Annotated in this window: 75 protein-coding genes and 1 pseudogene; 50 read left to right on the top strand and 26 right to left on the bottom strand. The window is 61.9% G+C overall.

Features of this window, described 5'->3' with window-relative positions; genetic code table 11:
• The coding region (locus BM300_RS18065) for a group II intron maturase-specific domain-containing protein (protein ID WP_305882549.1) at positions 1–274 on the top strand (274 nt) is incomplete at its 5' end.
• 105 nt (positions 275–379) lie between these two features.
• Here the strand turns inward: BM300_RS18065 and BM300_RS18060 are convergent.
• A complete protein-coding gene (locus BM300_RS18060) occupies positions 380–4,348 on the bottom strand; it encodes a DUF6543 domain-containing protein (RefSeq protein ID WP_092463464.1) in 3,969 nt (1,322 codons plus the stop codon).
• A 192-nt stretch (positions 4,349–4,540) separates the two neighbouring features.
• On the opposite strand from BM300_RS18060, the gene prmA reads away from it, so the two are divergent.
• From prmA to BM300_RS18025, 7 genes are all read left to right on the top strand, one after another.
• The gene (prmA, locus tag BM300_RS18055) at positions 4,541–5,419 is read left to right on the top strand and encodes a 50S ribosomal protein L11 methyltransferase (protein ID WP_092147072.1); all 879 of its coding nucleotides are present in this window, start codon (positions 4,541–4,543) and stop codon (positions 5,417–5,419) included.
• A 30-nt stretch (positions 5,420–5,449) separates the two neighbouring features.
• Entirely contained in the window at positions 5,450–6,667 is a 1,218-nt protein-coding gene (locus BM300_RS18050) for a DUF3426 domain-containing protein (protein WP_092463462.1), read from the top strand.
• 185 nt (positions 6,668–6,852) lie between these two features.
• Positions 6,853–7,860, top strand: a complete 1,008-nt coding sequence (gene dusB, locus BM300_RS18045) for a tRNA dihydrouridine synthase DusB (RefSeq protein WP_092147068.1) — start codon at positions 6,853–6,855, stop codon at positions 7,858–7,860.
• Complete coding sequence (gene fis, locus BM300_RS18040; RefSeq protein ID WP_003186237.1) at positions 7,857–8,177, top strand: DNA-binding transcriptional regulator Fis; 321 nt, start codon at positions 7,857–7,859, stop codon at positions 8,175–8,177. Before dusB ends, fis begins: the two co-directional genes overlap by 4 nt.
• 83 nt (positions 8,178–8,260) lie before the next feature.
• Positions 8,261–9,868 (top strand): bifunctional phosphoribosylaminoimidazolecarboxamide formyltransferase/IMP cyclohydrolase, encoded by a 1,608-nt coding sequence (gene purH / locus BM300_RS18035; RefSeq protein ID WP_063323116.1) that lies wholly within the window; start codon positions 8,261–8,263, stop codon positions 9,866–9,868.
• A 140-nt stretch (positions 9,869–10,008) separates the two neighbouring features.
• The gene (purD, locus tag BM300_RS18030) at positions 10,009–11,304 is read left to right on the top strand and encodes a phosphoribosylamine--glycine ligase (RefSeq protein WP_063323117.1); all 1,296 of its coding nucleotides are present in this window, start codon (positions 10,009–10,011) and stop codon (positions 11,302–11,304) included.
• A 99-nt stretch (positions 11,305–11,403) separates the two neighbouring features.
• Positions 11,404–14,193, top strand: a complete 2,790-nt coding sequence (locus BM300_RS18025) for a hybrid sensor histidine kinase/response regulator (protein ID WP_063323118.1) — start codon at positions 11,404–11,406, stop codon at positions 14,191–14,193.
• A gap of 15 nt (positions 14,194–14,208) precedes the next feature.
• Here BM300_RS18025 and BM300_RS18020 read toward each other — a convergent pair whose 3' ends face one another.
• From BM300_RS18020 to BM300_RS18010, 3 genes are all read right to left on the bottom strand, one after another.
• On the bottom strand, positions 14,209–14,886 hold the full coding sequence (locus BM300_RS18020; RefSeq protein ID WP_092147066.1) for a hypothetical protein: 678 nt from the start codon (positions 14,884–14,886) through the stop codon (positions 14,209–14,211).
• Positions 14,883–15,599 carry a hypothetical protein gene (locus tag BM300_RS18015; RefSeq protein WP_092147064.1) on the bottom strand — a complete coding sequence of 239 codons (717 nt, stop codon included), beginning with the start codon at positions 15,597–15,599 and terminating at the stop codon, positions 14,883–14,885. The genes BM300_RS18020 and BM300_RS18015 overlap by 4 nt, the downstream gene beginning before the upstream one ends.
• Positions 15,600–15,663: 64 nt before the next feature.
• The gene (locus tag BM300_RS18010) at positions 15,664–16,473 is read right to left on the bottom strand and encodes a hypothetical protein (protein ID WP_092463460.1); all 810 of its coding nucleotides are present in this window, start codon (positions 16,471–16,473) and stop codon (positions 15,664–15,666) included.
• A 234-nt stretch (positions 16,474–16,707) separates the two neighbouring features.
• Here BM300_RS18010 and BM300_RS18005 point away from each other — a divergent pair, with 234 nt between their 5' ends.
• Entirely contained in the window at positions 16,708–17,304 is a 597-nt protein-coding gene (locus BM300_RS18005; protein ID WP_014336378.1) for a MarC family protein, read from the top strand.
• Positions 17,305–17,307: 3 nt separating this feature from the next.
• On the opposite strand, the gene BM300_RS18000 is transcribed toward BM300_RS18005, so the two are convergent.
• Positions 17,308–18,147: a hypothetical protein gene (locus tag BM300_RS18000; RefSeq protein ID WP_063323122.1), complete on the bottom strand. Its 840-nt coding sequence runs from the start codon at positions 18,145–18,147 to the stop codon at positions 17,308–17,310.
• Positions 18,148–18,364: 217 nt separating this feature from the next.
• Between BM300_RS18000 and BM300_RS17995 the strand changes: the two genes are divergently transcribed.
• Positions 18,365–19,015: a hypothetical protein gene (locus BM300_RS17995; protein WP_063323123.1), complete on the top strand. Its 651-nt coding sequence runs from the start codon at positions 18,365–18,367 to the stop codon at positions 19,013–19,015.
• 132 nt (positions 19,016–19,147) lie between these two features.
• On the opposite strand, the gene BM300_RS17990 is transcribed toward BM300_RS17995, so the two are convergent.
• The 5 genes from BM300_RS17990 to cobG all read right to left on the bottom strand — a co-directional run bounded on the left by BM300_RS17990 (position 19,148) and on the right by cobG (position 30,997).
• Complete coding sequence (locus BM300_RS17990) at positions 19,148–26,218, bottom strand: TcdA/TcdB pore-forming domain-containing protein (RefSeq protein ID WP_092463458.1); 7,071 nt, start codon at positions 26,216–26,218, stop codon at positions 19,148–19,150.
• A gap of 421 nt (positions 26,219–26,639) precedes the next feature.
• Positions 26,640–28,328, bottom strand: a complete 1,689-nt coding sequence (cobJ, locus tag BM300_RS17985; RefSeq protein WP_092463457.1) for a precorrin-3B C(17)-methyltransferase — start codon at positions 28,326–28,328, stop codon at positions 26,640–26,642.
• Complete coding sequence (locus BM300_RS17980) at positions 28,328–29,059, bottom strand: precorrin-2 C(20)-methyltransferase (protein ID WP_092463455.1); 732 nt, start codon at positions 29,057–29,059, stop codon at positions 28,328–28,330. The genes cobJ and BM300_RS17980 overlap by 1 nt, the downstream gene beginning before the upstream one ends.
• Positions 29,059–29,685 (bottom strand): precorrin-8X methylmutase, encoded by a 627-nt coding sequence (locus BM300_RS17975; RefSeq protein ID WP_092147054.1) that lies wholly within the window; start codon positions 29,683–29,685, stop codon positions 29,059–29,061. The genes BM300_RS17980 and BM300_RS17975 overlap by 1 nt, the downstream gene beginning before the upstream one ends.
• Positions 29,678–30,997: a precorrin-3B synthase gene (gene cobG, locus BM300_RS17970; protein WP_092463454.1), complete on the bottom strand. Its 1,320-nt coding sequence runs from the start codon at positions 30,995–30,997 to the stop codon at positions 29,678–29,680. Before cobG ends, BM300_RS17975 begins: the two co-directional genes overlap by 8 nt.
• A gap of 340 nt (positions 30,998–31,337) precedes the next feature.
• Here cobG and cbiE point away from each other — a divergent pair, with 340 nt between their 5' ends.
• From cbiE to BM300_RS17845, 24 genes and pseudogenes are all read left to right on the top strand, one after another.
• The gene (gene cbiE, locus BM300_RS17965) at positions 31,338–32,549 is read left to right on the top strand and encodes a precorrin-6y C5,15-methyltransferase (decarboxylating) subunit CbiE (protein ID WP_092147050.1); all 1,212 of its coding nucleotides are present in this window, start codon (positions 31,338–31,340) and stop codon (positions 32,547–32,549) included.
• The gene (locus tag BM300_RS17960) at positions 32,542–33,639 is read left to right on the top strand and encodes a cobalt-precorrin-5B (C(1))-methyltransferase (RefSeq protein WP_092147048.1); all 1,098 of its coding nucleotides are present in this window, start codon (positions 32,542–32,544) and stop codon (positions 33,637–33,639) included. Before cbiE ends, BM300_RS17960 begins: the two co-directional genes overlap by 8 nt.
• Entirely contained in the window at positions 33,636–34,358 is a 723-nt protein-coding gene (locus BM300_RS17955; RefSeq protein WP_092463452.1) for a cobalt-precorrin-6A reductase, read from the top strand. The genes BM300_RS17960 and BM300_RS17955 overlap by 4 nt, the downstream gene beginning before the upstream one ends.
• Positions 34,359–34,833: 475 nt before the next feature.
• Positions 34,834–34,944: pseudogene (locus tag BM300_RS31825) on the top strand (transcriptional regulator); the annotation flags it as partial.
• Between the two features lie 311 nt (positions 34,945–35,255).
• Complete coding sequence (locus BM300_RS17945; protein ID WP_092222488.1) at positions 35,256–35,654, top strand: DUF2946 domain-containing protein; 399 nt, start codon at positions 35,256–35,258, stop codon at positions 35,652–35,654.
• A 47-nt stretch (positions 35,655–35,701) separates the two neighbouring features.
• Complete coding sequence (locus BM300_RS17940) at positions 35,702–36,181, top strand: copper chaperone PCu(A)C (protein ID WP_092463450.1); 480 nt, start codon at positions 35,702–35,704, stop codon at positions 36,179–36,181.
• A gap of 12 nt (positions 36,182–36,193) precedes the next feature.
• The gene (locus BM300_RS17935; RefSeq protein ID WP_256575841.1) at positions 36,194–36,637 is read left to right on the top strand and encodes a DUF2946 domain-containing protein; all 444 of its coding nucleotides are present in this window, start codon (positions 36,194–36,196) and stop codon (positions 36,635–36,637) included.
• A 162-nt stretch (positions 36,638–36,799) separates the two neighbouring features.
• Positions 36,800–38,926: a TonB-dependent copper receptor gene (locus BM300_RS17930; RefSeq protein WP_092463446.1), complete on the top strand. Its 2,127-nt coding sequence runs from the start codon at positions 36,800–36,802 to the stop codon at positions 38,924–38,926.
• 203 nt (positions 38,927–39,129) lie between these two features.
• The gene (locus BM300_RS17925; protein ID WP_092463444.1) at positions 39,130–40,509 is read left to right on the top strand and encodes a PepSY-associated TM helix domain-containing protein; all 1,380 of its coding nucleotides are present in this window, start codon (positions 39,130–39,132) and stop codon (positions 40,507–40,509) included.
• Between the two features lie 202 nt (positions 40,510–40,711).
• Positions 40,712–41,500: an ABC transporter ATP-binding protein gene (locus tag BM300_RS17920; RefSeq protein WP_092463442.1), complete on the top strand. Its 789-nt coding sequence runs from the start codon at positions 40,712–40,714 to the stop codon at positions 41,498–41,500.
• Complete coding sequence (locus BM300_RS17915) at positions 41,497–42,444, top strand: ABC transporter substrate-binding protein (protein ID WP_092463440.1); 948 nt, start codon at positions 41,497–41,499, stop codon at positions 42,442–42,444. The genes BM300_RS17920 and BM300_RS17915 overlap by 4 nt, the downstream gene beginning before the upstream one ends.
• Entirely contained in the window at positions 42,441–43,451 is a 1,011-nt protein-coding gene (locus BM300_RS17910; protein WP_092463438.1) for a FecCD family ABC transporter permease, read from the top strand. Before BM300_RS17915 ends, BM300_RS17910 begins: the two co-directional genes overlap by 4 nt.
• Positions 43,452–43,734: 283 nt before the next feature.
• Complete coding sequence (urtA, locus tag BM300_RS17905; protein WP_063323138.1) at positions 43,735–45,000, top strand: urea ABC transporter substrate-binding protein; 1,266 nt, start codon at positions 43,735–43,737, stop codon at positions 44,998–45,000.
• Positions 45,001–45,158: 158 nt separating this feature from the next.
• Positions 45,159–46,661, top strand: a complete 1,503-nt coding sequence (urtB, locus tag BM300_RS17900; protein WP_092347254.1) for an urea ABC transporter permease subunit UrtB — start codon at positions 45,159–45,161, stop codon at positions 46,659–46,661.
• Positions 46,661–47,740 carry an urea ABC transporter permease subunit UrtC gene (gene urtC, locus BM300_RS17895; RefSeq protein ID WP_092463436.1) on the top strand — a complete coding sequence of 360 codons (1,080 nt, stop codon included), beginning with the start codon at positions 46,661–46,663 and terminating at the stop codon, positions 47,738–47,740. Before urtB ends, urtC begins: the two co-directional genes overlap by 1 nt.
• Positions 47,737–48,606: an urea ABC transporter ATP-binding protein UrtD gene (gene urtD, locus BM300_RS17890; RefSeq protein ID WP_092222468.1), complete on the top strand. Its 870-nt coding sequence runs from the start codon at positions 47,737–47,739 to the stop codon at positions 48,604–48,606. The genes urtC and urtD overlap by 4 nt, the downstream gene beginning before the upstream one ends.
• Before the next feature lie 133 nt (positions 48,607–48,739).
• Positions 48,740–49,438: an urea ABC transporter ATP-binding subunit UrtE gene (urtE, locus tag BM300_RS17880; protein WP_092347266.1), complete on the top strand. Its 699-nt coding sequence runs from the start codon at positions 48,740–48,742 to the stop codon at positions 49,436–49,438.
• 30 nt (positions 49,439–49,468) lie between these two features.
• Positions 49,469–50,320 (top strand): urease accessory protein UreD, encoded by an 852-nt coding sequence (locus BM300_RS17875; RefSeq protein ID WP_092222462.1) that lies wholly within the window; start codon positions 49,469–49,471, stop codon positions 50,318–50,320.
• Between the two features lie 89 nt (positions 50,321–50,409).
• Positions 50,410–50,712, top strand: a complete 303-nt coding sequence (ureA, locus tag BM300_RS17870) for an urease subunit gamma (protein ID WP_003197350.1) — start codon at positions 50,410–50,412, stop codon at positions 50,710–50,712.
• A 9-nt stretch (positions 50,713–50,721) separates the two neighbouring features.
• Positions 50,722–51,255, top strand: a complete 534-nt coding sequence (locus BM300_RS17865; RefSeq protein WP_092222460.1) for a GNAT family N-acetyltransferase — start codon at positions 50,722–50,724, stop codon at positions 51,253–51,255.
• A 5-nt stretch (positions 51,256–51,260) separates the two neighbouring features.
• Positions 51,261–51,794 carry a GNAT family N-acetyltransferase gene (locus BM300_RS17860; protein ID WP_072340210.1) on the top strand — a complete coding sequence of 178 codons (534 nt, stop codon included), beginning with the start codon at positions 51,261–51,263 and terminating at the stop codon, positions 51,792–51,794.
• The gene (locus BM300_RS17855; protein WP_092222458.1) at positions 51,791–52,099 is read left to right on the top strand and encodes an urease subunit beta; all 309 of its coding nucleotides are present in this window, start codon (positions 51,791–51,793) and stop codon (positions 52,097–52,099) included. The genes BM300_RS17860 and BM300_RS17855 overlap by 4 nt, the downstream gene beginning before the upstream one ends.
• A 141-nt stretch (positions 52,100–52,240) precedes the next feature.
• A complete protein-coding gene (gene ureC, locus BM300_RS17850) occupies positions 52,241–53,941 on the top strand; it encodes an urease subunit alpha (protein ID WP_063325175.1) in 1,701 nt (566 codons plus the stop codon).
• A gap of 139 nt (positions 53,942–54,080) precedes the next feature.
• Positions 54,081–54,929: an RHS repeat-associated core domain-containing protein gene (locus BM300_RS17845; RefSeq protein ID WP_256575840.1), complete on the top strand. Its 849-nt coding sequence runs from the start codon at positions 54,081–54,083 to the stop codon at positions 54,927–54,929.
• Positions 54,930–55,005: 76 nt separating this feature from the next.
• Here the strand turns inward: BM300_RS17845 and BM300_RS17840 are convergent, their stop codons facing one another.
• Positions 55,006–55,308 (bottom strand): chaperone modulator CbpM, encoded by a 303-nt coding sequence (locus tag BM300_RS17840; protein ID WP_092222454.1) that lies wholly within the window; start codon positions 55,306–55,308, stop codon positions 55,006–55,008.
• Positions 55,309–55,567: 259 nt separating this feature from the next.
• The gene (locus tag BM300_RS17835) at positions 55,568–56,509 is read right to left on the bottom strand and encodes a DnaJ C-terminal domain-containing protein (RefSeq protein ID WP_063323147.1); all 942 of its coding nucleotides are present in this window, start codon (positions 56,507–56,509) and stop codon (positions 55,568–55,570) included.
• Positions 56,510–56,805: 296 nt separating this feature from the next.
• Here BM300_RS17835 and BM300_RS17830 point away from each other — a divergent pair, with 296 nt between their 5' ends.
• Positions 56,806–58,071, top strand: coding sequence for an Hsp70 family protein (locus BM300_RS17830; RefSeq protein ID WP_092463432.1), 1,266 nt, complete (start codon positions 56,806–56,808; stop codon positions 58,069–58,071).
• 82 nt (positions 58,072–58,153) lie between these two features.
• On the opposite strand, the gene BM300_RS17825 is transcribed toward BM300_RS17830, so the two are convergent.
• The 4 genes from BM300_RS17825 to BM300_RS17810 form a co-directional block, all read right to left on the bottom strand.
• Positions 58,154–59,167, bottom strand: a complete 1,014-nt coding sequence (locus BM300_RS17825; protein WP_003197331.1) for an AI-2E family transporter — start codon at positions 59,165–59,167, stop codon at positions 58,154–58,156.
• Between the two features lie 218 nt (positions 59,168–59,385).
• The gene (locus tag BM300_RS17820; protein WP_092147012.1) at positions 59,386–59,667 is read right to left on the bottom strand and encodes a PsiF family protein; all 282 of its coding nucleotides are present in this window, start codon (positions 59,665–59,667) and stop codon (positions 59,386–59,388) included.
• A 137-nt stretch (positions 59,668–59,804) separates the two neighbouring features.
• Positions 59,805–60,695 (bottom strand): esterase/lipase family protein, encoded by an 891-nt coding sequence (locus tag BM300_RS17815; RefSeq protein ID WP_092147009.1) that lies wholly within the window; start codon positions 60,693–60,695, stop codon positions 59,805–59,807.
• 118 nt (positions 60,696–60,813) lie between these two features.
• A complete protein-coding gene (locus tag BM300_RS17810) occupies positions 60,814–61,452 on the bottom strand; it encodes an FMN-dependent NADH-azoreductase (RefSeq protein ID WP_092463430.1) in 639 nt (212 codons plus the stop codon).
• 136 nt (positions 61,453–61,588) lie between these two features.
• Between BM300_RS17810 and BM300_RS17805 the strand changes: the two genes are divergently transcribed.
• A complete protein-coding gene (locus BM300_RS17805) occupies positions 61,589–62,530 on the top strand; it encodes a LysR substrate-binding domain-containing protein (protein WP_092463428.1) in 942 nt (313 codons plus the stop codon).
• A gap of 57 nt (positions 62,531–62,587) precedes the next feature.
• Positions 62,588–63,118, top strand: a complete 531-nt coding sequence (locus BM300_RS17800; RefSeq protein ID WP_003197320.1) for a ferritin-like domain-containing protein — start codon at positions 62,588–62,590, stop codon at positions 63,116–63,118.
• Between the two features lie 106 nt (positions 63,119–63,224).
• Here the strand turns inward: BM300_RS17800 and BM300_RS17795 are convergent, their stop codons facing one another.
• Positions 63,225–65,300 (bottom strand): AsmA family protein, encoded by a 2,076-nt coding sequence (locus BM300_RS17795; RefSeq protein ID WP_092463426.1) that lies wholly within the window; start codon positions 65,298–65,300, stop codon positions 63,225–63,227.
• Between the two features lie 377 nt (positions 65,301–65,677).
• Between BM300_RS17795 and BM300_RS17790 the strand changes: the two genes are divergently transcribed.
• From BM300_RS17790 to BM300_RS17755, 8 genes are all read left to right on the top strand, one after another.
• Positions 65,678–66,061 (top strand): hypothetical protein, encoded by a 384-nt coding sequence (locus tag BM300_RS17790; protein WP_092463424.1) that lies wholly within the window; start codon positions 65,678–65,680, stop codon positions 66,059–66,061.
• Between the two features lie 157 nt (positions 66,062–66,218).
• Positions 66,219–66,851: a TetR family transcriptional regulator gene (locus BM300_RS17785; protein ID WP_063323156.1), complete on the top strand. Its 633-nt coding sequence runs from the start codon at positions 66,219–66,221 to the stop codon at positions 66,849–66,851.
• Between the two features lie 465 nt (positions 66,852–67,316).
• Positions 67,317–67,700, top strand: coding sequence for a DUF6124 family protein (locus tag BM300_RS17780; RefSeq protein ID WP_063323157.1), 384 nt, complete (start codon positions 67,317–67,319; stop codon positions 67,698–67,700).
• Positions 67,701–67,924: 224 nt separating this feature from the next.
• Entirely contained in the window at positions 67,925–68,425 is a 501-nt protein-coding gene (gene ureE / locus BM300_RS17775; protein ID WP_063323158.1) for an urease accessory protein UreE, read from the top strand.
• Positions 68,422–69,096, top strand: coding sequence for an urease accessory protein UreF (locus BM300_RS17770; protein ID WP_092146999.1), 675 nt, complete (start codon positions 68,422–68,424; stop codon positions 69,094–69,096). Before ureE ends, BM300_RS17770 begins: the two co-directional genes overlap by 4 nt.
• A 9-nt stretch (positions 69,097–69,105) precedes the next feature.
• Positions 69,106–69,720 (top strand): urease accessory protein UreG, encoded by a 615-nt coding sequence (gene ureG / locus BM300_RS17765; protein WP_003197309.1) that lies wholly within the window; start codon positions 69,106–69,108, stop codon positions 69,718–69,720.
• Between the two features lie 31 nt (positions 69,721–69,751).
• On the top strand, positions 69,752–70,324 hold the full coding sequence (locus BM300_RS17760) for a HupE/UreJ family protein (RefSeq protein WP_092463422.1): 573 nt from the start codon (positions 69,752–69,754) through the stop codon (positions 70,322–70,324).
• A 201-nt stretch (positions 70,325–70,525) separates the two neighbouring features.
• Positions 70,526–71,659 carry an AGE family epimerase/isomerase gene (locus BM300_RS17755; protein WP_092347289.1) on the top strand — a complete coding sequence of 378 codons (1,134 nt, stop codon included), beginning with the start codon at positions 70,526–70,528 and terminating at the stop codon, positions 71,657–71,659.
• 147 nt (positions 71,660–71,806) lie between these two features.
• Here BM300_RS17755 and BM300_RS17745 read toward each other — a convergent pair whose 3' ends face one another.
• From BM300_RS17745 to BM300_RS17705, 8 genes are all read right to left on the bottom strand, one after another.
• A complete protein-coding gene (locus tag BM300_RS17745) occupies positions 71,807–72,571 on the bottom strand; it encodes an SDR family oxidoreductase (RefSeq protein ID WP_003197302.1) in 765 nt (254 codons plus the stop codon).
• A gap of 781 nt (positions 72,572–73,352) precedes the next feature.
• A complete protein-coding gene (locus BM300_RS17735; protein ID WP_053117959.1) occupies positions 73,353–74,069 on the bottom strand; it encodes an ABC transporter ATP-binding protein in 717 nt (238 codons plus the stop codon).
• Positions 74,066–74,938, bottom strand: a complete 873-nt coding sequence (locus BM300_RS17730) for an ABC transporter ATP-binding protein (protein WP_063323162.1) — start codon at positions 74,936–74,938, stop codon at positions 74,066–74,068. The genes BM300_RS17735 and BM300_RS17730 overlap by 4 nt, the downstream gene beginning before the upstream one ends.
• Positions 74,935–76,215, bottom strand: a complete 1,281-nt coding sequence (livM, locus tag BM300_RS17725; protein WP_060739397.1) for a high-affinity branched-chain amino acid ABC transporter permease LivM — start codon at positions 76,213–76,215, stop codon at positions 74,935–74,937. Before livM ends, BM300_RS17730 begins: the two co-directional genes overlap by 4 nt.
• 2 nt (positions 76,216–76,217) lie before the next feature.
• On the bottom strand, positions 76,218–77,132 hold the full coding sequence (locus tag BM300_RS17720) for an ABC transporter permease subunit (RefSeq protein WP_063323163.1): 915 nt from the start codon (positions 77,130–77,132) through the stop codon (positions 76,218–76,220).
• 164 nt (positions 77,133–77,296) lie between these two features.
• A complete protein-coding gene (locus BM300_RS17715; protein ID WP_063323164.1) occupies positions 77,297–78,433 on the bottom strand; it encodes a branched-chain amino acid ABC transporter substrate-binding protein in 1,137 nt (378 codons plus the stop codon).
• Positions 78,434–78,803: 370 nt separating this feature from the next.
• Complete coding sequence (locus tag BM300_RS17710) at positions 78,804–80,087, bottom strand: L-pipecolate oxidase (protein WP_092463420.1); 1,284 nt, start codon at positions 80,085–80,087, stop codon at positions 78,804–78,806.
• Between the two features lie 92 nt (positions 80,088–80,179).
• Complete coding sequence (locus BM300_RS17705; protein WP_063323166.1) at positions 80,180–81,670, bottom strand: L-piperidine-6-carboxylate dehydrogenase; 1,491 nt, start codon at positions 81,668–81,670, stop codon at positions 80,180–80,182.
• A gap of 177 nt (positions 81,671–81,847) precedes the next feature.
• Between BM300_RS17705 and BM300_RS17700 the strand changes: the two genes are divergently transcribed.
• From BM300_RS17700 to nadE, 3 genes are all read left to right on the top strand, one after another.
• On the top strand, positions 81,848–82,756 hold the full coding sequence (locus BM300_RS17700) for a LysR family transcriptional regulator (protein WP_063323167.1): 909 nt from the start codon (positions 81,848–81,850) through the stop codon (positions 82,754–82,756).
• A 229-nt stretch (positions 82,757–82,985) separates the two neighbouring features.
• Positions 82,986–84,212: a nicotinate phosphoribosyltransferase gene (gene pncB / locus BM300_RS17695; RefSeq protein WP_063323168.1), complete on the top strand. Its 1,227-nt coding sequence runs from the start codon at positions 82,986–82,988 to the stop codon at positions 84,210–84,212.
• Positions 84,213–84,216: 4 nt separating this feature from the next.
• Positions 84,217–85,044 carry an ammonia-dependent NAD(+) synthetase gene (gene nadE, locus BM300_RS17690; RefSeq protein ID WP_092146989.1) on the top strand — a complete coding sequence of 276 codons (828 nt, stop codon included), beginning with the start codon at positions 84,217–84,219 and terminating at the stop codon, positions 85,042–85,044.
• Between the two features lie 318 nt (positions 85,045–85,362).
• Here the strand turns inward: nadE and azu are convergent, their stop codons facing one another.
• A complete protein-coding gene (gene azu / locus BM300_RS17685; protein ID WP_092463418.1) occupies positions 85,363–85,809 on the bottom strand; it encodes an azurin in 447 nt (148 codons plus the stop codon).
• A 342-nt stretch (positions 85,810–86,151) separates the two neighbouring features.
• Between azu and BM300_RS17680 the strand changes: the two genes are divergently transcribed.
• Together BM300_RS17680 and BM300_RS17675 are read left to right on the top strand one after the other, a co-directional pair.
• The gene (locus tag BM300_RS17680; protein WP_063323171.1) at positions 86,152–86,739 is read left to right on the top strand and encodes an LOG family protein; all 588 of its coding nucleotides are present in this window, start codon (positions 86,152–86,154) and stop codon (positions 86,737–86,739) included.
• A gap of 68 nt (positions 86,740–86,807) precedes the next feature.
• Positions 86,808–86,996: a hypothetical protein gene (locus tag BM300_RS17675; protein WP_092146985.1), complete on the top strand. Its 189-nt coding sequence runs from the start codon at positions 86,808–86,810 to the stop codon at positions 86,994–86,996.
• Positions 86,997–87,046 lie beyond the last annotated feature (50 nt).

Here is an 87,046-nt window from a genome sequence, read left to right as displayed (position 1 = left end):
TCAGAGCAAGAAGCCACTTGAGGAGTTGGACGGATGGGTGCGACGTAAGCTTCGGTGTGCCATCTGGCGCCAATGGAAGCAGCCCTCGACGAGGGCGCGCAACTTAATGCGCTTGGGGCTTGGCGAAGCTCGTGCCTGCAAGTCAACGTCGAATGGCCGCGGCCCATGGTGGAACTCGGGGGCGTCGCATATGAATCAGGCGCTGCCGAAGAAACTGTGGAACCAACTCGGACTGGTCTCGATACTGGACACGATCAACGGCTTATCTGCATAACCTGAACCGCCGTATACGGAACCGTACGTACGGTGGTGTGAGAGGACGGCGGATGCAAATCCGCCTCCTACTCGATCCTGTTCTTCAGGATGACAATCCAGTGGGTCAGCTCAGCGCCACCGTAGGGAACGCGTGGGCTTCGATCTGCGCCGCAGTCGCCGGCCGCCCCTGCGGGGTGAGCACGGCACCACTGGCATTGGCCACCAGCGGCTCGCTGCGCACGCGCGTCATGAACCCACGGGCCCGCACCGACACCGGATCAGAACCCTGTTTCGCCCTCGCCAGCACCGGTATGTAGTAGCGTTCGACCTGAGTGCGGGACGTCTTGAATACCGACGTCACGCCATTGCGCAAATCCAGCGACACACCATAGGTATTGCCGAAGCAGGACGAATACGACCAATGATCCCAGGTGGGCCGCAGCCCCTGGCGCCGCATCGCCGACCTGACCCGCCCGCCGATGTCCGCCCCCGTCAACCAGTCGCCACCCACCAGGGTCGAACGAATATCCTTTGCGCTGGCTCCCAGGCGTTGCGTCACGTCCCGGAGGCTGCGCTCGATCAGCGCGCGGATATTGTGATCGAAATGGATCACTGCCCCTGTCTTGGTGGCCGGGTTATACAATGACGCGATCACGCACGTCTGCGCGTTCAGGGAGAACAGATAGTTGTCCGCCGCGGCCTCGCTGAACCTTGCCACCACAGCCTCGCCCTGCAACGCCCCCCTTGATACGTCCGGGAAGACATGGGCGGGAAACGCCTCCCGCAGATCGCTCACTCGGCCGAGGACAAGCACTTGATCATTGCCTCCTTTCAAGCCGACGTCGTTGTGTACCCACTTGCCCTTCCCCACCCTGCGGATAGGCAGGTTGTACAAGGCACCGGGGCGACTGGCATCCACCAGGCACAAACCACCGAAGTAAGGGTCTTCCTTCACTTGGTAGTACTTGCCTTTACTGCGGATGTAATAAGTAGTGTGTGGCTGCGATACGCTGGACGGGCTGCGATAGGTGCCCTCAAAGAGGCTCTCCCCGGTTACCAGCTCCAGATTCTCAGGCGCTTTGCCAACTGCCTGTTTCGGCTTGAAATGTATGGGCTGGATGACTGGCCCGGTCTCTTTGGCAATCAGCGGCGTCACGCGTCTCAAGCGCTGCTCGGACAGTGACACAGGCTTCACGACAAGCTTCAGGCTCCTGGCTGCCCGCCCCAGTAGCGGAGCAAGGGTCCCGCCCCCCAAGGCTGCGAACAACAGGCCCCAGGAAGCCATCAACCAGTGGCCCAACGCACGATCCGTGTCGCCCTGCCCATGCGCCTCGGCGGCCTGTTTGACGCTGACGGCAATGAAGGCGACATCCAGCAGCAAGGCGAAGGGCGGATAAACCAGGCACACGGGAGCCGATGCAAACAGCAGCCCCTTGATGACCTGCCGCCTGATCACCTCGGCGCGACTCTTGGTGACGTCTTCCACATCGCTGATGGCGCGCTCGATGTAGGCATCGAACTCCGCCTGGATATCGTTCACTCGATTGAACTCGCGCAATGTGTCGACGCCAATGCTCGTCGCCGCCAGCGCCGCCAATGAACGCCTGACGGCCGCGCGGGCGCCGAGGGCAACCCGTTCCAGCACATAGTCATGCAAGCGCGTGGCGACCGCCCCGGAAAAGTCCTGGTACCGGCGAAACGTGACTCCGTCCGGAGCATCGGGCGTGTACAGCCAATAGGCGCCCTTCGGGTCGAAGTAGGCAAAGACATAGGCGCCCATCACGATATGGCCGCCGATGGAAAACCTGATCACCCCTTCGCGCTGCACGACGCTCCCCGAATACACCGGACCGGACGCCGACACCGACTCACCCAGAAGGGTGACTTGCCGGGTGAGCCACCAGAACTCACTGGCACCCAACTGGGATTTGCCCGTTGCGACACGCAGGTCACGGTCCATCCGGGTCAACAGCAGGTTGCGGTAGGCATTGCGCCGCTGGGCGTATTCCGGGGCACGGGCATCGAGAAACCTGCGGCGGACCTGTCGCGCATATTGCTCACCCAGGTATGCCCGCCGGATATAGGACGCAAGCTCCGCACTGCGGACCTGCCCCAGGTCCTGCCCCACCGACGAGCGCACACCTTTTCTGGGATTGTCGATACCCGAGTTGTCGTCATACCCGTGGATGGCAAGCTCCAGCAGGCTGGCGACTTTGGTCTTGCCGTCTGCCAAGCCCGGGTTGTAGTCGATGAGCACCGTCGCAGGATCGACCGGTGCCTGCACGCCCTTGCTGCGCATGTAAGGCGCAATCGCCTGCGTGACGATACGCTTGGCGAAATCCACGAAGACTTCGTAACCCACCAACTGCTGATTGAACACCTGCTGATGGACCACCAGCTCCTGACTCAAGGTGCTGATGTTTCGCCGCGCATCGAGCGGCAGGGCGGCGTACCAGCGAGGCGCTTCGTCCAGTTCCACTTGCGCCAGGTTGTTGTCCAGGCCCCTTGCTACGATGTCTTCAAGGCATGCCCTGAAACCTTCCACCGCGCCCCTGGGATCCTGGCTTGAATCCCATGTCGCCGGCTTGTCTGCCACGCGGGTAAAGTACTCCCGGGCCACGCTTCGGTCCGCTGGAGAAATCCGTTGCAGCAGGTACTCGCGGCCGGCTTCGCTGCGGGTCCAGGCACCTATCTCCACACTCACGGCCCAAAGCGAGGGCAATTCGATCCACTCCTGGCCATCCGGCTTGTCGGGGGCGTACAGCAGCAGGTCGCCTTGCAGGTCCTGGCGATGGAACAGGAGAAAGTCGGCACACTTCAACGCGTTTGGAAGTACCAGGCAACTGACCCGTAGAACGCCGACGGACGATGCCGAAGCCTCGCCCTCCCATAGCGCCTTGACGGCCTCATGGTTGGCCACCGTCAAGTGACCCGCACAGCGGGCAATGAACGCACTTTGCTGCAAGCGTGCCGTGAACCAATCGAGCATGGCGTCTTTCAGATCCCCTCGGCCATACCGCTCGACCAATGCCTGCCGGTACCCGGCCGGGGCATCGAGCTCTGCCAGCATTTGGCTGATGAACGCCGGGGAAAGCGGCTGGTTACGCAGCATGGCGCCGTTTTCCACCAGGAACACCGACACGGCGTCCGGCCTGACTGGACCGGCCGCCAGCAGCTCGCTCAGGCTGCGGGTTTGCACCGGCTGCCCCATTACACTTCGCCATTGCAACTGCACTCGAATGCTGTCCGGCTGGACCTCCATGTCCCGTTCACGTCGGACATAGTCCTTGGCCAGGTGCCGGGCAAAAGCCTGCAGCGAAGCCAGGCCATCGAGCAGCCCATCCAGCAACGCCTGGGCCTGGGTAGTCTGGTCCTGGAAAGCCTTCAGCTTTTTACGATCAACTTCGCCTAGCCCTCGCAACCAATCAGGCAACTGCAAACGCGCGATGGCCTCGAGGTCTTGACGCTCCTGCGTCGTCGCCAATGCGGTCAATTGACTCATCTGCCGCCAGCGGTGCTGGAGCGCTTCGATTTTCTCCCTGAGCTCATCGCCCCCCTGGCCCTCCAGCGGACCAGGCTGGAACAGCAGCTCAACTGCAGCCATGTGCTCATCGAGCTTGTGCCCGAGCAGCGCTTCAAGCGAGGCGTCGCGCTCCGCCATTCGCCAATGACGTCGCAAATAGTCTTTGTAGTGATAAATAAAACCCGAGGCGACACTCTCCACCGCCTGGACGATAACCGCCTGGCGCTCAGTCGGGAAACCCAGGTCAGCCCCGTCCGGCCAGCGATAGGGCGCATCCTGCTCTTCATCGCTAACCAGTGGTTTCTGATCGATCATGCGCTGCAACACCGTGTCGAGCAGGGTGTCAATGAAGTGAGGATCGATGTTGCCTTGGTGATAATGGGTGCGCAGCTCGACCAGCAGGTACTCCTCCAGTACCTCCAGCAAGCTCATCTGGGTTTGCAGTCGCGCGTCGATAGCCACCTGCCAACGCGTCAATCTCTCCAGGGTCATTTGTACAGTCGCCGCCTGCGGGGAAGAGACCGACCCCGTGCGCGCCATGTTGCTTTGCCGTTCGGCAGTGATGTCCATACACATTCCTCCCTGCTGTGTGGACCGGCACCTTATCCGCCCGGCGATACGCCCATGGCATACATATATATATCGAAACACCCACCCGGATGGCGCGAGACTCGCTTATCCACTTTGGCGGCGACCTGGCGTACACTGCGCGCCTTTGCAGCCCTGCGCTGCCCCCTGTAGATTTTTCCAAAGGTGCCCGCCATGCCTTGGCTGCAAGTACGTCTGGCCATCAGCCCGGAACAAGCCGAAACCTACGAAGACGCGTTTCTTGAAGTAGGCGCCGTATCGGTAACCTTCATGGACGCCGAAGACCAGCCGATCTTCGAGCCGGAGCTCAACACCACCCCGCTGTGGTCCCACACCCACCTGCTGGCCCTGTTCGAAGGCGGCACCGAGGCGGCCAGCGTGCTGGCCCACCTCGAGCTGCTGACCGGCAGCCCGCTGCCCGAGCATCACAGCGAAGTGATCGAGGACCAGGACTGGGAACGCAGCTGGATGGACAATTTCCAGCCGATGCGTTTCGGCCAGCGCCTGTGGATCGTCCCGAGCTGGCACGCTGCGCCAGAGCCAGACGCAGTCAACCTGCTGCTGGATCCGGGCCTGGCGTTCGGCACCGGCACCCACCCGACCACCGCACTGTGCCTGGAATGGCTCGACGGCCAGGACCTGAAGGGCTGCAACGTACTCGACTTCGGCTGCGGTTCGGGGATCCTGGCGATTGCCGCGCTGCTGTTGGGCGCCAGGGAAGCAGTAGGCACCGACATCGACGTCCAGGCCCTGGAAGCGTCCCGCGACAACGCCGGGCGAAACAACATTGCCGAAGCATCGTTCCCGCTGTACTTGCCGCAGGACTTGCCACAGGTCCAGGCCGACGTCCTGGTGGCCAACATCCTCGCCGGCCCGCTGGTGTCCCTGGCGCCGCAACTGTCGAGCCTGGTCAAGCCGGGCGGACGCCTGGCACTGTCAGGCATCTTGGCCGAACAGGGTGAAGAAGTCGCCGCCGCTTATGCCGCGGACTTTGACCTGGACCCGATCGCCAATCGCGATGGCTGGGTGCGCATCACCGGACGTCGGCGCTAGAATGACCGCCTGTATCCACCGGATTGCCGCATGACTGACAGTTTCGTCACCCAGTGCCCGCATTGCCATACCCGTTTTCGCGTCAGCCATGCTCAATTGAGCGTGGCCCGCGGGGTGGTTCGTTGCGGCTCGTGCCTGCAAGTGTTCAATGCCGCACGACAGTTGCTGGAACAACGCACTGCCAAACAAGCGGCGCCTGCCGTCGTGCCGACCTCCAAGCCGGCGGTCGAAGCCCCGCCCCGGGCGATCAGCCAGAAACAATGGAGCGCTGCCGAGCTGGATCTGGATGATCTGGACAAGGAACTGGCGCGCCTGGAGCGGCGCGACAATCGCGCGCCAGGAAATACCGGCCGGCGCCGGGAAGACAACCTCAGCGCGCAACGCGACTCGCTCTCCAGCGAACAGCAAGCCTGGCCCGACAGCCTGTACAGCGAATCTTCCAGCGAGCGCGCCGAAGCCGTCCTCCAGGACACCATCGAACCGTTCGAACCCCACGAGCCGGCCCGGCCACCGCGCACTGAGCCGTCGCTATCCCTGGCCCTTGAACCACTGGAACCGGACGACGAGCCTGCCGCCCCTCTCCACCTGGCGCCGGACGACGAACACCTCGAGCGCCTGTCCGCCACCGACGACCACGACGACGAACCCGAGCAGTTGGCACCGTTGCGCAAGTCACGGGAACGCCAGGAGCCGGGGATACGCGCCGAAGCCCTCCACGACCTGGACGACGACCCGCTGCAACTGGACTGGCGCAAACGCCGCTCGCCCTGGGGCCGACGCTTGTTGTGGGGCCTGCTGATACTGCTCGCCAGTGCGGCCCTGGGCGGCCAGTACATCGCCTACCATTTCGAAGAACTGGCCCGCCAGGACCAGTACCGGCCGTGGTTCCTGCAAATCTGTCCGACCATCGGCTGCGAAGTACCGTCCAAGGTCGACATCGCCAAGATCAAGAGCAGCAACCTGGTGGTGCGCAGCCATCCGGAGTTCAGCGGTGCCCTGGTGGTGGACGCGATCATCTACAACCGTGCGCCCTTCTCCCAACCTTTTCCGTTGCTGGAACTGCGCTTTGCCGACCTCAACGGACACCTGATCGCCAGCCGTCGCTTCAAGCCCGGCGAGTACCTGGGTGGCGACCTTGAGGACCGCGGCGAAATGCCGCCCCAGACGCCCATTCACATCGCGCTGGATATCCTGGACCCTGGCCCCAAAGCGGTGAACTACAGTCTGAGCTTCCATTCCCCGGAATGAAGCCGGCCAGGGTCGGCCAATTGACGGCAACTTTCTGACTGACCCTACCCAGACCAAACCGCTGGCGATAACAAAATAGCTGTTCAGATTTTATCCAATTCGATCTTTATCCAGTCATCGAGAGCGGGTATCATGCCAACCCTTTTTCGAAGTCTCATGATCCGACCCCACTTCAGGGAAGTCCTATGTCGGCGGTACGCATCGGCCCATATACATTGCAGAACGGCCTGATTCTCGCCCCTATGGCGGGGGTCACCGACCAGCCCTTTCGTCAGCTGTGCAAGCGACTGGGTGCAGGATTGGTGGTTTCGGAAATGGTCACCAGCGACATGAGTTTGTGGAACACCCGCAAATCGCGTCTGCGCATGATCCACGAAGGTGATCCCGAGCCCCGCTCGGTACAGATCGCCGGTGGCGACGCACAGATGCTGGCGGAAGCGGCCCGGGCGAACGTCGAGCTGGGGGCGCAGATCATCGACATCAACATGGGTTGCCCGGCAAAAAAAGTCTGCAACAAGGCCGCAGGCTCGGCACTGTTGAAAGATGAAGCGCTGGTCACCGAGATCCTGCAGGCGGTCGTCGCCGCGGTCGATGTGCCGGTGACCCTGAAGATCCGCACCGGGTGGGACCGGGAGAACAAGAATGGCCTGGTGGTGGCGAAGATCGCCGAACAGGCGGGCATCACGGCGCTGGCGGTCCACGGCCGCACCCGTGCCGACCTGTACACCGGCGACGCCGAGTACGACACCATCGCCGCGATCAAGCAGGCGGTGTCGATTCCGGTGTTTGCCAATGGCGACATCGATTCGCCCGAGAAGGCCCGGTACGTGCTCGACGCGACCGGTGCCGATGGCCTGTTGATCGGCCGGGCCGCCCAGGGGCGGCCATGGATTTTTCGTGAGATCGAACACTTCCTGCGCACGGGCGAAAAGCTCGCGGCGCCGCAGTTGTCCGAGGTGGAACGTATTCTGCTAGAGCATCTGGCCGCGCTACATGCCTTCTACGGAGAAGTCATGGGCGTACGCATCGCTCGCAAGCATGTGGGCTGGTATCTCGCAACCCTGCCGGGCGCCAGGGAGTTTCGCGCCCGTTTCAATCGTTTGGATGGTACGCAAGCACAATGCGCCGACGTTCAGGCGTTCTTCGCTGAGCGTTACAAGAGCCTGACAGGGGACGAAGGGGTGGCCGCATGACGATGATGACCGAGACTTTAGTGAGTGGAACAACACCCGTGAGCGACAACGTGAATTTGAAACAGCACCTCAATACGCCCAGCGAAGAAGGCCAGACCCTTCGCGGGAGTGTCGAGAAGGCGCTGCACAATTATTTCGCCCACCTTGAGGGCGCTGCCGTCACGGATGTGTACAACCTGGTGCTTTCCGAAGTCGAGGCGCCTCTGCTCGAAAGCGTGATGAACTACGTCAAGGGCAACCAGACCAAAGCCAGTGAGCTGCTGGGCCTGAACCGCGGCACCCTGCGCAAGAAACTCAAGCAGTACGATCTGCTGTAAGCATTCAATCAAACCAGAAAGGCGCCCGCGTAAAAAACGGTCGCCTTTTTTGCTGACTTCCCTTGCTTTTGATGGAAATTGAAATGACCGACCAGACCACCCGCCTGCCGATCCGCCGCGCCTTGATCAGCGTCTCCGACAAGACCGGGATCCTCGAATTCGCCCGCGAGCTGCAACAGCTGGGCGTCGAGATTCTCTCCACCGGCGGGACCTTCAAGCTGCTGCAGGACAACGGCGTCGCCGCAGTGGAAGTCGCGGACTACACCGGTTTTGCAGAAATGATGGACGGTCGGGTCAAGACCCTGCACCCGAAAATCCACGGCGGGATCCTGGGCCGTCGCGGCATCGACGACGCCATCATGAACGAACACGGCATCAAGCCGATCGACCTGGTAGCGGTCAACCTCTACCCGTTCGAAGCCACCATCAACAAGCCCGGCTGCGACCTGCCGACTGCCATCGAGAACATCGACATCGGCGGCCCGACCATGGTCCGCTCGGCGGCCAAGAACCACAAGGACGTGGCCATCGTGGTCAACGCCAGCGACTACGCCAGCGTGCTGGAAAACCTCAAGGCCGGCGGCCTGACCTACGCCCAGCGTTTCGACCTGATGCTCAAGGCCTTCGAACACACCGCCGCCTACGACGGCATGATCGCCAACTACATGGGCACCGTGAACCAGGCCGCTGAAACCCTGTCGACCGAAGGCCGCAGCGAATTCCCGCGCACCTTCAACACCCAGTTCGTCAAGGCCCAGGAAATGCGCTACGGCGAGAACCCGCACCAGAGCGCGGCGTTCTACGTGGAAGCCAAGCCTGCCGAAGTCGGCATTGCCACCGCCACCCAGTTGCAGGGCAAGGAACTGTCGTTCAACAACGTGGCCGACACCGACGCCGCGCTGGAATGCGTGAAGAGCTTCGTCAAGCCCGCCTGCGTGATCGTCAAGCACGCCAACCCGTGCGGCGTGGCGGTGAGCCCGGACGCCGAGGGCGGCATCCGCCAGGCCTACGAACTGGCCTACGCCACCGACACCGAATCGGCCTTCGGCGGCATCATCGCCTTCAACCGTGAGCTGGACGCCGCGACCGCCAAGGCCATCGTCGAGCGCCAGTTCGTCGAAGTGATCATCGCCCCTTCGGTCACTGAAGAAGCCCGCGCCATCGTTGCCGCCAAGGCCAACGTTCGCCTGCTGGCCTGCGGCCAATGGTCGGCCGACCGTGTGCCGGCCTGGGACTACAAGCGCGTCAATGGCGGCCTGCTGGTCCAGAGCCGCGACATTGGCATGATCGGCAGCGAAGACCTGAAAGTAGTGACCAAGCGCGCCCCGAGCGAGCAGGAAATCAACGACCTGATCTTCGCCTGGAAAGTCGCCAAGTACGTAAAATCCAACGCCATCGTCTACGCCAAGAACCGCCAGACCATCGGTGTCGGCGCCGGCCAGATGAGCCGCGTGAACTCGGCCCGCATCGCCGCCATCAAGGCTGAGCACGCCGGCTTGCAGGTACAAGGCGCGGTCATGGCCTCCGATGCGTTCTTCCCGTTCCGCGACGGCATCGACAACGCGGCCAAGGTCGGCATCACCGCCGTGATCCAGCCGGGTGGTTCGATGCGTGACAACGAAGTGATCGCCGCTGCTGATGAGGCAGGGATTGCGATGGTATTCACCGGCATGCGCCACTTCCGTCACTAATTTGCTTGATCGTACCCACGCTCTGCGTGGGCACGCAGCCCGGGACGCTCTGCGTCCCTGGACGCAGAGCGTCCGTAGAGGCATTCCCACGCAGAGCGTGGGAACGATCAGCCCCATCAGCGTCATCCGAGGTTTTTGAAATGAATGTTTTGATCATTGGCAGCGGTGGCCGCGAACACGCCCTGGCCTGGAAAGTGGCCCAGGATCCACGCGTGCAGAAGGTTTTCGTAGCACCGGGCAATGCCGGCACCGCCATCGAAGCCAAATGCGAAAACGTCGCCATCGACGTGCTGGCCCTGGAACAACTGGCCGACTTCGCCGAGAAGAACGTCTCGCTGACCATCGTCGGCCCGGAAGTGCCGCTGGTCGCCGGCGTGGTCGATCTGTTCCGCTCCCGTGGCCTGGACTGCTTCGGCCCGACCGCCGGTGCCGCGCAGTTGGAAGGCTCGAAAGCGTTCACCAAGGATTTCCTGGCGCGTCACAAGATCCCGACCGCCGACTACCAGAACTTCACCGAAATCGAACCGGCCCTGGCGTACCTGCGCGAGAAAGGCGCACCGATCGTGATCAAGGCCGACGGCCTGGCTGCCGGTAAAGGTGTGATCGTTGCCATGACCCTGGCCGAAGCCGAAGACGCCGTGCGCGACATGCTCGCCGGCAACGCCTTCGGTGACGCCGGTTCCCGCGTGGTGATCGAAGAGTTCCTCGACGGCGAGGAAGCCAGCTTCATCGTTATGGTCGATGGCAAGAACGTCCTGCCAATGGCCACCAGCCAGGACCACAAGCGTGTCGGCGACGGCGACAGCGGCCCGAACACCGGCGGCATGGGTGCCTACTCCCCGGCCCCGGTGGTGACCGCCCAAGTACACCAGCGCGTCATGGACCAGGTGATCTGGCCGACCGTGCGCGGCATGGCCGAGGAAGGCAACGTCTACACCGGTTTCCTCTATGCCGGCCTGATGATCGACAAGGCTGGTAACCCAAAAGTCATCGAATTCAACTGCCGTTTCGGCGATCCTGAGACCCAGCCGGTGATGCTGCGCCTGCAATCGAGCCTGGTCCTGCTGGTCGAGGCCGCACTGGCCCAGGCACTGGACAAGGTCGAAGCCCAATGGGACCCGCGCCCAAGCGTCGGTGTCGTATTGGCGGCTGGCGGTTACCCCGGCGACTACGCCAAGGGTAGCGCGATCCAGGGCCTGGATGCCGCAGCCCGCCTGGAAGGCAAGGTCTTCCATGCAGGCACGGCGTTGAAGGACGGGCAAGTGGTCACCGCCGGCGGTCGCGTGCTTTGCGCCACCGCCATGGGCGCCAGTGTCGACGAAGCTCAGCAGCAGGCCTACAAGCTTGCCGCCGAGATCGACTGGGAAGGTTGCTTCTACCGCAAGGACATTGGCTACCGCGCCATTGCCCGCGAGCGTGGCGAAAATCTGGAATAACCCAGCCATTCAGCCAGGCAAGGGTCTTCGGCCCTTGCCTGACTGTTCCGGCGCCGCGCATAGTTATACTCTGGCATCAACCTACGAAGGGATTTCGCCGTGCGCTGGCTCAGGATTGCCATAGGCCTTACCGTCACCTTGCTGACGTTGCTCTGCATGCTCCCGGCCCAGGCCGCGCCAGGCAGTGGCTGGGCCGTATTGCTCGACGAACAGGGCGACCTGACGCTGAGCGACATCCGTTCTGCCCGCTACACCAATCAATTCAGCCCCATCGACCTGGACCGTCTCCAGGCCGCCGAGCCCGGCGGGGCATTGTGGTTGCGTTTCCGCCTGGCCCCCGACCGGCATGAACAGATCCTGCGCATCTTCGCGCCCGACCTGTCGCGCCTGAACCTCTACGTGCTGGACGGCGATACCCTGGTTGACCAGCAAGTCAGCGGCAATGCCACGCCGCACACCGAACCTGCGGTCCCCAGCAACGATTTGATGCTGCCCCTGCCACGCAGCGACAAATCGCTGGACGTCTACCTGCGGCTGTCCTCGCGCCATGAACTGCGCCCCTACATCACCTTGCAATCGGCAGTCGTGGCCGCGGCCGATCAGAACCAGACACTGATCTATGGGTTGCTGTTCGGCTGCATCGCCATGCTGGTGCTGCACAACCTTACCCGCTACGCCTACACCCGTTCACGCAGTTGCCTGTGGCTGGCAGCCTGTGAAGGACTGCTGATGCTCAGCCTGGCGCTGTTGCTGAATCTGGCCGGAGCCTGGCTGCCCGACTGGCCAGCCGTCCAGACGCCCGGAGCCTACCTGGCCTTGTTGCTGACGGCGCCCTGCGGCCTGATGTTCGCCTACCGTTTCTTCGCGCCCCTGGGGCCGCACCCGTTGAATCGGCTGCTGCTGGGGGACATCGTGCTCGTCATGCTGTGCAGCCTGTTGCTGTTGTTCGTCAATACGCTGCCGCTCAATATCATGACCTATGCCCTCGTGGCCCTGGCCGGCCTGAGCATGCTGCTCGTCAGCGCCTGGCACTGGCAAAAGGGCTACCGCCCAGCCCGGCTGTTCGTCGCGGCCATGGTGGTCTTCAACCTGGGCACGCTGATCATCCTTCCGGCACTGCAAGGGCTCACGGAGGTTCCTCCCCAGGGCTTGATCATCACCCTGCTGATCTTCATCTGCATCAGCGGCCTGTTGATGAGTGTCGCCCTGGGCGAGCGCCAGCGCTCGATCAACGAGAGCCGGTTCAGCATCAGCCGCGACCTGGCGGCGAGCAATGCCGAGATCAATGCCAAGGCCGAGTTCCTGGCCAAGATCAGCCACGAGATCCGCACCCCGATGAACGGCGTGCTGGGCATGACCGAACTGCTGCTGGGCACGCCGTTGTCGGTCAAGCAACGCGACTACGTGCAGACGATCCACAGCGCCGGCAATGAGCTGCTGACCCTGATCAACGAGATCCTCGACATCTCCCGGCTCGAATCCGGGCAGATCGAACTGGACGACGTGCAGTTCGACCTCAATGCACTGATCGAGGATTGCCTGAGTATCTTCCGCGCCAAGGCCGAACAGCAGAATGTCGAGCTGATCAGTTTCATCCAGCCCCAGGTGCCGCGAGTGATCAGCGGTGACCCGACGCGACTGCGCCAGGCGCTGCTGAGCCTGCTGGAAAACGCCCTGAAGAAAACCGACGAGGGCGAAGTGCTGATCGTCGTCGCCCTCGACGAGCGCAGCAATCAGCCGCGCCTGCGCATCGCCGTGCAGGACAGCGGGACGCCGATGGACGCCGAAGAGCGCGACACGCTGATGCACGCCGAGCTGCATAGCAAGAATTTCCTGTCGGCCACGCGCCTGGGGGGCAACCTGGGCCTGGTCATCGCCCGTCAGTTGATCATCCTGATGCACGGGGAATTCGGTATCAAAAGCGGCAGCAACCAGGGCAGTACCTTGTGGCTGACCTTGCCGCTGGACCCGGATCGCCTCGAACATCCGACTGCCGACCTCGATGGCCCGCTGCAAGGGGCGCGGGTATTGATCGTCGACGACAACGACACCTGCCGCAAAGTACTGGTGCAACAGTGCAGCGCCTGGGGCCTGAACGTCAGTGCCGTGCCATCGGGCAAGGAAGCCCTGGCGCTGCTGCGCACCAAGGCGCACCTGCGCGATTATTTCGACGTGGTGTTGCTGGACCAGAACATGCCAGGCATGACCGGCATGCAACTGGCGGCCAAGATCAAGGAAGACCCGAGCCTGAACCACGACATCCTGTTGATCATGCTCACCGGTATCAGCAATGCACCGAGCAAGATCGTGGCACGCAACAGCGGGGTCAAGCGCATCCTCGCCAAACCGGTGGCCGGCTATACCCTCAAGACCACCCTGGCGGACGAGCTGAACCAGCGCAACCGGGGCCAGGCGACGAATGTACAGGTGAACGCCGGCCCTCCCCTCCCGGTGAAAGTGCCGAGCGATTTCCGCATCCTGGTGGCCGAGGACAACAGCATCTCCACCAAGGTCATCCGCGGCATGCTCGGCAAGCTCAACCTGCAACCCGACACCGCCAGCAACGGCGAAGAAGCCCTCAAGGCCATGAAGGAGCAGCGTTACGACCTGGTCCTGATGGACTGCGAAATGCCGATCCTCGACGGGTTTTCCGCCACCCAGCAATTGCGCGCCTGGGAAATGGGCAACCAGCGGACCCGCACTCCCGTGGTGGCGCTCACCGCCCACATCCTGGCCGAGCACAAGGAACGCGCCCGCCAAGCCGGGATGGACGGGCACATGGCCAAGCCGGTGGAGTTGTCGCAACTGCGCGAGCTGATCGAGCATTGGGTGGCCCAGCGTGACCAGCAGAACCAGACCGTCGCGCATTCGTCCGAGGGCGTCCGCTGACGCCCGGAGCCCTGTTCAACATTTCAACGCATGAATATTACGGGTCGTCTCGGCGATAACGGCGCGCAGGACTTTTTCCCGGAACATTGAGTAATGCAGCGTGTTGAACGTCACGACCGCCATTTCTTCATGGCTGGTTTGCACAACCTCCTCTATCGGCCAAAAAAGGAAGGTCGAGAGCGTTTTACGAATGCTGAATTGCTTGTGGTAAAGCGCGACCTCTATTCGCCCAGGCGATTTCGGCAGGCAGGGAACCACCTGGAAGAACGCCGAATCATGCTGCAGGCTTGCCCGTTCGAATGCCGCAAGGGCATTGGGGTGGCGCTTCAGGGCGCCAATCGAATCAGTCGCCGAGCGCGCAAAGCGTTCATCGAATGACTGGGAGATTTGCCGGGCAACACTCTCGGCCATTGACCCCTCGCCCGCCTGTCCAGGCCTGAGGGGACGCGCCGAATCCCACCCCAGGTACCTGAGCGTGTTCCTGTAGTAGTTGAACCAACTGCCCACCAAACCGTCCTGATAAGCCGACCGCGTTGCCAACTGGGCATACAGGTTGCTCAGACAGATGTCTTCGCGATCCTGGGGAGACAGCCCCTGGCCGAACGACACGAGGCTTGCCCCCACGACCGCAGCCGGCGCGGGATCGCTGCTGTGAAACAGGCGCTCGCCGGCCTGTAGGCGTTCGCTATTCATCGCGCGGCCCCCCGTTCAACGTCGTCAGAAATATCAAAGACATGCTTCGTTGGCTTATCACCCAGCTTCCGTACGATCGCACCGCGCAGGGGAGCGTAAAGCTCTTTCGATAAGTTGGCCTGAAAGCATCTGGACTGAAGATTACCGACCACATTGGCGACGGACAGGCACTGACCGAGGGGGTTGGAGATTGCCAGTTGCGTGGTCTCATAGCTCAGGGAAACGCTGCTCAGCAAGGGGGCTCGCCGGGCCAGAATCACTTGCAGGCAGACCCTGCCAACGGCTTCATCGGTCTCTGACGGTGGCACGGGCTCCTTGCGCTTGCAGGTCTGCTCGCGCAGTTGCTCGATGGCCGGCAGGGTACCGGGCAACTGCGCGACACGGTTCAACAGGCGAGTGACTTCATCGGCCACTGTAGGATCGACATACTCCCCCAGTCGACACCCTAGCCAGTGCGCCGCATTGAAGTTGGATTGCTCATCGAGGGTGAAGTTGTCCCATGCTGCAGTCTTTTGCAACCAACCGTTCTTCAAGACGTCACGGTACTCGTCATACCATATTTGTGCCTGGGTATAAGCCGGATACTTCTTGTTGGCGACCAACTGCGCGAACAATACCGAATCCAACACATCGCTTTTTTCCTGCCCGGCCATATCCGGAGACACTATCACGACAGCGCCAGCATTAATAAAAACCGAATAACCATCATTCATTGCAATCACCTAGTTATTTTTATGATGGGCGACTACGGTGTAGTCGCCAGGTGGATTCACAAGATCAGAGTTCGTATGCTTCGATTTTCTTCTGTGCTCGATCGCCGAGTCGTTCGATAATGGTCGCACGTGTACGGTTAATAACGGACGGCACCATGGTCATGTGGCTTTCACCGCGATACAAGTCGACCGAACTGCTGTCCCAATTAACGAACAAGACCTGGGTCTGGTTCGTGCGCCTGATGAAACGCACGGCTCCCAGTGCCATGATGACTTCGCCATGCGGCGTCTCATGGCAGGCGGCGACGCCAAACCCTCCCGCACCAGACTCCTGGATGTTCTGGTCAAACACCCGGAGCGGCCTGTCACGGGTTTGCAAGGCCGCGATGGCATCGCTGGCGACCTTGAGCATCAGCAGTGACGCCGGCCCGGGCACCGCGGCGGCCGTCACCGCCGACCCCAGGATCTTCAGCACCAGTTGGTCCATCTTGAAGCTCTTGCCCGAGGCGGCAACCGCGTCATAGTACTTCTGCAGGACCGTCCAGCCGCAATCCTGCATCACTTGCAGGAAAAGTTGATACCACTCCTTACCCTGCTCATCACGTGGGTAGCGCTTATTAGCCACTAACGAAGCAAACAGATAAGAGTGCTGGATATCCGCCTGGTTCTGTTCGGACATTCCCGAAACAAAAGCCAGGATACCGTCACCCACAATCGAAGCGCGATCCGGTTTTTCCGGATAGTCAGCCGTCTCGCCAGGACGCACAATAAAAGCACGCGTCGACAACTCAAACGCCTCCGGCTCAACATCATAAGCACTCAAGCGCTCCAGACGATCAGCCAGGGTTACAACAGAATCATATTTAACGTTCATACTATTTCCTTATTTAATCAAGATCATCCTTGGATCCGAGAGTTGAACTTACGCAACCCACCTCATCACAACAAGCGCGCAACTGTAACCGTAAATAATCAAATTCAATGGCGTACAATCACCTGTAATGAAGTGGCATTTTCCTGGACTTGCATCTCGCCCTTGCCACGAGCCGACAGACATCCCGACGCCTGATAGACTCCACGTCAAATTCATTCGTCGCGAGCCTCAACCATGCTCCATGTGCTGTTCAGCGTTTACCTGAAGATGCTGGTGCTCTATAGCCCCTTCTTCGTGCTGTCGTGTTTTATCGGCCTGACTCGCGGCTATTCGCGCAAGGAACAACGCCGCCTGGCCTGGAAGGTTGCGACCGCGACGCTGGTCTCCAGCGTGTTGCTGTATTTGTTCGGGCGGGTGATTTTCAGCGTGTTCGGCATCACCGTGGACGCCTTCCGTATCGGCGCTGGCAGTGTGCTGTTCATTTCGGCCCTGGGCATGGCCCAGGGCAAGTCGGCCGTACAGACCGACAACGTGCAGCAGGACGTGACCATCGTCCCACTGACCATACCGTTGACCGTCGGCCCCGGCACCATCGGTGCCCTGCTCGTGATGGGCGTGAGCCAGCCGCACTGGGACGACAAACTCATGGCCATCATCAGCATCGCCCTGGCCAGTTTCACCGTCGGCGTGGTGCTTTACCTGTCCAGCCGCATCGAGCGGATCCTGGGTGACCAGGGCTTGCAGATCGTCAGCCGGCTGATGGGTTTGTTTGTCTGTGCGCTGGCGGCGCAGATCATCTTTACCGGCGTGAGAGGCTACCTGGTACCGTAGCCATCACGGCATGCTCAAGCGCACCTTGGGCTTGCGCCGGCTGAACCTCCTGCTCAGCACCTCCCGGCGATGTACGCCCAGATATTCCTCGATGTCCTGCCTGAACGCTTCATAACGCGCGGGGTTGAAGGTCACGAACGATTTTCCGCGGAAGATCTCCCGCGCCGAAGATTGCCAGTTCACGAAAACCACACCGCCGTTACTCGAAGTACCGGACTGTTTGATCGAGGCGGACGAGGCGATCAGGATTCCGTTGGCCAACTGCTCGCAAGGAATGACCGACAAACGCGCGCCTTCGGCCACCTTGACCTGGCTGTTGAACAGACGCATGGTCTCCTCATCCCGCTTCAAACCGTCAATCGTGGTGCTCACCACGGTACCCAGCACCGTCGCCGCCGGAACGCTGGCCTTCACGCCATCAATGATGCCCTTGACGATATCGCTGATCACGAAGTCCATGTCCACCCGCCGGGAACTCTCGGAGTAACGGGTGTAACCGTCATCGGCAACGAAACACCCGAGGTCTTGCAGGCATTGGATAAACGCGTCGTACCACGCCCGCGTATTTTTGCCGCCAGGAACTTCAAAGTTGGCCTCCATCATCGCCATGGTCATCAGGTTCTCCATGATCGCCATATTGTTGAGCGACATGTTGTTGCCATAGCCCACGAGCGCATCCCCCAACATGAGCGCATCCAGGTCCTTGTTCGGATTGTCATGCATCTGCACCACGGACCTGCGTACACGTCGACCCGCAGTGGCCAGCGCCTTACGCTTGTTGATACGTGCCTGGATCAACTCAACACTTTGCGCCACACTGGCTCCACTTTCGAACTGTTCCATAAAAACCTCCTTGGTTATATATAAGCCCGCTCCTGCGGACCGACTTCAATCTAATTTATTATTTTCAGGAACAACAACACTGACTGATTGCAGAATATTAACCCGCGCATGCCTTCAAATATCCAGACTCAATTCCACTGCCGACTTAATCAAGAACCACGTTCATCATTGCCCGCCCAACAAGCCAAACAACACACTTACTCTTGGCGGAAATATTATGAGCAATGAATTATTAACCGGATTGGTCACCGGCCCTAACCTGTTTTCGTATATCGGCGCACCCTCCCTGCAAGACCACGATGACATCGCCGATTGCAACAATATCGCTACCCGATCGGCCGACCTCGGCCATCATCGCTATGTAAATCCCAGGGGCTGGTTCGAAGAATATGCCCGCACCTTGAGTTTCCTCGGCTGGTCGCTGTATGGCGACTCCATCCATACACGCACACAACATCTCGTCTCGGGCTCCGTGGCGGATTTCCTGGTGCAGAGCGCCCACGCCATGAGGGATGCACAGCAGGCCAACGCAATGATCGATACTCTCGACACACTAAAAACCAATCACCCGGCCATCCTGTCCTTTGACAACGAAACCCAGGAAGGCGAGACCTTTCAAGTCGTCCCGGCCCGCTACGACTCACAAGGCAACCTTCATATCGCCCTGTTCAAACTCGAACTGAGCGTCGAGGTAAAGAGGCGCAGCTTCCTGTTCTGGAACTGGGAAGAGCGTTCAGCCAGGATCGTTCAACGCAAAGCGTTCCTGAAATTGGACCGAAGCGAACTCGACAACAAAAGGACACTTATCAACAAAGTCCTGGATGAACACTTGATGAGACGTTTTACCTTGAGAAGGAACGTCTCGTGAAACATTGATACTTCCAGGCCTGGCGTGGCGCAACGTCTTTACGGAATGACGGCCAATCAAAAAAGAGTTGTCGACTAACACACCGACAACTCCTTTTTTACTTAAAACCTAACCCTGGATAACGGCCTTGGTTCAACCCACCGTATTGGTCTCCACCGCATACGTTTCATCCGACAACGCTTGCAGCAGGACACCATTCTGGAGATCCGGCAGGGCATCCAGGCGCTGCACCAGTGTCGAAACGGCATAGTGTTGACCCCCACCGAAACTGAGCAACACGTCGCCACGCAAATTGACATCCGCCGCATACACCTCACGAAAAATCACACTGTGACCGCTGTTCGGATCGATGATCACCAGGTGCTCATGAACCTTGCTCAGCCATAACTGGTCTGGCTCATCCAGCTCCCAGATCAACTTGCCGGGGATGGTCACCGCGTTGCCCAGGGGATGTCGGCAGTCGAGGACCACCGACTTGACTCTCAACCAGGCTGCTTTTGACAACCGGTAACTCACCGCGCCCTGCCCCATGCGCAGGATCAGGATCTTGACGTCATCCGGCATCAACGGCAGCAGATCATCGATCTTCGCTTCGTGACCCTCGACGACCATCACCTCGCCTTCACGCTGGACATAGCTGAGCGGCCCGCCATGGCCCATGCCAGGCAAGGACAACAGCGTTCCGCTCCTGCTTTCGTGCAACAGGACGTTGGTCTGCCGCTGGGTTCCCAGTACCTCGAAAGATTCAGGGAGGGCGGCCTTGGGAACCCGGATGACACGTTCAGTCCCGGCGACATACCACTTCAGGTCATCGGGATCGCCCACCGACAGCAGTGGGCTGGAGAACGCACGGGCGGTCAATTGCCTGAGCCCCTCGATCACCCGCCCCCCTTGAGTGACGACCCATTCCTGAGTGACACCGGTCACCAGCGCCGGCGCCTGGTCACGCAGCCGGACCTCCACGCCTTCGAATGTCACGCCGCGCAGGCCCGCGCCATCGGCCGCCAACTCGACAAACTGCCAGGGCGACCACTCACGCTGGGGGTGGGGCAGCACATCAGCCTCCAACAATTGCGAACCCTGGCCAAAGGCAGCGTCCAGCTTCTGCGGATCGATAAAGGCCTGGCGATAGACCTCGCCGCTCGCCACGTCGAGCAACCAGGCGGCCTCGCCGTCCGGGGTTGCGCCCAGCAACCGCAGCTCCTTGGTGCTGCCCAGGTCAGCCAGCAGCAACCGGTTGCCGACGTACCAGGCGCACAACCGCTCGTCACCACTGAGGTTGGTCAAACCGATCAGGGCAAGCGTTTTGTTCCTGTGCTGCAGGACCAGCGCATCCAGGGCCGTCCACCATTGTGCCCGGTCCTTGAACCACTGCTCCCTGACGCCGCCCAGTGCCAGGTCGCCTCGGCCACTCAGGTTGTAGAACACGCCATTCGAGGTCAGCGCCACGTAGCCACCGTCAACGGCGATGACATCCTCCAGGCCGGGGGCACGCGCCCACCGGTTGGCCCAATGCCCCCGGCCCTCTACCAGCGTACGCCGCCTGCCGCACAGCTCCTGTTTGAGCCGGTCATAGATGACAAACACATCGCTGTCGTCCGGCGGTGCGAGCAGCGTCAGGTCGGTCATGTTCTTGATCGAGTCGGGCCATCCACGTGGCTGGTTTCGTCGCGGCGAAGGACGAATGATCAAACGGTCACTGCGGCGAACCCAGGCCATGTCCCGCCACTGTGCATCGAACTTCCAACAGATCGAAACGAAGGGGGCCGGTTGCCAATTGACGGTGACGAACGAGTCCTCAGGATGGGTACTCGGTGTGAAGGGCAGGCTGTCACCCAGTACCTGCGACCAGTCGGCCAGCGTCTCGCTGGCACTCAAGACCGGTTCCATCGCCAGATCCAGCTCTCGTGTGATCGAACTGAGCAGCAGTTGCCCGTCATGGATCAGATACACCAGCACATCGACGCTCTGGTCCGCGCGGGTGTTTTGCTGGACGACATGAATCACCCCCTGCGCGTCCGCCTCGACGCTCTTGATGGCGCTGACCAGGTTGTTCGTAGTGCGCAACCAATAACGATGGCTCACCAACCCAGTGACCGCATCGACTTGCCAGATAATCAGGTTCTGCGGGTCGTAGAAATAGCAGGAGTCGCCGACGACCACCCGCAACACCGCGTCCTCGACACCCAGCAAATCGTCGCGAATATAAAGAAAGCGGTCCTCCTTCGCGTCATACCAGGCCGTGACGTAGCGAGGCTCGTCCGGGTCCTCAAACGGAATGAGGTGGTGGTGAATCGGTGTGTACGCCATCGCTAGACGGTGGTCTCGAGCCAGGGCCTTGAAATGATCCTGCAACGTTTGCTGATCCATGTCGGGCGGTGCGTCCAGTTCCAAAAGCACGAGCGTGCGGTTGAGCACATCAACCTTGAATACTTGATTATCGGCAAGCCGGAGTAAAATTTCGTGACGCCACCCTCCAACGATCGTTACCTGAATGTCGTCGATGAAGAACTGATCGTGACGCTCAATCCTGATCTCTTTCTCCGAGGCCCAAGAGGCGTCCATAAACCAAGTGGACACCTGTAGGCTCGTCGACTCCAGGCTCAGCTTCACGCCGGGATGAACGACCAATGCGCATCGTTTGCCGGCCCCCTGGATTTTATAAGCGATCATGTTGTGCCAAATCGGGGGAATAAGAGGCACCACCAGTGAACGGTCAGCACTATCGAGCAACACGTCGATCACCGTTGGCCGATAATCGGGAACCATGCGACGGACGATGTATTCACTGGGAAACGAATAAAAGGAAAACTGAAATTGCCAGCTGCCGTCCGCTTTTCTTTTCTCCAGGCGCCGTGCCGTGTCGAACCCGGTGTCATGACGCGATGTCGCGAATGGCAGGGCAATGTACTCATAGCGGTAACAGGTTTGCGGTGTGCAGGGCAGTACGATGACTTGGCCGGCGGGTGGTTTGAATGCAACTTGACCCGGCAGACCTAGATCTCGACGGATGTTAATGGCCCGATCGTAATCGAGCTCTATCGTCGGCACGCCAAAATGATCGCGTTGCGGATAGAGCTTGGGGCTGTCCAGCATCAATGCGCCCCGAGTCAGATCCAGCGCCTGGACGATCAACGACGAGCGCGGTAGCCATGCACCCTGCCTGGCATCAAAGTGGTACGCCTGCAGATGAGCCTTGGCGATTTCATCGAATAACAACCCGACCTCTTTGGCCTCCTCGGCAATGGTGGCAAAGCCCCGGGCCAATGCCGCGACCCCCACCGCCAACCCACCGAGCATCACCGCGGCGCCGCCCAGCATTGCGCCGGCCGTCGTGGCGCCAACCGCATAGGCGCTCACCGACAACACCAGGCTGGCGGAGTCGAAAGCCAGCTGGGTGCCGAACTGAGCGCGTTCGACGTCGTTGTGGGCCGTCGCCAACTGGTAGATGTCAAAACCGACATTGGCCAGTTGCAGCAGCCCCCCTGTGGCTTCACTGACACTGGACCCCAGCGCCGCCTTGACCACTGGCGCGACGGTACGGGCAATCAGTTTCTCTTCGGCCAGCGCCTGCCGAACCAGGCCGACCAGGCCGGCGATATCCGCCACGACGCCATGCACCAACTGCGCGTAGTTGACATAGGCGTGCAAGCGCACCGCCAGGGTCAGGGGCCGACCCGATCCTTCCTGGCCGCGCAACGCGTTCATCAAGGCTTGTATGGCGAAGCCGGCGTTCAGCGTGTGGACGCCCCCTACTTCGGTGGGGTCGCTCGGCACGGAAGGTTTGTTGGCCAAGGCTGAAAACTGTTCCGAGAGGTAGCTTTTTATCCGCAGGAGCCGATGGTCATCCGTGACCACCCGTACCAGTTGCTCAGGATTGGCCGGATCGATCAGGCTCACCCGGTACGCCCCGTCCGGCGAGACCTCCAGCGTATCGAACAACGGCACAAGGTGCGCCGCCAGCTGGTTTTCCTGCTGGAGGCGGCTCGTCGCTTGCTCGATCTGCTGGCTCCACCAATGGCCATCCAGCGCCTGCAGACAGCTGCCCAGTCGAGGATTGTTTTGCAGCGACTGTCCACGGGCGCTGGCCAACCGCTGCCTCACAGGGCGTTGCGACTGCCCAGGCAAGGCGCCGGGTTGCAGCAGTTTCGAAACCTCAATGGCGCCTGGCAATACCTGCCTCGACACCCGTGCACCTTCCAGTTCGACCAGGTCGAAAGTCGGCCGCGCCGCATCGCCATACGCCGCGTAATGGCTGGCCATGTCCTGTTGGAGGAAGAACCGCTCCAGCGCCTGCCTGAACAAGGTCGGATGCTCGAACTCAAACACACCGAAATTCGGATCGTAGAAGTGATAGGTGCTGCGCTCACCCTCCACGGTCTTGGCCACCAGCATGGCGTGGTTATCGGAGTTGAGCATCAGCGTGCTGGTGGTCGTCCTGGCTTGCAGGATCTCCGTGACCTCATTCAGGTCCGAGCGCGCCAATGCACTGCCCACATCGCCGAGCTGCACATCGCGCAACGCCTCCACGCTGTTGAGGAAGGCCACCGAATCGCTTGCCCCCGGTTCGAGCACCGCGAGGTAGAAACGCTCACGCAAGGTGTTGACCGCAGCCTTGCCTTGCGACACGGCCGCCGCCATGGCGAGGGCCAGGGGATAGCAACGTCCGCCGACCCTGTCACCCTCACCCTGGAGCAGCAGATCCTGCGGTACAAGCTTGTTCGTGGCGGCCTCGAAACCGTTCAGGACAGTACCGAGGCGTTCGATGATCCGGACGCGATACTCAAGCTGCGCCACCTGACGAATCCGGGCCACGTGCTGGCCCCATTGGCGCAACGTCAACGGCTGCTCCAACGCGGTTTTCTTCAAGCCCAGGGCGGTTTCGCCATGCCTCGGTGGCGCATCGGTGGCGCTGGCGAGCCCGGCCAGGAAGGCCGGCGCCTGACGCTGGAGCAACGCTTGTTCGATCGCCGCATAACGGCCAGCGGTTCCGTGCGTGGCGAGGTTGTTGGCCAGGTTGTCCAATGACGGCCGAGCCGCGTCGAAGCTGCGGTTATCCAACGCCTTCGCGCCACTCAAGCCTCCCAGCAGCAGACGCTGCAAGGGGCTCAGCCGAGCGACTTCGAAACGGTCGCTGGCCAGGCGCTCCAGCAATTCAGCGATCGACAGCTGTCGCGTCTGCGAATCGCTCACCGATGCGGGCGGCAACGCATAGGCGCTTTGATCGCGGATCGACTGACGCTCATCAAAACCCAGCGGGATGGGCTTATCGAAGATCACCTCACCGTTATGGCGCTGGCTCATCATCTGCATGAACGGCTCACCCAGCTCATCGGCCAGATGCTGCAACAGCTCGGTAGACAGTACATGCCGCCCCTCGATCACGGGCCAGCCCTCATCGAACTGGAGGGCGCGGTATTTGAGCAGCTCTGCCATATCACCCGCATAACGAGCCTTGAACTGCCCCTCCTGCCAGCGTTTTTTTTCGTCGATCAGCCATTGCGCGGTGTCACGCGCGTTCTCTTTCCAGGAGTGATCCAGCTCCTCCTCCGTCGCCCGGTTGACCGTGGCGACGGCCTTGATCGCCACCTCCGCCTGCCACTGTTCGGCGGTTTGAGGGGTGAAGTGGGTGCGTTGGTAGTCCGCCATCCCCTGGCGCATGGCGGCGGGACCGGTGAGATAGATCGTGCCTTCGCTCTGGGGGCGGATACCATCGCTGTAGTAGGCGGCGGCCGCCTCCACCAGAAAAGCCGCGGCCAGTTCAATTTCCGGGGGCAGCTCATGCAATGCACCGAACACCTGCGTCGCGGCCTCGCGCGCCAGATCACTCATGGCCTTGACGTCGACCAGGCTGACGTTTTGCTCATCGGCCAGGCGCGCGGTGGCGTCGACGATTTCATAGTTGAGCCGTAAACGCTCGATCACGCTCTTGAGCATCGCCGCCCCGGGGTGGGCCATCAGGAATGCGTTGCCCACCACGTGCTGTTCGACGACAGCACGCAATTCGTCCGGTCGGGCCAGGCGCTCCGCCGGGGGGCGAAAGACGCGGTTCAACGCCGGTCCGCTTTTAGCGAAACGCTCGAGCGCTTCGCGATGCTCGGCTGGAATCTCGTTGGCGTAGTCCGTGTATTTATTGCGCTGGGCCTGGCGGCCGGGCATCCATTCGGGGTTTCGATCCAGCAGCAGCTGCAGCACGCCCAGCCGCGCATCCGTCTGGAACGCCCGGATGTCCACCTCGCCCAGCTTTTCCGCCAAGGGCGGCAGGCCATCGACATCAGCGTAGCTGCCACCCTCGGCGAACAAGGCTTCGAAACGCACGATATCGGAGCCCCCGGCAAGCATGCCACGCAGACTGATCTCGCGTTCGTAGGCATCCTGCAGATGCAGTGGCAATTCACCGCTGGCCAGATCGCGCAGTGCCAGGCTGCCCTCGGCCAACGCTTCGAGGCTGAGCCGGTTATCGCGCCTCAGGGCCACCAGTCGTGCCTTGTCCTGGCCGTACGCCCGAACCAGCAGATCGATTCTCGCGTCATCGGCGCTGCCGCCGTTGTTCACCGCCTCGGTGATATGGGCGTACATCTGCTGCTTCAGGACGATCGCGCGTTCTTCATAACGGTCGCCCAACGCCAAGGCATCGACACTGTTTCCTGCGCCATTGAGCATGGCATCAGCCTTGGCCGCTTCGACAATGATCCGGTTGGTTTCATAGGCCAGCAGTGCATCGCTGTCATACCAGAGACTGATGCGATAACCCTCCGGGCCCAGCACCTGTTTCCAGACATTGATGTAGTCACGCTGGATCGCTCCGACGCCGCCGCCCAGCCAGACCAAATGCAGTTTTTTTGGCACCTCGGTGGCAGGCACTTTCAATTGTTCGACGCTATTGCGCAGGCGCGTTTCAAAACCCTCTATCTTGTTGTAGGCGTGCGTCAGATCCGCGGCCTCGGCAACTTCCGGCAACTCAGGCGTACGCCGCCGCCTGCTGTTTCCCCGCAAGGCCCCCACGGCCTGTTTGAGCAACCCTAATGGCTCCAACATTTGTGGAGAATCGAGCAAGGCGATACAACCGAAGTAATAGCGCAACACCGCTTCATATTCATCGGTACCCTTGTGGGTTATTAATGCCTGTTCAAGATCCTTAAGCCTCAACAACCCCACAAAATCGACGTAGCTGCCCGTCGATGAAATTCCAGATTTACTCATGGACAACACTTCCATTTATTGTATGTAAATAGCCAGGACAGCCCTCAGGCGCCTGAACATCAACAAGTTGAACGACACGCATCCATGCGCTGACACCCCATGAATCAGTGGTCTGATTAATTAACTGACCTTATCCAGGGTCATGACGACCCGCAAAGTCAAAACGAACATAACCCTCATCAAGACCGCACTCAACCACTAAGGAATTCAATAAATGTCCAGCGGCGAACTTTCATCTTATTTCCTCACAACTTGGCATTCGAAACATTAGAACTTTCGGCCGGCAGCCAATAAATCAGCCAACTAACGTCAGGACTTATTACATTCCGAAAAAACCGGATACAGGCACGCAGACCGATACCCGGGTGCAGTCAGGGGAGGGAGTCAGGAAGCGGTGGCCCAGGCAGGCCACCGGAGTTCATCAGAGCGGTTTACTGCCGTACCAGCGCGGTGTGTACACCCAGTCGCCGCCTTCGGCACGAGGGAAGACACAGGTCGTGGAAGAACCGATCAGCACCATGGTGCGCATGTCCACCTGATCCGGGGTCAACTGCCCCAGCGTCGTGACGCGCAGTGTCTGGCCCGGGCGTCCGATGTCGCGTCCCAACACCACCGGCGTCTGCGCCGTACGGTGGTGCGCGACGATTTCCAGCGCCCGCCCCAATTGCCAGGGTCGAGAGCGCGAGATCGGGTTGTAGAACGCCAGGGCCAAATCCGCCTCGGCGGCCAGGTCCAGGCGTTTTTCGATGATCGACCAGGGCTTGAGGTTGTCCGACAGCGACATCACGCAAAAGTCATGGCCCAGCGGCGCCCCAGCCTGGGCGGCGGTGGCCAGGGAGGCCGAGACGCCGGGAAGGATTTGCAGGTCGACGGCGTGCCATTGGGCATCCGTCGATTCGTGCAACGCTTCGAGCACAGCGGCGGCCATGGCGAACACGCCCGGGTCACCGGATGACACCACCACCACGGAGCGGCCCTGGGCCGCCAGTTCGAAGGCATGGCGGGCGCGCTGCATTTCCTCGCGGTTGTCGGTGCAGTGCTGCACCTGATCGGCCCGGAACGGCCCGGCCATGCGCACGTAGGTTTCGTAGCCCAGCACATCGGTGGCGCGGTCGAGTTCGGCGCGTACCGCCGGCACCATCAGCTCGGCCGCCCCTGGGCCAAGACCGATCACCGCCAGGCGCCCGCGCAGGCGGCCGACCTGTCGAGGGTCGAGGGGCTGCTCGGTCACAGCGACGGCATGCTCGCCCAATATGCGAATTGACGCCGGTTGGTCGAGGGTTTCGCTCAGCCACTGGCCGACGTCACCAGCGACCGGCGCGAAACGCAGCGGCACGTTCAAGGCCGATGCGGCTTCATGCAACTCTGGCCGGGCCATGTCGCTGTCCGCCGCCAACAGGCATGCCAGCGACTGCACGGCGAGGCCGGCTTCACCCAGAGTCTCGCCAATGGCCGGCGACGCCCCCGAGCTGATCGCCACGACGACATTGCGCGGATAAATACGCAGCTCATCCGCCGCGGGCGTGCCCGCGGCGCTGTCGATGCGGATCGCCAGCCGGGCCTGTTCATCCTCGGGCAACTGCGCCGGGTCCAGCCACGGCGCGGCCCCCTCGATGCGTACCGATTCGCCAGCGAGCAGATCGGAGACGAAACGCTTGCCCTGCTCCAGATCGCCAAGGCTGTAGCCGCTCGGCGGATTGAGCAGGCAAGTACCAAACCGCAATTCACCACTGGTGGTGATCGCCGGCGCGACATGCAGCGTCTGCGCAATCTCGCGGGCCATGACATTGACCCCGCCCAGGCCGCCCAACAGCGGCACCACGGCACTGCCGTCCTCGGCCACCGCCAGCACCGGCGGCTCGGCGCCTTTTTCCAGCAGCAGCGGCGCCAGGGTACGGATGACAATACCCGCCGCGCACAAGGCAATGATCGGTGTGTCCTGTTGGTAGAGTTCACGCATCGTCGCGCCAAACTCAAGGTATTGCCGATCACCCTCGACCCGTCCGGCCAGGCCATGGATCAGGGCGTCGGGGTAACGCTGCTGAATCCGTCGGGCGGTTGCCAGGCTGCCGGGGCCGAGGATGACGATGGCCGGCGTCTTGGCGGCCATCAACCCTGCCACCGTTCGCCCGGCACGATGATCAACGAGAAGTACGGCGAAGACATCGGCTCGACTTCATCCAACGGCACGATTTTCTGGTTGACCATGGTCGCTCGCTCGACGTACAGCGCTCGCCCGTCCATGCCCAGTTCCTGAAGCACCTGGCGAACCTTGGGGAAATTGCGCCCCAGCTTCATGATCACCGCCGCGTCGGCGTCGGCCAGGCGACGCTTGAGATCATCGTGGGGCAAGACGCCGGAAAGCACCGACAGGCTCTGGTTGCGATAGACCAACGGCGCACCGAGCACCGAGGCGCCGCCGAGCATCGAGCACACCCCGGGAATGACCTCGGCGTCATAGCGCTCGGCCAGGCGATCGTGCAGGTACATGTAGGAGCCGTAGAAGAACGGGTCGCCCTCACAGATCACCGCCACGTCGCGACCGGCATCCAGGTGCACGGCCAACTGCTCGGCGGCGGTGTCGTAGAAATCGGCGATCACCTGTTCATAGGACAGCGGCGCAGGCAGCACCTCGGTGGTGACCGGGTAGACCAATGGCAGCAATGTCTGCGCGTCCTGCAAATGGGCCTCGATGATGCCGAAGGCGTTGCCCTTCTTGCCCTTGGCGACGAAATACGCCACCACGGGCGATTCGCGCAGCAGGCGCAGGGCCTTGACCGTAATCAGTTCCGGGTCACCGGGGCCCACGCCGAGGCCGATAAGACGTCCAGGCTGCTGCATCATTCAATCTCCGTGGCGAGGGCATTGACGGCTGCGGCGGCCATGGCGCTGCCGCCGAGACGGCCTTGCATGATCACGAACGGCACACCACGGCTGTCGGCCGCCAGCATCGCCTTGGACTCGGCGGCACCGACGAAGCCCACCGGAAAGCCGAGGATCAATGCCGGTTTCGGTGCGCCGGCATCGAGCATTTCCAGCAGATAGAACAGCGCGGTCGGTGCGTTGCCGATGACCACGACGCTGCCTTCCAGGTGCGGGCGCCACAGCTCCAGGGCGGCGGCCGAACGGGTGTTGCCCAGCTCAAGGGCCAACGCCGGCACGCTTTCGTCGCGCAGGGTGCAGATCACCGGGTTGTTGGCCGGCAGGCGAGCCCGGGTCACGCCTTCGGAGACCATCCGCGCATCACACAGGATCGGCGCACCGGCGGCCAGCGCCTGGCGCCCGGCCGTGCCTGCGCCCTCGGAAAACTGCAGGCCGTCGACGGCCTCGACCATGCCGCAGGCGTGGATCACGCGTACTGCGAGTTTTTCCAGGTCGGCCGGGATACGCGCCAGGTTGGCCTCGGCGCGAATGATCGCGAAGGAGTTGCGATAGATCTCCTGACCGTCGCGGATGTAATCAAGCATCAAGGGGGCTCCGGGAGCGAGCGTCGAGCCAGTGGCCGAGCGCTTCAATAGTTAGATTGTGTGCCTGCAACGCGCCGAAACCCGGCAGCGTGGCATCGCGAACATACAGGTCGTAACGACCGGGAGCGACCGCCAGCAAGGTGGCAGGCGCGACATGGGCTGCCGCGCAGGAACGCGGGCAGCCCGACAGATGGACTTTCAGGGTCTGGCCCTGGCGTTGCAGCAGCTCGGCCAGTTGGCGGGCATCGGCCTTGGTGTCGGCCAGGGCTTTGCCACAGCCACTGGAGCCGGTGCAGGCGATGAGCTGCGCCAGGGGTTGATCCAGCGAGCACAACAGGCCCAATCCTTCAAGCCGCGCCAGCACTTGGTCGGCGTCCTCGCTGCGCACATTGGGCAGCACCAGGCTCTGCCAAGGGGTGAAACTAAGGCTTTCGTCGCCCTTCTCCCGCGCCAATTGCGCCGCTCCCCGCAGCATGACCGCATCGAGCCGCCCCAGGGGCGCCGCCGCGCCGACGTAGACACGGTCGTCGTGCTGGGGATGAACACCGAGGTGCAGTCCATCGATGGACGCATCCCGCTGCCAATCCAGGCACGCTTGCAGGGGCACACGACGGGCCAGCCGGGTCATGAACTCATCCACAGAGACTTCAGCCAGCAAGTGGCGCATGCGGATCTGGTCCGGGCGGGCCAAGTCGAGGAACAACTCCAGCACCGCCACCACCAAGGCATGCCCCTGGGTCAGGGGCACCTTGCCCGCCGGTTTATCCAGCGGGGTGCCGGCCAAGCCGAAGGCCAGCCAGGGCTCGCCGTTACGGACAAGGGCCGAGAGCCACAAGTCGTGGTGATGTTCGAGCATCGCCAACGCTTCTCCACCGTCCAGTTGCACGGCGAACTTGGCCGACAGTTCATGGAAGCGTTCATGGGTTTGCAGGGTTAAGAGAATCTGCGCGGCCAACGGACGAGTGTCGAACAACATCTGCCTGTCGATCCCGGCTGAGGGGCTGAGCATCAGGTTGCGCACGTCATCGCCAGCCGGGGTTCGGGGCCCAAGCCCGGCGGCCAGCAATTGTTCGATCAGCGCGCCGTGCTCAGGACCGATGCCACGGATTTGCAGGTTGCCACGGTTGGTCGCCTCGATCACGCCAGCGGCGAACCGCTCGGCCGCGGCCGCCACGGCGTCGGCCTGGTCCGCCCGGATGGAGCCGCCATCGAGCTTGATCCGACAGATTCCACCGTCCAATGCCTGGACGACACGCAACAAACCCGGACAACCCGAGGGGCGTATGACGTTGGTTGATGGACGTTCGTTCAAGGGATAACCGGTAGACAAGGCACGCCACGACGGCGAAGGAGCGCCATTATGCCTGCTTTGCCGGGGGTCATGAAAAGCTTGCCGGTCGGATTGCGGACGACAGGCAATGTTGTTCACTGAAAGTAGATGAGCTCGTGGCGAGGAAGCTTGCTCCCGCTTGACCGGGCTGGCACTCCAGTGCGAGCGCTCACAAAAAGGGCTGCTGCGCAGCCCAGCGGGAGCAAGCTCCCTCGCCACAATGACTCACACAAGTCTTAAGTGAAGGGGCGCGGTATGATGGCGGCCCGGTTCGCGGCGGCAACCCGCCTGTCGATCACCCCCATCGATTCGAGGAACATAGATGACACCCTGGCTGACCGTAGTGGGCATCGGCGAAGACGGCTTCAAGGGCCTGGGCCGGACGGCCCGCCATGCCTTGCTGCGGGCGTCGCGCATTGTCGGCAGCGACCGGCAACTGGCATTGTTGCCGGTGTGCATCCGCGGCGAACGGGAATTGTGGCCCAGCCCGTTTTCCCTGGAACCGCTGCTGGCACGACAGGGCGAGTCGGTGTGTGTGCTGGCCAGCGGCGATCCGATGTTCTATGGCGTGGGCGCGAGCCTGGCGAAACAGCTGCCTGGCGACCAGATGCGGGTGATACCGGCGCCATCCTCCTGTTCACTGGCGGCGGCGCGCCTGGGCTGGCCGTTGCAGGAGGTGGTCACGCTGTCGCTGGTGGCGCGTCCCCTGGCGGCACTCAGCGCTCATTTATCCACAGGCGTCAGGCTGTTGCTGCTGAGCAATGACCGTCACAGCCCTGCCGCCGTGGCGACGTTGCTGCGCGAGCGGGGGTTCGGCCCGAGCGTCATGACCGTGCTGGAACATTTGGGCGGTGCGGCAGAACGACGGATCGACGGTTGCGCCGCGCAATGGTCCGATGACACCGTCGCCGACCTGAACCTGATCGCTATCGAATGCCGGGCCGAACCTTCAACGTTACGCCTGTCTCGTCTGGCCGGTTTGCCGGACAGCGCGTTCGAACATGACGGCCAGTTGACCAAACGCGACGTGCGCGCCATCACCCTCGCCCGTCTTGCGCCAACCCCTGGCGAACTGCTCTGGGACGTCGGTGCTGGCAGCGGCTCCATCGGCATCGAATGGATGCGCACCCACCCTAGTTGCCGGGCCCTGGCCATCGAAGCCGACGAAGGTCGCCAGGCCTTGATCGAACGTAACCGCGACAGCCTCGGCGTGCCCGGCCTGCAGCTGATTCGCGGCAAAGCCCCACAGGCACTGGAAGGCCTGGAGCGGCCGGACGCGGTGTTCATCGGCGGCGGTGTTACCCGTGAAGGAGTGCTTGAGGCTTGCTGGGCTCAACTCAAGCCCGGCGGCCGGCTCGTCGCCAACGCCGTGACTCTGCAAAGCGAAACGACCCTGATGCACTGGCGCGAACGTCACGGCGGTGAACTGACCCGGATCCACATCGCCCAGGCCCAGCCATTGGGGGAGTTCGACACCTGGCGCCAGGCCTTGCCGATTACCTTGCTGGACCTGACGAAGCCTCTCGATGCGTGACGAAACCGCCGAACAACCCGCCCCCTTGCGCAGCGGCCTGACCACCGGCAGTTGCGCCACGGCCACGAGCCTGGCGGCCGCTCGACTCCTGCTGCGCGGCACCGAAGCCGATGCCGTGGAAATCGTACTGCCCAAGGGCAAGCACGTGCAGATGCGCCTGGAGTTCTGCCGGCTGACCGAACAAGGTGCCGAAGCCGGGACGATCAAGGACGCGGGCGACGACCCGGACGTGACCCACGGCGCCCTGTTGTTTTCCCAGGTGCGCTTGATCGCCGAGCCCGGTGTACGTTTCGTCGCTGGTCGTGGCGTCGGTACGGTGACGCGCCCCGGCCTGGTGCTGGAGGTCGGTGAGCCGGCGATCAACCCGGTGCCGCGCAAGATGATCAACGATCACCTGGCCCGTCTGGCGCAAGACAGCGGATATGCTGGCGGCTTCGAGGTCACGGTCAATGTCGAGGGCGGCGAAGCCCTGGCGCTGAAAACCATGAATCCACGCCTGGGGATTCTTGGCGGCCTGTCGATCCTCGGCACCAGCGGCATCGTCCGGCCGTTCTCCTGCGCGGCCTACATTGCCTCGATCCACCAGGGTATCGACGTGGCAAAAACCAACGGCTATCTGCACATCGCCGCCTGCACCGGCAACGCCAGCGAAGACACCATGCGTCGGGTCTACAACCTGCCGGAAATCGCCCTGATCGAAATGGGCGACTTCGTCGGTGCCGTGCTCAAGCATGTGCGCAAGGTCCCGGTGGAAAAACTCAGCCTGTGCGGCGGCTTTGGCAAAATCAGCAAACTCGCCGCCGGCCACATGGACCTGCACAGCCGTCACTCAAGCATCGACCTGCCACAACTGGCCGAGTGGGCCGCCGCTATCGGTGCCGATGAGGCGTTGCAGCAAGGCATCCGCGCGGCCAACACCAGCCAGCAAGCCCTGGCAATGGCCAGCGCCGCTGGCATCGCCCTCGGCGACGCGGTGTGCGCACACGCGTTGGCCTTCGCCCGCAGCGTGGTGCCGGCCCAGGTCCAGGTCGAAGTCTTCGCCATCGATCGCCAGGGCGGGATTGTCGGCCACGCCGGAGAGCTTCGATGAAACGCATCCTCCTGCTGGGCGGCGTCACCGAAGCCCTGGCCATCGCCCGCACCCTCGGCCCCCAACACATCTACAGCCTGGCGGGCATCGGCCGCGTCCCCACCGACCTGACCTGCCAGGTGCGCGTCGGCGGCTACGGCGGCGCCGAAGGGCTGGCGCACTTCATCCACGCCGAAGGCATCGACCTGCTGCTGGACGCCACTCACCCCTACGCCGCCCAGATCAGCCACAACGCCGCCCGCGCCGCCCGCGCCTGCGCCATCCCCTGCTGGGCCCTGCGTCGCCCGGCCTGGCAACCCCAGATCGGGGATGACTGGCGCGAAGTGGCCGATTGGGCCGAACTGATCCAAGCCCTGAAACCCTTCCACCGCCCGTTGTTCACCCTCGGCCGCGAACCACTGCAACACCTGCACGAAATTCCGCCAGAGCAATTCTGGACCCTGCGCGCCCTGGACATTTATCCCGGCAATGAACGCTGCGAAGTCATCGGCGCCCGCGGGCCGTTCCACATCGAAGGCGAGCGCGAGCTGTTCGAGCGTCGGCGGATCGATGTGTTGGTCAGCAAGAACAGCGGCAGCACGGCGACTGAGCCGAAGCTGGAGGTGGCGCGGGAGCGGGGGGTGCCGGTGTTGATTTTGCAGCGGCCGGTGTTGGCGGAGGTGGATCGGGAGTTTGGGACCGTGGATGAGGTATTGCAGAGCTTGCGACATCTGGTCTGACAGTCTTTTTTGCTGCAACGCTGAAGGCCTACATATCCCTACAGCCCTGTCCCGTAGGAACTACGACAGCAGGCTACATCGTCTTGCGCCGCAGCCTACAACTTCGCCAGAATCCGCCGGCTTGTGCGCCTTGGAGGCCGCCGGTAACTTGATTCCCGTCACTGCCCTTCAGTGATCGGGTTTAGTCGCTCGGTGGTTTCAGCAGGTTCACAAGCTCCGTCCAGTCAGGTATCCACTCCTGCACTTGATGGTGGTTGTGCGCAGGGCGCCCTCGGGCGCGCCGGTAATGCTGGACTCCCCGGTCGACTAACCTGCGTACAGCCGCCGCCCTGTGGCGAGGGGATTTATCCCCGTTGGGCTGCATAGCAGCCCCTGAACGACAGCACGGGGTTAGGCTGATGCTGCGAGGTGCCGGCTTTTGGGACTGCTTCGCAGCCCAGCGGGGATAAATCCCCTCGCCACAAAAACTACGCAGGCTTATCTAGATGCTTGTCTCGAAGAAGACACGGGGGACGGAGTACTGATTCGAGCATCCCTTGACGATATCGCTCGGGCAAAAGATATGACACAGATGGACTACGATGCAGATTGGGAACAATCGAATATTGACTGATCAACAACATTCTCCGTGGCGAGGGAGCTTGCTCCCGCTGGGCTGCGCAGCAGCCCCAAAAAGGATCGCCGCCATTCTCCTGACACACCTCGCAACTTGATATTCAGGGCCGCTTCGCGCCCCAGCGGGAGCAAGCTCCCTCGCCACGAAAGCATCCACTTACAAAAACTGTTGCTACTGTTAGTGCAAACCCTGCGACCCTATACCGCATGCGCCTTTTTTACTTCTCAACCCCGATCAGGCTAAATACCGCCACTTGATCGCCCAACCGAGCGGATTCGCCCATGTCCCGACAACGGCTTGCATTTGCCTGGATCGCCTGCTTCGCAGTGCTGTTCAACATGCTTGCCATGCCGCTTTCCAACAGCGGTGGCGCGACTGCCAATTCGCCAGCCGAGCAACTGTTGTGGGGCAGTTTCTGCTCGTCCAGCGGCACGAAAATGGTCGCGGTGTCCCTGGGCAAGCTCGAGCAGGGCACGCCGCAGAAGGACACTCACTCGACGATGCAGCATTGCTGGTGCTGCGCCGGCTCCGCGTCGCTGGTGGCGCTCACCGGCCATGCCCCGCAGTTGTATCTGGATGCTCGGCCCCACCATCGCGGCATTGCCCATTCCAAGCTCGACAGCCCCACGCCACGCCAGCAATGGCCAAGCCTCAACCCCCGCGCCTCGCCTCTGGCCTGATTCTTTCCGCACAAGACTGCGCCTCGAATCGTTCTGGAGAATCACCCATGTTGAACAGACTTATCCTGCTGGCTGCCCTGCTGCTTCCCGTCGGCTTTGCCCAAGCGCACCAATACAAGGCGGGCGAGCTTGAGATCGCCCATCCGTGGTCCCAGGAGTTGCCGCCCAACGCACCGACCGTGGCCGCGTATTTCGTGATTCACAACGGCGGCACGACCGCCGACAAGCTGCTCAGCGTCGACTCGCCGATTGCTGGCAAGGCCGAGCTCCATGAGCATGTGATGCAAAACGACCTGATGAAAATGCAACCGGTGCCCGTCGTGGATATCGCCCCCGGTGCGACCGTCACCTTCGCGCCGATGGCGTATCACGTGATGCTGTTGGGCCTGAAGGACCGCAGCCAGCTCAGCGATGGCAAGCGCTTTACCATGACCCTGCATTTCGAAAAAGCGGGGGATGTCACGGTCGACGTTGCGGTGCAGAAAAAAGCCCCCGACGGCAGCAAAACCCAAATGCACATGCACTGATAGCACCTGCCCATGGGTCTTCCTCGCAACAGGTCCGCCATACCCCGCCGCCAGCCCTTGAGCCTGGCACGCGGCAGTTGGATCAGCCTGTTCGCCATGTTGATGATCTTTATCGGTCCACTGATTTCTCAGTCGATGCCGATGGATCAGCGCATGCCTGTGAGCATGAGCATGTCGATGGACATGAGCATGGACATGCCGGCGGGAGCCCACGCCGAACATGAGGCATCAGCCGACGAACACTGCCCGCCCCAGAGCGAACACCACGCACTGTGGGAAAAGTGCGGCTATTGCAACCTGCTGTTCAATTGCCCCGCGCTGCCTGGCGGTCACACGTTCGCGGTCTTCGTCACACCCCACACCAACACCTACACCAGTCCTTCCCCACGCCTGGGCCATGCCCGGCCCGCGTTTTTCCCGGGTGCCCGTACCCGCGCACCGCCCCTCGACGCGTAACCCCCGACACTTACCCAACCCGGTCGCACAAGACAGCCTCAGTGGCATGTGTAGCTAGTTGTGTTAGTCAACTTCTGGCATCCGAATTTGAGCTAACAAACTAGCCACACATGCCACTAGGCTGCCCGACCGTGTCGTCTACGTCTGTTCGATGGAATCATCATGTCCAGGTTTTCTGCTGGCACCGCTTTGGGCTCTGCCCAGGTTCGCTGCCCCCTGAACGAACCACGGGTTCGTTTACGCCAAACTATCGCCGCACTGTGCGGCCTGCTGCTCACACCCTACGCACTCGCCGATGAACACGACCATCACGACCATCAGGTCGAAGAGCTGAGCCCGACGGTCATCACCGCCATCGCCCCCAGTTCCCCCCTGACTGTCGTCACCAACCCCAAGGACCCGCGTCAACCGGTGCCGGCCAGTGACGGCGGCGACTACCTCAAGACCATCCCCGGCTTCGCCCTGGTGCGCAACGGCGGCACCAATGGCGACCCGGTGTTGCGCGGCATGTTCGGCTCGCGGCTGAACATCCTCACCAACGGCAGCATGCTGTTGGGTGCTTGCCCTGGCCGGATGGACGCGCCGACGTCCTATATATCGCCGGAAACCTACGACAAACTCACCGTCATCAAAGGCCCGCAGACCGTGCTCTGGGGCCCCGGCGCATCGGCCGGGACCGTGCTGTTCGAGCGCGAGCCGGAACAGTTCGGCGAATTGGGCACCCGGGTCAACGCCAGTGTGCTGGCCGGCTCCAACGGCCGTTTCGACAAAGTGGTGGATGCCGCCGCCGGTGGGCCGCTGGGGTATGTACGAGTGATCGGCAACACCGCCCACTCGGACGATTACCGCGATGGCAACAACGACAGCGTGCCGTCGCGCTACGACAAGTGGAACGGCGACGTCACCCTCGGCTGGACCCCGGACGCCGATACCCTACTGGAATTGACGGCCGGCAAGGGTGACGGTGAAGCGCGCTACGCCGGGCGTGGCATGGACGGCTCGCAGTTCAAGCGCGAAAGCCTCGGGCTGCGTTTCGAGCGCTCGAACATCGGCGAGGTGCTGGACAAGGTCGAGGCCCAGGTCTACTACAACTACGCCGACCATGTGATGGACAACTACACCCTGCGCACGCCATCCGGCACCGGGATGATGGCCGGGCCCATGGCCTCCAACGTCGACCGCCGCACCCTGGGTGCGCGTATCAAGGCCACCTGGCGCTGGGCCGATGTGCAGTTGATCAGCGGCCTGGACGCCCAGACCAACGAGCATCGCCAGCGCAGCAGCATGGGCGTCGACACCTACAAGGACCTGCCGTACACCAAGGACGCCGACTTCCACAATTACGGTGCCTTCGGCGAACTGACCTGGTACGCCGCCGATCGCAACCGAGTGATCACCGGCGCCCGGCTCGACCGCGCCTCGGCCAAGGATTACCGCCAGAGCCTCGGTTCCGGTATGTCGGCCCGCCCCAACCCCACCGCCGATGACACCCGTGCCGACACGCTGCCCAGCGGTTTTGTCCGCTACGAACACGACCTGGACGACAGCCCCACTACCCTCTATGCAGGCGTGGGTCACGCACAACGCTTCCCGGACTACTGGGAGCTGTTCTCGGCGAACGTCGGCCCCAGCGGCTCGCTGAATGCCTTCGACGCGATCAAGCCGGAAAAAACCACCCAGCTCGACTTCGGCCTGCAGTACAAGACCGAAACCCTCGAAGCCTGGGCGTCGGCTTATGTCGGGCAGGTACGCGATTACATCCTGTTCGACTACACCCCCGGCATGATGGGCACCACCTCCCGGGCCGAGAACATCGATGCGCGGATCATGGGCGGCGAACTGGGCGCGGCCTACAAGCTGAGCGAGCGCTGGAAAGCCGACGCCACCCTGGCCTACGCCTGGGGCAAGAACAGCAGCGACGGCAGCGCCCTGGCGCAAATGCCGCCGCTGGACGCACGCCTGGGCCTGACCTACAGCGAAGATCGCTGGAGCGCCGGCGCCCTGTGGCGTGTGGTGGCAGCGCAGCACCGGGTCGACGAGAACAAAGGCAACGTGGTCGGCAAAGACTACGGCAAGAGTTCGGGCTTCGGCGTGTTCTCACTCAACGGTGCCTACCGCATCAACAAACACTGGAAGGTCAGCAGCGGCGTCGACAACCTGTTCGGCAAAGCCTATGCCGAGCACTTGAACCTGGCCGGTAACGCCGGGTTCGGCTACCCGGCGAGCGACCCGCAAGCCATCAACGAACCGGGGCGCACCCTCTGGACCAAGGTGGATATGAGTTTCTAACACCATCGCAGGCAAGGCCTGACACCTGACCCTGTGGCGAGGGAGCTTGCTCCCGCTGGGCTGCGCAGCAGTCCTTCTTTGATGCGGTCGCTACGCAACCGAGCGGGAGCAAGCTCCCTCGCCACAGGTTTTGTGTCCAAACAAGGCTTTGCCCAAACCGCAAAAAACATAACGATCACATTTGCCCTGCGGAGCGCTTTCTGATGAGCCAACCGAAACCCAATTTCTACAACCTGGCCTGGCGCTGGCATTTCTATGCCGGGCTGTTCGTGGCGCCGTTCATGGTGATGCTGTCCCTGACCGGCATCATTTATTTGTTCAAGCCACAGCTCGATCCCCTGATGTACGGCAGCCTGCTGAATGTACCCGCCGGGCATCACACCCTGGCGGCGGACGACTTGCTCAAGCAGGTCCACCAAGCCTACCCCCAAGGCCAGGTCAAACAGTACCTGCCACCGGCCAATGCCGAGCGCAGCGCGCAGTTCGTGGTGATCGACAAAGGCCGGGAACTGAACGTGTTCATCGACCCGTACCATGGCGATGTCCTCGGCGAGCAGGATGCGAAGAACAACCTGCAAGCCATGGCCCGGGCCATCCACGGCGAACTGCTGATCGGCACCGTCGGTGACCGGCTGGTGGAAATGGCCGCCGGTTGGGGCGTGGTGCTAGTGGTCTCCGGGCTGTACCTGTGGTGGCCCCGTGGGCAATCGTCAGCCGGCGTGCTGTGGCCGCGCTGGAGCGCGCGCGGTCGGCTGTTCTGGCGTGACCTGCACGTGGTCGTCGGTTTCTGGGGCGCAGCATTGCTGCTGGTGATGCTGCTCAGCGGCATGACCTGGACCGGTTTCTGGGGCAAGCAATACGCCAACCTCTGGAACCGCTTCCCGGCGGCGATGTGGAATGACGTGCCCAAGTCCGACGTCGAGGCCGGCAGCCTCAACAACGCCCATCGCCAGACCGTGCCGTGGGCCGTGGAAAACACACCGATGCCGATGTCCGGCGACCATGCCGAGCACATGGGCCACGGCGGCATGCACGAAGGCCCCGCCGCCCCGACTGTCAGTCTGCAAGCGGTGCAGGACATCGCCACCGAACGCCAGGTCACGCCCGGCTACAGCATCACCCTGCCGACCACGGCCACCGGCGTGTTCACCGTCGCCGTGTTTGCCGACGACCCGCGCAACGATGCCACCCTGCACGTGGACCAATACACCGGCAAGGTCCTGGCCGATGTGCGCTGGGAGCATTACGGCGTCGTGGCTCGCGCCACCGAAACCGGGGTAATGCTGCACGAAGGCAAAATGTTCGGCCCGCTGAACCAGATCATCGTGCTGCTGATTTGCCTGATGATCCTGCTCAGCGCCGTGAGTGGCCTGGTGATCTGGTGGAAGCGCCGGCCAGAAGGCAAGTTCGGCGTACCGCCGCTGCGTCACGACTTGCCGACGTGGAAGACCGGGGTGTTCATCATGCTGGCCCTGGCGGTGGTGTTTCCGATGGTGGGGGCGTCGCTGGTGGTGGTGTGGTTGCTGGATCGGCTCGTCACCCGGCTCAATCGCCAGCCTGAGATTGCCTCATCTTCAAACTGAAGACAGTGCGTTAACGGAAGGCGGCGCGAAACCTCTACAATCGCCCCCGCCTTTCGAGCTGTGAACACCGTCCAAATGTGGGAGCGGGCTTGCTCGCGAAAGCGGTGTATCTGTCACATTAATGTCGGATGTGCAGACGCCTTCGCGAGCAAGCCCGCTCCCACAATGGAATTGTGTTTAGGCCCAATAATTGAGTGTACGCATGACCTCTCTAACCCTCTCCCACGTCGCCTGGACACCCCTGGGCCATGGCCATTGTCATCACCAGTTCCAGCTGCGTGACGTGACGTTGCAGGTGGCGGCCGGGGAGTTTGTCGGGTTGATCGGCCCCAACGGCAGTGGCAAGACCAGCCTGTTGCGCTGCGCCTATCGCTTCAGCCGGCCGGAACAGGGCGAGGTAAAGCTTGCCCATCACAACGTCTGGCAACAGTCCTCGCGCTGGTGCGCCCAACGCATCGCCGTGGTGCTGCAAGAGTTTCCCGACGCCTTCGGCCTGACGGTGGAAGAAGTGGTCGCCATGGGCCGCACACCGCATAAAGGCCTGTTCGACGGCGACAATCACGAGGATCGACGGCTTGTGCGCCAAGCCCTGGCATCGGCAGGCCTTGAAGGCTTTGGCGACCATGCATTCGCGACCCTCTCGGGTGGTGAGAAGCAACGGGTGATCCTCGCCCGGGCCCTGGCCCAGCAATCGCAGTTGTTGATCCTCGATGAACCGACCAACCACCTCGATCCCCACTATCAATTGCAATTGCTGCAACTGATCAAGGGCCTGGGCATCGGCACCCTTGCCAGCCTTCACGACCTGAACCTGGCCGCCGCCTTCTGCGACCGCCTGTACGTGATCGAACACGGGCGCATTGTCGCCAGCGGCACGCCCAGGGACGTCCTGACCGTCGAGCTGTTGCGCGAGGTGTTCGGCATCGAAGCCCTGGTGGATGAACACCCGCTGTCCGGCTACCCACGAATCACCTGGATAACCCAACCATGACCTTGCGTTCCCTGCTGTTGCTGCCCCTGCTGCTGGGCAGCGCCCATGCCTTGGCCGAAGCCACCCACTATCCGTTGACAATCCAGAGCTGCAACCGCCAGGTGGTGTTCAACGAGGCACCTCGGCACGCTGTCAGCCATGACATCAACATGACCCAGATGATGCTCGCCCTGGGCCTCAAGCCGCGCATGGTCGGCTACAGCGGCATCAGTGGCTGGAAATCGGTGACGCCCGAGATGGCGAAGATCCTTGATGGCCTGCCGGAACTGGCCGCCAAATACCCCTCGGTGGAAACCCTGCTCGATGCCAACGTGGATTTCTTCTTCGCCGGTTGGGACTACGGCATGCGCGTGGGCGGCGACCTGACGCCGCAGACCCTGCAACCGCTGGGCATCAATGTCTACGAACTGAGCGAATCCTGCGCGTTCGTGATGAAGCGTCCAGCGGCCTCACTGGAGGATACCTACAACGACCTGCGCAACCTCGGGAAGATCTTCGACGTGCAGGATCGTGCCAACGCACTGATCGCCACGATGCAGGCCCAAGTGGCCGAAGTACGCAAGCACCTGCCCGCCGAGCAACCGCGCGTGTTCCTGTATGACAGCGGCGAAGACCGCGCCATGACCTCCGGCCGTCTTGGCATGCCCCAGGCGCTGATCGACGCGGCCGGCGGACGCAATATTCTCGATGACCTGGAAACCAGCTGGACACGGGTGAACTGGGAGAACGTAGTGGAGCGCAACCCCGAGGTGATCGTGATCGTCGACTACGGCGAAGTCAGCGCCGAGCAGAAGCAACAATTCCTGCTGAACAACCCGGCCCTGCAATCGGTGGCGGCGATCAAGCATCGGCGCTTCATCGTGATCCCCTACGTCCAGGCCACGCCAGGCATCGATAACGTGCTGGCGGTGCAAACCCTGGCGCAGGGTTTTCACGGCCAATGAACGGTCGTCGCTACGGCGCCCTGCTGATGTTCCTCGGTGCACTGCTGCTGGTGTCGTGCGTGGTGTCCCTGGGCTTCGGGCCGGCGCGGATGCCGGTGGCCGTGGTCTGGGACATCCTGTTGAACAAGGCCTTCGGTGTCGGCAGCGCCTATTGGTCGCCTGGCCAGGAACACATCGTGTGGCTGATCCGCGTGCCGCGCCTGCTGCTCGGTGCCCTGGTGGGCGCCGGGCTGGCGTTGATCGGTGCAGTGCTGCAAGCAGTCACGCGCAACCCGCTGGCGGACCCGCACCTGCTGGGCGTCACCTCTGGCGCGACGCTGGGGGCGGTCATCGTGGTGCTGCATGTCGGCGAGATTGTCGGCCTGCTGACCCTGCCGCTGGCGGCGTTCATCGGTGCGCTGCTGAGCATGCTGCTGGTGCTGACCATCGCTGCCCGCCAGGGTCGTCTGGAAAGTGATCGCCTGTTGTTGTGCGGCGTGGCGGTGTCCTTCGTGATGATGGCGGCGGCCAACCTGTTGTTGTTCCTCGGTGACCATCGCGCCAGTTCGGCGGTGATGTTCTGGATGCTCGGCGGCCTGGGCCTAGCCCGTTGGGAACTGCTTGCGGTGCCGGCGGCCAGTGTGGTGCTGGGGCTGGTGTTGCTGCTGGGCATGGCCCGTCCGCTGAACGCGCTGATGGCCGGCGAACAGACCGCCGTGACCCTGGGCCTGAACGCGGCGAAGGTGCGCTTGTGGATCTTCTTGATCGCCTCGCTGATGACCGGTGTGCTGGTGTCCATCAGCGGTTCGATTGGTTTTGTCGGGCTAATGGTGCCGCACATTGCCCGGCGCCTGGTGGGTGCAGAGCATCGTCGGTTGCTGCCGGTTTGTGTGCTGCTTGGCAGCCTGTTCCTGGTGTGGGTGGATGTGGCCGCCCGGACCCTGATCGCACCGGAAGACTTGCCTATTGGTGTGGCGACAGCCGCCATCGGCGGGTTGTTCTTCATCGGCCTGATGCGCCGCCGATAAAGAGGAGACTGACTCCAACCTGTGGCGAGGGAGCTTGCTCCCTCGCCACAGGGTGTATTCACAAGCAGAGTCTCGGCAAGGCTTCAACCCCGCGCTCCAATGTGGCGCATCCCTCGCACCAAACCCCATGACGCGATCACTCATGGTGCACCACGCTTTTCCCTCCCCCCACCACCCCCCTGTTTCCGGGCCTTTTTTCCGACCGGGCACACCCCTTGCAAAAGCGCTTTCAGCGTTTGCATCTGCCCTCAAAAAAAATTCATAAGTCCACGGAGATCGCACAATGAAGCGTCGTAGCTTGATCAAGGCTTTTACACTCTCGGCAAGCATTGCCGCGATGGGCATGGCCTGGACCGTCCAGGCCGCCGAGACCATCAAGGTCGGCATCCTGCATTCGCTGTCCGGCACCATGGCGATCTCCGAGACGTCCCTCAAGGACATGGCGCTGATGACCATCGATGAGATCAACGCCAAGGGCGGTGTGAACGGCAAGAAGCTTGAAGCGGTGGTCGTGGACCCAGCGTCGAATTGGCCGCTGTTCGCCGAGAAGGGCCGTCAACTGCTGACCCAGGACAAAGTCGCGGTGGTGTTCGGCTGCTGGACGTCGGTGTCGCGTAAATCCGTGCTACCGGTGTTCGAAGAGCTCAACGGCCTGCTGTTCTACCCCGTGCAGTACGAAGGCGAAGAGATGTCGCCAAACGTGTTCTATACCGGCGCGGCGCCGAATCAACAGGCGATTCCGGCAGTGGAATACCTGATGAGCGAAGAAGGTGGCAGTGCCAAGCGCTACTTCCTGCTGGGCACCGACTACGTCTACCCGCGCACCACCAACAAGATCCTGCGTTCGTTCCTGCACTCCAAAGGCGTGGCAGACAAAGACATCGAAGAGGTCTATACCCCGTTCGGCCACAGCGACTACCAGACCATCGTAGCCAACATCAAGAAGTTCTCGGCTGGCGGCAAGACCGCAGTCATTTCCACAGTCAACGGCGACTCCAACGTGCCGTTCTATAAAGAACTGGCGAACCAGGGCCTGAAAGCCACCGACGTACCGGTCGTGGCGTTCTCGGTGGGCGAGGAGGAACTGCGCGGCATCGACACCAAGCCACTGGTGGGCAACCTGGCGGCGTGGAACTACTTCGAATCCGTGGATAACCCGGCGAACAAGAAATTCGTCGAGTCCTGGAAAGCCTACGCCAAGGCCAAGAACCTGCCAGGTGCCGACAAAGCGGTGACCAACGACCCGATGGAAGCCACCTACGTCGGCATTCACATGTGGGCGCAAGCCGTGGAAAAAGCCAAGTCCACCGACGTCGACAAAGTCCGCGAAGCCCTGGCCGGCCAGACCTTCGCCGCACCGTCGGGCTACACCCTGACCATGGACAAGACCAACCATCACCTGCACAAGCCAGTGATGATCGGCGAGATCCAGGCCGACGGTCAGTTCAACGTGGTCTGGCAGACCGAAGGCCCGATCCGCGCCCAGCCGTGGAGCCCCTTCATCGCCGGCAACGACAAGAAGCCTGACTATGCGGTGAAGAGCAACTGAGCCCATGGGTGTCGGCCCCAATCCCCGGGCCGACACACAACCCCTGTGGGAGCGAGCTTGCTCGCGATAGCGGTGGATCAGCCAGAAGAACAGTGACTGACACACCGCTATCGCGAGCAAGCTCGCTCCCACAAAAAGCACTGCGCAAGGCCTAGCATATGCCCACCGCCCTCTACCGCCTCATCCTCGCCCTGGTGCTGCTGTTGCCACTGGAGGCCCACGCCGGTGACGCCGAAGATTTCGTCGCCGCCAACCCGACCCAGCAAGCCAAGCTGCTGGAAACCTGGGCCGCCCAGCCGGAGCCTGAGCGCGTCGAACTGATCAATGCCCTGCAACAGGGCCAGTTGACCGTCGACGGCCAACCCAAGACCCTGCGCCTGAACAACCGCTTGCGCGGGCTGATCGAAACGGCCCTCGCCAGCCATCAACTGCTCGCCGTCGATGCCCGCGTACGCCTGGGTGCCGCGCAGCAGCTGCAAAAAACTGCGCGCCCGGCGCAACTGGCGTTTCTCGATCGGCAACTGGCCGGCGAGCAGGACGAAGATGTACATGCCGCCCTGAGCCTGGCCCTGGCGAACCTGCAACTGGTGGACACCAACCCGAACGTGCGCCTGGCCGCCGTCCGCCTGCTGGGGGAAACCGGCGATCCGCTGGCCCGTACCCGCCTGGAAGGTTTGCTTGAGCCCGGCGTCGAAACCGATGCCAACGTGCGCACCGCCGCCGAAACCAGCCTCGCCCAAGTCAAACGCAAACTCCTGGTGGGCGAACTGCTGGGCCAGGCCTTCAGTGGCATGTCCCTGGGTTCGATCCTGTTGCTCGCCGCCCTCGGCCTGGCCATCACGTTTGGCTTGCTGGGGGTGATCAACATGGCCCACGGCGAAATGCTCATGCTCGGCGCCTATTCCACGTATGTGGTGCAGATGCTGTTCCAGCGCTTCGCCCCGAACGCCATCGAGTTCTACCCGCTGATCGCCCTGCCGGTGGCATTTTTTATGACCGCCGCCATCGGCATGGCCCTGGAGCGCACGGTGATTCGCCACCTCTATGGGCGCCCGCTGGAAACCCTGCTCGCCACCTGGGGCATCAGCCTGATGCTGATCCAACTGGTGCGCCTGGTGTTCGGCGCGCAGAACGTCGAAGTCGCCAACCCGGCCTGGCTCTCAGGCGGGATTCAGGTATTGCCGAACCTGGTGCTCCCATACAACCGCATCGTGATCATTGCCTTCGCACTGTTCGTGGTGGTGCTGACCTGGCTGCTGCTGAACAAGACGCGCCTGGGCCTGAACGTGCGCGCCGTCACCCAGAACCGCAACATGGCCGCCTGCTGCGGTGTGCCCACCGGGCGGGTGGACATGCTCGCCTTCGGCCTCGGCTCGGGCATCGCTGGGCTCGGTGGCGTGGCCCTGAGCCAGATCGGCAACGTCGGCCCGGACCTGGGCCAAAGCTACATCATCGACTCGTTCCTGGTGGTGGTGCTCGGCGGCGTCGGCCAGTTGGCCGGTAGCGTGTTCGCCGCGTTCGGCCTGGGCATCGCCAACAAGATCCTCGAACCGCAGATCGGCGCCGTACTCGGCAAGATCCTGATCCTCGCGCTGATCATTCTGTTCATCCAGAAGCGTCCGCAAGGCCTCTTCGCGCTCAAAGGACGGGTAATCGACTGATGAACCAGCCCCTGATGCTCACGGCCACGCAAAAGGCCGGTCCCAAACTCACCCTCGCCGTCGGCGCGGTAATCCTGGCGGTGCTGCTGAGCCTGCCGCTGCTGTCGCTGTTGGCGGCGGACCATCCACTGCACGTTTCAGCCTATACCTTGACCCTGGTGGGCAAGATCCTCTGCTACGCCATCGTCGCCCTGGCGTTGGACCTGGTCTGGGGCTACGCCGGTTTGTTGTCCCTGGGTCACGGCCTGTTCTTCGCCCTGGGCGGCTATGCCATGGGCATGTACCTGATGCGCCAGGCCGCCGGTGATGGCTTGCCGGCGTTCATGACGTTCCTGTCGTGGACCGAACTGCCCTGGTACTGGTCCGGCACCGACAGTTTTCTCTGGGCCCTGTGCCTGGTGGTGCTGGCGCCGGGGCTGCTGGCGCTGGTGTTCGGTTTCTTCGCCTTCCGTTCGCGGATCAAGGGCGTGTATTTCTCGATCATGACCCAGGCCCTGACCTTCGCCGGGATGCTGCTGTTCTTCCGCAACGAAACCGGGTTCGGTGGCAACAACGGCTTCACCAATTTCCGCTCGATCCTGGGCTTTGGCATCACCGAACCGGGCACCCGGGCCGTGCTGTTTTTTTCCACGGTGTTGTTGCTGGTGGCGAGCCTGTTCATCGGCTGGCGCCTGGCCCGCAGCAAGTTCGGCCGGGTGCTGACCGCCCTGCGCGATGCGGAAAACCGACTGATGTTCTGCGGTTACGATCCCCGTGGCTTCAAGCTGTTCGTCTGGGTATTGAGCGCGGTGCTGTGCGGCCTGGCCGGGGCCTTGTACGTGCCGCAGGTGGGCATCATCAACCCCAGCGAAATGTCGCCGACCAACTCCATCGAAGCCGCCGTGTGGGTCGCCCTTGGCGGGCGCGGCACGCTGATCGGACCGCTACTGGGTGCCGGCGTAGTCAATGGCATGAAGAGCTGGTTCACCGTGGCCTTCCCTGAGTACTGGCTGTTCTTCCTCGGTGCGCTGTTCATCGTCGTGACCCTGTACTTGCCCAAGGGCGTGATCGGGTTGCTGAAGAAACGAGGTGAACAATGAGAATCACAGCGAGTGCCGAATTCATGCTCGAACCTGCGTTCTTTCCGCCGGAACCCAACCAGGACGCCGGCAGCAGCCGCGACGCCATCGGCCTCGGCCAGGCGGCAGGCGTTGGCCTGAACACCCGCCACGGCACCATCCTGACCCTGGAAGACATCAGCGTCAGCTTCGACGGCTTCAAGGCCTTGAACGATTTGAACCTGTACATCGGCGTCGGCGAATTGCGCTGCATCATCGGCCCCAACGGCGCGGGCAAGACCACGTTGATGGACGTGATCACCGGCAAGACCCGCCCCAGCCACGGCAAGGCCTGGTTCGGCGAAACCCTGGACCTGACCAGCATGAGCGAAGTGCAGATCGCCCAGGCGGGCATCGGGCGCAAGTTCCAGAAACCCACGGTGTTCGAAGCGTTGAGCGTGTTCGAAAACCTGGAGCTGGCGCTCAAGACCGACAAATCGGTGTGGGCCAGCCTGCGGGCGAAACTCACTGGCGAGCAGCACGATCGCATCAGCGAAGTGCTCGAGACCATCCGCCTCACCAACTCGGTCAACCGCGCCGCCGGGTTGCTGTCCCACGGGCAGAAGCAGTTCCTGGAGATTGGCATGCTGCTGGTACAAGACCCGCAATTGCTGCTGCTCGACGAACCGGTGGCGGGCATGACCGACGCCGAGACAGAGTTCACCGCCGAGCTGTTCAAGTCCCTGGCGGGCAAGCATTCGCTGATGGTGGTAGAGCACGACATGGGCTTCGTCGGCGCGATTGCCGACCACGTCACCGTGCTGCACCAGGGCAGCGTGCTGGCCGAAGGGTCGCTGGAACAGGTGCAGGACAATGAGCGGGTGATCGAGGTGTACCTCGGTCGCTAGAGTGGCAAATGCTGTTCCCTGTGGGAGCGAGCTTGCTCGCGATGGCGGCGACACATTCAGCACCTAAGCAAGCTGACCCACCGCTATCGCGAGCAAGCTCGCTCCCACAGGGAACTTGAGGAGATTCTGGAAGATGCTGCAAGTCGACAAGCTGCACCAGTACTACGGCGGTAGCCACATCCTTCGGGGCCTCTCGTTCGACGTGAAGATCGGCGAAGTGACCTGCCTGCTGGGTCGCAACGGCGTGGGCAAGACCACCCTGCTCAAATGCCTGATGGGCCTGTTGCCGGCCAAGGAAGGTGCGGTGAATTGGGAAGGCAAGGCCATCACCACGTTCAAGCCACACCAACGGGTGCATGCCGGCATCGCCTACGTGCCCCAGGGCCGGGAGATTTTCGGGCGGCTGACGGTGGAAGAAAACCTGCTGATGGGCCTGTCGCGGTTTCCCGGCGCCGAGGCCAAGGAGGTGCCGGCGTTTATCTACGAACTGTTCCCGGTGCTGCTGCAGATGAAGCAGCGTCGTGGCGGTGACCTGTCCGGCGGCCAGCAGCAGCAACTCGCCATCGGCCGGGCCCTGGCCAGCCGTCCGCGCCTGCTGATTCTCGACGAGCCCACCGAAGGCATCCAGCCGTCGGTGATCAAGGAGATCGGCGCGGTCATCAAGAAGCTGGCCGCCCGGGGCGACATGGCGATTCTGCTGGTGGAGCAGTTCTACGACTTCGCCGCCGAGCTGGCCGATCAATACCTGGTGATGTCCCGGGGCGAGATCGTGCAGCAAGGGCGTGGAGAAAATATGGAAGCCGAGGGTGTGCGCGGCCTGGTTACGATCTAGTCTGTAGCGTCCTGACGATCATTGAAAATCATGAATCTACCTGTCTCTTCGTTGGCGCCTTCAGGCGTGTTCACCCCTAGCTGGCATGCCGAGCTGGAACTGATCTACGCCCGTTTTGGCGACTGCACACGCCCGGTACAGCGCCGCCATAAAGGCCCGCTGCGGGTGCAGAAGCACTTGTATGCCGAAGGCCCCGAGGTGTGCCAGCACATCATCGTCCACCCGCCCGGTGGGATAGCCGGCGGTGACCGCTTGGACATTTCGGCCCACGTCGGCCCGGACGCCTGGGCGCAGTTAACCAGCCCCGGCGCGGCCAAGTGGTATCGCGCCGCCGGCCCGGCGTACCAGCAGTTGACCCTGAGCGTGGCTCCCGGCGCGACCCTGGAATGGCTGCCCCAGGAAACCATCGTCTTCAGCGCGGCCCAGGCCGAACTCAGCACCTGCATAGACCTGCAGGGCGACGGGCGTTTGTTCTACTGGGACATGGTTGCCCTCGGCCGACCGGCCAGCGGCGAGCGGTTCGACCTGGGGCATTTCCAGTCGCGGCTGGACATTCGTCGCGACGGCCAGTTGCTGTGGCATGAGCGCCAGCGCATTGTGGGCGGTGATGGCTTGCTCGACTCGCCCATCGGCCTGGGCGGGGATCCGGTGTTTGCCACGTTATGGGTGACCGGCGAGATCGACAGCGAGCTGTTGGAGCAGTGCCGCTCCCTGGGCCATGCCGTGCGCGGTGACCTGACCCAGTTGCCCGGCCTGGTCGTGGCGCGGTGCCTGGCGAGCGAGGCGTTGCTGGCGCGGGGGTGGTTGATTGCGTTGTGGCGGCTCCTGCGCCCGGCGCTGCTCGGTCGGGAGGCCGTCCCCCCGAGAATCTGGAGCACCTGAATTTGCTTTCCTGTGGGCGCGAGCAAGCTCGCTCCCACAGGGGGATGTGTTTACAGCGAAAACTATTTATCTGCCCTTATGGATTGCACATGGACCTGACCCCACGCGAAAAAGACAAGCTGCTGATCTTCACCGCCGGCCTCGTCGCCGAACGACGGTTGGCCCGTGGCCTGAAGCTCAACTACCCGGAGGCCATGGCCTATATTTCCGCGGCCCTGCTCGAAGGCGCCCGTGACGGCCAGACCGTGGCCGAGCTGATGCACTACGGCACCACGCTGCTGAGCCGCGAACAGGTGATGGAAGGCATCCCGGAAATGATCCCCGAGATCCAGGTCGAGGCGACGTTTCCCGACGGCACCAAACTGGTCACCGTCCATCAACCGATCGCCTGAGGCCATGCCATGACCTATCTCGTGCGCGACGCCCAGCCGACCGACCTGCCAGCGATCCGCGACATCTACAACGACGCGGTGCTGAACACCACCGCGATCTGGAACGAACAGGCCGTGGACCTGGGCAATCGCCAGGCCTGGTTCAGCGCCCGGCAATCCCAAGGCTACCCGGTGCTGGTGGTGGTCGACGCCGAGGAGAACGTGCTCGGCTACGCTTCATTCGGCGACTGGCGGCCTTTCGACGGTTTCCGGCACACCGTGGAGCATTCGGTGTACGTACGCAGCGATCAGCGCGGCAACGGCCTCGGTCCACGCCTGATGACCACGCTGGTCGAGCGCGCCAGGGCCTGCGCCAAGCACGTCATGGTCGCCGCCATTGAAAGCGGCAACACCGCCTCGATTCGCTTGCACGAGCGAGCCGGTTTCATCACCACCGGGCAAATGCCCCAGGTGGGTACCAAGTTCGGTCGCTGGCTGGACCTGACTTTCATGCAGTTGGTCCTCGATCCCGGGGCGCAACCGCCTGCCTTAGACAAGGAGTGATGCCTATGAACCCCGCCCAGTTGCGTCGAGTCCACGCTGAAAGCTTTGCGCATTATCGCCAGGGCCTGATCGATCTGTTGCTCGATGCCGTCGGCTATGGCGCCAGCGTGGGGTTCATGGCCGACCTCGATGCCGTCCAGGCCCGCGCCTATTTCGACGAGGTCCAGGCCAGCCTCAACCAGGGCCACTTGCTGCTGTGGGTAGTGGTCAAGGATGAACAGGTGCAGGCCAGCGTCCAGCTTGCCCTGTGCCAGAAGCCCAACGGTCTCAATCGCGCCGAAGTGCAGAAGCTGCTGGTCCGCGGCGAGGCGCGCCGCCGGGGCCTCGGCCAGCAATTGATGAATGCCCTGGAACTCGGCGCCCGTCAGCACAAGCGCGGCCTGTTGTACCTCGACACCGAGGCCGGTTCCGAGGCCGAGGCGTTCTACCGGGCCATGGGCTACACCCGCGTCGGCGAGCTGCCCGACTACTGCCAGAGCCCGGACGGGACCTACACACCGACCGCCATTTACTACAAGACTTTGGGGCAACCGCAATGATTCCAGGGCAATACCAGGTCCAGCCTGGCGACATCGAGCTCAACGTCGGCCGACGCACCCTTACGCTGAAGGTCGCCAACAGTGGTGACCGGCCGATCCAGGTCGGCTCGCACTATCACTTTTTCGAGACCAACGACGCCCTGACCTTCGACCGTGCCGCCAGCCGCGGCATGCGCCTGAACATCCCGGCCGGCACCGCCGTGCGCTTCGAGCCAGGCCAGAGCCGCGAGGTGGAGCTGGTGGACCTGGCCGGGCATCGGCGGGTGTTCGGGTTTGCCGGGCGGGTGATGGGCGACCTGGATTGACACGCCTTTGTGGCGAGGGAGCTTGCTCCCGCTGGGGCGCGCAGCGGCCCTGTTTTTGGGGGCTGCTGCGCAGCCCAGCGGGAGCAAGCTCCCTCGCCACAGTGATCGCAAATTTCGAATATTGAATTCCAAGGCAAGCACATGAAAATTTCGAGACAAGCCTACGCCGACATGTTCGGCCCCACCGTCGGTGACAAGGTCCGCCTGGCCGACACCGAGTTGTGGATCGAAGTGGAAAAGGACTTCACCACCTACGGCGAAGAGGTGAAGTTCGGTGGCGGCAAGGTGATTCGCGACGGCATGGGCCAGAGCCAGCTGCTGGCCGCCGAGGTCGTCGACACCTTGATCACCAACGCGCTGATCATCGACCACTGGGGCATCGTCAAGGCCGATGTCGGCCTCAAGGACGGGCGCATCGCGGCCATCGGCAAGGCCGGCAACCCGGACATCCAGCCCGACGTGACCATCGCCATCGGCGCCAGCACCGAAGTGATCGCCGGCGAAGGCATGATCCTCACCGCCGGCGGTATCGACACCCACATCCACTTCATCTGCCCCCAGCAGATCGAAGAAGCGCTGATGAGCGGCGTGACCACCATGATCGGCGGCGGCACGGGCCCGGCCACCGGGACCAACGCCACCACTTGCACCTCCGGGCCGTGGCACCTGGCGCGCATGCTCCAGGCCGCCGATGCGTTCCCGATGAACATCGGTTTCACCGGCAAGGGCAACGCCAGCCTGCCGGAGCCGCTGATCGAACAGGTCAAGGCCGGAGCCATCGGCCTGAAGCTCCACGAAGACTGGGGCACCACGCCCGCGGCCATCGACAACTGCCTGAGCGTGGCCGACCAGTACGATGTGCAGGTGGCGATCCACACCGACACCCTCAACGAGTCCGGTTTCGTCGAAACCACCCTCGCCGCGTTCAAGGGCCGCACCATCCACACCTACCACACCGAAGGTGCCGGTGGCGGGCATGCGCCGGACATCATCAAGGCCTGCGGTTTTCCCAACGTATTGCCCAGCTCCACCAACCCGACCCGGCCGTTCACCCGCAACACCATCGACGAACACCTGGACATGCTGATGGTCTGCCATCACCTGGACCCGAGCATCGCCGAAGACGTGGCCTTCGCCGAAAGCCGCATCCGCCGCGAAACCATCGCCGCCGAAGACATTCTCCACGACCTCGGTGCGTTCTCGATGATCAGCTCCGACAGCCAGGCCATGGGCCGCGTCGGCGAAGTCATCACCCGCACCTGGCAGACCGCCGACAAAATGAAGAAGCAACGCGGCGCCCTGCCCGGCGACGGCGAAGGCAACGACAATTTCCGCATCAAGCGCTACATCGCCAAGTACACCATCAACCCGGCGATCACCCACGGCATCAGCCATGAAGTGGGCTCCATCGAAGTGGGCAAGTGGGCCGACCTGGTGCTGTGGCGGCCGGCATTCTTCGGCGTCAAGCCAACCCTGATCCTCAAAGGCGGGGCCATCGCCGCCAGCTTGATGGGCGACGCCAACGCCTCGATCCCGACGCCGCAACCGGTGCACTACCGACCGATGTTCGCAAGCTTTGGCGGCTCGCGGCACGCCACCAGCCTGACCTTCATCAGCCAGGCCGCCGCCGAGGCGGGGCTACCGGAGCAATTGGGCTTGAAGAAGAGAATCGCCGTGGTCAAGGGCTGTCGCGATGTGCAGAAGACCGACTTGATCCACAACGACTACCTGCCGAGCATCGACGTTGATCCACAGACGTACCAGGTCAAGGCCGATGGGGTGTTGCTGTGGTGTGAACCGGCAGAGGTGCTGCCGATGGCGCAGCGGTATTTTCTGTTTTGAATCGGTGTTCGCAAAGGAAATGGCTGCTATGCCGAAGGCGGCAGCCACTAACACTTCTGCTAGTTACCAGCGTTACAAAATACGGGTAAAACGGGAGACGTTGATTAATGTCGGCACTCAGCACAAGGGAAGGCCCGTCATGACCCGCTCTCGCCCTGATGATGTACATTCGCGCCAATCCCAAACCATTCTGCTGGCCGCGGATGACAAGCACTCCATCCTCGCTGAAGTTTCGGAGAGTCAGACCCGTTCTATCGCATATTCCGCTTACGGACAGCAGTCCACGCAACAGATGATTTCGACGAAGCTAGGCTTTAATGGTGAACTGCGGGAGGCGCGGCTGGGTTGGTATTTTTTGGGCAAGGGCTATCGCGTCTACAACCCGGTATTGATGCGCTTTCATAGCCCGGACAGTTTGAGCCCATTTGGGAAGGGTGGGTTGAATGCGTACATGTATTGCGTGGGAGATCCGGTGAATTTTTCGGATCCGACGGGGCATGTCGGGCAGGGCAGAAGGCTTGTTCTTCCATCTAGGTCCTCAAGCTTAGCTTCCCTTACCCGAAGTTCTAGAAGTACCACTGCTATTGTTTACACTCCTACCGGATCTCAGCCAGTGCGCACCGAACCTACAATCATCGCGCCCCCTCCCCCAACCACACAGACTCAACCAACCACCAATGTTACCCGACGTGTTAGGGAAATTCCTCCGCCACCACGCCCACTAAAATCAACGCCCCGCTTTAATGACTCGGGCGGACAGGTAAGTCTCATCAGCCCCGATGAGAGATCAATGGAGTTAATCTGGGACAACGGCCCCGTTAAAGATGGACGTATTCCTGTTCCCCCTCCAAGCGCGTGGGGAAATAATGCCGAGCATGAGTATCACGTGAAATACGACCCTTCAGGTAACCCTATACAGATCACCAGAACTTTAAAGGTCCTGATGCCGCTGCCTGAACAGAACAGCAACATCCGAAACACAAGCTAAGTTATCAACGCTTAAATGACGGCGACCAATGGTCGCCATCGCCGATACATAGGGCTGGATTGATGTGCCGATACACCTAGTCGATCACCAACCGCCCCAACCGCTGCTTGAGCATGCGGTTTTCGCTGCGCAGTTGTTGCACTTCCTCCAGCAGGTCCAGCGCCAGGGCGACGCCTTCCCATTCCAGCTCCAGCTCGCGGCGCAACTTGGCCGCGCGGCGGGCCAGGACCAGTTCGTAGTCAGTGAAACGCCAATCCGCCGGAGCCGCGCCATGGGGTTCGAGGATGCCGTGGGCGACGATTTCGATGACGTGGACATCCTGCAACGCGGCGGCCTCGCAGAACTCCGTCAGGGTCAGTTCAATGATCGGGTTGTTCATGGTCTGCTTCTCCCAATGCGTAACTGTCGAGTCTAGCCGTGACTGCCCTTGTGGACACAAACACCTGTGGCGAGGGGATTTATCCCCGCTGGGCTGCGTAGCAGCCCCAAGACTCACCGCCTCGGTATGTCAGGCTGATTGCGCTCAGCCTTTTTGGGGCTGCTTTGCAGCCCAACGGGGATAAATCCCCTCGCCACGGTTTCTTGCCTGGCCAATCAAATGAATGCCTCAGCAACCAGCAACCAGCAACCAGCAACCATCAGAAATTCTCCCGCGGATCGAACGCGGCTTTCTTCGCCAGTTCTGCCCACAGTGCCTTGACCGCCTCATCGTTGGCCTTGGGCATCACGGCCTTGAGCTGCACGAACAGATAACCGCGCTCGCCGGCCTTGTTGCGCAGGCCATGGCCCTTGGCGCGCATGCGCTGGCCGTTCTGGCTGCCGGCCGGGACCTTGAGGTTGATCTTGCCGGTGAGGGTCGGCACCGCCACTTCGGTGCCCAGGGCCAATTCCCACGGGGCCAGCGGCAAGGTGATGATCAGGTCCTGGCCTTCGACGTCGAACTTGGGGTGCGGCGCGAAGCGAATGGTCAGGTACAGGTCACCATTGGCACCGCCACCGATACCCGGCGCGCCCTGGCCCTTGAGGCGGATGCGTTCGCCGTCCGTCACACCGGCCGGGATCTTTACGTTCAGGCTTTTGCTGGTGTTGCTCACATGCTGGCCGGCTGCGTTGTACTGCGGCACCTGGAAGCTGACTTTCTTCGACTCGCTCGACAGGGTCTCTTCCAGGAAGATCGGCAATTCCATTTCCACGTCTTGCCCTCGACGGCCGGCGCTGCGACCTGACTGTCCACCACCGAAACCCGGTCCGCGATTACCGAAAATAGAACTGAAGAAGTCCGAAAAGTCGCCGGTGTCCTGGCCACCGCCAAAACCGCCACGACTTTGCCAACCCGGCGGGCCCTGGAACGGCTGGCCGTGCTGGCCATAACGGCGCAGGTCGTCGTACTCGGCGCGCTTGTCGGCGCTCTTCAGCGCTTCATAGGCTTCGGAGACGTCCTTGAACTTGGTCTCGGCGTCTTTTTCCTTACTGACATCCGGGTGGTACTTGCGCGCCAATTTGCGATAGGCGGCCTTGATCGTGGCGTCGTCGGCCGTCGGCTCCACACCCAGGATCTTGTAATAGTCTTTGAAGTCCATTGAAGGATCACCATCCATTATCGAATCGCACCACCACCCTCAGCATGCTCGTGATACAAGTCCTGGGGTTTGACCGATCTCAAGGTTTGTGACCGGGCGGTGCAGCAGAAGTTTATCGGCAGTCGGTGGCGGTTCTTGTGCCCGCCCTGTGGCTGCCAGGCTCATGCCAGCAAGTTTGGGGGTGTCGGGGCGTCTTTCAAGGCCAACGATTGCGAATTAGCAGATAACCGGCCTTCGAATCCGGGCCGCACTGACATACACTGCGCGGCCGTTTTTTCAACTGGAACCCGAAAGACATGAAAAACGCATCCCCGGCCCGTGCCTGCGGCATCGACTTTGGCACGTCCAACTCCACCGTCGGCTGGCTGCGCCCCGGCATGGAAACGTTGATCGCGCTGGAGGACGACAAGATCACCCTGCCTTCGGTGGTCTTTTTCAATCTCGAGGAACGCCGCCCGGTGTATGGCCGCCTGGCCCTGCACGAATACCTGGAAGGCTACGAAGGCCGGCTGATGCGCTCGCTCAAGAGCCTGCTGGGCTCCAAGCTGATCAAGCACGACACCAGCGTGTTGGGCACGGCCATGCCGTTCAAGGATCTGCTGGGGCTGTTCATCGGCCAGTTGAAGAAACGCGCCGAGGCCACCGCCGGTCGGGAGTTCGAAGAAGTGGTGCTGGGTCGCCCGGTGTTTTTCGTCGACGACGATGAAATGGCCGACCAGGAAGCGGAAAACACCCTGGTGGACGTCGCCCGAGCCATCGGCTTCAAGGAGGTTTCATTCCAGTACGAGCCCATCGCCGCGGCCTTCGATTATGAATCGACCATCGAGAAAGAAGAGCTGGTGCTGATCGTCGACATCGGCGGCGGTACCTCGGACTTCTCCCTGGTGCGCCTGTCCCCCGAGCGCCGTACCCACGACAACCGCCACGCCGACATCCTTGCCACCGGTGGCGTGCACATCGGCGGGACCGATTTCGACAAGCAACTTTCGCTAGCCGGCCTGATGCCGCTGTTCGGCTACGGCAGCCGCATGAAGAGTGGCGCCTACATGCCCACCAGTCACCACATGAACCTGGCGACCTGGCACACCATCAACGCGGTGTACTCGCAAAAATCCACCCTCGCCCTGGGCAGCATGCGCTACGACATCGAAGACACCGGCGGCATCGACCGGTTGTTCAAACTGATCGAACAGCGCGCCGGGCACTGGCTGGCGATGGAAGTGGAAGAAACCAAGATCGAGCTGACCCACGCCGACCAGCGTCATTTGCTCCTGGACCGGATCGAGCCGGGCCTGAGCGTGGACCTGAGCCGGGCCTTGTTCGAGTCGGCCATCGACGGCTTGCTGGAGCGAGTGCGCGGCAGCGTCACGCAGTTGCTGGACGATGCCAACGTGCGGGTCGATCAGGTGGACACAGTGTTCTTCACCGGCGGTTCCAGCGGCATCCCGGCGCTGCGCAACAGCGTCTCGGCGATGCTGCCCCAGGCGCGGCATGTGGAAGGCAATATCTTCGGCAGCATTGGCAGCGGGTTGGCGATCGAGGCGATGAAGCGGTATGGGTGAGGAGCAGCTTCAAGCGGCAAGCGGCAAGTGAAAGCAGGTTGGCTTCTACTTGTAGCTTGCCGCTGAAAACTTGCCGCTGCTCCTAAACCATCCCCACCTGCTTCAACTCACTCTTGAGATACGCATAATAAATCGGTCCCGCCACCACCCCCGGCAGGCCGAACGCGGCTTCGAACACCAGCATCGCCATGAGCAACTCCCAGGACTTGGCGCTGATCTGCCCGCCGACAATGCGGGCGTTGAGGAAGTACTCGAGCTTGTGGATCACGATCAGGTAACCCAGCGCCGCCACCGCCACCCAGATCGACAGCGACAAGCCGACAATAGTGATCAGGGTGTTGGACATCAGGTTGCCGATGACCGGTAGCAGCCCCAGCAGGAAGGTCATCACGATCAGGGTCTTGGTCAGCGGTAGCTTGATGCCGAACAACGGCAGCACCACCGCCAGGAAAATCCCGGTGAAGAAGGTGTTGAGCAGGGAAATCTTGATCTGGGCGAAGACGATGTTGCGAAACGCCTTGACCAGCAGGTTCAGGCGATCGAACAGCGCCGCGGCCAGAGGCTTGCGCTTGGTCAGGTCGGGGATGCGCTGCAGGGCAACGATGGCCCCCAGCACCATGCCGATCAGCAGCGTCACGAACATGTGGGCCGCGTCCTTGCCCACCAGTTGCAGGTCGCTCAGGTGCTTGCTCACCCAGTCACCGATCGCCACCCGGAACTCGGCGGCGCTGGCCGGCAGGTAAGCGTCGATGAACGGCGGTAATTGCCCACGGGCACGGTCGACCACGGTCATGAACTTGTCCAGGGACGCGCCCGGGTTTTCCGCTTCATGCAACAGGAAACTGAAAGCGCCGGCGAAGATCAACGTCAGCACACTGACCACCAGCGTGCCCAGCAACGCCACCGCCAACCAGCGAGCACGGCGGCCTTCGATCAGTCGCTGCAACTGCGGGGTGAGCATGTTGACCAGTTCGAACACCAGCAACCCGGCCAGCAGGCTCGGCAACAGGCGCAGCGGCAGCACCAGCAACAGCCCACCAAAAATGATCACCCAACTGATCACCAACAACACATGACGCTGAGAAAACGTTGGCATACAGCCTCAGGACAAAACGGCGTGAAAGGATCGGCAGTCTGCCAGCCTTCCACTAGCAGCACTAGGGATTGTATCGGCCAACCTTCGTCGCAGTTCAGGGTTTTTTGCGGTGGATGTGCCGGCCCCATCGCGAGCAAGCTCGCTCCCACCCTGGACCGGGCAACACAGCCCCACCGTGGGAGCGCGCTTGCTCGCGATAGGGCTCATGGGTTCAACGCTTATTTTTTCTTCAGGCACTCACTCATGAACGCCTTGCGGGCATCACCTTTCAATGCCTGGGTGGTGGCCGTGGCATTGCAGGTTTTCATGCGTTCCTGCGGGGTGCTCGGTGCAGCCTTGAGGCAGGTGCTCATGAACGCCTTGCGCTCGTCACCCTTGAGCGCCTTGGCGGTGGCATCGGCGTTGCAGGTGGTCATCTTGGTCTGCTGCGCCGTCTCGGCGAAGCCCTGGGAACACAGTAGCAAACCGATCATCAACAGAGGGACACGCAGCATCTTCATGGTGGTTCTCCTGGCTGCCGCACGAGGGTGCGGCGATGAGGTGCAGTGTAGACAACGCCTGTTACACCTTCCCCAGGTTGACCCTCAGGGCCTGATCTAGCGCTTGCTCGCGATGAACGATAACGCGGTCCAACAGGCTACACCCCGGCAGCCTTCAACCGCTCGGCATGCTCGACAAACAACCGGATCGGCTCGGCCCCCTTGCCCACCAACCCCAGCGATTGATTGACGATATCGAAATGGTCCAGCGGATAGTCATCGCCGATGACCGTGCCCAGGTGAGAGCTGTAGCGTCCGACCATGCCATCGCATTGCCCCGCTTCCCTGACAAAGGTGCGGGCGAATAAACGGCAAGTGCGGTTGGTGCCGTCGAACAGATTGCGCCCTCTATCGGTCTTGCCTGGCTGCAAGGTGCCGGACCACGAGTAGTAACGCACGCCATTGACCTCTTCCGGTCCATTCCCGCCCCAGGTTTGCGGCAAGCCCTGTGGATAACGTTGGTTGAACAGCGCCACCCCGGCGGTGGTCAGGGAAGCATGGGACGCCTGTATATCCACCGGTAGCTTCGGCCCGCGATAGCCGGTTTCCAGCAGGCTCATCAGGGTGTTGATCAGGCGCAGCACGGCACTGAGCACGCGCCCCTTGGCACTGTCGGCGGGGTAGTGGGCTTGCAGGTAATCCGCCAGTTCGGAGCCGTGGTTGGTGCCGGCCACCGACGTGACCGACGCCACCAGGTCCGGCCGTTTGGCCGCCGCATAGCGGGCGGTAAGGCTGCCCTGGCTGTGGCCGATCAGGTTGACTTTCTGCGCACCGGTTTGCCGCAGGATCTCCTCGATCCGCGCCAGCAATTGCTCGCCGCGCACCTCGGAAGAATGCAGCGGCGAAACCTTCACCGCCACGACCACTGCCCCGCCGCGACGCAGCGCCGAGACGATCCCATACCAGTACGAATACAACACCAGGCGTATGAACCCGAGCATGCCCGGGACCAGTACCAGCGGATAACGAGTGGCGCAGCGTTGCGACATGGCGACATCCTTGTGATCAAGAGGGGTCAGCATCGGTACTGATGATGACCAGTCTATGACATCCAGATGAATCCGTGGCGAGGGCGCTTGCTCCCGTTGGGCTGCGCAACAGCCCTTCTCAGAAGGACCGCGCCAAGGCCAGCAAACGCTCCTCGGCCTCGGCGCAGGACAACGCAAAGCTGCGCTCGGCCGACTCCTCGCCTTCTGCCGCCACCACCGTCACATCGGTAATGCCGATAAACCCCAGGACGGTGCGCAACAGCGTGTCGGCGTGGTTCATGCTCTCCAACGGGCCGCCAGGCCCGAAACCGAAATCGCCGCGACTGGTCACGATCAGCGCCTTCTTGCCCAGCAACAGCGGCTCGTAGTGCGACACGCCATTATCCAGGCTGTGGTTGAACGTCAGCCCGATGCGCACGATCTGGTCGATCCAGGCCTTCACGCCGCCGGGCACGCTGAAGTTGTGCATGGGCGCGGAGATCACCAGTCGGTCATGGGCTTGCAACTCCTCGACCAAGGCATCGCTCAGGGCCAGGTCCGCTTGCATGATCAACGGACGGGCCTGGGGCTCGGGGTAGAACGCCGCGGCGATGAACGCTTCGTTGACCGGCGCAATCACCGTCCGTCCAACTTCTCGACGGGTCAATTGCGATTGTGGATGGGCGGCCTGCCACGCCGACACAAAGACCTCGGCCAAGCGCCGGGAATGAGAGCGCTCGCCACGGGGACTGCCATGCACCACAAGAATATTACTCATCTGAATCTCCTTTTATGCGGCTACAATCAACACTGCTTATGCCTTGCAGCTTGAAGCTCGTTGCCGCTGACAGACAAATGAGCGTTAGTTCATCTGGATGAGTTAGTTTCATCCATTGCATTTCAGGAGAATCAGGATGTTCGCCAACCTGCCGCTCAACGCCCTGCGCGCCTTCGAGGCTGCCGCGCGGCTGCTCAGTTTCAAGGCGGCTGCGGCGGAGCTGTCGGTGACGCCTACGGCGGTCTCCCATCAGATTCGATCCCTGGAGAGCTGGCTGGGGCTGGCGCTGTTCGAACGCCTGCCACGCCAGGTACGCCTCACCGACGGCGGGCAACGCTTGTTCCACAGCCTGCACGGGGCGTTGCTGGAAGTGGCACAAAGCGTCGACACCCTGCGCCCGCAACGCAGCACCAGCCACCTGACACTGTCCACCACCGCAGCATTTGCCGCCCTGTGGCTGGTGCCTCGCCTGGGGCGTTTTTATGCGCGTCACCCGAACATCAACGTGCGCCTGGACACCCACTGCGAAGTGATCGACCTGCACCAGGACGCCAGCGTCGACCTGGTGGTGCGCTACAGCTTGGACGCCTACCCGAACCTGTACGGCATGTGCCTGTTCGATGAAAGCTTCGGGGTCTATGGCTCGCCTGAACAGGTGGCCCTGGCGGCACGGCAGGTGCCGACGCTGATCAGCGTGCATTGGCACAATTCCAAGCTGTACGCCCACGGTTGGGATGCCTGGTGCGCCCAGGCCGGGGAAACCTGGCTTACCCGGCAGCCGTGCATGCGCGCGTACGACGAGGAGCATTACGCCTTGCAAGCGGCGATCGCCGGGCAGGGCCTGGTGCTGGCGAGCAATATCCTGGCTTCCGAAAGCATCGCCAGTGGCTTGCTGGTGGGTTATCGCCCGGACGTCCAGGTCAATGGTGCTGGCTATAGCGCCCTGTGCGTCCCGGGCCGCGAACGCCATCCCCCGGTGCGGGCGTTCTTCCAGTGGCTAGGGGAGGAAGCACGGCTGTCCGGCTATGCGCTGAAAAACTCGGTAAAACTTTTTCAGGACCGTGTCACTCAGACTTAGAGTGATCGCGCCATCAGAGCGTGACGCTCCCACCGGATCAGCCTCCAGGAGAACGAGATGAGCGACATGCACTTATCCGATGTAACGACCCTGCGCGAACGTGCACGGCAGAACGTGCAGAACGGCGCAGTGACCGAAGGTTACGGCGCCGATCGGCAGGAAGTTGTCCGCCTGCTCAACGAAGCGCTGGCCACCGAACTGGTGTGCGTGCTGCGCTATAAGCGCCACTACTTCATGGCCACCGGCCTCAAGGCCAGCGTGGCGGCCAGTGAATTCCTCGAGCACGCGAACCAGGAAGCCGAACACGCCGACAAACTCGCCGAGCGAATCGTGCAGTTGGGCGGCGAGCCGGAGTTCAACCCCGACCTGTTGACCCGCAATTCCCACGCCCAGTACGTGGCGGGCAACACCCTCAAGGAAATGGTGTACGAGGACCTGGTGGCGGAACGGATCGCCATCGACAGCTATCGGGAAATCATCCAGTACATCGGCGAAAAAGACCCGACCACCCGGCGCATCTTCGAAGACATCCTGGCCCAGGAAGAAGAGCATGCCGATGACATGGCCGATATCCTGGCCGACCTCTGATACTGATACCGCTATCGCGAGCAAGCTCGCTCCCACATGGAATCGCATCTCCCTGTGGGCGCGAGCTTGCTCGCGATGAGGCCCGTCGCCTCACCGCAAGCCTGGCTTATCGGGTGGGCTTGACCGTCACCGGCGCCTTGCCCGCCTTCATCTGCTCCAGCAGCGGTGCGCACTGGTTCGGCTCACCGCCGCTGGGCGCTACCAGCGCGAGCAAGCCGGCGGCCGGTGCAGCGATCACACCCAACGCCACCATCCCGGCGCCGCGCAGCATCAGCGGCACCGCCTTGACCCCGGCGGCGGGCTTGGCGAACGGACCCCGGACGTACAACGGCGAGCGCAGGGAAATCAGGCGCCAGCCCTTGGACTCGGGGGTGATGGTCAGGTCCAGCTGTTCATTCGCCATGTTCGCCGTGCCGTCGATGTAGATGATCGCGTTCTCGGTGTCGAACACGAACAGACGCGTGGTTGCCAGGCCCGTCTTGATGTCGAAGTCCGCCGCTGCGCAGTTGATCTTCACTTCCTTGTCGCCAAAGATTTTCCCCACCACGTAGTTGCCGACGTTCAGCCCCGCCAGCTCCATCAGCTCACGACTGATAGCGCCATCGTTGATGAGCATTTTCAGCGTGCCGTTGGAAGTGCCCAGCAACGCCGCCACCGAATTGCCGCGCCCGGTGATATCGGCATCGCCGTTCAATTCGCCGAAACTGGTTTTCATCGGCTCAAAACCCGGGAACAGCTGCTTGAGTTTGAAGCCGCGCGCCGTCAACTTCGCCTGGCCTTCAAGGGGCTGGGCATGGCCATTGAGGCGGATCTGCGCATCGAGGCGACCACCGGCCACACCGAAGCGCAGGGGCTCGAGGCTCAACTGCCCATCGTTGAGCACCAGATGGGTATACAGGTCGGTGAATGGCAACTGCTCGCTATGGACAATGCGCTTGCCGGTGAACTCCACATCGGCGTCCATCACGTTCCAACGCTCGGTGCGAAACTCTTCCACGGGCAAGATCTTATCGGCTGGCTGCTTGCTGGCACCGCCACGGGCCTTTTGCTCGGAATTGGAGTCAGCACCGATCAGCGGCGCCAGGTCGCTGAACAGCAATTGGTTGGAGACCAGCGCGCCACTGAGTTTCGGCCGGGGCTGACTGGCGACATAAGCCAGGTCGCCATGGATATCGCTGTCGCCGATCTTGCCGTTGAACGCCTCGTAGCGGAACAGCGCCCCACCCGGCTCATGCAGCTTGGCAATCAAGCGGCCATCGGTGGCGTAAGGCGGCGAATCCGGCAGGGTCACGCCGGTCAGCGGGTAGAGATGAGCCAGGCTGTTGCCGGCCAGTTTCAGGCGCAAGTCCAGGGCCCCGAGATTCATCGGGTCGGTGAGGGTGCCGGCCAGTTCGACGCGGGTCTCGGCGATCTTCGCCTGGGCCTGGAGCGGAAAGGGTCGTGAGGCATCCTGCAATGCCAGCAAACCACCGACCTTGCCGGAGCCGGCCAGGTTCTGCCCGTGATACTGCCCGTTGACCTTGAAGGCGAACGCATAGTCCTGCGGTTTCGCGCCCTGGTCCTGAGCCTTTTTGGCGGCCTTATCACCGACGATATCGCTGAACGGGATGGGTTTGCCCAACGGGTCGATCAACAGGTCGAGCCGGGTCTTGAGCGTCTGGTCGTCAAGGGTGACGTGGCCCTTGTCGAAGCCGATGGCGCCGATGTCCACCACCCAGCTGGACGGCTCGGCGTCCGGGTCTTTCGGATCGAATTGGAAGGTCCAGTTGGCGCGTCCGTCAGCCAGACGCTGCAGGTTGGCATTGGGCTCCGTCAGGTCGATGCGCGGTATCGCCACCCGCCGGGCCAGCAAGGCCAAGGGGGACACGCGCAACTCGACACGCTTGAGCGTGACCATTTGCGGGGTTTTCGACCAGTCAGGGTTGCCCAGGCTCAAATCCTCGGCCACCACATGGGGCCAGGGCAGCCAGGCACGCCAGCCCCCTTCCTCTGGCTCACGCTGCCAGGCTACCGCCAGATTGCCGTTGATGGCGAAGGGACGATGCAACTCCTCGGAAACCTTGGCATTGAGCGTGGGCTTGATGCGGTTCCAGTCGAAGAAGGCGATGACCAGGACCAGCACGGCCAGCAGGACAACAAGGCTGGCAAAGCTCCAGGCGAGGATTTTCGAGGTGCGCGTCATGCACAAGGCTCCTGATGACAAGTCAGCGTCCGCAACCGCGACGCCGCTGGGAACACGACCTTGCAGTCGGTTCGTTATGAAGGGTTGGACTGGTAAAGCGGCCCACAGGTGCCGATGAACGGCACAAAAAAATGCAATATTCCTGACCGATCAGCCAACAAACTGTTACCGCCCTCGCACATTTACGAGGCAGTAGTGGGTACAAAATACCCACCTCGGTGCAAAACGGCACCTCGGAAACGCCCGTTCTAGAGCCTTCGCGCAGAACAATCAATTCCGTTGATTATTACCATTGTCTTTATGAACTTTTATATCGACTTATCGAGAGTAGCATTGCCCTCGTACCCACTTTATCGCCCCCCCAAGGAGCAACGATCATGAAACGCCAATTACTGATGAGCCTGTCCCTTTCACTGCTGGCCTCCACTGCCTTCGCACTGCCAGCTTCCGAACAAGCCACGCCACAGGTCAAGGACAGCCACTCTGTCTACAGCCAGACGGTTGCCGAAGGTGGCCGTGATCGCCTGGAACAAAAAGGTCTGGTTGAAGACGGTTATGACCGCACCAAGCAAAGCGAGACCTTGGCTGAAGACGGTTACGACCGCACCAAGCAGAGTGAGACCTTGGCTGAAGACGGCTCTTCCCGCACCAAGCTGGGTGAGACCCTCGCCGAAGACGGCTCTTCCCGCACCAAGCTGGGTGAGACCCTCGCCGAAGGCGGTGGTGACCGCGTGATCGAACGCAACGGCACAGTGAGCTGAGCCCATGGTGGCCCAGAAAAAAGCCCGATTCCTGCAATCGGGCTTTTGACTTTTCAAACCCCTCGTTTTCCCCGCCCGATCCCCCTCTACCGTTCGACGTCGACAAAGCCGATTTGCTAGAGTGCGTCGCTCCCGTGAATCAGAAGCCAGCCTTGCGATGCTGCCCCGCGCCGAACAGAAACAACAGACCCGAATTGCCCTGATGGACGCAGCCCGCCGTTTGATGGAGTGTGGCCGGGGGTTCGGCAGCCTGAGCCTGCGGGAAGTCGCCCGGACAGCCGGCATCGTCCCCACCGGGTTCTACCGGCACTTCGACGACATGGACCAACTGGGCCTGGTACTGGTCAGCGAAGTCGGCCAGACCTTCCGCGAAACCATCCGCCTGGTACGCCACAACGAATTCGTCATGGGCGGCATTATCGACGCGTCAGTGCGGATCTTTCTCGATGTGGTGCAGGCCAACCGATCGCAGTTCCTGTTCCTGGCCCGCGAGCAATACGGCGGTTCCCTGCCGGTGCGCCAGGCCATCGCCCAACTGCGCGAAGACATCAGCTCGGACCTGGCAGCCGACCTGGCCTTGATGCCCAAGTTGCAGCACCTGGACCTTGCCGCCCTGGGCGTGATGGCCGACCTCATCGTCAAGAGCGTATTCGCCACCCTGCCGGACATCATCGACCCACCCGCCCAAGCCCTCCCCGAACATCTCACGCCCCAGGCGAAGATTACCCAGCAACTGCGGTTCATCTTCATTGGCCTCAAGCATTGGCAAGGGTTGGGCAGTACCGAATAACCCGATGTACCCACTGTGGGAGCTTGCTCGCGATAGCGGAGTCTCAGCCCCCTGATTGCTCACCTGACACACCGCCTCCCGAAGAACCGCCTGGGAGATGTGGCCATCTCTGTAGGAACTGCCGACCGCTGTGACCTTTCGGGGCTTTTCCCTGCCAAACCCTCGGACATTTCCTTCAACACGCAGGGCTGCTCATGAACTAGGCAGCAATTTCGAGCGCCGCTAACCTTTGTTCGTCATCGCAAAAAACGGTGACACGGACGTGCAAGTCCGATCTAGGAACGCATTCGTTATGGCTATTCGCCGAGCATTTTTCTATGCTCGCCGACTGTTATGGCGGCTGCGCGTGGGAGACCTTCGGGTCTGCCGGGTTCCTGGACCGGTCTTGCACACCTACGTACAGCTGCCACCCATTTTTCGACGTGCAATCGGAGGGTGTCGGCTCCACTTCCAGGAATTTTCACTATGTTCAAAGCAACTCCGAATCCCCCGCAAAGCGGCCACAAATCCCGCGTCGAAGCACAGGAAGAAAAAAAGCTCGAAGACGCCGCCACCCGCGCCCTCGACTACTACCTCAAGCCCAAGCCCGCCTCACCGCCCGAACCTGACAAAAACCAACTCTTCATCGTGTCCCCCCACATCGACACCGAAACCCTGCTCGCCAACGCCTCCGAAGACCTGCTTTCCATCAGCACCATCGCCGCCGACCTGGCTGACGACGTCGACGACTCACGCCGCTGCGTCGCCCTGGCGATCAGTCGCATGGCCGATGGGGTGCAGTTGTTGGTTGAGCGGGCGTTGGATCATCTGGAAACCAAGGAGATGGCGGCGCCTGGTGCCAAGGGATAGCGCTTTGTTTTGATGCAAGCTGAGCCGACGCCTTCGCGAGCAAGCCCGCTCCCACAGGTTCTTTTTGTGTCAGCCGCAAAATGGTGCGCGCCATCGCGTCGCGCACCAACATGGCACGCAATCCGCCCCATCCTGAAACGCCATCCCAGCTATTTCCTACACCTCATTCGGTTGGCAAGCCCCTTGCTCTAAACACAGCACTGTTCATTGCTGGAAGCACTCCGATGCTGGTGATTCATCGCAGAATCGACACTCAACCGCGCTGGGACGCCGAGCTGCACCTGACCTTTGACGCCCGTAGCAAAAGCCGCCTGCGCTGTTTCAGTGCCGAGGGTGAAGACGTGGGGTTGTTCCTGGAACGAGGCCAACCGCCGCTGTACGACGGCGAATGCCTGCAAGCTGAAGACGGGCGCATCGTGCGCGTTTGCGCCCGCGCCGAACAATTGCTGCATGTCACCTGCGCCAACGCCTTCGAACTGACCCGCGCCGCCTACCATCTGGGCAATCGCCATGTCGCCCTGCAAGTGGGCGATGGCTGGTTGCGCCTGCTGGACGACTACGTGCTCAAGGCGATGCTCGAACAACTGGGCGCCCGCGCCGAATCCATCGAAGCCCCGTTCCAGCCGGAACACGGCGCCTATGGCGGCGGTCACCATCACTCCCGGCACGGCGACGAAGATTTCAACTACGCGCCGCGCCTGCATCAGTTCGGCGTGCGCACATGAACCCGGCCTGGGCGCTGCTGCGTCTGGCCAGCCCGCAACTGCCGATTGGTGGCTACAGCTATTCCCAGGGGCTGGAGATGGCGGTGGACAACGGCCAGGTGAAAAACCCTGACGACGCCCGTCGCTGGATCAGCGATCAACTGCTGCTGAACCTGGCGCGTTTCGAAGCGCCCTTGCTGCTGGCGCACTGCACCGCAGCCGCCGCTGACGATTGGGACGCGCTGCTGCAACGTTGCGAAGAACACCGCGCCAGCCGGGAAACCCGCGAGCTGTATCAGGAGAGCCGGCAGATGGGCTACTCGTTGCAGCAATTGCTCGCGGGCCTGCCGGAACTCGACCGCGCCGCGCGAGACTTTCTCGAACAGCGCAGCGAGCCGCACCTGGCCTTGTGCTGGGCCCTGGCCGCCCGCGCCTGGCAGATAGCCCCCCAGGACGCCCTCGCCGCCTGGCTGTGGAGCTGGCTGGAAAACCAACTGGCGGTGCTGATGAAAACCCTGCCCCTGGGCCAGCAAGCGGCCCAGCGCCTGACCAGCGAGCTGCTGCCGCTGCTGCAACAGGCCCAGCGCGACGCCTCGAACATCGACCCCGATCATTACGGCAGCGCCGCATTTGGCCTGTCCCTGGCGTGCATGGCCCATGAGCGCCAGTACAGCCGTCTGTTCCGTTCCTAGGAGACACTCATGAATACACAACCTCTGCGCGTCGGTATCGGCGGCCCGGTAGGTTCCGGCAAGACCGCCCTGACCCTGGCCCTGTGCCTGGCTCTACGTGAACGCTACAACCTGGCGGTGGTCACCAACGACATCTACACCCGCGAAGACGCCGACTTCCTGGTGCGCAACGAGGCCCTGGCGCCGGAGCGGATCATCGGCGTGGAAACCGGCGGTTGCCCGCACACGGCGATTCGCGAAGACGCGTCGATCAACCTGGAGGCGGTGGACCAGTTGAACCGGCGCTTCCCGGGCCTGGACCTGATCCTGGTGGAGTCAGGCGGCGACAACCTGTCGGCGACCTTCAGCCCGGAATTGTCGGACCTGACCATCTATGTGATCGACGTCTCGGCCGGTGACAAGTTGCCGCGCAAGGGCGGGCCGGGCATCTGCAAATCAGACCTGCTGGTGATCAATAAAATCGACCTGGCACCGCTGGTGGGTGCGTCCCTGGAAATGATGGACAGCGACACCCGGCGGATGCGCAACGGCAAGCCCTTCGTGTTCAGCAATCAGAAGACCGGCCAGGGCCTGGACGACATCATTGCCTTCATCGAGCGCCAGGGTCTGCTGACCGCCGCCTGATCTTTCCGACTGACCACAAGGAAGCTTATCCATGAACTTCAAACGCATCCTCGGCCCCCTTGCCCTGCTGCTGACCCCAGCCTTGGCCTTCGCCCATCCCGGCCATGGCGACAATGGCCTGATCGCCGGCCTCGGCCACCCCATCGCTGGGCTCGACCATTTGCTGGCGATGCTGGCGGTGGGCTTGTGGGCCGCGCAACAACAAGGCGCCGCGCGCTGGGCGCTGCCCTGCACTTTCGTCGGTACAATGCTGCTCGGTGGCCTGCTGGGCTTTGAAGGCCTGGATCTGCCAGCGCTGGAAAGCGGGATCGCCGCCTCGGTGCTCGCCCTGGGCCTAGCGGTGGCACTGGCGGTGCGTCCACCATTGAGCCTGGCAGTCGGTGCGACGGCACTGTTCGCGCTGTTCCATGGCGTGGCCCATGGCTTGGAACTGCCGGACATGTCGAGCCCGTGGGCCTATGCGGTGGGCTTCGTCGCAGCGACGGCGGCGTTGCATGGCGCCGGGTTTGCCCTGGTGCGGGTGTTGCCGCGAGCGGCGGCGCCGTTGGTTCGATTGGCTGGGGCGGCTTCGGCGGCGACTGGGTTTTGGTTGCTGGCGGGCTGATTCTTTAGCGCCTGCCTGGCCGCTATCGCGAGCAAGCTCGCTCCCACAGCTTGATCGGGCCTCCACACTTTGATCGGTGTACACCGGCCCCTGTGGGAGCGAGCTTGCTCGCGATGACGGACTTACAAGCACCATCTCTCTGGAGTCGGTCACTCTGCTACCATGTCGCGCAATCGCCCCCAGCCGTGACGACCTCCGCCGATGCCTGATGCTTCCCGCCCCGCTCCCCAGCCTGAATTGACCGCCCTGTTCGCAACGGTGCGTCAGCATTTTCACGACGTGATCGTGCCGATGTGGCAAGGCCCGGGCTGGAATGCCGAACTGGCGTTGCCCTATGAATCCCTTGATGCCGAGCATGTGCCGCTGCCACCCCAGCGCTACCGCGCCATGGCCTGTGCGCGGCAGTTGTATGTGTTCGCCAATCTGATCGGCGAAGTGCCCCAGGCCGAGGAGCGGGCCAGTGCACTGTTCCGCTCGCTGCAGCGTCATTTCCACGATGCCGAGCATGGCGGCTGGTTCTACAGCATCGACCCGCAAGGCGCGCCGCTGGACACCGGCAAAGACCTCTACACCCACGCCTTTATCCTGTTCGCCTGCGCCCATTACTGGGGCAAGGTCCGCGAACCGCTGGTGGAGTCGGTACTCAACGCGTGCCTGGAGGTCATTGCCCGGCGCTTTGCCAGCGCAGACGGCCTCTACGAAGCCAGCCTAAAGCGCGACTGGTCAACGACCGGATCCGGCCCGTTGCAAAACCCCTTGATGCATCTGGCCGAAGCGTTCCTCGCGACCTTGTCGGTTCGCGAAGACGCCAACGTCCGCCAGGCGCTGCTGAGCCTTTGCGACGGGATGTCCAAGCATTTCATCGAGCCGCAGCAACGCGTGATGATGGAGAAGCCGCTCAGAGCTGTGGATAACTGGTTCGAACCGGGGCACCAGTTCGAATGGTATTTCCTGCTGGCGTCCTCACCCCTGCTGCGTGACGGCAAGCTGCACGCGGCCCTGGAGCACAGCTTCGGCCATACCGAACAACGCGGCGTCGCCCCGGACTCCGGCGCTGTGTGTGCAACGCTGGCCTTGGGATCCCAGGCAGGCCCGCGCGATGCCACCCAACGCATCTGGGCCCAGGCGGAATACTTGCGGGCACTCACCTTGCGCCCGGGCAGCCAGGGGCTGCTGCTGCGTCAATTGCGGGCGCTGCAGCAGCATTTCCTGCATGCCAAGGGCTGGAACGAATGCCTGGACGCCGACGGCATCGTCAGCCGCCGGGACATGCCGTCCACTACGCCGTATCACCTGCTGACCTGCTATCGCGGGCTGGCCGACTACCTGGCATAACGCTGCTGTGGCTGCTGTGGCTGCTGTGACTCCTGTAGCTTTTGTGGCGAGGGAGCTTGCTCCCGCTGGGCTGCGTAGCGGCCCCAAAAGCTGGCGGCTGCTTCGCAGCCGAACGGGAGCAAGCTCCCTCGCCACAGATGTCCACCATCAAGTCTTGTTGCGCTCAATGGCAAACCCGGCCCAGGTCTGGCTCACCGGCATCAGCTCCAGGCTGTTGATGTTGATATGCGCTGGCGCATTGAGCACCCAGAAAATCGTATCGGCGATGTCCTGTGGCTGGATCGGCTCCGCGCCGGCGTAGGTCGCGTTGTAGCGTTCCTGGTCGCCACCGAAGCGCACCAGGGAGAACTCGCTCTCGCACAGGCCCGGCTCAATATTGCTCACCCGCACGCCCGTGCCTTGCAGGTCGCAACGCAGGTTCAGGGAGAACTGTTTGACGAACGCCTTGCTCGCGCCATACACATGGCTGCCCGGGTACGGGTAGTTGCCGGCGATGGAACCCAGGTTGACGATCCCGGCCCCACGACCGTGGGCGATCAGGCGCGGCAACAACAGGCGAGTACTGTAGATCAGCCCTTTCACATTGGTGTCGACCATGGTGTCCCAGTCATCAAGGTCGCACTTGGGTGCAGGGTCAACGCCCAGGGCCAGTCCGGCGTTGTTGATCAGCCCGCGCAATTTGGCGAAGGATGGCGGCAGGTTGGCGATGGCCTCTTCCATGGCCTTGCGATCACGCACATCCAATACCAGGCCATGGACTTCAGTCTGCTTCGACAGCTCGGCACAGAGGGCATTGAGGCGTTCTTCACGACGACCGGTCAGCACCAGTTTCCAACCGGCCTCGGCAAAACGACGGGCACAGGCTTCACCAAAACCGGACGTCGCGCCGGTAATAAACAGCGTGTCAGACATCGTGTTCTCCTTGTTTGAACTTCAACAGCCATTGAATGGAAATCGGCCCACAGCATGCCCGCCCTGGCACGGTAGGGGCAAGGCTTGCACACGGCTTTTGCCCAACGACTGCTCATAAAACAACCAATCAATGCCAGGCCTTGTCGAACAAGGGCCGCAGCCGGTTGCCCGCATCTTATCCACAGGCACGTCCACAGTAATCGGGGGCAAGTGCAAAACCCGCAAGCCGCTGTGCATAAGGCTTTGCGGGGTGTTTGGAAATTTTTTTCGCTTGACCCTGCAAGTGAGGTTGTGCAGCGCAAGTTATCTGCTATAAGCCAATGCGAGATGGGCGATGGCTCCAAGCCAGTAACGACGCTGCTCAGCGCCGTCTTTCCAGAGTTTAACCACAGACTTATCCACAGGCTTGCCCAGCGACTTTCAAGCCCATTGCAGCGGTCACAAAAGTGTTGACAACAGCCATTCCCGCTTGACTGAAAACGCCTGATCAAAAAACGATCACAGCCCTGCAAGCCACGTATTCAAAGGCTTTCAGCCAGCTACTCCCACGTTACCCACAGCCAGTTCCACAGCAAACGGGGACAAGTCAAAACCGTGGCAAAACAACTATTTGCGGCGACTTTATGTCGCGGCTTCGCAAGGACTCAGGATTGTTGTCCACAATTGTGAAAAACATACAAACCCCTGTCGGAGCAAGCTCGCTCCCACAGGGGGCAGTGGTGTTTTGCAGAGATAAAAAAACCGGCGATCACTCGCCGGTTTTTTCATTGCAACAACCGCCTCAATGACCGCCCAGGTACGCGTTACGCACCTCTTCGTTGGCGAGCAATTCCTTGCCGGTGCCGGTCAGGCGAATTTCACCGTTGACCATCACATAGGCCCGGTCCGACAGCTTGAGGGCGTGGTTGGCGTTCTGCTCCACCAGGAAGATGGTCATCCCCGTGGATGCCAGCTCACGCAGGGTGGCGAAGATCTGCTTCACCACAATGGGTGCCAGCCCCAGGCTCGGCTCATCGAGCAGCAACAACTTTGGCCGGCTCATCAATGCCCGGGCGATGGCGAGCATTTGCTGCTCGCCGCCGGACATGGTCATGGCCCGCTGGTTGCGCCGCTCCTTGAGTCGCGGGAACAGCTCGAACATGCGTTGCATGTCTTCGCTGGCGTATTTGTCACCAATAGGAATGGTACCCATCAGCAGGTTTTCCTCGACGGTCATGTCGGGGAATACCCGCCGCCCTTCCGGCGACTGCGCGATGCCGTTGGACGCGATGTAGTGGGACGACTTGTGGGTGATGTCCACGCCTTGGTAAATGATCTGCCCACCGGCGGCACGCGGCTGGCCGAAGATCGACATCAAAAGCGTGGACTTGCCGGCCCCGTTGGAGCCGATCAGGCTCACGGTCTCGCCTTCGCCAATGTGCATCGAGACTTTCTTCAGGGCCTGGATCGGCCCGTAGAACACGTCCAATTCCTTGAGTTCGAGGATAGGTCCACTCATACCAGCTCCTCTTCGTCGGCACCCAGGTAGGCCGCGATCACCTTCGGATCGTTGCGAATCGCCTCGGGACCGCCCTCGGCGATCACGTTGCCGTGGTCCAGCACCACGATGTGATCGGAAATGCTCATTACCATGCCCATGTCGTGTTCGATCAGTACCACGGTCAGATCATGCTCGTCGCGCAGCAGCCGGATCATCGCGCTCAGCGCTTCGGTTTCCTGAGGGTTGAGGCCGGCGGCCGGTTCGTCGAGGCAGATGATCTGCGGGCGTGTGCACATGGCCCGGGCGATTTCCAGGCGCCGTTGCTGACCGTAGGAAAGCTCGCCCGCCAGACGGTTGGCGCAATCCACCAGGTCCACCACTTCCAGCCAATAGAACGCATGATCCAAGGCGTCGCTTTCGGCCTTGCGGTAGCCCTTGGTGTTGAGGATACCCGCCACCATGCTGCGGTTGACCCACATGTGCTGGGCCACCAGCAGGTTTTCCAGCACCGACATTTCCTTGAACAGGCGAATGTTCTGGAAAGTACGCGCCAGGCCGGCGCGGTTCACCAAGTGGGTGCCGCCGAACATCTTGTAGTACAGCCGGCTGGCGAAGGACTTCGGCGACACGAAATCAGTCGGGCGAAACGCCTCGCCCAACAGCTTGATGACGTTGGTTTGCTCGCCACGCACATTGAGCTCGATCTTGCCGCCCGAAGCCTTGTAGAAACCGGTCAGGCAGTTGAACACCGTGGTTTTGCCCGCGCCATTGGGACCGATCAGGGCAAAGATCGAGTTGCGTTTGACTTGCAGGCTGACATCGCTGAGGGCCTTGATGCCACCGAACTGCATCATCAGGTTTTCAACTTTGAGTACGACTTCGCTCATGGCGCAACCCCCTTGCGCGGCGTCACGCCGGTTCGGCTGATACGGATCAGGCCGCGAGGACGCCAGATCATCATCAACACCATCAGTACGCCGAACAGCAACACCCGGTATTCGGAGAAGCTGCGCAGCAGCTCCGGTGCCACGGTGAGCACGAATGCCGCGATCACCACGCCGACCGTCGAGCCCATGCCACCGAGCACCACGATGGCCAGGATCAGCGCCGATTCGAAGAAGGTGAACGAAGACGGGTTGACGAAGCCTTGGTAGCTGGCAAAGAACACCCCGGCCAGGCCAGCCGTGGACGCACCGATAGTGAACGCCGAGAGCTTGACCAGCACATGGTTCAGGCCCATGGAGCGGCAGGCGATTTCATCCTCGCGCAGGGCTTCCCAGGCACGACCGACCGGCATGCGGGTCAGGCGATGCTTGACGTAGAGCACCAGCAGTACCGTGATGAACAACACGATGTAGATGAACAGGAATTTGATGTTGGGGTTGTAGTCGATGCCGAAGAACTCATGGAATGGCACCCCGCCATCCTTCGCCCGCCTGCCGAACTCCAGGCCCAGGAAAGTCGGCGAAGGAACCGGCATGCCATTGGGCCCACCGGTGAACGACAGCCAGTTGTTGAGCACCAGGCGAATGATCTCGCCAAAGCCCAGGGTCACGATGGCCAGGTAGTCACCGTGCATTCGCAACACCGGGAATCCCAATATGCACCCCGCCATCGCCGCAGCGATGGCCGCCAGCGGCAGTACCGTCCAGAAGCCCAGCCCCAGGTATTGGTAGCCCAGCGCCAGGCCATAGGCGCCGATGGCGTAGAACGCCACATAGCCGAGGTCGAGCAGCCCCGCCAGGCCGACCACGATGTTCAGGCCCAGGCCCAACAGCACATAGATCAACCCGAGGATGACCACCGTGAGCACGTATTTGTTGGCGAAAAACGGAAACACGATGGCAATCACGATCAACGCCGGGATGATCCAGCGCAGGCGCGACTTGTAGTCCGGCGGCAGCACGTGCACGCCGGAGCCGGTGCTCTCGAAACCCTGGAGAATCTTCAGTCCCTTGGGGGTTTGCAGGAACAGGCTCAAGGCAAAGCGCCCGATCATCACGATCGCCACCAGCCAGCCGACGCGGGCCGGTTGCAAGTTGAAGCTGTAGCCGTCGAGCACCACGCCGACGATCGGCCCGAACACGATCAGCGAGATCAGGCCGGCCAGGATCGCGTCGATGACGCTCTGTTTGATATCAAGCGGTTTATTGGCAGCAGACATACTTATACCTTCGCCACGAGTGGGCGACCCAACAGGCCTTGGGGACGGAAAATCAGAATCAGCACCAGCAGCGAGAAACTGAACACGTCTTTGTAGTCGGAGTTGATCAGACCGGAGAACAGCGACTCGGAAATCCCGAGGATGATCCCGCCGAGCATGGCCCCAGGCAGGGAGCCGATGCCGCCGAGTACCGCCGCGGTGAACGCCTTGATGCCGATGATGAAGCCGGCATAGAAGTCGAATGTGCCGTAGTTCATGGTGATCAGCACGCCGGCCAGGGCTGCCATGGCCGCACCGATGATGAAGACGTAGGAGATCACCCGATCGGTGTTGATCCCCAGGATCGAGGCCATCTTGCGGTCTTGCTGGGTGGCGCGGCACATGCGCCCGAGCTTGGTGTACTTGATGATGTAGGTCAGCACCGCCATCCCGGCGAATGCGGCGATCAGGATGAAGATCTTGGTGTAGGTGAGCTGGACGAAACCGCTGCCGATGTCGAGGCGCATGGCGCCTTCAAGCAGCGTTGGGACACCCTGTTGACGGGCACCCTGGCTGATCTGTGCGTAGTTCTGCAGGATCAGCGAAATACCGATGGCACTGATCAGCGGTGCCAGCCGGGTCGAGTTGCGCAGGGGTTTATAGGCGACGCGTTCGATGACCCAGCCGTATACCCCGGTGACCACCACCGTGAACACGAGCGTGCCAAGGATCATGAGTGGAAAGGATTCGATACCGAAGTAAGCCAGCAGAGCCAGACTGATTGCCGCGAGGTAAGCGGAAATCATGTAAACCTCGCCGTGGGCGAAGTTGATCATGCCGATGATGCCGTAGACCATTGTGTAGCCGATGGCGATCAGACCATAGACCGACCCGAGGGTCAGGCCATTGATCAGTTGCTGCAGGAAAATACCATCCATAACGCAATCTCACGCAGTGAGAACCTGCACACCTTTGGGTGCGCGGTTCTTCTAAGGAAAATACAGATTAACGTCGGAGCAATGTCAGGCACGACCTGCACGCGCCCTTTGGAAACCGGGGTTTGCCCGGCCCCCAAAGGAGGCGTTGCCGGTCGCGTCAGCCCTTACTTCTGTTTTTCCAGCTGGTGGTATTTGCCGTCCTTGTCCCACTGATAGACCACGTAGTCGGAGACTTTCAAGTCGCCCTTGGTGTCCCATTCCTTCTTGCCCATCACGGTCTGGACGGGGTTGGCCTTGAGCCACTTGGCCGCGTCTTCGCCTTTATTGGACTTGGCGCCATTGAAACCGGCGGCCAGGGCCTGGACCGAAGCGTAGGCGTACAGGGTGTAGCCTTCAGGCTCGGTGCCATTCTTGCGGAACTCTTCAACCACGGCCTTGCTGTCTGGCAGCAGGCGCGGGTCGGCGCCAAAGGTCATGTACACACCATCGACGTATTGCGCGCCGCCGGCGGTGGTGACCAGTTCGTCGGTCACGATGCCATCGTCGGACATGAACTTCACGTCCTTGAGCCCTTGCTCACGCAACTGGCGAACCAACGGGCCGGCTTCCGGGTGCAGGCCACCGAAATAGACCACGTCGGCACCGGCCGCACGGATCTTGGTGACCACGGCGCTGAAGTCTTTCTCGCCGCGGGTCAGGCCTTCGTACAGCACTTCCTTCACGCCGCGCTTGGCCAGTTGTGCCTTGGTGGCATCCGCCAGGCCTTGGCCGTAGGTGTCCTTGTCGTGCAGCACGGCCACTTTCTTGCCCTTGAGCACGTCGACGATGTAGTCACCTGCCACGATGCCCTGCTGGTCGTCACGACCGCACATGCGGAACATGGCGCTCAGGCCGCGCTCGGTGACCTGGGGGTTGGTGGAGCCCGGGGTGATGGCGATGATGCCAGCTTCGTCGTAGACCTCGGAGGCCGGGATGGTGTTGGACGAGCAGAAGTGCCCGACCACGCCGATCACCTTGTCCTGGTCGACCAGGCGGTTGGCCACGGCCACGGCCTGCTTGGGTTCGCAGGCGTCGTCGCCCGCGACCAGTACGATTTTCTCGCCGTTGACGCCGCCAGCCTTGTTGATGGCATCGGCTGCCGCCTGGGCACCCTTCATGTACTGCTCGCCAAATGCAGCGTTGGCGCCTGTCATCGGCCCCGCCACACCAAATTTCACATCAGCTTGGGCAAACGCAGAAACACCCAGCGCAGCTGCCACTGCGAGGGCCAGGAAACCTTTCTTGTAAAACGTCTGGGACATGAGGTGGTGCTCCAAGGTTTTTTTTAGTTGGCACTGCGACTTCATTTCACTGAAAAGCTCAGAGCAAGGGCCGTGCCATCGGTTTTTTATTCTGAAAAAAGTCGCTGCTTTATTGTTATTTCGACTGTTTCGAGCCCTTTTTCATAGGGCGTGCAACCGTCTAAACCGCACGAGGTGCAACCTTTTATTTAAATGAGTGAAACCCTCTGTGAGCCATCATTGCAACCATCGCACGAAACAGCGTGCAACCGCTGTGTAACAACCCACGTCACCGAACTGCACACTGTCGGTGCACGATTGCTACAACCCGCACCATAACAGGCTAGACGCTACGCCGGAAAACGCGGGTTCCAGCAACAATTTTCAACACTCAAATGACGATCCGCAGGCACTGGCCCGCGTGATACAGCGAAAAGCCCGCTTCATACAGGCAACTGCGCAACCCCACCCCGGCCAATGGCTGCATGGGGGCGAACGGGATCGGCAGGGTCTGGGCGTTACCGTGACACAGGTAATCGGCGAACGCCTTGCCGACCACCGTGCCGGTAGTCACGCCCCGACCGTTGTAGCCGGTAACGGCCACCAGCCCGGGAGCCGGTTCGAACAGGCGCATCAAGTGATCGGGGGTAAAAGCAATGCAACCGGTCCAGGTGCACTCCCACTCCACCGACTTGAGGTAAGGAAAATAGTGCTGCTGCACCCGATCGGCCCAAGCCTTGAGGAACCAGGTCGGCTTGCGGTTGCCGTTGCCCAGGCTGCCCAGCAGCAAACGGCCGTCCTTGTCCCGGCGGATGCTGCTCAACACCTGGCGGGTATCCCACGAGCCCTGCCCGCCCGGCAGAATGCGTCGGGCGGCCTCGTCGGTCAGCGGGACCGAGGCGACCTGATAGTAATAACCGGGGAAGAAATTGCGCCGCAGCTCGGTCCAGTCGCCCTCGGTGTAGGCGTTGGAGGCGATCACCACCTGCTCGGCCAGCACCGCCCCCTGGGCAGTCTGCACCGACCAGCGCTGGCCTTGGCGTTCCAGGTGCGTCACCGGCGAGTGGTCGAACAACTGACCGCCAAGGTCGGTGGCGGCCTTGGCCAACCCGCTGGTGTAGGCCATCGGGTTGAGCGTACCGGCACGACGGTCGAGCAGCGCCGCGGCGATTTTCGACGTGCCGGTGGCATCGACACAGGCCTGGCCGGTGAGCAATTCCACCGGGGCACCGCGGCGCTTCCATTGCTCTTCACGACTGCGCAGGTCGGCCTCGCCCCGGGCGTTATGGGCCATGTGCAAGGTGCCTTCGCGGCGCAGTTGGCAATCGATGTTGTATTTATCGATGAGGCTGAACACCAGGGCCGGTGCGGCCCCCAGCATGCGGTTGAGCTGGCTGCCCACCGCCTCGCCGAACCCGGCCTCGATGTCATCCGGCGGGATCCATAGGCCGGCGTTGACCAACCCGACGTTACGCCCCGATCCGCCGTGCCCGGCCCGATGGGCTTCCAGCACAACCACGCGCTTGCCTTGTTCGAGCAAATGCACCGCCGCCGATAACCCGGTAAAACCCGCGCCGATCACGCAGACGTCGGCCGTGACTTCACCGGTGAGCCCGCTGTTTTCAGGCCTTTGCGGCGTCAGTTTTTCCCATAGACATTCTTCGCGTAACGGCATTGCCAGCTCCTGGTCAGGAGCAGCTGCGAGCTTCAAGCCTCAAGCTGCAAGCAGGGGTCGCTTGCAGCTTGGAGCTTGCGGCTTGAAGCTGCTTAATCAAAGGTAATTCCCTGCGCCAACGGCAACTCCAGCGAATAGTTCACGGTGTTGGTCTGGCGGCGCATGTAGCCGCGCCAGGCATCGGAGCCGGATTCGCGACCGCCGCCGGTTTCTTTTTCGCCACCGAATGCACCGCCGATCTCGGCGCCACTCGGGCCGATGTTGACGTTGGCGATGCCGCAGTCACTGCCCACGGCCGACATGAACTGTTCGGCTTCACGCACGTCGGTGGTAAAGATGCAGGACGACAGGCCCTGGGGCACGGCATTGTTCAGGTGCAAGGCCTCGGCAAAGTCCTTGTAGCCAACCACATACAGGATCGGCGCGAAGGTTTCGTGGCGCACGACGTCGCTCTGCTCCGGCATCTCGACGATGGCCGGCGAGACGTAATAGGCATTCGGGAACTGGTCTTCGAGCTGGCGCTTGCCCCCAAACACGCGCCCGCCTTCGCTCAGGGCCTGCTCCAAGGCGTCCTGCATGTTGTCAAAGCTGTGCTTGTCGATCAGCGGCCCCACCAGGTTGCCTTCCAGCGGATGGCCGATGCGCACTTTCGAATAGGCGGCCTTGAGGCGGGTGACGATTTCTTCCTTCACCGACTCATGGGCGATCAGCCGACGCAGGGTGGTGCAACGCTGGCCGGCGGTGCCGACGGCGCTGAACAGGATGGCGCGTACGGCCATGTCCAGGTCGGCACTCGGTGCCAGGATCATGGCGTTGTTGCCGCCCAGCTCCAGTATGCTGCGGGCGAAACGCGCGGCAACTTTCGGTGCCACTTCACGGCCCATGCGGGTGCTGCCGGTGGCGCTGATCAAGGCCACGCGCGGGTCATCCACCAGCGCTTCACCGGCATCACGACCGCCGATGATCACCTGGCTCAGGTATGGGGGGGCGTCACTGAAGTTCTTCAACACGCGCTCGAACAGCGCCTGGCACGCCAGGGCGGTGAGCGGGGTCTTTTCCGACGGCTTCCAGATCACCGCGTTGCCGCACACCAGGGCCAGCGTGGTGTTCCAGGCCCAGACCGCCACCGGGAAATTGAAGGCACTGATCACCCCGACCACGCCCAGCGGATGCCAGGACTCACGCATGTGGTGGCCCGGACGCTCGGAGGCGATGGTCAGGCCGTACAGCTGGCGGGACAGGCCGACGGCGAAGTCGCAGATGTCGATCATCTCTTGCACTTCACCCAGGCCTTCCTGGGTGATTTTGCCGGCTTCCCACGACACCAGCTCGCCAAGGTCGGCCTTGTATTCACGCAGCAGGTCGCCAAATTGACGCACCAGCTCGCCGCGACGCGGGGCCGGCACCTGGCGCCACAGGTCGAAGGCGTGTTCGGCACGGCTGACCTGCTGCTCGACCTCAGCCGCGCCTTCCCAGTTCACAGCGCCGATACGGCTGCCATCAATGGGCGAATGCACCGGTTGTGTGCCGTTCTGGTACAAGGCCGAGTCGACGCCCAAGCGATCAAGCAATGCAGCAACCATGGAAAATTTCCTCACACGAAAAACAAAGGATTGGCAGCCGGACGAATGCGACTGATCAGACCTGTAGTTGTAGCTGGCCTGAGTCTTGCCAACAAACGACCTTTAAGCGAGATATCATTCCGTTTATTCATGCTGGCCATGACCGGATAAGCAGAGCGACAAGAAATAAGGCCTCATATGCTCAATAAACGCTATTTGCCGTCGATCACGGCGCTGCAATGCTTCGAAGCGGTGACCCGCCACTTGAGCTTCACCCGTGCCGCCGAAGAGCTGAATCTGACCCAGAGCGCCGTCAGCAAACAGGTCGCGCAACTGGAGGAGCTGCTGCAGCACTTGCTGTTCCGACGCGTGCGCCGACGCTTGCAGCTGACGCCTGCCGGTGATTTGTACCTGGGGGAAGTGCGAAAAATCCTCACACAGGTGGAGATGTCTACCCATTACCTGCGCTCCTACGGCGGCGACACTGAAGTTCTGCGCGTTTCCACGCCTCCGACCTTCGGCGCTCGCTGGTTGGTCCCACGCTTGAAGGGCTGGCGATTGCGCCATCCGAAGATTCACCTGGACCTGTGCAGCGAGCAGGAGGCCGACGACTTGCTGCAAGGGCGCAGCGACCTGGCGTTCTATTTCGGCCAAGGCTCGCGCCCCGGCACCGAATCCCTGAAGCTGTTTGGCGAAGAACTGGTGCCCGTCTGCGCGCCCGGCAGCCTGCCTGACCAGCCCTTCACCGACCCGACCCAACTGGCCGAGCTGGTGCTGCTGCAAAACGCCTCGCGGCCCCAGGCCTGGCACGACTGGTTCGACCACCAGGGCTACCACACCGAACATAGCTATCACGGGCCGCGTTTCGAAACTTTCTACATGTGCATCCGCGCCGCCCAGGTCGGCTGCGGCGTCGCCCTGCTGCCGCGGTTTCTGGTGGAAGAAGAACTGGCCGACGGTAAACTGGTCATCCCCTGGCAACACGCGATGCCCAGCACCAACGCCTATTACCTGGCCTATCCGGAACATTCGGCGGAAGTGCCCAAGGTGCGGTTTTTTGTGGAGTGGATGTTGGAACAGATCGAGAGCCCGGGTACGCCGCAGTAGCCATTGGCTTTCCCCCTGTGGCGAGGGAGCTTGCTCCCGCTGGGCTGCGAAGCGGCCCCAAAAACGTGCGGGCGCTGCGCACCCGAGCGGGAGCAAGCTCCCTCGCCACAAAGGCCTGTGAACACTAAAAAATCACTGGCAATACCCACCCAGGTTATGCGCCACTAACCCCCTCATCCCAAACCGCTGCACCCCGCTGCCCGCCGCAGCGGCCTGTCTGGAGAACCCTATGAGCGAGAGCGTATTTGCCGATCGTATCGTGCAGAACCTGCTCGACACCGACTTCTACAAACTGACGATGATGCAGGCGGTGTTGCACAACTACCCCAACGTCGAAGTCGAATGGGAATTTCGCTGCCGCAACAGCGAAGATCTGCGCCCGTACCTGGCGGAGATCCGCTTTCAGATCGAGCGCCTGGCCGAGTTGAGCCTGAGCGCCGACCAGTTGGGTTTCCTGGAGCGCATCAGTTTTCTGAAGCCGGACTTCCTGCGTTTCCTGGGCCTGTTTCGCTTCAACCTGCGCTACGTGCACACCGGTATCGAAAACGGCGAGCTGTTCATCCGCCTGCGCGGGCCGTGGCTGCACGTCATTCTGTTCGAAGTGCCGCTACTGGCCATCGTCAGCGAGGTGCGCAATCGTTATCGCTATCGTGAAATCGTCCTGGAACAGGCGCGGGAACAGCTTTATCGCAAGTTCGACTGGCTGAGCGCCAACGCCAGCGCCGAAGAACTGTCCGAACTGCAAGTCGCGGACTTCGGCACCCGTCGTCGTTTTTCCTTCCGTGTCCAGGAAGAAGTGGTCAACGTGCTCAAGCATGACTTCCCCGGGCGCTTCGTCGGCACCAGTAACGTGCACCTGTCCCGGGAACTGGACATGAAGCCCCTGGGCACCATGGCCCACGAGTGGATCATGGCCCACCAGCAATTGGGCCCGCGGCTGATCGACAGCCAGATCGCCGCCCTCGATTGCTGGGTGCGCGAGTACCGAGGCCTGCTGGGGATCGCCCTGACCGATTGCATCACAATGGACGCCTTCCTCAAGGATTTCGATCTGTTCTTCGCCAAGCTGTTCGACGGTTTGCGCCATGACTCGGGCGACCCGGTGATCTGGGCCGAAAAAGCCATTGCCCACTATCACAAGCTCGGCATCGATCCGATGAGCAAGACCCTGGTGTTCTCCGATAGCCTGACATTGCCCAAATGCCTGGAGATTTTTCGAGCATTGCGTGGTCGCATTAATGTCAGCTTCGGTATTGGCACCAACCTGACGTGTGACATTCCAGGTGTAGAGCCGATGAGCATCGTGCTTAAAATGATCAGCTGTGACGGGCAACCCGTGGCCAAGATTTCAGACGAGCCCGGCAAGACCCACTGCAAAGACCCGAATTTCGTCGCCTACATGCGACATGTTTTCCAAGTACCTGCCGCCCTTTCTGACACATCAAGCAAGGAGTGAATTCATGCAAGCCGTACAGCGTGAGATTGCTGAACAGCTCAAGGTCCAGCCACCGTTCGCCGATGACGCCGCCCTCAAGGCCGAAATCGCCCGTCGGGTAGACTTTATCCAGGATTGCCTGGTCAACTCCGGGCTCAAGTCCCTCGTGCTGGGCATCAGCGGTGGCGTCGATTCGCTGACCGCCGGGCTCCTGGCCCAACGTGCCATGCGCGAACTGCGGGAGAAAACCGGTAACACCGCCTACAAGTTCATCGCCGTGCGCCTGCCGTACGAAACCCAGTTCGACGAGCATGAAGCCCAAGCATGTGTGGACTTCATCGACCCGGACGAGCGCCATACCGTCAACATCGGTCCGGCGGTCAAGGCCTTGGCCGATCAAGTCGCGGCGTTCGAAGGCAAGGCAGCAGTCTCGCGGGATTTCGTGCTGGGCAATACCAAGGCGCGGATGCGTATGGTGGCGCAATACACCATCGCGGGCACCGAGCACGGCCTGGTGATCGGCACCGACCATGCCGCCGAAGCGGTGATGGGTTTCTTCACCAAGTTCGGTGATGGCGCCTGCGACTTGGCGCCGTTGAGTGGTTTGGTGAAAAACCAGGTCCGGGCCATCGCTCGTGACTTTGGCGCGCCGGAGTCGCTGGTGGAAAAAATCCCCACCGCCGACCTTGAGGACCTGTCCCCAGGCAAGCCGGACGAAGCCTCCCACGGCGTGACCTACGCCGAGATCGATGCGTTCCTGCACGGCAAGCCGGTACGGGACGAGGCGTTCAGGATCATTTGCGAGACCTATCGCAAGACTGAGCATAAGCGGGTGATGCCTTACGCCCCATGACTACAAGAGGCGCCTGCTCTGCCGCCATCGCGAGCAAGCTCGCTCCCACAGGGGGTTGCCTGGCATAAAAAAAGCGCCCTGCATGGGTAATGCTGTTCATTTAAGAACAATGATGGACCTGTGGCGAGGGAGCTTGCTCCCGCTCGGCCGCGAAACGGTCGTAAACCGGTGGATGCAGTGTGTCTGATGCTCCGCATTTGGCCGGTTTTGGGGCCGCTTCGCGGCCCAGCGGGAGCAAGCTCCCTTGCCACGGGTGTATCGATTGCCTTAAGTGAACAGCATTACCCTGCATGGGGCGCTTTTTTATGCCTGAAGTGATTATTTCAGGGTAACGGTGCCTTTCATCATCGAGATGTGGCCTGGGAACGAGCAGAAGAAGCCGTACGCCTCACCGGCAGCCAGTTTCGACACATCGAAGGTCACCGAGTCGCTTTCCTTGGCACCAATGAGTTTGGTGTGGGCGATGATGCGTGCATCACCTTCCGGCAGGTAGTTCTTGTCGATGCCTGCTGCCAAACCAGCCGTGGCAATCGGCTGCATGTCAGCCTCTTTGCTCAGCACCCAGTTATGGCCCATGACGTTTTTCGGCAAGCTGCCCGAATGCGTCAGCTCAACGGTGAACGTCTTGCAGCTCTTGTCGATCGCGATGGCCTTGGTGTTGAAGGACATCTGGTCGGTCGAGTCGATGGTGGTCTTGCACTCCGCTGCCATCAGTTGGCTGCTGGCCAGCGTCAACAGGGATACTGCAACAAGTTTGGCAAACATCGTGAATCTCCAAGGCATGGTTAACAAAAATCCGTCAAAGGGGAAGACTGCCTGAATTTCAGACAAGTTCCTATGACCTGAATCAAAGATTGTATACAACTTAAGGCTATCAGCCTGATGGACACAATCAACCAGCCAGAGGGATGACGCCACTTTATGATCAGCCTCACCACCTCTCGGGAGCGCCCCTCATGAACGTCAACAGCCTGTTATGCAGCTTGCTCGCCGCCTACGCCTGCGGCGCCAGTGGTACCTACGAAAAACCCCAGCGCGAGGTTTAATCGCTTTGCGCCACCAAGGCCAGGCTTTACTCTGGGTCGGTTACTGATCATGGAGTAAAGCATGTCCATCGCGTCTGTTTGTGTATTTTGCGGCGCCAGCACCGGCACCGATCCAGCGTATCGTGAAGCGGCGCAGGCCTTGGGCCGGGCATTGGCGGAACGAAAATTGACCCTGGTCTACGGCGGCGGTGCCGTCGGCCTGATGGGGATCGTCGCCGACGCGGCGCTGGCGGCCGGCGGCGAGGTCATCGGCATCATCCCGCAAAGCCTCAAGGACAAGGAAATCGGCCACAGCGGCCTGACTCGCCTGGAAGTGGTGGACGGCATGCACGCCCGCAAGGCACGCATGGCCGAACTCAGCGATGCCTTCATCGCCCTGCCTGGCGGCCTCGGCACGTTGGAGGAGTTGTTCGAAGTCTGGACCTGGGGCCAACTGGGCTACCACGGCAAACCGCTGGGGCTGCTGGAAGTGAACGGTTTCTACAGCAAGCTCATCGGCTTTCTCGATCATATCGTCGACGAAGGCTTCGTCCGCGCGCCCCATCGTGACATGCTGCAGGTGAGCGAATCAGCGCAGAGCCTGCTCGATGCGCTGGACGAATGGCAACCGTCAGTGCAGCCAAAGTGGGCCGAACAAAAACCCAGCTAACGGCTCGGCCCCGATACAGGGCAGAATATGCGCCGCTCAACCTCACCTTCGACCCCAGAGGATCGCCCATGGCCAAACCCAATTATTCCTTCGCCAAACGTCAAAGAGACTTGGCCAAGGAGCAGAAGAAAGAGGAAAAGCTGCAGCGCAAGAAAGCCACAGCTGAAGAAGAAGCCTCACTGACCCCGGATACCGAAGGCGAAGTGGCGGCAGAAGATGATGTTGATGCACCGAAAGATCAGGCGCCCGACGCCTGAGCCCCTCCGGGCCCGATGATGTAATCCGGCCCCACGGTTTGTGTCCAGGG

Source organism: Pseudomonas sp. NFACC46-3 (genome assembly GCF_900114515.1).
GTDB lineage: Bacteria > Pseudomonadota > Gammaproteobacteria > Pseudomonadales > Pseudomonadaceae > Aquipseudomonas > Aquipseudomonas fluorescens_Q.
Note: the sequence above shows the minus strand (reverse complement) of the source record. Positions and strands in the feature narration are given on the sequence as shown.

Coding starts and splice junctions, on each gene's coding strand:
- BM300_RS17675 (WP_092146985.1), top strand. CDS start 86,808: ATGGCCAAACCCAATTATTCCTTCGCCAAACGTCAAAGAGACTTGGCC.
- urtC (WP_092463436.1), top strand. CDS start 46,661: ATGAACCAGCCCCTGATGCTCACGGCCACGCAAAAGGCCGGTCCCAAA.
- BM300_RS18000 (WP_063323122.1), bottom strand. CDS start 18,147: ATGGAACAGTTCGAAAGTGGAGCCAGTGTGGCGCAAAGTGTTGAGTTG.
- dusB (WP_092147068.1), top strand. CDS start 6,853: ATGTCGGCGGTACGCATCGGCCCATATACATTGCAGAACGGCCTGATT.
- BM300_RS17845 (WP_256575840.1), top strand. CDS start 54,081: ATGACCCGCTCTCGCCCTGATGATGTACATTCGCGCCAATCCCAAACC.
- BM300_RS17865 (WP_092222460.1), top strand. CDS start 50,722: ATGACCTATCTCGTGCGCGACGCCCAGCCGACCGACCTGCCAGCGATC.
- BM300_RS17995 (WP_063323123.1), top strand. CDS start 18,365: ATGAGCAATGAATTATTAACCGGATTGGTCACCGGCCCTAACCTGTTT.
- ureG (WP_003197309.1), top strand. CDS start 69,106: ATGAATACACAACCTCTGCGCGTCGGTATCGGCGGCCCGGTAGGTTCC.
- BM300_RS17960 (WP_092147048.1), top strand. CDS start 32,542: ATGCGTGACGAAACCGCCGAACAACCCGCCCCCTTGCGCAGCGGCCTG.
- livM (WP_060739397.1), bottom strand. CDS start 76,215: ATGTCTGCTGCCAATAAACCGCTTGATATCAAACAGAGCGTCATCGAC.
- BM300_RS17935 (WP_256575841.1), top strand. CDS start 36,194: ATGGGTCTTCCTCGCAACAGGTCCGCCATACCCCGCCGCCAGCCCTTG.
- BM300_RS17920 (WP_092463442.1), top strand. CDS start 40,712: ATGACCTCTCTAACCCTCTCCCACGTCGCCTGGACACCCCTGGGCCAT.
- BM300_RS17735 (WP_053117959.1), bottom strand. CDS start 74,069: ATGAGTGGACCTATCCTCGAACTCAAGGAATTGGACGTGTTCTACGGG.
- BM300_RS18015 (WP_092147064.1), bottom strand. CDS start 15,599: ATGAATGATGGTTATTCGGTTTTTATTAATGCTGGCGCTGTCGTGATA.
- BM300_RS17710 (WP_092463420.1), bottom strand. CDS start 80,087: ATGCCGTTACGCGAAGAATGTCTATGGGAAAAACTGACGCCGCAAAGG.
- BM300_RS18060 (WP_092463464.1), bottom strand. CDS start 4,348: ATGGACATCACTGCCGAACGGCAAAGCAACATGGCGCGCACGGGGTCG.
- BM300_RS17875 (WP_092222462.1), top strand. CDS start 49,469: ATGAATCTACCTGTCTCTTCGTTGGCGCCTTCAGGCGTGTTCACCCCT.
- BM300_RS17815 (WP_092147009.1), bottom strand. CDS start 60,695: ATGTCGCAACGCTGCGCCACTCGTTATCCGCTGGTACTGGTCCCGGGC.
- cbiE (WP_092147050.1), top strand. CDS start 31,338: ATGACACCCTGGCTGACCGTAGTGGGCATCGGCGAAGACGGCTTCAAG.
- BM300_RS17790 (WP_092463424.1), top strand. CDS start 65,678: ATGAAACGCCAATTACTGATGAGCCTGTCCCTTTCACTGCTGGCCTCC.
- azu (WP_092463418.1), bottom strand. CDS start 85,809: ATGTTTGCCAAACTTGTTGCAGTATCCCTGTTGACGCTGGCCAGCAGC.
- urtD (WP_092222468.1), top strand. CDS start 47,737: ATGAGAATCACAGCGAGTGCCGAATTCATGCTCGAACCTGCGTTCTTT.
- pncB (WP_063323168.1), top strand. CDS start 82,986: ATGAGCGAGAGCGTATTTGCCGATCGTATCGTGCAGAACCTGCTCGAC.
- BM300_RS17825 (WP_003197331.1), bottom strand. CDS start 59,167: ATGCCAACGTTTTCTCAGCGTCATGTGTTGTTGGTGATCAGTTGGGTG.
- BM300_RS18020 (WP_092147066.1), bottom strand. CDS start 14,886: ATGAATAGCGAACGCCTACAGGCCGGCGAGCGCCTGTTTCACAGCAGC.
- BM300_RS17835 (WP_063323147.1), bottom strand. CDS start 56,509: ATGGACTTCAAAGACTATTACAAGATCCTGGGTGTGGAGCCGACGGCC.
- urtB (WP_092347254.1), top strand. CDS start 45,159: ATGCCCACCGCCCTCTACCGCCTCATCCTCGCCCTGGTGCTGCTGTTG.
- BM300_RS17745 (WP_003197302.1), bottom strand. CDS start 72,571: ATGTCTGACACGCTGTTTATTACCGGCGCGACGTCCGGTTTTGGTGAA.
- BM300_RS17785 (WP_063323156.1), top strand. CDS start 66,219: ATGCTGCCCCGCGCCGAACAGAAACAACAGACCCGAATTGCCCTGATG.
- BM300_RS17910 (WP_092463438.1), top strand. CDS start 42,441: ATGAACGGTCGTCGCTACGGCGCCCTGCTGATGTTCCTCGGTGCACTG.
- BM300_RS17705 (WP_063323166.1), bottom strand. CDS start 81,670: ATGGTTGCTGCATTGCTTGATCGCTTGGGCGTCGACTCGGCCTTGTAC.
- BM300_RS17840 (WP_092222454.1), bottom strand. CDS start 55,308: ATGAACAACCCGATCATTGAACTGACCCTGACGGAGTTCTGCGAGGCC.
- nadE (WP_092146989.1), top strand. CDS start 84,217: ATGCAAGCCGTACAGCGTGAGATTGCTGAACAGCTCAAGGTCCAGCCA.
- purH (WP_063323116.1), top strand. CDS start 8,261: ATGACCGACCAGACCACCCGCCTGCCGATCCGCCGCGCCTTGATCAGC.
- BM300_RS17680 (WP_063323171.1), top strand. CDS start 86,152: ATGTCCATCGCGTCTGTTTGTGTATTTTGCGGCGCCAGCACCGGCACC.
- BM300_RS17930 (WP_092463446.1), top strand. CDS start 36,800: ATGTCCAGGTTTTCTGCTGGCACCGCTTTGGGCTCTGCCCAGGTTCGC.
- BM300_RS17780 (WP_063323157.1), top strand. CDS start 67,317: ATGTTCAAAGCAACTCCGAATCCCCCGCAAAGCGGCCACAAATCCCGC.
- BM300_RS17810 (WP_092463430.1), bottom strand. CDS start 61,452: ATGAGTAATATTCTTGTGGTGCATGGCAGTCCCCGTGGCGAGCGCTCT.
- urtE (WP_092347266.1), top strand. CDS start 48,740: ATGCTGCAAGTCGACAAGCTGCACCAGTACTACGGCGGTAGCCACATC.
- BM300_RS17755 (WP_092347289.1), top strand. CDS start 70,526: ATGCCTGATGCTTCCCGCCCCGCTCCCCAGCCTGAATTGACCGCCCTG.
- BM300_RS17980 (WP_092463455.1), bottom strand. CDS start 29,059: ATGCAGCAGCCTGGACGTCTTATCGGCCTCGGCGTGGGCCCCGGTGAC.
- BM300_RS17770 (WP_092146999.1), top strand. CDS start 68,422: ATGAACCCGGCCTGGGCGCTGCTGCGTCTGGCCAGCCCGCAACTGCCG.
- BM300_RS17700 (WP_063323167.1), top strand. CDS start 81,848: ATGCTCAATAAACGCTATTTGCCGTCGATCACGGCGCTGCAATGCTTC.
- BM300_RS17760 (WP_092463422.1), top strand. CDS start 69,752: ATGAACTTCAAACGCATCCTCGGCCCCCTTGCCCTGCTGCTGACCCCA.
- BM300_RS17860 (WP_072340210.1), top strand. CDS start 51,261: ATGAACCCCGCCCAGTTGCGTCGAGTCCACGCTGAAAGCTTTGCGCAT.
- urtA (WP_063323138.1), top strand. CDS start 43,735: ATGAAGCGTCGTAGCTTGATCAAGGCTTTTACACTCTCGGCAAGCATT.
- BM300_RS17830 (WP_092463432.1), top strand. CDS start 56,806: ATGAAAAACGCATCCCCGGCCCGTGCCTGCGGCATCGACTTTGGCACG.
- BM300_RS17955 (WP_092463452.1), top strand. CDS start 33,636: ATGAAACGCATCCTCCTGCTGGGCGGCGTCACCGAAGCCCTGGCCATC.
- BM300_RS17820 (WP_092147012.1), bottom strand. CDS start 59,667: ATGAAGATGCTGCGTGTCCCTCTGTTGATGATCGGTTTGCTACTGTGT.
- purD (WP_063323117.1), top strand. CDS start 10,009: ATGAATGTTTTGATCATTGGCAGCGGTGGCCGCGAACACGCCCTGGCC.
- ureA (WP_003197350.1), top strand. CDS start 50,410: ATGGACCTGACCCCACGCGAAAAAGACAAGCTGCTGATCTTCACCGCC.
- BM300_RS17795 (WP_092463426.1), bottom strand. CDS start 65,300: ATGACGCGCACCTCGAAAATCCTCGCCTGGAGCTTTGCCAGCCTTGTT.
- cobJ (WP_092463457.1), bottom strand. CDS start 28,328: ATGGCCGCCAAGACGCCGGCCATCGTCATCCTCGGCCCCGGCAGCCTG.
- BM300_RS18010 (WP_092463460.1), bottom strand. CDS start 16,473: ATGAACGTTAAATATGATTCTGTTGTAACCCTGGCTGATCGTCTGGAG.
- ureC (WP_063325175.1), top strand. CDS start 52,241: ATGAAAATTTCGAGACAAGCCTACGCCGACATGTTCGGCCCCACCGTC.
- BM300_RS17715 (WP_063323164.1), bottom strand. CDS start 78,433: ATGTCCCAGACGTTTTACAAGAAAGGTTTCCTGGCCCTCGCAGTGGCA.
- BM300_RS17805 (WP_092463428.1), top strand. CDS start 61,589: ATGTTCGCCAACCTGCCGCTCAACGCCCTGCGCGCCTTCGAGGCTGCC.
- BM300_RS17945 (WP_092222488.1), top strand. CDS start 35,256: ATGTCCCGACAACGGCTTGCATTTGCCTGGATCGCCTGCTTCGCAGTG.
- ureE (WP_063323158.1), top strand. CDS start 67,925: ATGCTGGTGATTCATCGCAGAATCGACACTCAACCGCGCTGGGACGCC.
- BM300_RS17990 (WP_092463458.1), bottom strand. CDS start 26,218: ATGAGTAAATCTGGAATTTCATCGACGGGCAGCTACGTCGATTTTGTG.
- BM300_RS17915 (WP_092463440.1), top strand. CDS start 41,497: ATGACCTTGCGTTCCCTGCTGTTGCTGCCCCTGCTGCTGGGCAGCGCC.
- BM300_RS17800 (WP_003197320.1), top strand. CDS start 62,588: ATGAGCGACATGCACTTATCCGATGTAACGACCCTGCGCGAACGTGCA.
- BM300_RS17940 (WP_092463450.1), top strand. CDS start 35,702: ATGTTGAACAGACTTATCCTGCTGGCTGCCCTGCTGCTTCCCGTCGGC.
- BM300_RS17975 (WP_092147054.1), bottom strand. CDS start 29,685: ATGCTTGATTACATCCGCGACGGTCAGGAGATCTATCGCAACTCCTTC.
- BM300_RS17720 (WP_063323163.1), bottom strand. CDS start 77,132: ATGGATGGTATTTTCCTGCAGCAACTGATCAATGGCCTGACCCTCGGG.
- prmA (WP_092147072.1), top strand. CDS start 4,541: ATGCCTTGGCTGCAAGTACGTCTGGCCATCAGCCCGGAACAAGCCGAA.
- BM300_RS17855 (WP_092222458.1), top strand. CDS start 51,791: ATGATTCCAGGGCAATACCAGGTCCAGCCTGGCGACATCGAGCTCAAC.
- BM300_RS17730 (WP_063323162.1), bottom strand. CDS start 74,938: ATGAGCGAAGTCGTACTCAAAGTTGAAAACCTGATGATGCAGTTCGGT.
- fis (WP_003186237.1), top strand. CDS start 7,857: ATGACGATGATGACCGAGACTTTAGTGAGTGGAACAACACCCGTGAGC.
- BM300_RS18050 (WP_092463462.1), top strand. CDS start 5,450: ATGACTGACAGTTTCGTCACCCAGTGCCCGCATTGCCATACCCGTTTT.
- BM300_RS17925 (WP_092463444.1), top strand. CDS start 39,130: ATGAGCCAACCGAAACCCAATTTCTACAACCTGGCCTGGCGCTGGCAT.
- BM300_RS18005 (WP_014336378.1), top strand. CDS start 16,708: ATGCTCCATGTGCTGTTCAGCGTTTACCTGAAGATGCTGGTGCTCTAT.